Annotated in this window: 103 protein-coding genes, 3 tRNA genes and 3 pseudogenes (2 of these 109 only partly in view); 79 read left to right on the forward strand and 30 right to left on the reverse strand. The window is 71.7% G+C overall.

All coding sequences use genetic code 11. The features are described from left to right. Positions 1–1008, reverse strand: partial view of a hypothetical protein gene (locus tag JOD64_RS20645; RefSeq protein ID WP_372434170.1) — the 5' portion only. The gene continues 522 nt to the left of window position 1, outside the view; only the first 1008 of its 1530 coding nucleotides appear in the window; its start codon is at positions 1006–1008; its stop codon lies beyond the left edge, outside the window. 175 nt (positions 1009–1183) lie between these two features. Here JOD64_RS20645 and JOD64_RS20655 point away from each other — a divergent pair, with 175 nt between their 5' ends. From JOD64_RS20655 to JOD64_RS20670, 4 genes are all read left to right on the forward strand, one after another. Beyond that, the gene (locus JOD64_RS20655; RefSeq protein WP_204943723.1) at positions 1184–1987 is read left to right on the forward strand and encodes a fumarylacetoacetate hydrolase family protein; all 804 of its coding nucleotides are present in this window, start codon (positions 1184–1186) and stop codon (positions 1985–1987) included. A 108-nt stretch (positions 1988–2095) separates the two neighbouring features. Beyond that, a tRNA-Gln gene (locus JOD64_RS20660) sits at positions 2096–2167 on the forward strand. Positions 2168–2300: 133 nt separating this feature from the next. Further along, positions 2301–2373: transfer RNA gene (locus tag JOD64_RS20665), tRNA-Glu, on the forward strand. Positions 2374–2525: 152 nt separating this feature from the next. Beyond that, positions 2526–2598 (forward strand) — tRNA-Glu (locus JOD64_RS20670). A gap of 192 nt (positions 2599–2790) precedes the next feature. Here JOD64_RS20670 and JOD64_RS20675 read toward each other — a convergent pair. Continuing rightward, on the reverse strand, positions 2791–3477 hold the full coding sequence (locus tag JOD64_RS20675) for an IclR family transcriptional regulator (protein WP_110562481.1): 687 nt from the start codon (positions 3475–3477) through the stop codon (positions 2791–2793). Between the two features lie 49 nt (positions 3478–3526). On the opposite strand from JOD64_RS20675, the gene leuC reads away from it, so the two are divergent. The 4 genes from leuC to JOD64_RS20695 all read left to right on the forward strand — a co-directional run bounded on the left by leuC (position 3527) and on the right by JOD64_RS20695 (position 8595). Continuing rightward, positions 3527–4972 (forward strand): 3-isopropylmalate dehydratase large subunit, encoded by a 1446-nt coding sequence (gene leuC / locus JOD64_RS20680; protein WP_204943724.1) that lies wholly within the window; start codon positions 3527–3529, stop codon positions 4970–4972. Between the two features lie 12 nt (positions 4973–4984). Then, positions 4985–5572, forward strand: coding sequence for a 3-isopropylmalate dehydratase small subunit (gene leuD, locus JOD64_RS20685; RefSeq protein WP_204943725.1), 588 nt, complete (start codon positions 4985–4987; stop codon positions 5570–5572). A 172-nt stretch (positions 5573–5744) separates the two neighbouring features. Next, positions 5745–6437: an HU family DNA-binding protein gene (locus JOD64_RS20690; RefSeq protein ID WP_204943726.1), complete on the forward strand. Its 693-nt coding sequence runs from the start codon at positions 5745–5747 to the stop codon at positions 6435–6437. Positions 6438–6579: 142 nt separating this feature from the next. After that, positions 6580–8595, forward strand: coding sequence for an endonuclease/exonuclease/phosphatase family protein (locus tag JOD64_RS20695; protein WP_204943727.1), 2016 nt, complete (start codon positions 6580–6582; stop codon positions 8593–8595). Between the two features lie 18 nt (positions 8596–8613). Here the strand turns inward: JOD64_RS20695 and JOD64_RS20700 are convergent, their stop codons facing one another. From JOD64_RS20700 to cofC, 5 genes are read right to left on the reverse strand one after another with little or no spacing between them, the layout of a single operon-like run. Beyond that, positions 8614–9492 carry an NUDIX hydrolase gene (locus JOD64_RS20700; RefSeq protein ID WP_204943728.1) on the reverse strand — a complete coding sequence of 293 codons (879 nt, stop codon included), beginning with the start codon at positions 9490–9492 and terminating at the stop codon, positions 8614–8616. Further along, positions 9480–11000 carry a CYTH and CHAD domain-containing protein gene (locus tag JOD64_RS20705; RefSeq protein ID WP_204943729.1) on the reverse strand — a complete coding sequence of 507 codons (1521 nt, stop codon included), beginning with the start codon at positions 10998–11000 and terminating at the stop codon, positions 9480–9482. Before JOD64_RS20705 ends, JOD64_RS20700 begins: the two co-directional genes overlap by 13 nt. Before the next feature lie 24 nt (positions 11001–11024). Further along, on the reverse strand, positions 11025–13388 hold the full coding sequence (locus tag JOD64_RS20710) for an RNA degradosome polyphosphate kinase (protein WP_204943730.1): 2364 nt from the start codon (positions 13386–13388) through the stop codon (positions 11025–11027). Positions 13389–13442: 54 nt separating this feature from the next. Next, positions 13443–13640, reverse strand: coding sequence for a cold-shock protein (locus JOD64_RS20715; RefSeq protein WP_112733663.1), 198 nt, complete (start codon positions 13638–13640; stop codon positions 13443–13445). 49 nt (positions 13641–13689) lie between these two features. Further along, entirely contained in the window at positions 13690–14337 is a 648-nt protein-coding gene (gene cofC / locus JOD64_RS20720; RefSeq protein WP_204943731.1) for a 2-phospho-L-lactate guanylyltransferase, read from the reverse strand. Between the two features lie 128 nt (positions 14338–14465). On the opposite strand from cofC, the gene JOD64_RS20725 reads away from it, so the two are divergent. The 5 genes from JOD64_RS20725 to JOD64_RS20745 all read left to right on the forward strand — a co-directional run bounded on the left by JOD64_RS20725 (position 14466) and on the right by JOD64_RS20745 (position 19337). Next, positions 14466–15203, forward strand: a complete 738-nt coding sequence (locus JOD64_RS20725; RefSeq protein ID WP_204943732.1) for a lysophospholipid acyltransferase family protein — start codon at positions 14466–14468, stop codon at positions 15201–15203. Between the two features lie 76 nt (positions 15204–15279). Next, positions 15280–16287 (forward strand): NAD(P)H-dependent glycerol-3-phosphate dehydrogenase, encoded by a 1008-nt coding sequence (locus tag JOD64_RS20730; RefSeq protein ID WP_110562490.1) that lies wholly within the window; start codon positions 15280–15282, stop codon positions 16285–16287. 7 nt (positions 16288–16294) lie between these two features. Beyond that, positions 16295–17413, forward strand: coding sequence for a cystathionine gamma-lyase (locus tag JOD64_RS20735; protein ID WP_204943733.1), 1119 nt, complete (start codon positions 16295–16297; stop codon positions 17411–17413). Positions 17414–17436: 23 nt separating this feature from the next. Next, positions 17437–18186 (forward strand): putative protein N(5)-glutamine methyltransferase, encoded by a 750-nt coding sequence (locus JOD64_RS20740; RefSeq protein WP_372434173.1) that lies wholly within the window; start codon positions 17437–17439, stop codon positions 18184–18186. A gap of 101 nt (positions 18187–18287) precedes the next feature. Then, on the forward strand, positions 18288–19337 hold the full coding sequence (locus JOD64_RS20745) for an ROK family protein (RefSeq protein ID WP_204943734.1): 1050 nt from the start codon (positions 18288–18290) through the stop codon (positions 19335–19337). A gap of 105 nt (positions 19338–19442) precedes the next feature. On the opposite strand, the gene JOD64_RS20750 is transcribed toward JOD64_RS20745, so the two are convergent. Together JOD64_RS20750 and JOD64_RS20755 are read right to left on the reverse strand one after the other, a co-directional pair. Further along, on the reverse strand, positions 19443–19643 hold the full coding sequence (locus JOD64_RS20750) for a DUF397 domain-containing protein (RefSeq protein WP_204943735.1): 201 nt from the start codon (positions 19641–19643) through the stop codon (positions 19443–19445). A gap of 5 nt (positions 19644–19648) precedes the next feature. Next, entirely contained in the window at positions 19649–20494 is an 846-nt protein-coding gene (locus tag JOD64_RS20755) for a helix-turn-helix domain-containing protein (RefSeq protein ID WP_204943736.1), read from the reverse strand. Between the two features lie 279 nt (positions 20495–20773). Here JOD64_RS20755 and JOD64_RS20760 point away from each other — a divergent pair, with 279 nt between their 5' ends. Continuing rightward, the gene (locus JOD64_RS20760) at positions 20774–20992 is read left to right on the forward strand and encodes a hypothetical protein (protein WP_204943737.1); all 219 of its coding nucleotides are present in this window, start codon (positions 20774–20776) and stop codon (positions 20990–20992) included. 196 nt (positions 20993–21188) lie between these two features. Then, the gene (locus tag JOD64_RS20765; RefSeq protein WP_204946165.1) at positions 21189–22289 is read left to right on the forward strand and encodes a D-alanine--D-alanine ligase family protein; all 1101 of its coding nucleotides are present in this window, start codon (positions 21189–21191) and stop codon (positions 22287–22289) included. 33 nt (positions 22290–22322) lie between these two features. Here the strand turns inward: JOD64_RS20765 and JOD64_RS20770 are convergent, their stop codons facing one another. Together JOD64_RS20770 and JOD64_RS20775 are read right to left on the reverse strand one after the other, a co-directional pair. Further along, the gene (locus tag JOD64_RS20770) at positions 22323–22994 is read right to left on the reverse strand and encodes a DUF3515 family protein (RefSeq protein WP_307813526.1); all 672 of its coding nucleotides are present in this window, start codon (positions 22992–22994) and stop codon (positions 22323–22325) included. Further along, a complete protein-coding gene (locus JOD64_RS20775) occupies positions 22995–23228 on the reverse strand; it encodes an Lrp/AsnC ligand binding domain-containing protein (protein ID WP_110562464.1) in 234 nt (77 codons plus the stop codon). Between the two features lie 156 nt (positions 23229–23384). Here JOD64_RS20775 and JOD64_RS20780 point away from each other — a divergent pair, with 156 nt between their 5' ends. Both JOD64_RS20780 and JOD64_RS20785 read left to right on the forward strand, forming a co-directional pair. Further along, entirely contained in the window at positions 23385–24317 is a 933-nt protein-coding gene (locus JOD64_RS20780) for a thiamine-phosphate kinase (RefSeq protein ID WP_204946166.1), read from the forward strand. Between the two features lie 29 nt (positions 24318–24346). After that, positions 24347–24808: a GNAT family N-acetyltransferase gene (locus JOD64_RS20785; protein WP_204943739.1), complete on the forward strand. Its 462-nt coding sequence runs from the start codon at positions 24347–24349 to the stop codon at positions 24806–24808. 154 nt (positions 24809–24962) lie between these two features. Here JOD64_RS20785 and rpmB read toward each other — a convergent pair whose 3' ends face one another. Continuing rightward, positions 24963–25154 carry a 50S ribosomal protein L28 gene (gene rpmB / locus JOD64_RS20790; protein WP_091671657.1) on the reverse strand — a complete coding sequence of 64 codons (192 nt, stop codon included), beginning with the start codon at positions 25152–25154 and terminating at the stop codon, positions 24963–24965. Between the two features lie 303 nt (positions 25155–25457). Here rpmB and JOD64_RS20795 point away from each other — a divergent pair. Both JOD64_RS20795 and recG read left to right on the forward strand, forming a co-directional pair. After that, a pseudogene (locus tag JOD64_RS20795) lies at positions 25458–27069 on the forward strand (DAK2 domain-containing protein). Then, positions 27066–29264: an ATP-dependent DNA helicase RecG gene (recG, locus tag JOD64_RS20800; protein WP_204943740.1), complete on the forward strand. Its 2199-nt coding sequence runs from the start codon at positions 27066–27068 to the stop codon at positions 29262–29264. Before JOD64_RS20795 ends, recG begins: the two are co-directional and overlap by 4 nt. A gap of 104 nt (positions 29265–29368) precedes the next feature. Here recG and JOD64_RS20805 read toward each other — a convergent pair whose 3' ends face one another. Continuing rightward, complete coding sequence (locus tag JOD64_RS20805) at positions 29369–30574, reverse strand: cell wall anchor protein (RefSeq protein ID WP_204943741.1); 1206 nt, start codon at positions 30572–30574, stop codon at positions 29369–29371. A 540-nt stretch (positions 30575–31114) separates the two neighbouring features. Here JOD64_RS20805 and rsmD point away from each other — a divergent pair. The 9 genes and pseudogenes from rsmD to JOD64_RS20850 all read left to right on the forward strand — a co-directional run bounded on the left by rsmD (position 31115) and on the right by JOD64_RS20850 (position 39074). Further along, on the forward strand, positions 31115–31678 hold the full coding sequence (gene rsmD / locus JOD64_RS20810) for a 16S rRNA (guanine(966)-N(2))-methyltransferase RsmD (RefSeq protein ID WP_204943742.1): 564 nt from the start codon (positions 31115–31117) through the stop codon (positions 31676–31678). After that, the gene (gene coaD / locus JOD64_RS20815; protein WP_204943743.1) at positions 31675–32157 is read left to right on the forward strand and encodes a pantetheine-phosphate adenylyltransferase; all 483 of its coding nucleotides are present in this window, start codon (positions 31675–31677) and stop codon (positions 32155–32157) included. Before rsmD ends, coaD begins: the two co-directional genes overlap by 4 nt. Positions 32158–32384: 227 nt before the next feature. After that, a complete protein-coding gene (locus JOD64_RS20820) occupies positions 32385–32882 on the forward strand; it encodes an SPFH domain-containing protein (RefSeq protein ID WP_204943744.1) in 498 nt (165 codons plus the stop codon). Between the two features lie 110 nt (positions 32883–32992). Further along, complete coding sequence (locus JOD64_RS20825; protein WP_091393061.1) at positions 32993–33556, forward strand: YceD family protein; 564 nt, start codon at positions 32993–32995, stop codon at positions 33554–33556. 5 nt (positions 33557–33561) lie between these two features. Then, complete coding sequence (gene rpmF / locus JOD64_RS20830) at positions 33562–33735, forward strand: 50S ribosomal protein L32 (RefSeq protein WP_030335284.1); 174 nt, start codon at positions 33562–33564, stop codon at positions 33733–33735. Positions 33736–33849: 114 nt separating this feature from the next. Next, on the forward strand, positions 33850–34836 hold the full coding sequence (locus JOD64_RS20835) for a phosphate acyltransferase (protein WP_204943745.1): 987 nt from the start codon (positions 33850–33852) through the stop codon (positions 34834–34836). Continuing rightward, a pseudogene (gene rnc, locus JOD64_RS20840) lies at positions 34833–35549 on the forward strand (ribonuclease III); the annotation flags it as partial. The gene JOD64_RS20835 and the pseudogene rnc, both read left to right, overlap by 4 nt. Positions 35550–35775: 226 nt before the next feature. Then, positions 35776–36633 (forward strand): bifunctional DNA-formamidopyrimidine glycosylase/DNA-(apurinic or apyrimidinic site) lyase, encoded by an 858-nt coding sequence (gene mutM, locus JOD64_RS20845; protein WP_204943746.1) that lies wholly within the window; start codon positions 35776–35778, stop codon positions 36631–36633. A gap of 221 nt (positions 36634–36854) precedes the next feature. Next, positions 36855–39074, forward strand: coding sequence for an MMPL family transporter (locus JOD64_RS20850; protein WP_204943747.1), 2220 nt, complete (start codon positions 36855–36857; stop codon positions 39072–39074). A 44-nt stretch (positions 39075–39118) separates the two neighbouring features. On the opposite strand, the gene JOD64_RS20855 is transcribed toward JOD64_RS20850, so the two are convergent. Next, positions 39119–39961 carry an endo alpha-1,4 polygalactosaminidase gene (locus tag JOD64_RS20855; RefSeq protein ID WP_204943748.1) on the reverse strand — a complete coding sequence of 281 codons (843 nt, stop codon included), beginning with the start codon at positions 39959–39961 and terminating at the stop codon, positions 39119–39121. Positions 39962–40078: 117 nt separating this feature from the next. Further along, complete coding sequence (locus JOD64_RS20860; protein ID WP_204946167.1) at positions 40079–41164, reverse strand: CAP domain-containing protein; 1086 nt, start codon at positions 41162–41164, stop codon at positions 40079–40081. Between the two features lie 392 nt (positions 41165–41556). Between JOD64_RS20860 and JOD64_RS20865 the strand changes: the two genes are divergently transcribed. From JOD64_RS20865 to JOD64_RS20875, 3 genes are all read left to right on the forward strand, one after another. Continuing rightward, the gene (locus JOD64_RS20865) at positions 41557–41751 is read left to right on the forward strand and encodes a hypothetical protein (protein WP_007456482.1); all 195 of its coding nucleotides are present in this window, start codon (positions 41557–41559) and stop codon (positions 41749–41751) included. A 345-nt stretch (positions 41752–42096) separates the two neighbouring features. Next, positions 42097–45711 carry a chromosome segregation protein SMC gene (gene smc / locus JOD64_RS20870; protein ID WP_204943749.1) on the forward strand — a complete coding sequence of 1205 codons (3615 nt, stop codon included), beginning with the start codon at positions 42097–42099 and terminating at the stop codon, positions 45709–45711. After that, the gene (locus JOD64_RS20875) at positions 45711–46331 is read left to right on the forward strand and encodes an HAD family hydrolase (RefSeq protein WP_204943750.1); all 621 of its coding nucleotides are present in this window, start codon (positions 45711–45713) and stop codon (positions 46329–46331) included. The genes smc and JOD64_RS20875 overlap by 1 nt, the downstream gene beginning before the upstream one ends. A gap of 7 nt (positions 46332–46338) precedes the next feature. On the opposite strand, the gene JOD64_RS20880 is transcribed toward JOD64_RS20875, so the two are convergent. The 5 genes from JOD64_RS20880 to JOD64_RS20900 form a co-directional block, all read right to left on the reverse strand. After that, on the reverse strand, positions 46339–46860 hold the full coding sequence (locus JOD64_RS20880) for a DinB family protein (RefSeq protein ID WP_204943751.1): 522 nt from the start codon (positions 46858–46860) through the stop codon (positions 46339–46341). 44 nt (positions 46861–46904) lie between these two features. After that, a complete protein-coding gene (locus JOD64_RS20885; RefSeq protein WP_239559603.1) occupies positions 46905–47399 on the reverse strand; it encodes a universal stress protein in 495 nt (164 codons plus the stop codon). Between the two features lie 9 nt (positions 47400–47408). Next, positions 47409–49028 (reverse strand): MDR family MFS transporter, encoded by a 1620-nt coding sequence (locus JOD64_RS20890; protein ID WP_204943752.1) that lies wholly within the window; start codon positions 49026–49028, stop codon positions 47409–47411. Positions 49029–49199: 171 nt separating this feature from the next. Beyond that, the gene (locus tag JOD64_RS20895; RefSeq protein ID WP_307813528.1) at positions 49200–49640 is read right to left on the reverse strand and encodes a MarR family winged helix-turn-helix transcriptional regulator; all 441 of its coding nucleotides are present in this window, start codon (positions 49638–49640) and stop codon (positions 49200–49202) included. A gap of 10 nt (positions 49641–49650) precedes the next feature. Further along, positions 49651–51378, reverse strand: coding sequence for an alkaline phosphatase D family protein (locus tag JOD64_RS20900; RefSeq protein ID WP_204943753.1), 1728 nt, complete (start codon positions 51376–51378; stop codon positions 49651–49653). A 149-nt stretch (positions 51379–51527) separates the two neighbouring features. On the opposite strand from JOD64_RS20900, the gene ftsY reads away from it, so the two are divergent. The 27 genes from ftsY (at position 51528) to JOD64_RS21035 (ending at position 81067) form a co-directional block, all read left to right on the forward strand. Then, a complete protein-coding gene (gene ftsY / locus JOD64_RS20905) occupies positions 51528–52709 on the forward strand; it encodes a signal recognition particle-docking protein FtsY (RefSeq protein WP_204943754.1) in 1182 nt (393 codons plus the stop codon). 6 nt (positions 52710–52715) lie between these two features. After that, positions 52716–53579 (forward strand): aminoglycoside phosphotransferase family protein, encoded by an 864-nt coding sequence (locus JOD64_RS20910; protein ID WP_204943755.1) that lies wholly within the window; start codon positions 52716–52718, stop codon positions 53577–53579. Positions 53580–53855: 276 nt separating this feature from the next. Further along, a complete protein-coding gene (locus JOD64_RS20915) occupies positions 53856–55283 on the forward strand; it encodes an ammonium transporter (protein WP_204943756.1) in 1428 nt (475 codons plus the stop codon). Positions 55284–55308: 25 nt separating this feature from the next. Further along, on the forward strand, positions 55309–55647 hold the full coding sequence (locus JOD64_RS20920) for a P-II family nitrogen regulator (protein WP_172862163.1): 339 nt from the start codon (positions 55309–55311) through the stop codon (positions 55645–55647). Positions 55648–55664: 17 nt separating this feature from the next. Beyond that, entirely contained in the window at positions 55665–57995 is a 2331-nt protein-coding gene (locus JOD64_RS20925; RefSeq protein WP_204943757.1) for a [protein-PII] uridylyltransferase, read from the forward strand. Positions 57996–58429: 434 nt separating this feature from the next. Continuing rightward, a complete protein-coding gene (locus JOD64_RS20930) occupies positions 58430–59602 on the forward strand; it encodes a sensor histidine kinase (protein ID WP_239559604.1) in 1173 nt (390 codons plus the stop codon). Then, positions 59599–60255: a response regulator transcription factor gene (locus tag JOD64_RS20935; protein WP_110562440.1), complete on the forward strand. Its 657-nt coding sequence runs from the start codon at positions 59599–59601 to the stop codon at positions 60253–60255. The genes JOD64_RS20930 and JOD64_RS20935 overlap by 4 nt, the downstream gene beginning before the upstream one ends. Before the next feature lie 124 nt (positions 60256–60379). Then, positions 60380–61936: a signal recognition particle protein gene (ffh, locus tag JOD64_RS20940; RefSeq protein ID WP_204943759.1), complete on the forward strand. Its 1557-nt coding sequence runs from the start codon at positions 60380–60382 to the stop codon at positions 61934–61936. A gap of 65 nt (positions 61937–62001) precedes the next feature. Then, complete coding sequence (locus JOD64_RS20945; protein WP_204943760.1) at positions 62002–63081, forward strand: amidohydrolase family protein; 1080 nt, start codon at positions 62002–62004, stop codon at positions 63079–63081. Positions 63082–63286: 205 nt separating this feature from the next. Then, positions 63287–64693 carry a proline--tRNA ligase gene (gene proS, locus JOD64_RS20950; protein ID WP_204943761.1) on the forward strand — a complete coding sequence of 469 codons (1407 nt, stop codon included), beginning with the start codon at positions 63287–63289 and terminating at the stop codon, positions 64691–64693. A gap of 1 nt (position 64694) precedes the next feature. Next, the gene (locus tag JOD64_RS20955) at positions 64695–65351 is read left to right on the forward strand and encodes a ribonuclease FAU-1 family protein (RefSeq protein ID WP_307813529.1); all 657 of its coding nucleotides are present in this window, start codon (positions 64695–64697) and stop codon (positions 65349–65351) included. A gap of 103 nt (positions 65352–65454) precedes the next feature. Then, positions 65455–66027, forward strand: coding sequence for a hypothetical protein (locus tag JOD64_RS20960; RefSeq protein ID WP_204943762.1), 573 nt, complete (start codon positions 65455–65457; stop codon positions 66025–66027). A 112-nt stretch (positions 66028–66139) separates the two neighbouring features. Beyond that, positions 66140–69901: a PKD domain-containing protein gene (locus tag JOD64_RS20965; RefSeq protein ID WP_204943763.1), complete on the forward strand. Its 3762-nt coding sequence runs from the start codon at positions 66140–66142 to the stop codon at positions 69899–69901. Beyond that, complete coding sequence (locus tag JOD64_RS20970; RefSeq protein ID WP_307813531.1) at positions 69894–70130, forward strand: hypothetical protein; 237 nt, start codon at positions 69894–69896, stop codon at positions 70128–70130. Before JOD64_RS20965 ends, JOD64_RS20970 begins: the two co-directional genes overlap by 8 nt. A 33-nt stretch (positions 70131–70163) precedes the next feature. Next, positions 70164–71750 (forward strand): hypothetical protein, encoded by a 1587-nt coding sequence (locus JOD64_RS20975; protein ID WP_204943765.1) that lies wholly within the window; start codon positions 70164–70166, stop codon positions 71748–71750. Further along, positions 71747–72736, forward strand: a complete 990-nt coding sequence (locus JOD64_RS20980; protein ID WP_204943766.1) for a polyprenyl synthetase family protein — start codon at positions 71747–71749, stop codon at positions 72734–72736. The genes JOD64_RS20975 and JOD64_RS20980 overlap by 4 nt, the downstream gene beginning before the upstream one ends. A 1-nt stretch (position 72737) precedes the next feature. Continuing rightward, positions 72738–74831 (forward strand): geranylgeranyl reductase family protein, encoded by a 2094-nt coding sequence (locus tag JOD64_RS20985; RefSeq protein WP_204943767.1) that lies wholly within the window; start codon positions 72738–72740, stop codon positions 74829–74831. Positions 74832–75050: 219 nt separating this feature from the next. Next, a complete protein-coding gene (rpsP, locus tag JOD64_RS20990; protein ID WP_204943768.1) occupies positions 75051–75536 on the forward strand; it encodes a 30S ribosomal protein S16 in 486 nt (161 codons plus the stop codon). Next, positions 75511–75771 carry an RNA-binding protein gene (locus tag JOD64_RS20995; RefSeq protein ID WP_172862164.1) on the forward strand — a complete coding sequence of 87 codons (261 nt, stop codon included), beginning with the start codon at positions 75511–75513 and terminating at the stop codon, positions 75769–75771. The genes rpsP and JOD64_RS20995 overlap by 26 nt, the downstream gene beginning before the upstream one ends. Then, the gene (rimM, locus tag JOD64_RS21000; RefSeq protein WP_204943769.1) at positions 75771–76373 is read left to right on the forward strand and encodes a ribosome maturation factor RimM; all 603 of its coding nucleotides are present in this window, start codon (positions 75771–75773) and stop codon (positions 76371–76373) included. The genes JOD64_RS20995 and rimM overlap by 1 nt, the downstream gene beginning before the upstream one ends. Before the next feature lie 10 nt (positions 76374–76383). Then, complete coding sequence (trmD, locus tag JOD64_RS21005; RefSeq protein ID WP_204943770.1) at positions 76384–77157, forward strand: tRNA (guanosine(37)-N1)-methyltransferase TrmD; 774 nt, start codon at positions 76384–76386, stop codon at positions 77155–77157. Between the two features lie 143 nt (positions 77158–77300). Further along, positions 77301–77657, forward strand: a complete 357-nt coding sequence (gene rplS, locus JOD64_RS21010; RefSeq protein WP_184182400.1) for a 50S ribosomal protein L19 — start codon at positions 77301–77303, stop codon at positions 77655–77657. 183 nt (positions 77658–77840) lie between these two features. Next, positions 77841–78707, forward strand: coding sequence for a signal peptidase I (lepB, locus tag JOD64_RS21015; protein WP_204943771.1), 867 nt, complete (start codon positions 77841–77843; stop codon positions 78705–78707). Positions 78708–78717: 10 nt separating this feature from the next. Continuing rightward, positions 78718–79353: a signal peptidase I gene (lepB, locus tag JOD64_RS21020; RefSeq protein WP_204943772.1), complete on the forward strand. Its 636-nt coding sequence runs from the start codon at positions 78718–78720 to the stop codon at positions 79351–79353. A 54-nt stretch (positions 79354–79407) separates the two neighbouring features. Continuing rightward, positions 79408–79941, forward strand: coding sequence for an NUDIX hydrolase (locus JOD64_RS21025; protein WP_372434248.1), 534 nt, complete (start codon positions 79408–79410; stop codon positions 79939–79941). Further along, a complete protein-coding gene (locus JOD64_RS21030; RefSeq protein ID WP_204943774.1) occupies positions 79935–80747 on the forward strand; it encodes a ribonuclease HII in 813 nt (270 codons plus the stop codon). Before JOD64_RS21025 ends, JOD64_RS21030 begins: the two co-directional genes overlap by 7 nt. Then, positions 80744–81067, forward strand: a complete 324-nt coding sequence (locus JOD64_RS21035; RefSeq protein ID WP_007075222.1) for a DUF2469 domain-containing protein — start codon at positions 80744–80746, stop codon at positions 81065–81067. Before JOD64_RS21030 ends, JOD64_RS21035 begins: the two co-directional genes overlap by 4 nt. A 63-nt stretch (positions 81068–81130) precedes the next feature. Here the strand turns inward: JOD64_RS21035 and JOD64_RS21040 are convergent, their stop codons facing one another. Then, complete coding sequence (locus tag JOD64_RS21040) at positions 81131–82273, reverse strand: sulfite oxidase (protein ID WP_204943775.1); 1143 nt, start codon at positions 82271–82273, stop codon at positions 81131–81133. A gap of 210 nt (positions 82274–82483) precedes the next feature. Between JOD64_RS21040 and JOD64_RS21045 the strand changes: the two are divergent. Then, positions 82484–83089, forward strand: a pseudogene (locus JOD64_RS21045) (murein hydrolase activator EnvC family protein); the annotation flags it as partial. 31 nt (positions 83090–83120) lie between these two features. Here JOD64_RS21045 and JOD64_RS21050 read toward each other — a convergent pair. The 5 genes from JOD64_RS21050 to JOD64_RS21070 all read right to left on the reverse strand — a co-directional run bounded on the left by JOD64_RS21050 (position 83121) and on the right by JOD64_RS21070 (position 88955). Beyond that, complete coding sequence (locus JOD64_RS21050) at positions 83121–84302, reverse strand: aminotransferase class V-fold PLP-dependent enzyme (RefSeq protein WP_204943776.1); 1182 nt, start codon at positions 84300–84302, stop codon at positions 83121–83123. 92 nt (positions 84303–84394) lie between these two features. Then, a complete protein-coding gene (locus JOD64_RS21055; RefSeq protein WP_204943777.1) occupies positions 84395–85438 on the reverse strand; it encodes a tyrosine recombinase XerC in 1044 nt (347 codons plus the stop codon). Between the two features lie 385 nt (positions 85439–85823). Beyond that, positions 85824–87047 (reverse strand): DNA-processing protein DprA, encoded by a 1224-nt coding sequence (locus tag JOD64_RS21060; protein WP_204943778.1) that lies wholly within the window; start codon positions 87045–87047, stop codon positions 85824–85826. Next, positions 87044–88564, reverse strand: coding sequence for a YifB family Mg chelatase-like AAA ATPase (locus JOD64_RS21065; RefSeq protein WP_204943779.1), 1521 nt, complete (start codon positions 88562–88564; stop codon positions 87044–87046). The genes JOD64_RS21060 and JOD64_RS21065 overlap by 4 nt, the downstream gene beginning before the upstream one ends. A 31-nt stretch (positions 88565–88595) precedes the next feature. Further along, positions 88596–88955, reverse strand: a complete 360-nt coding sequence (locus tag JOD64_RS21070; RefSeq protein ID WP_204943780.1) for a YraN family protein — start codon at positions 88953–88955, stop codon at positions 88596–88598. Positions 88956–89153: 198 nt separating this feature from the next. Between JOD64_RS21070 and JOD64_RS21075 the strand changes: the two genes are divergently transcribed. The 8 genes from JOD64_RS21075 (at position 89154) to JOD64_RS21110 (ending at position 98377) form a co-directional block, all read left to right on the forward strand. Further along, on the forward strand, positions 89154–90227 hold the full coding sequence (locus JOD64_RS21075) for a hypothetical protein (RefSeq protein ID WP_307813534.1): 1074 nt from the start codon (positions 89154–89156) through the stop codon (positions 90225–90227). Between the two features lie 381 nt (positions 90228–90608). After that, a complete protein-coding gene (gene rpsB / locus JOD64_RS21080; protein ID WP_204943782.1) occupies positions 90609–91520 on the forward strand; it encodes a 30S ribosomal protein S2 in 912 nt (303 codons plus the stop codon). A 133-nt stretch (positions 91521–91653) separates the two neighbouring features. Continuing rightward, positions 91654–92481, forward strand: coding sequence for a translation elongation factor Ts (gene tsf, locus JOD64_RS21085; RefSeq protein WP_204943783.1), 828 nt, complete (start codon positions 91654–91656; stop codon positions 92479–92481). 160 nt (positions 92482–92641) lie between these two features. Continuing rightward, on the forward strand, positions 92642–93409 hold the full coding sequence (pyrH, locus tag JOD64_RS21090; protein WP_238433181.1) for a UMP kinase: 768 nt from the start codon (positions 92642–92644) through the stop codon (positions 93407–93409). Positions 93410–93491: 82 nt separating this feature from the next. After that, entirely contained in the window at positions 93492–94049 is a 558-nt protein-coding gene (frr, locus tag JOD64_RS21095; RefSeq protein ID WP_204943784.1) for a ribosome recycling factor, read from the forward strand. 404 nt (positions 94050–94453) lie between these two features. Then, on the forward strand, positions 94454–95881 hold the full coding sequence (locus tag JOD64_RS21100; protein WP_204943785.1) for a phosphatidate cytidylyltransferase: 1428 nt from the start codon (positions 94454–94456) through the stop codon (positions 95879–95881). 104 nt (positions 95882–95985) lie between these two features. Then, positions 95986–97143, forward strand: a complete 1158-nt coding sequence (rlmN, locus tag JOD64_RS21105) for a dual-specificity RNA methyltransferase RlmN (RefSeq protein ID WP_204943786.1) — start codon at positions 95986–95988, stop codon at positions 97141–97143. 31 nt (positions 97144–97174) lie between these two features. Then, the gene (locus JOD64_RS21110; RefSeq protein ID WP_204943787.1) at positions 97175–98377 is read left to right on the forward strand and encodes a DivIVA domain-containing protein; all 1203 of its coding nucleotides are present in this window, start codon (positions 97175–97177) and stop codon (positions 98375–98377) included. An 84-nt stretch (positions 98378–98461) separates the two neighbouring features. Here the strand turns inward: JOD64_RS21110 and JOD64_RS21115 are convergent, their stop codons facing one another. Continuing rightward, on the reverse strand, positions 98462–98683 hold the full coding sequence (locus JOD64_RS21115; RefSeq protein WP_110562385.1) for a DUF2631 domain-containing protein: 222 nt from the start codon (positions 98681–98683) through the stop codon (positions 98462–98464). A 197-nt stretch (positions 98684–98880) separates the two neighbouring features. Between JOD64_RS21115 and JOD64_RS21120 the strand changes: the two genes are divergently transcribed. Together JOD64_RS21120 and JOD64_RS21125 are read left to right on the forward strand one after the other, a co-directional pair. Continuing rightward, positions 98881–100461 (forward strand): Rieske 2Fe-2S domain-containing protein, encoded by a 1581-nt coding sequence (locus JOD64_RS21120; protein ID WP_204943788.1) that lies wholly within the window; start codon positions 98881–98883, stop codon positions 100459–100461. A gap of 19 nt (positions 100462–100480) precedes the next feature. Then, positions 100481–101173, forward strand: coding sequence for a TMEM175 family protein (locus JOD64_RS21125; protein ID WP_204943789.1), 693 nt, complete (start codon positions 100481–100483; stop codon positions 101171–101173). On the opposite strand, the gene JOD64_RS21130 is transcribed toward JOD64_RS21125, so the two are convergent. Further along, entirely contained in the window at positions 101162–102757 is a 1596-nt protein-coding gene (locus JOD64_RS21130) for a phytoene desaturase family protein (protein ID WP_204943790.1), read from the reverse strand. The genes JOD64_RS21125 and JOD64_RS21130 overlap by 12 nt on opposite strands. A gap of 33 nt (positions 102758–102790) precedes the next feature. Continuing rightward, on the reverse strand, positions 102791–103630 hold the full coding sequence (locus tag JOD64_RS21135) for a YhjD/YihY/BrkB family envelope integrity protein (RefSeq protein ID WP_204943791.1): 840 nt from the start codon (positions 103628–103630) through the stop codon (positions 102791–102793). Between the two features lie 51 nt (positions 103631–103681). On the opposite strand from JOD64_RS21135, the gene JOD64_RS21140 reads away from it, so the two are divergent. The 9 genes from JOD64_RS21140 to ispG all read left to right on the forward strand — a co-directional run bounded on the left by JOD64_RS21140 (position 103682) and on the right by ispG (position 114330). Further along, positions 103682–104233, forward strand: a complete 552-nt coding sequence (locus tag JOD64_RS21140) for a GNAT family N-acetyltransferase (RefSeq protein WP_204943792.1) — start codon at positions 103682–103684, stop codon at positions 104231–104233. Positions 104234–104602: 369 nt separating this feature from the next. Then, a complete protein-coding gene (locus JOD64_RS21145) occupies positions 104603–108265 on the forward strand; it encodes a CARDB domain-containing protein (RefSeq protein ID WP_307813536.1) in 3663 nt (1220 codons plus the stop codon). 477 nt (positions 108266–108742) lie between these two features. Further along, on the forward strand, positions 108743–109624 hold the full coding sequence (locus tag JOD64_RS21150; RefSeq protein WP_204943794.1) for a helix-turn-helix domain-containing protein: 882 nt from the start codon (positions 108743–108745) through the stop codon (positions 109622–109624). After that, positions 109614–109811 carry a DUF397 domain-containing protein gene (locus tag JOD64_RS21155; RefSeq protein ID WP_204943795.1) on the forward strand — a complete coding sequence of 66 codons (198 nt, stop codon included), beginning with the start codon at positions 109614–109616 and terminating at the stop codon, positions 109809–109811. The genes JOD64_RS21150 and JOD64_RS21155 overlap by 11 nt, the downstream gene beginning before the upstream one ends. A 179-nt stretch (positions 109812–109990) precedes the next feature. Then, positions 109991–110179, forward strand: a complete 189-nt coding sequence (locus JOD64_RS21160) for a hypothetical protein (protein WP_204943796.1) — start codon at positions 109991–109993, stop codon at positions 110177–110179. Between the two features lie 36 nt (positions 110180–110215). Beyond that, complete coding sequence (locus JOD64_RS21165; protein ID WP_204943797.1) at positions 110216–110644, forward strand: Uma2 family endonuclease; 429 nt, start codon at positions 110216–110218, stop codon at positions 110642–110644. Positions 110645–110687: 43 nt separating this feature from the next. Beyond that, positions 110688–111899 carry a 1-deoxy-D-xylulose-5-phosphate reductoisomerase gene (gene dxr / locus JOD64_RS21170; protein WP_204943798.1) on the forward strand — a complete coding sequence of 404 codons (1212 nt, stop codon included), beginning with the start codon at positions 110688–110690 and terminating at the stop codon, positions 111897–111899. Continuing rightward, positions 111899–113149 carry a M50 family metallopeptidase gene (locus JOD64_RS21175; RefSeq protein WP_204943799.1) on the forward strand — a complete coding sequence of 417 codons (1251 nt, stop codon included), beginning with the start codon at positions 111899–111901 and terminating at the stop codon, positions 113147–113149. Before dxr ends, JOD64_RS21175 begins: the two co-directional genes overlap by 1 nt. A gap of 8 nt (positions 113150–113157) precedes the next feature. Then, complete coding sequence (gene ispG, locus JOD64_RS21180) at positions 113158–114330, forward strand: flavodoxin-dependent (E)-4-hydroxy-3-methylbut-2-enyl-diphosphate synthase (RefSeq protein ID WP_110562372.1); 1173 nt, start codon at positions 113158–113160, stop codon at positions 114328–114330. A gap of 141 nt (positions 114331–114471) precedes the next feature. Here the strand turns inward: ispG and JOD64_RS21185 are convergent, their stop codons facing one another. Continuing rightward, a complete protein-coding gene (locus tag JOD64_RS21185) occupies positions 114472–115059 on the reverse strand; it encodes a PadR family transcriptional regulator (protein ID WP_204943800.1) in 588 nt (195 codons plus the stop codon). Between the two features lie 112 nt (positions 115060–115171). On the opposite strand from JOD64_RS21185, the gene JOD64_RS21190 reads away from it, so the two are divergent. After that, positions 115172–115343 carry the beginning of an MFS transporter gene (locus JOD64_RS21190; RefSeq protein ID WP_204943801.1) on the forward strand. 1052 nt of this gene lie beyond the right edge of the window, so 172 of the gene's 1224 nt are visible here — the first part of the coding sequence; its start codon is at positions 115172–115174; its stop codon lies off the right edge, out of view.

Consider the following 115343-nt stretch of genomic DNA (forward strand, 5'->3'; position numbering starts at 1 on the left):
GGCCGCACCCACCAGCAACCAGACCGGCGGGGTACGCCGACGCCTCGCCCGGCTCGGGGCTGCCGGGCGCGGATAGATCGTCCCGCGACCACCGTCGGGCCCACCGCTGGTGGCCAGTGCGGCGGCCGTCACCCGACGCCCACGCCGACGTCGCCACACCCACACCAGGGCGGCGCTGATCAGCAGCAGGACGGCCAGACCGGCGAGCAGCACCGGGTACCGGCGCCAGGTCGGCGCCTCGGTGACCTCGGCCGCCGGTGCTGCCACCGCCGCCTTCCAGGTGGCCGTGCCGCAGTCGTACGGTCGGGCTCCGTCACTGGTGAAGGCGCACGCCGGCGCGGTCAGCGGTTGGCCGGGTGCGGTCGCGGCGAGCGCGGTGCCCAGCGTGGCGGTGCTGTGCGCCGGCAACCTCAACCGCCAGGTCACCTCCGTGGTGGACCCGCCAGCCCGGGTGGATCGGCCGCCGGCGCTGATCGCGGTCGGCGACGAGCCGGGCGGCAACTCCTGGCGCACGGTGGTGTCCACCGGCGCGTTGCCCACGTTGCGCACCTGGATCCGGTACCTCGGCGCGGGGCTGCTCTCCGGGGCTACCGCCACCGTGACCTGTTGTGGGGGTGCCGACGCCGGTCCCCGGGAGGGCGGCGCCACCGCCGGTGGCGCCGAGGGCGGGGTGGGCTCGACGCTCACCCGCGCGGCCACCGCGACCGGTGGCTGCGTGGCCCATGCCGGCGCGGCCGTCGGCACCCCGGGCGTCGTGGCCCCCGGTCGTGACGTGGCCTCCGGTCGTGGCGTGGCTCCCGGTCGTGCTGTGCTGGCCGGTGCTGGTGCCGCTCCCGGTGCTGGCGTGACCGCCGGTGGTCTGGTGGCCGCCGGTGGTGCGGTGGCGGGTGGTCGTGGCGCGGCCGCCGCCTCCGGGGCCACCGCCGGCAGGGCCGGCACGGCGGCGAGGATGCCGAGGCAGTGCACGAACACTGCGAGGGCTCTGTGGTGTCGTGTCGATGCAGGCATACGAACGAACCTCCGGAGCCGACGCTAGGGGGGAGCTGCGTCCGTGCGGGTACGAAGTCGGGAAGCCCGCCCCGGTCACCTCCAGCTCCGGTAGGGTGCCCGCGCGGTGACGGGTTGCGCACACCCGACGGCCGGTCCTGGCCGGTGGAGGTGTCGGCGGCGCTAGATTGGCCGGGTGCGTATCGCTCGTTTCGCCCATGCCAAGGGAATGTCGTTCGGTGCCGTCGAAGGCGAAGCGGGGGCCGGGCCGCAGGGCCTGACCATCGCCGAGATCGAGGGCCACCCGTTCGGCAAACTCACCTTCAGCGGGGCCCGTTGGGCCCTCTCCGACGTTCGGCTGCTATCGCCGATCCTGCCCAGCAAGGTCGTCTGCGTCGGTCGCAACTACGCCGACCATGCCGCCGAACTCGGCAACGACGTGCCCAAGGAGCCGCTGCTCTTCCTCAAGCCCTCCACCTCGGTGATCGGCCCCCGAGATGCCATCCGACTGCCGATCTTCTCGAATCAGGTCGAGCACGAGGCCGAACTGGCGGTCGTGATCGGGGCGCCGGGTGCGCGCCGCGCCGACCGGGCCGCCGCCGAACGCGCCATCTTCGGCTACACCTGCGCCAACGACGTCACCGCTCGGGACCTCCAGCGTTCCGACGGGCAGTGGACCCGGGCGAAGGGCTTCGACTCGTTCTGCCCGATCGGCCCGTGGATCACCACCGGTCTGGACGTCTCCGACCTGGAGATCCGGTGTGAGGTCGGTCGCAATCCGGAGGAGATGGAGGTACGCCAGCTCGGCCGGACGAAGGACATGGTCTTCGACGTGGTGGGCCTCGTGTCGTACATCTCGCACGTGATGACCCTGCTGCCCGGCGACGTCGTTCTCACCGGCACTCCGGCAGGGGTTAGCCCGCTTGTCGAAGGGGATACCGTCACCGTGCGGATCGAGGGCATCGGCGAGCTCACCAACCCGGTGGTTCCCGTCGCCTGATCCGTCTGATGCCCCTGTTTCCGCAGCTCAGAGGCGGTTCGGGGGGATCGGATTTGGCCTGCCGGCGCCGGGAGGGTAAAGTTCACTCCCGGCGCCGCAAGGGGCCAATGGGGTATGGGGTAATTGGCAGCCCGACTGATTCTGGTTCAGTTAGTCTAGGTTCGAGTCCTGGTACCCCAGCGCTACCGAAATTCGCGAGAATTCCGGACGCTGGATTCTGACGGAGTTCGACTCCGCCCCTTCGGGGGCGGAGAGTGGTCCGGTAAGAGTGCAGCTCCTCCGCCCGCAGGGGTGGGGGAGCAGAAGTAGTTCTGGCCCCGTCGTCTAGTGGCCCAGGACGCCGCCCTCTCAAGGCGGTAGCGCCGGTTCGAATCCGGTCGGGGCTACATTGTGTACAGCCCGTCTCACCTGGTGAGGCGGGCTGTTTCGTTGTCTGCTCCGGGTGCCGCCGTGGGCTCGTACCCGGTGCTTGTGCCAATGGGCGGTGCCGCTAGACTACAACCGCACCGCCCGCGAGGGCGGTGAACACCAAAGTTCTGGCCCCGTCGTCTAGTGGCCCAGGACGCCGCCCTCTCAAGGCGGTAGCGCCGGTTCGAATCCGGTCGGGGCTACAACCGAAGGCTCGTCTCGCATCTGCGAGACGAGCCTTCTCCCTTTCCCTCCCCCCAGCTCCCACCCTCACCCCCACCCGCTCCTGTTGATCATGTAGTTATTGCCACGACACGCCGGGTGAGGTGGCAATAACTTCATGATCAACCGCAGGAGGGGGTGGGTCTGGGCGGGGGCAGGGGCAGAGGGCGGGGTTAGAGGCCGGATAGGCGTTGGCCGGCTCGTACTACTGCCATGGCGTGGCGTTCGCCGGGGCGGCGGCCCAGGCGCTCTATGGGGCCGGAGATGCTTACCGAGGCGATCACGCGGCCGGTGCGGTCGCGGATCGGGGCGGAGACGCTCGCCACGCCGGCCTCCCGCTCGGCGACGCTCTGCGCCCAGCCACGGCGGCGCACCTCGGCGAGGGTGCGGCCGGTGAACTTGCTGCGCGGCAGCAGCGGCATCACCGCCTCCGGCGGCTCCCAGGCGAGCAGGATCTGGGCTGCGGAGCCGGCGGTCATCGGCAGCACCGAGCCGACCGGCACGGTGTCCCGCAGGCCGCTGGCGCGCTCTGCCGCGGCCACGCAGATCCGTTCGTCGGCGCGGCGCAGGTAGAGCTGTGCGCTCTCACCGGTGGCGTCACGCAGCGCGGCCAGCAGCGGCTCGGCGGCGGTCAGCAGAACGTCCGGTGCGGCGTTGGCCAACTCGCCCAGACGGGGCCCGGGGCGCCACCTGCCCTGGGTGTCCCGCACCAGCATCCGGTGTATCTCCAGTGCCTGGGCCAGCCGATGTGCGGTGGCTCGGGGCAGCTTGGTGCGATCAACGAGTTCGGCCAGGCTGGCGCCGTCGACGCAGGCGGCCAGGATGACCACCGCCTTGTCGAGAACGCCGACACCGCTCATACTGTGTCCCACAAGCCGAAACTTACCTCCCAGAATTTAGGATGTCCAGATGGTGGGAGTCACTCCTGAGCCGAGGACCCTGGCCGAAAAGGTCTGGGACGCGCACGTCGTACGGTCCGCCGCTGGTGAGCCGGACCTGCTCTTCATCGACCTGCACCTGCTGCACGAGGTGACCAGCCCGCAGGCGTTCGACGGGCTACGGCTCGCCGGGCGCCGGGTGCGTCGTACCGACCTGACCCTCGCGACCGAGGACCACAACACCCCGACCGGGTACGCCGACCCGGCGTTCCGCCTCCGCCGTGGTGACCTGCTCACCATCGAGGACCCCACGTCGCGTACGCAGATCGAGACGTTGCGCCGTAACTGCGCCGAGTTCGGGGTGCGACTGCACCCGCTCGGTGACGACAACCAGGGCATCGTGCACGTGATCGGCCCGCAGCTCGGTGTCACCCAGCCGGGCATGACGATCGTCTGCGGCGACTCGCACACCGCCACCCACGGCGCGTTCGGCGCGCTCGCCTTCGGCATCGGCACCAGCGAGGTGGAGCACGTGCTGGCCACCCAGACGCTGCCGCAGAGCCGGCCGAAGACGATGGCCGTGAACGTCACCGGCCGCCTCGCGCCCGGCGTCACCGCCAAGGACCTGGTGCTCGCGCTGATCACCCAGGTCGGCACCGGCGGGGGTCGCGGGCACATCGTCGAGTACCGCGGCGAGGCGATCCAGGCCCTCTCGATGGAGGGGCGGATGACCATCGCCAACATGTCCATCGAGTGGGGTGCCAAGGCCGGCATGATCGCGCCGGACGAGACCACCTTCGCGTACCTCAAGGGTCGGCCGAACGCGCCGCAGGGCGCGGACTGGGACGCGGCGTTGGCGTGGTGGCGGACGCTGCCCACCGACGAGGGCGCGCGCTTCGACGCCGAGGTGACCCTGGACGCCAGCCGGATCACGCCGTTCGTCACCTGGGGCACCAACCCGGGGCAGGGTGCGCCGCTGAGTGCGCCGGTGCCGGACCCGGAGGAGTTCACCACCGACTCGGAGCGCGCCGCCGCGCGCCGCGCCCTGGAGTACATGGACCTGCGCCCGGGCACCCCACTGCGGGAGCTGCCCATCGACGTGGTCTTCGTGGGCTCCTGCACCAACGGTCGCCTGGAGGACCTGCGGGCCGCCGCCGACGTGCTGCGCGGCCACAAGGTCGCCGACGGGGTCCGGATGCTCGTGGTGCCCGGTTCCGCCGCCGTACGGGAGGCCGCCGAGGCCGAGGGGCTGGACAAGGTCTTCGCGGACGCCGGGGCCGAGTGGCGGTTCGCTGGCTGCTCCATGTGTCTGGGGATGAACCCCGACACGCTGAAGCCGGGCGAGCGCTCCGCCTCCACCTCGAACCGCAACTTCGAGGGCCGTCAGGGCCGGGGTGGGCGTACCCACCTGGTCTCCCCGCCGGTCGCCGCCGCCACCGCCGTGGTCGGCCGGCTGGCCGCCCCCGCCGACCTGTAGAAGGGACCGAGGATGGACAAGTTCACCACCCACACCGGCACCGCCGTGCCGCTGCGCCGGTCCAACGTGGACACCGATCAGATCATCCCGGCCGTGTACCTCAAGCGGGTGACCCGGACGGGCTTCGCCGACGGCTTGTTCAGCGCCTGGCGGGAAGATCGCGCATTCGTGCTCAACGATGAAAGCTATTCCGGGGCGTCTATCCTCGTCGCCGGCCCGGAGTTCGGCACCGGCTCCTCCCGGGAGCACGCCGTCTGGGCACTCCGGGACTGGGGTTTCCGCGCGGTGGTGGCGCCGCGCTTCGGCGACATCTTCCGCGGCAACGCCCTCAAGGAAGGCCTGTTGCCGGTCGAGTTGGAATTGAAGGCCGTCGAGGAGTTGTGGGATCTGATCGAGGCGGATCCGACCACTCCGGTGACTGTCGACCTGACCGCCCGCCAGCTCCGGGCCGGGGATGCCAGCTGGTCTTTCCCGCTGGACGACTTCAGCCGTTGGCGGCTGCTCGAGGGCTTGGACGACATTGGACTCACCCTCCGGCACGGCACCGAGATCGACGCCTACGAGGCCCGACGATTGCCGTTCCTGCCCTCCGTGGCATAGCCCAAGACCCGCCCGCACAGCAGAATCCGCCCCCACCGGCCTGGCCGGTGGGGGCGAATCCGTTACGACACAAGGGCTTTTTTCTGCCGAATGTTTGTGTAGCGGCAGCACAGGGCATACGGTGCGCGCAGAATGGCTCGCGACGAGTCAGTTGCACAATCGGGAGGAAGTCGTGAACAAGGCCGAGCTCATCGAGGCGCTCGCCGTTCGCCTGGGGGACCGGAAGACGGCGACGAACGCCCTCGAGGCGGTCCTCACCGAGGTCCAGGCGGCGGTCACCAAGGGCGAGAAGGTGGCGATCACCGGATTCGGAGCATTCGAAAAGCGTGTGCGTGGCGCGCGAACAGCGCGCAACCCTCGTACCGGCGAGGCGGTGAAGGTCAAGAAGACATCCGTGCCGACCTTCCGCCCCGGCGCCGGGTTCAAGGAAATGGTGGCCAGCGGCAAGGTGCCGAAGGCCACGGTGGCGACGAAGAAGACCGCTACCGCTACCGCCACCGCCACGGCCAAGACGGCCGGCACCAAGGCGGCGGGCACCAAGGCAACCGCGGCCAAGGCGGCCAGCAAGAAGACCGCCCCGGCCAAGGCGGCCAGTAAGAAGACCGCCCCGGCCAAGGCGAGCAAGAGCACCACGGCGACCAAGACGGCCGCCAGCAAGAAGACCGCCCCGGCCAAGGCGAGCAAGACCACCACGGCGACCAAGACGGCCGCCAGCAAGAAGACCACTACCGCGGCGAAGAAGACCACCGCGGCGACCAGGTCGACCGCGGCGAAGAAGACCACCGCGGCGGCGAGCAAGAGCACGGCGGCCAAGAAGGCGCCGGCGAAGAAGGCTCCGGCCAAGAAGGCGGCCAGCAAGCGCTGACCGACCTCTGCGAAAGGGCGTCCACCCGTGGGGTGGGCGCCCTTTCCGCGTACGCGGACCGTTGACCCCGCTCGGTTCGCTCGCGCAGAATCGCCGTGCCGGCCCCCCTCCGCCGGCCCGCCGACACCGAAATGGGGCGCCGGTGCGCTACCGCCAGCTCACCACCGGGACGCTCGCGCTGGGCGTCGTCCTCCTCATCGACGTGCTGCGGGTCTGGCTGCCCGGCATCATCACCATCTTCGGTCAGGCGGCGTCCACCCCGGCCGAGCTGATGGGCGCGTTCGCCCTCGGCTGGTTCGTGCTCGCGATGGGGGCACCCGCGGTGGTCCGCCGGGTCGGAGCCCGCCCGGTCACGGTCGTCGCCGCCGTTGTGCTCGCTGTCGCCCGGCTCGTGCTCACCGCCGCCCCCGGTGGGCGTACGCAGCTCTGGTTGGCCACCGCCGGGCTGCTCGCCGGGCTGGTCTGGCTGGTCGGCACAGCCGCCGACACCGACCGGCCGGTCCCCGGGCTGGCGTTGGGATTCGCGGTCAACGCGGCCCTGCACGCGGTGCTGGACACCTTCGACCTGGTCTGGCGCGGCGACTGGGTGGCCTGGCTGCTCAGCTCCGTTGCGGTGGCGCTGTTCCTGTTCGGCACGGCGCTGTTCCTGTTCGCGACGGCGCAGTCCGGCACCCGGGCCGGTGTGGCGCAGTCCGGCACCTGGGTCGGCACGGCGCAGCAGTCCGGCACCCGGGTTGGCGGCGGTGGCGGCCGGGCCTGGCTGCTGGCCGGGCCAGCGCTGCTGCTGACCGGGATGGTGGCGCTCTCCCCGGCGCTGGCCCGGACCGGAATGTCGTACCTGTTCGTCGGCGACAATGTGGCTCGTTCGCCGTTGTTCGGCATGGCGCCGGTGCCGGTGGCGGTCGCGGGGTTCCTGTTCACCGCGTTGACCCGGCCGCCGTCGCGCTGGGGCCGCGCGTACGGGCCGGTGGCGCTGCTGGCCGGCGCGGTGCTGTTCGCCCTCGATCGGGGTGACCTGCTCCTCCCGGCCATCCTGCTCGCCGCCGTCGGTCTCGGCGCCTGCCTCGCCCTCACTGACGACGCCAGCCACCCGGAGAACGGCACCGCTGACGCTGCCGGTACCGCTGACGCGACCGACGCCACGGGCGGGAAGGCGGGCGGTGGGCAGGTGGCGGTCCGTCGGGGGTACGCGGTCGCCGCCGGCATGCTCGTCTTCGCGCTGGGGGCGGTCGGGTACTACTCCGCCTATGACCTCGGCTACCCCAACGCGGCGGTGCCCGTGGTGGTGGCCGTGCTGGTCGCCGTCGTGGCGTTCACCGCCCGTCCCGTCGTCGATTTGCGCCCCGGGCCGTTTCCGCTGCTACGGGCGGCAGGCGCGGTCACCGTGCTGGCCCTGCTGGCACCGGTGCTCGCCGACGAGGTGCCGGTGGCCAGCAACCGGGACGGCCCGCCGCAGCGGTTGACCGTGGTGGCGTACAACATCCGGATGGGTTTCGGGCTGGACGGTCGGTTCGACCTGACCGGGCTCACCGAGGCTGTCCACCGGCAGCGGCCCGACGTGGTGTTGCTCAGCGAGGTGGACCGGGCCTGGTTGCTCAACGGTGGGCACGACACCCTCGACCTGCTGGCCGACCGGCTCGGCATGCCGTATGTCTTCGGGCCGGCCGCCGACCCGGTGTGGGGTGACGCGGTGCTCAGCCGTTGGCCGGTCACCGATCCGCGGACCCTCCCGCTGCCGGCCGTCGGCGCGCCCACCGGAGCGCAGGCACTCGCCGTCACGCTTGACCTCGGTGACGGCGTCCGTACCGCCGTGGTCAGCACCCACCTGCAACCTCCGCCGGGGCAGGGCCCGGTGGACCAGGCCCGCGCGGTCGCCGACTTCGCCATCGGGTACGCGGCCGGCCGGCCCCTGGTGGTGGCCGGCGACCTGAACACCGAGCCGGGCGACGAGGCGTTCGGACAGTTCACCAATGCTGGCCTGGCCGACGCGTTGGCGGCCGCCCGGCCACTGGCGACCAGCCCGGCGGACGACCCGCACGAGCAGATCGACCACATCTTCGTCTCGCCCGGCCTGACGCCCAGCGACCCGGTCGCGGTGCGCAGCACGGCCAGCGACCACCTGCCGGTCGCGGTGACCCTGACCCTTCCGCCCCGCTGACGCCCCGAGGGGCCGGCCCTACAGGCGGTCCGCCGCCAGCAGCCGGTCGGCGGTGAAGGCGAGTAACCAACCGCCGCCCTTGGGGGTGGTGAAGTCCTCGTCGGCGCGGCCGGTCAACCGTTCCAGGGCGCCCGGCAGCACCTTCCCCTGGGTGCACACCGCCAGCTGCCCACCGGCGCTGGCCAGCTCCAGCAACCTGGCGGCGGTCGCCAGGATCTGTTCGTCGCACTGCTGGCCGGGCTGTGGCTCGTCCAGGTCGCCGCAGATCTCGATCGGCAGGTCGAGCAGCGCGGCGGCCGGGTCCAGTGTCTGCACGCAGCGTCGCGGTGACGCCGACAGCAGCCGGGCCGGCCGGATCAGGGCGACCAGACCGGCCAGCGCGGTCGCCTGGGCCCACCCCTCGGCGTCCAGGGGACGGCCGACGTCCGGGCCGGACCAGGTGGCCCGCTTACCGGCGTGGGCGTGCCGGACCAGCACGACCGTCGCGGTCACCGACGGCAGCGCGGCGAACGCCGCCAACACCTCGGCGTCGTGGGGGTAGCTGACCAATCGGATCGCGTCGTCCACCGCGACCCAGCGCATGTCGTCCACCTCGGTGTCCGGTTGGAAACCGCCGCTGGCCGCCGCGAGCATCGACCAGTAGTCGACCAGCTTGTCCTGCCCCTCACTGCGGTAGCGCACCGACGGCAGCCGGACCTGCGGTACGCCGCGAACGTCGGCCTCCTCGGCGACTTCGCGGACCGCCGCCGCCAGCGCGTGCTCGCCCGGCTCCAGCTTGCCCTTCGGCAACGTCCAGTCGCCGTAACGGGGGCGGTGCACCACGCAGACGCGTACACCGTCGGAGGTTGGCCGCCAGGCCACCCCGCCCGCCGCCCGGATGCCGGTCACGGCAGCCAACTGGTCCGCCGCCGCCGGGTGGCCCGGTGCCAGGCAGTCGGGAAGAGGTCACGCATCCGACGGACCGACTGGCGTTCGCGCTCGGCCAGCCGCCCGGCGGTGACCGCCAACTCGTGGTCGTCCGGCCGCTCGGCGGCGATCTCCAGCCAGGTGTCCGCTGCCACGGCCGCATCCTGGTGCTCGCCGAGCACGTCCTGCACACCGGCGAGGGCGCGGGACAACCGGCGGGCACCCTTGCGGACGGCCGGTGCCACCGCGTTGACCGCGTACCGGGCCTGTTTGCCCTCCTTGCGCACGGCGTGCCAGCGGTCGTCCGGCGACTGCGCGTCGAGCCCGTCGACGCCTTCCGGGCCGGCCAGCCGCCTCCAGGGCCGGGCCACCAGCGCGGGCAGCGCCTCCGCCGCGGGGGCAGCCGACCGACGGGTGAGCCGGGGTGCGCGGGCGGCCAGCACCAGGGCGTCCACCAGGGCCAGGTAACGCGCGGAGCGCAGCGCCTCGTCGATGCCGGCGAGTGCCCGCCGTTGCCGTCCGGCGAGCACCTCGTCCAGCCGGTCCACCGCGTCCTGGTCGAGCGGGCTGAGCGGATCGGCGCTCGCGGTCTTGCGGAGCCGCTTGCGCAACACCTCGGCGTCACGGGCCGCGCCGAGAACACCGGCCAGCCAGCGCAGCTCGTCGCGCAGCGGACGCGCCCAGGTCTTGCGGATCAACGGTTTGAAGGTGCGCAGATCGCTGCGCAGGCGTCGACAGGCGACCCGCATCTGATGCACGGCGGTGTCGCCACCGGCCGCCGAGGCGCGCAGCCGGACCAGCGGGTCGTGGGCCAGCAGCCGGCGGATCTCCTTCCGGACCGCCTCGGTCACCACGTCGCCGGCACTCGGCTCGTCGCTCAGCCCTACCGGCGCGACCAGATCCGGATCAGCCTGCGCGCTCGCGCCCAGTGCCCGTACGTGTTTCGGGGTGAACGCGCCACCCTGGGCGCCAGCCTCGCGCAGCACCGCGCCGACCCGGTCGAGCAGCTTCCGGTCGCCCGCCTTGAGCTCCGCCTCCAACTCGCGGAACGTGCCGGTGGTGACGCCGGCGTCGTCGAGCACGGTCACCCGGTCGTCCACCACCTCGACGAGCACCGTGCCGGAGGCGTCACACACCTCGTACGCGTGCCGGACCGTGCGCACCACCGTCACCGGGGCCACCGGGGCCCCACGGTGCAGGACGGTGACCAACTCGACCAGGTCCGGCGGTGGTTGACCCGCCGGACCGGGTCGGGAGATCTCGTGCCGGACGCCGGGTGTCCCGGTCGGCAGCTTCACCGTCCAGGGCAGCTGGTCGCCCCGGCGGTGGCGCAGCGAGGCGCCGGCACGGGCCAGCCGCAGGTCGACCGTGTCGAGGTAACGGGCGACGAGCGTCACCGGAGGCAACGCCCGGACCCGACCTCCGGCCGGGGACGCGGCGGTCAGGTCCGGCAGCACGTAGGCGTCGTCCACCTCGTACTTCTGCTCCTCCTCGACCATCGGTTCAGCCTATGCGCTGATCGGTCAGCTGGCCGTGCCACCGACGCGGCGTAGCAGGAGTTCCTGCAGATGAGCGGAGGCCTTCTCGTCCGCACCGGTACGCCGGGTCCAGGTGCCGTCACCGGCCAGTTCGAAGGCGTCCACCTCGGGGCTCATCGCGGCGGTCAGCACCTGGTCCAGTTCGGCGCGGGCGATCGGGTCGCTCACCTGCACCAGCGCCTCCACCCGGCGGTCGAGGTTGCGGTGCATCAGGTCGGCCGAGCCCATCCAGAACTCGGCCTCGCCGTTGTTGCCGAACCGGAAGACCCGGGAGTGTTCCAGGAAACGACCGAGGATCGAGCGGACGCGGATGTTCTCCGACAACCCCGGCACCCCGGGGCGCAGCGTGCACATGCCCCGGATGAGCAGGTCGACGTGCACACCGGCCTGGGAGGCCCGATACAGCGCGTCGGTCACCCCCTCGTCGACCAGAGAGTTCACCTTGAACTGGACCAGGCCGGGCATGCCCAGCCGGACGTGGGAGATCTCCCGCTCGATCCGCTCGATGAGGCCGCTGCGGATGCCCTGCGGGGCGACCAGCAACCGCCGGTACGCGGTCTGTCGGCTGTACCCGGTGAGCACGTTGAACAGGTCGGTGAGGTCGGCGCCGATCTCCGGGTCGGCGGTGAGCATGCCGAAGTCCTCGTACAGCCGGGCGGTCTTCGGGTGGTAGTTCCCGGTGCCGATGTGGCAGTAGCGGCGGATCTGGTTGCCCTCCTGGCGGACCACCAGCGCGGTCTTGCAGTGCGTCTTCAGGCCGACCAGGCCGTACACCACGTGGCAGCCGGCGCGTTCCAGGGTGCGGGCCCAGCCGATGTTGGCGACCTCGTCGAAACGGGCCTTCACCTCCACCAGCACCACGACCTGCTTGCCGGCGGCGGCCGCGTCGACCAACGCGTCGACGATCGGGGAGTCGCCGCTGGTGCGGTAGAGGGTCTGCTTGATGGCCAGCACGTTCTCATCGGCGGCGGCCTGCTCGATGAAGCGCTGCACGCTCGTGGCGAACGAGTGGTACGGGTGGTGCACCAGGACGTCCCCGTCGCGCAGGGTCGAGAAGACGCTGCGCGGCACCTCGCCCTCGGCGAGTCGGGGGTGGGTGGCCGGCACGAACGGCGGGTCCTTGAGGTCCGGCCGGTCAGCCTCGCCGTAGACCTGCCACAACGCGGACAGGTCCAGCAGCCCGGGCACCCGCAGCACGTCCTGCTCGTTCATGTCCAGCTCGCGAACGAGCAACTCCAGCATGTGGTCGGAGATGGACGCGGCCGCCTCCAGGCGGACCGGTGGCCCGAACCGCCGCCGGGCCAGCTCCCGCTCCAGGGCCTGGAGCAGATCCTCGTCGCGGTCCTCGTCGACCTCCACCTCGGCGTTGCGGGTGACCCGGAACAGGTGGCACTCGACGACCTGCATGCCGCTGAACAGTTGGCCCAGGTGCACCGAGATCAGGTCCTCCACCGGCAGCATTCGTACGCCCGGCTGGTCCCGGTCCACGCGGACGAAGCGGGGAACGTTGTTGGGCACCTTCACCCGGGCGAACAGCTCGGAACCGCCATCGGGGTCGCGTACCGCCACCGCCAGGTTCAGCGACCGCCCCGAGATGTACGGGAACGGGTGCGCCGGGTCCACGGCGAGCGGGGTCAGCACCGGGAAGATGTGCGCGCGGAAGTAGGTGCGCAGCCGTTCCCGCTCGGGGTCGCCCAGCTCGGCCCAGCGCAGTATGCGGATGCCCTCGTCGGCCAGTTTGGGCAGCACGTCGTCGACGAAGCAGGCGGCGTGCCGGGCACCCAGCTCGGCGGTCCGCTCGGCGATCAGCTCCAACTGGGTGCGCAGGGGCAGCCGGTCTCCGCCGCGCACCGGCAGGCCGGCGGAGAGCCGCCGCTTCAGCCCGGCGATCCGCACCATGTAGAACTCGTCGAGGTTGCTGGCGAAGATCGCCAGGAACTTGGCCCGTTCCAGCAGCGGGGTGCGCGGGTCCTCGGCCAGGGTGAGCACCCGGGCGTTGAAGTCGAGCCAGGAGAGCTCCCGGTTGAGGAAACGGTCCTCCGGCAGCGGCGGGGCCGTCGGCGGTTCGTCGTCGTCCTCCTCGGCGACGCCGGTCGGCAGGTCGCTCGGCAGCACCGGGTGGACGTCGCCGGCGGCCGGGCCGTCCGTCTCGGTGGTCGGCCCGGGGTCGAGGACCTCGTCCAGCCCGGAGGAGGCGCCACCGGGGTCGTCGGCGAGGGTGTCGGCGCGGGCCGCACCGGCCCGCTCGGCACGGGACGGGCGGAAGCGGCCGTCGGTGCCGCGTACACGGGAGCCGTTGTGGGGGTCGGTGGCGGGCGGGCGGGTCGGATGCTCGCGAGGGGTGCTCACCCGCTCATAATCACCCGATTACGGTAAACGCAAAATGAACTTGGGCTCGCTGGCTCAGATCATCGTCGGCAATGTCACCCGGACGACCTCGCCGTCGGAATCGGTGTCGATGCGAACCCGCTGGCCGAGCCGGAGCAGTCGCAGCCCGGAGGCGTCGAAGGCCCGGGCGGGAAAGCGCATCTCGGTGCCGTCGTCGAGCAGCAGGACTCCGCTGCGCGTCGCCGCGTCGTAGCTGGCCACCGTGCCCTGCATGCAGGCACCGTACACCCGGGGGCTCAGCCCGCGGAGTGGGCCGGCCGGCTCAGCCCGCGGAGTGGGCCGGGCGGGCGGCGACGACGAGTGCGGCGGTGCGGGGCCCAAGCCCGAGCCGGGCGGCGGCGGTCAGGTCGGCGGCGGTGTCCACGTCCCGGCGCAGGCTGGGCCAGTCGCCGCTCAGCGGCAGTGCCCCACTGGCCGCGTGCGCGACCGCCGAGCCCACCCCGAAGCGGGGGTCCAGCGGGACGCCCGGCGGGCTGCTGAGCAGCGTCGTGCCGCTGCCGGGTGCGTCCGGCACGAAGCGGCGTACCGCGGGTCGGCCGTTCTGCGCCGCGAGCAGTGCGCCGGCCAGCTCGGCCGGGCGCAGCGCTGGCAGATCCGCGGTGAGCCCGGCCACCCACCCGGCGGTGGTCCCGGCCGCGCCGTGTCGGAACGCGGCGTTCAGGCCGGCGTCCGGCCGGTCGGGCAGCACCCGCGCGCCGGCGGCCCGCGCCGCCGCCGCCACCCGGGCGTCGTCGGTCACCACCAGGGCCTCGGCGACCGCCGGGCAGGCCAGCACCGCGCGCAGCGTGTCGGCCACCAGAGCCAGCGCCAGCTCCTCGTGCGGTACGCCGGGCAGCGCACCCCGCAGACGGCTCTTGGCCGCCGCCAGACGCTTCACCGGCACCACCACGGCCCACCTCGGCTGACTCACGCCCGCAATCCTGCCAGCCGGACGACGGGACCCTCGCTGGCCGTACCGGGGGCGAGCAGGCATGATTTCCGCTGCGGGTGTCGCGGGCGGGGTTTCGCGGCGGGGTTGGGGCGCGACGAGGAGGCACAGTGGCACGGCGGAGGCTGGGGTTCTGGCAACGGTTCGCCGTGGGGCTGGTGAAGTCGGTGATGACCGTGTGGACCCGGCGCACCTGGCGTGGTCAGGAGCATCTCCGCCGCGACGGCGGCGTGATCATCGTGGCGAACCACATCTCGCACGCCGACCCGCTGGTCTCCGCGCACTTCATCTTCGACTCCGGCCTGTGGCCGCAGTACCTGGGCAAGGCCAGCGTGTTCCGGGTGCCGGTGGTTGGCTGGATCCTGCACCGGTGCCGGCAGATCCCGGTCGAGCGGGGCACCGTCGACGCGGTCCGCTCACTGGATTCGCTGGTCGCCGCGCTCAACCAGGGTGGCGCGGTGGTGATCTACCCGGAGGGCACCACCACCCGACAGCCGGATTTGTGGCCGATGAAGGCCAAGACCGGTGCCGCCCGGCTGGCCCTGGCCACCGGCGCCCCCGTCGTACCGGTGGTGATGTGGGGGCCGGAGCGGCTCTTCGACCCGCGGACCAGCCGCGTCAACCCCCGCCCCCGGATCCCGGTGACCGTTGTCGCCGGCGAACCGATCGACCTGAGCCGGTGGGCGGACGCCCAACCGACCCGGGTCACCCTCGAGGAGATGACGGACACCATCATGTTGCGCCTGCGGGACATGCTCGCCGAGATCCGTGGCGGCACCCCGCCGCCGCTGTGGCAGCGAACGAACCGGTCCTCCGCCGGACGCGAGCAGCAGGGCGACGAGGCATGAGCGAGCGAAGCGAGCGAATCATCAGGCTCAGCACCGGCGCCGGTCAGGCCCCCGCGCAGCGAAGCGGAGCGGTGGCATGACCGGCCACGTCGCGGTGCTCGGTGCCGGGTCCTGGGGCACCGCGTTCGCCAAGATCCTCGCGGATGCGGGGCGGGACGTGACGGTGTGGGCCCGTCGTGCGCCGGTCGCCGAGAGCATCCGGGTCGAGCGCCGCAACCCGGAGTACCTGCCCGGCGTGCTGTTGCCGGCCGGTGTCACCGCCACCGCCGACGCGGCCGAGGCGATCACCGGCGCCGAGGTGGTGGTGCTGGCCGTGCCGTCGCAGACCCTGCGCGGCAACCTCGCCGAGTGGGCCGGGCACCTGCACCCGGACTCGACCCTGGTGTCGCTGATGAAGGGCATCGAACTCGGCACCACCAAACGGATGAGCGAGGTCATCGTGGAGACCGCCGGGGTCGCCGCGGACCGGGTGGTCGTCGTCTCCGGTCCGAACCTGGCCCCGGAGATCGCCGCCGAGCAGCCCGCCGCGACCGTGGTCGCCGGGACGAACAGCCACCGCACCGTGCTCGTGCAGTCGTCGATCCGGACGCCCTACCTGCGCCCGTACACCAATGACGACGTGATCGGCTGTGAGCTGGGCGGGGCGGTCAAGAACGTGATCGCCCTGTCGTACGGCATCGCCACCGCGATGGGTTTCGGCGACAACACCCGGGCCATGCTGATGACCCGGGGGCTGGCCGAGACGGCCCGGCTGGGCGTGGCGCTCGGCGCGGACCCGATCACGTTCGCCGGCCTCGCGGGCATGGGCGACCTGGTCGCCTCCTGCTCGTCCCCGCTGGCCCGCAACCGCACCTTCGGCGAGCACCTGGGCCGGGGTGAGACGCTGGAGCAGGCCCAGGCGGCCACCCGACAGACCGCCGAGGGTGTGAAGAGTTGCCTGGCGATCCGCGACCTGGCCCGGGCACACGGTGTGGAGATGCCGATCACCGAGCACGTCGAGCGGATCTGCCACGAGGGGATGGACCCGCGTCTCGCCGTGGAGAACCTGATGAGCCGAACCGCCAAACCCGAGTCGTACGAGTGAGGATCCGATGAGCGAACTGGGAGACGGGACCCGCTGCGTACGCGCCGGCCTGCCCGAGCCGGCACCGGGGGACCCGTTCCTGCCCGGGCCGGTCTTCGCCGCGCCGTACCACCTCGACCCGTGGCAGGGCCAGGGCACGTCGCCGAACGGCTACGGCCGCCCCGACAACCCGACCCGGCGGCTGCTGGAGGCGGCCGTGGGCGAGTTGGAGGGCGGTGACTGCCGAGTCTTCTCCACCGGGCAGGCGGCCATCACCGGGCTGCTGCTCACGCTGCTGCGCCCGGGAGACACCGTGGTGCTGCCCAGCGACGGATACTTCCCGGTCCGGGCGTTCGCCACCGACGTGTTGGAGGCGATCGGCGTCCGGGTGCTCTTCGTGCCGACCGTCGGGCCGTACCCGTCATTCGAGGGTGTCCGGCTGGTGCTGGTGGAGACGCCGGCGAACCCGGGCCTGGACGTGGTCGACGTGGCGGCTCTGGCCGCCCAGGCGCACGCCGCCGGCGCGCTACTCGCGGTCGACAACACCACCGCCACCCCGCTCGGTCAGCGCCCGCTGGACCTCGGTGCCGACCTGGTGGTCGCCTCCGGCACCAAGGCGCTCACCGGCCACTCCGACCTGCTGCTGGGCTACCTGGTCAGCCGGTCCAGCGAGCTGATGAAGGCGGTGACGACGTGGCGTACCACCACCGGGGCGGTCCCGGGCGCGTTCGACGCCTGGCTGGCACACCGGTCGCTGGCCACTCTCGACCTGCGTCTGGCCCGGCAGAGCGCGAACGCCGCCGCCGTCGCCGAACTGCTCGCCGGCCGGCCGGACGTGACCGGCGTGCGCTGGCCCGGGCGGCCCGAGGATCCCGCCTATCCGGTGGCGTCGGCGCAGATGCGCCGGATGCCCGGGGTGCTGTCGTTCGACCTGGGTGACGCCGACCGGGTGGGCCGATTCATCGATGCCGCCCGGCTGGTGGCGGCGGCGACCTCCTTCGGTGGCCTGCACACCACGGCGGACCGGCGGGCGCAGTGGGGCGACGACACCGCCCCCGGTTTCGTCCGGCTGTCCTGCGGTGTGGAGGACACTCCCGACCTGGTGGCCGACATCGCTGCCGCGCTCGACGCCGCCGGAGGGGTCTGATTTCCACCGACCGGTCCGCACTCGTGGGTCGACTGCGCGCCGCCGGCTGCGTCTACGCCGAGGACGAGGCGGACCTGCTGCTGGCCGCCGCCGACGATCCGGCGACGTTGGCCGACCTGACCGAGCGTCGGGTCGCCGGCGAGCCGTTGGAGTATCTGCTCGGCTGGGCGGAGTTCTGCGGTCTGCGGATCGCCGTCGACGCGGGCGTCTTCGTGCCGCGCGGTCGGACGGCCCTGCTGGTCGAGGCGGCGGCCGCGTTGACCGGCCCGGCCCCGGCCGTGGTCGACCTCTGCTGCGGGTCCGGAGCCACCACGGTCGCGCTGGCGCACCGCCTCACGCCGCGCTGGCTGGCCGCCGCCGACATCGACCCTGCAGCCGTGGCGTGCGCCCGCCGCAACCTTGCCGGACTGGTCGCCGAGGTGTTCGAGGGTGACCTGTTCGCGCCGCTGCCCGGGCAGTGGCGGGGTCGGCTGGACCTGGTGGTCGCCAACGCCCCGTACGTGCCGACCGACGCGGTGGCGCTGATGCCGCCGGAGGCGCGGCTGCACGAGGCCCCGGTGGCGCTCGACGGCGGACCGGACGGGCTCTCCGTGCTGCGCCGGGTGGGTGCCGACGCCGTCCGTTGGCTGGCCCCCGGTGGACACCTGGTGGTCGAGGCCGGGACCACGCAGGTGGAGGCGCTCTGCGCCGCGTTCGACGCGGCCGGTCTGGTGCCGAGCGTGCGGCACGACGAGGACCTGGACGCCACTGCAGTGACCGCCCGACGCCCCTGAACCCGTCCGTCCCCAGGATCCGGATGGGTGGGCGGGCATGGCGGGGGAGAGGGGTTGGCACTAGCCTCGGCTCACACTCACGACGGCGGGAGGCGATTTCGGTGGGCAGCGCAGGGGTGCCGGTGGTCGTCGGGTTGGACAACGGCGGCACCAGCAACAACGCCACCGTGCTGACGGTGGACGGCCGCTTCCTGGTGGACGGGCTGTTGGAGATCCCCAGCGAGGTGCGGTCCGGGCCGGAAGCGGCGATCGAGGCGCTGGCCCGCGCGCTGGACGGTGCCCTGGCACGGACCGGCGTGCCGCGCGAGTTGGTCCAGGCGGTGGGGCTGGACACTCCCGGTCCGGCCAGTGCCGACGGTGTCATCTCGTCGCGGGGCTCGACCAACTTCTCCCAACCGGCCTGGCGCGGCTTCGACGTGCGGGGCGCGCTGGAGCGACGGCTCGGCCTGCCGGTGATCTACCACAACGACGGCAACGCGGCCGCGCTGTACGCCCACCATGTGCACTTCGGCGCCAACGCCATGAGCCGCTCGTCGGTCTCCGCGATCGTCGGCACCGGCCTCGGTGGCGGTGTGGTCGAGAGCGGCCGGGTGATCGCCGGTGCGGCCGGGATGGCCGGAGAGCTTGGTCACGTGCACATCCCGCTGTCCGGGCTGCTCGGCCCTGGGCAGGCCGAACCCACCTGCGCCTGCGGCTTCACCGGAGACGTCGAGAGCGTCGCCTCGTTGACCGGGATCGAGCGCAATCTGCTGCCGTACTGGCTGACCCGGTACCTCGACCACCCGCTGGCCGCCGAGCCATTGGCCCGGGCGGCCAAGTTGGTCCGGGGGTACGGCGAGCGGGGGGACGGCCTCGCGCGGGACCTCTTCACCCAGCAGGCGATGGCGTTGGGCCGGCTGTTCACCGTGGCGGCGAACTTCACCGACCCGCACGCGTACTTCGTCGGCGGTGGCGTGGTGGAGGCGGTGCCGGAGTTCCGCGACTGGTTCCTGGCGACGGTCCGCGAGCACACCGTGCTTCGCGAGGAGCAGGCGGCGGTGGCCACCTTCGCGCTGGTGCCGGATCGGGACATGGCCGGTGCTCGGGGGGTGGCGATCGCCGCGCTGGAGGCGCTGCGCACCGTCGCGGAGCCCTCGCCGCTGGTTGCCTGAGCTGTGGTCCGCCCGCCTCGGCCGCCGCGTGGCGTGGTCAGCGACGCGGCGGCCGGTTCAGCGGCGGGGTGGTGTCCGGTCGGGTGAGCGATGTGGCCGCCCTGGTCAGCGGCTGGGTGGTGCCTGGGCGAAGGTGGCCCAGGCGGCCGGCGGGAACAGCAGGGCCGGGCCGTCCGGGTCCTTGGAGTCGCGGACGGCCACCAGCCGCGGGATCGCGGCCACCTCCACGCAGGCGCCCTCGTCGCCGCTGCGGCTGCTCTTGCGCCACGCCGCCGCGGCCAAGGCCGCTGTGATCGTCGGTGTCATCGGTCCTACCGTCCCTTCAGGACTGTCAGGAGCCTTGCGCGGCTGTCGGCCGGGCTGAGGGCCACGCTGCGGAGATGCTCCATGATTTTGGTGCAGGTACGCGTCTCGCCGGCCCGGTCGAGGATCATCTGACCGGCGACGGTCTCCACCGAGGCGATGATCGGGTCCTCCGGATCGGCGAACTCGAGGATGTGCAGTGAGCCTCGCGTGCCCCGGTGGTAACCGGCGGAGAGCGGGATCACCTGAACGGTGATGTTCGGCAACTCGGCCATCTTGACCAGGTGCCGCAGTTGCCCGTCCATCACCGACTTGTCGCCGACCGGGCGCAGCAGCGCGCCCTCGTCGATGATCGCGTCGAGGATGGGCGGGTCGTCGCCGGTGAGCCGCTGTTGCCGGTCGAGCCGGACCTTGACCCGCTGCTCCACCAGGTCGTCGCCGAGGGTGTGCGGGCCTCCGCGCATGACGCCACGGATGTAGTCGGCGGTCTGCAGCAGGCCGGGCACCACCGACGGCTCGAAGTTGGCGATGGCGGTCGCCTCGGCCTCCAGTGCGATGAAGTCGATGGTGCGCGGATCCAGCAGGTAGGAGTACGACACCCACCAGCCCGGCTTGCGGGCGTCCTTGGCGAGCTGCACCGCTGCGGCCACCTCCTCGGCACCGACCCCGTACGACGTGAGCAGGGCGCGCACGGTGGCCGGAGTGATCAGCGTCTGGGCGTTCTCGTATCGGGAGAGGGTGCTGCGGGTGCTGTTGATCTCGTCCGCCGCGGTCTCCAGCGTCAGTCCTGCGGCTTCCCGGTGGTGGCGCAGGGCGATACCGAGCCGGCGGGCACGGGCTGTCTTCGGGGCCATACATCGATGGTCGCACACATCCGTGGGAACGTCTGCATGAGAGAACGTCGATGGGAGTTGCATTCACGCCTGTACACGTGTCAATCTGTTACCGCGTCCTCACCGCCGGTTGTCGTGGCGACGGTGGTGGTGAGCGACCGGAGGGGATGGGGCGCGCGGCGATCGGGTTTCTCCCCCGTACCCGATCGTCGCGTGCCGCCGCCATCCCGGCCCGCCGGAAGGAGACGACGACGTGCGTAACGGTTCGGAGCCCTCCGCCGCGCATTCGGCCGGCCCTCGATGACCCGCTTCCTGGTGGTGCTCACCGACGTCCGTGCCGTCGAGGGCGTCGACCGCGACGAGCGGACCGTGCCGGAGCGGCGACGGCAGGTGGTCGGCGCCAGCAGTCGGGAGGCCGCCGACCGGATCGCCGGAGCGTTCATGGCGCTGGGCATGGTCCGAGCCGGTCGGCAGCGGGTGAAGGTGATCGCCGTCGGTCGCCGGCACGCCCACGACTGAGCAGGCCCAGGCCGCTGACCTGCGGCAATACAACAGCCCCGTCACGCACCGTATATCCTCTGATGACCGATTGCCGTGTCCTGCCGTGGCTCGCCGGGTATCGCCTCGTCCTACCGCCACGCACAGTAAGGTCAACCGGGTGAGCGCCACCGGCGAGCACGACCAGCCGCAGTCGCGTAACGAAGAGGTGACCGGAGTGACCACCCCAGGCAAAACCCGCGTGGCGATCGTCTTCGGCGGCCGCAGCCCGGAGCACGGCATCTCCTGCGTCAGCGCCGGCAGTGTGTTCGGCGCGCTCGACCCGGACGAGTTCGAGGTGGTGCCCGTCGGCATCACCCGGGCCGGCCAGTGGGTGCTGACCAGCGGAGATCCCGCCCAACTGGCGATCAACGCCCGCCAGCTCCCAGAGATCACCGCCGACTCCGGCGACGACATCGTGCTGCGTGCCGACCCCACCGGCAGTGGGCTGATGGTGCTCGACCCGACCGAGGGCCCGCGGGTCCTGGCCGACGTGGACGTGGTCTTCCCGGTGCTGCACGGCACCTACGGCGAGGACGGCACCATCCAGGGAATGCTGGAGATGGCCGGCATCCCCTACGTCGGGGCGAACGTCTTCGCCTCCGCGGCCGCCATGGACAAGGAGTTCACCAAGAAGCTCTGCGCCGTCGAGGGCATCCCGGTCGGCTCGTACGCCGTGCTGCGCAACGGGATGACCCTCAGCGAGCAGGACAAGGAGCGGCTTGGCCTGCCGGTCTTCGTCAAGCCGTCCCGGGCCGGGTCGTCGTTCGGCGTCAGCAAGGTCACCGACTGGGCGCAGTTGGACACCGCGGTCGCCGCCGCCCGGCAGTTCGACCCGAAGGTCATCATCGAGGCCGGGATCGTCGGCCGCGAGGTGGAGTGCGGCGTGTTGGAGGGCGAGGCCGGTGGCGCGCCCGAGGCGTCCGTCCTGGCCGAGGTGCGGGTCGTCGCCGACCACGACTTCTACGACTTCGAGGCGAAGTACCTCGACGACTCCTGCGAGTACGACATTCCGGCCAACCTGCCGGAGCGGGTGACCCGCCAGGTGCAGGAGTACGCGGTCCGCGCGTTCACCGCGCTGGACTGCGCCGGCCTGGCCCGGGCCGACTTCTTCGTCACCCCCGAGCTGGACGTCTACCTCAACGAGATCAACACGATGCCCGGGTTCACCCCGACGTCGATGTTCCCGCGAATGTGGGCGGCCGCCGGCCTGGAGTATCCGAAGCTGGTCAACCGGCTGATCCGCACCGCCCAGCGGCGCGGCGTCGGCCTGCACTGAGCCACCCGGCCCCGCCCGCCGACGCCAGTTGAGTCAGCGCTGGCAGCCGGACGGGATGGCGCCGCCGGAGGGCACGGACGCCACGATCGTGCTGGAGATCGGCGACACCCACTGCAGCGGCTGCTCGTACGAGCGCGGGACGCGCACCGTGATCGGCGTTTCCCGGTCGACCGTGGTGAGCACGGCCGCCTCGGCCTCCTCGGCCAGGTGCCAGCAGACCCGGTTGACCGTCCAGACCTCGTCGGTGCTGGGGAAGGTCGGCTCGGTGCCGCCACAGGCCACGGTGAGCGCAAGGTCGCCGTACGCGGCGTTCTGCTCCGGGCCGGCCGTGACCGGCCGCTGGGCCAGATCGCGGATGCTCGTCGGCAACTGGGAGAGCAGGGCCCGGCAGACCGTGGCCGGGCGGGCGGCCAGGGCCGGGGCGGCCATCTGCACCGGGTCGGTGGACTGCACCCGGGCGGTGGTCGCGGAGGGTGTCGGCGCGGCGCCCGGCGTGTCCGGCGTGAGCTTGGTGAACGCGAGCAGCGCCACCAGCAGCGTGATCGGCAGCGCGATCAGCGTGGCCAGCAGAGCGGCGCCGCGAATTGTCCGGTCCCGACCGACCGGCGCGGCGGCGGCTGGATCGGCCGGCTCGCCGGTACCGTCAGCCGGCTCGCGCGTGCCGTCGTCGTCCAGAGCTGCGGAGGAGGTCGTCATCTCGTCCACTTACAGCCGCACCACCGAACACGTGAGGGTACGAGTGATGCCGGGCACCATCTGCACCTTGCTGACGATGAGCTTGCCGAGTTCGTCGACGGTGTTCGCCTCGGTGAGGACGACCACGTCGTACGGCCCGGTGACGGCGTCGACGCGTACCACGCCGGTGATGTCCGCGATGAGACCCGCCACGTCACGTGCGCGGCCGACCTCGGTCTGGATGAGGATGTACGCCTGTACCACGACTCGACCTCCGTCCGTCGCCGCTCGGGAGCGGCCCGAAGGGTGAAAGTACCTTACGGACCAGGTCTGATCCCTATCGGTGGTCAAGGAGCAGCGGTGAGCGAGCACGGCGGAGCCGGGCAGCAGCACGGGCGGAACGCCGGCGGCAGCGCCAGCGTGTCGGGAATCGGGGAGTTCGGGCTGATCGGGAAGATCACCGCCCGGCTGTCGTACGGACCGTCGACCCTGCTCGGCCCGGGCGACGACGCGGCGGTGGTGGCCGCGCCGGACGGCCGGGTGGCGGCCTCCACCGATGTGCTGGTCGACGGGCGGCACTTCCGGCGGGACTGGTCCTCCGCCCGCGACGTCGGGCACCGGGCGGCGGCGGCCAATCTGGCCGACATCGCGGCGATGGGCGCCACGCCGACCGCGTTGCTGGTCGCGCTCTGCATGCCGGCGGACCTGGACACCGCCTGGGCGGAGGGGCTGGCCGACGGCCTGGCCGCCGAGGCGGCGACGGTCGGCGCGAGCGTCGTCGGCGGGGACATGTCGGCGAGCCCCACCCTGACCGTCGCGGTCACCGCCCTGGGTGACCTGGAGGGCCGCCCGCCGGTGCTGCGCTCGGGTGCCCGTCCGGGGGACGTGCTCGCCCTGGCCGGGCGCACCGGGTACGCGGCAGCGGGGCTGACCGTGCTCACCAGGGGCTTCCGCACCCCGCGTCTGCTGGTCGAGGCGTACCGGCGGCCGCAGGTGCCCTACCAGGCCGGCCCGCAGGCCGCCCGGCTCGGCGCCACCTCGATGATCGACGTGTCGGACGGGCTGCTCGCCGACCTCGGGCACGTGTCGGCGGCCAGCGGGGTCGCGATCGACGTGCGCCGGAACGCGTTCGAGGTGCCCCGGCAGATGGCCGACGCGGCGCAGGCCCTCGGCGTCGACCCGTACACCTGGATCCTCGCCGGTGGCGACGACCACGCGCTGGCCGCGACCTTCCCCCCGGCGGTGGCGTTGCCGCCGGACTGGCGGCCGATCGGCGTGGTGACGGACGGTGTCGGGGTGACGGTCGACGGCGCACCCCACGAGGGCCCGGCCGGCTGGGACCACTTCGGGTGAGGCCCGACGTCCGTCGTACCCTGGATACCGTGAGTGAGATCGAGATCCGGGTGGTGCGGTTCGACGCACCGGTGGCGCAGCAGTTGATCAGTGCCGCACTGGCTGACCTGGCTGCCCGCTACGGGGGCTCCGGCGACGACACCCCGGTGGACGCCACCGAGTTCGAGCCGCCCGACGGGGCGTTCCTCGTCGCCTATCTGGCTGGCGAGCCGGTCGGCTGCGGTGGCTGGCGCAGCCACGGTGCGGACACCGCGGAGCTGAAGCGGATGTACACCGCCCCGGCGGCGCGTGGGCGAGGCGTGGCTCGCACGGTGCTGGCCGCCGTTGAGCGCTCGGCTCGCGAGCAGGGCCGCAAGCGGGTGGTCCTGGAGTGCGGCGACAAGCAGCCCGAGGCGATCGCCATGTACCGCTCCGCCGGCTACGAGCGGATCCCGAACTTCGGCTTCTACAAGGACGCGGAGGGCTGCGTCTCCTTCGGCCGTACCCTCTGACCTGCGGTCACCGCCGGCTCCGGGCGGGGCGGGCGGTCTTCGGGCGCGACCTGCGGCTGCGGGCCGGCGGTGCGCCGTTCGACAGGGACACGACAGAGCCGACGGACCTCAGGGTCCGCCGGCTGAGCCGAACGAGAAGTTTGGTGTTGCCGCGTCAGGCGCGGGTGACCTTGCCGGCCTTGATGCACGAGGTGCAGACCTGCAGCTTCTTGGTGTTGCCGCCACCGGCCGGGGTGCGCACCGACTGGATGTTCGGGTTCCAGCGGCGGTTGGTCTTCTTCTTGGACCAGGGCACGTTGTGGCCGAAGCCCGGCCCCTTGCCACAGACGTCGCACACGCTAGCCACGGGATACTCCTGGGATTGAAACGTTCATGAGGTCGCCGGCAGAGGTGCTGCACGGGCAACCTGGTCAGCCTACCCGATGCCCCGCCGGCGGGACCAACCGCCCTGACCCGGTGGCCAGCCGCGCCCCCGCCAGCGGATGGTGGGTCGGCCCGCCGGAGAAATGGGGGTGGTTCCGGCGGCCACTGTACCCGCAGGGCAGGCCGGGGCTGATCGACCCGGGAAGGAGTGCCGTCCGGTGCAGGGGCAACCGGACACGCCGGACGAGTCCGACGCGTGTCGGTGCGCGCCAGTAGGCTTCTGGCCGTGCTGGACACCCTCGACGCCGCCGCGGTCCGCCGCTGGTGCGCGGGTGGGCTGGCCGCGCTGAAGCGCCACCAGGGCGAGATCGACCAGCTCAACGTCTATCCAGTGCCCGACGGCGACACCGGCACCAACCTGGTGCTCACCCTCACCTCGGCCCAGCAGGCCCTCGCGATGGATCTGGACACTCTCCCCGACAGCGGGCCGACCGCGCACGGGCACGCGTTGCGGCTGATGGCCCAGGGCGCGCTGCTCGGCGCGCGCGGCAACTCCGGGGTGATCCTCTCGCAGATCCTGCGTGGTTTCGCCGACGAGGTCGCCGTGGTGCCGGCGGTGCGTGGCCGGGAGTTGGCCGCCGCGTTGCGGTCCGGCGCCACCGCCGCGTACACCGCGGTTGCCCGGCCGGTCGAGGGCACCCTGCTCACCGTGGTCGCGGCGGCCGCCGCCGCGGCCGAACGCGCGGACAGCGGCGACCTGCCGGCGGTGGCCCGCGTCGCCGCCCGGGCGGCGGCCGAGGCGCTCGCCCGGACCCCGGAGCAGCTGCCGGCACTGGCCCGCGCGGGCGTGGTCGACGCGGGCGGCCGGGGGCTCTGCGTGCTGCTCGACGCCCTGGTCGAGGTGCTCACCGGCGAGAGCGCCGCCCGGCCCGCACCGACGCCGCGTTCCGCCCGCCCGGCGGCCAGCGTCGCCCGGGAGGCCGGTTCGGACGAGTACGCGTACGAGGTGCAGTTCCTGCTCGACGCCCGGGCCGAGGCGGTGGCCGGGATGCGGCGGGCGCTGGACGCACTGGGGGATTCGCTGGTCGTCGTCGGCGACGGGCGTGAGCCGGAGAGCACCTGGAACGTGCACGTGCACGTCAACGACGTGGGCGCGGCGGTCGAGGCGGGCATCGTCGCCGGCCGCCCGTACCGGATCTCGGTGACCCGCTTCGCCGACCAACCGGAGCCGCCCAGCGGCCCGGTCGCGGACGGCCGGGCCGCGGTGGTGGTGGCCACCGGTGGCGGCATCGCCGAGCTGTTCGCCGCGGAGGGGGCCACCGTGGTGCCGGGCAACCCGTCCACGGGTGAGCTGCTGGACGCGGTCCGCGGCACGGGCGCGGCCCGGGTGGTGGTGCTGCCCAACGACCCCAACACGGAGGCGGTGGCGAGCGCGGCGGCCCGCGAGGCCCATCGGTACGGCATCAAGGTGAGCGTGGTGCCGACCCGCTCGCCCGTGCAGGCGCTCGCCGCCCTCGCGGTCCGCGACGGCGACCGGCGCTTCGAGGACGACGTCATCGCGATGGCGGAAGCCGCCGGGGCCTGCCGTTACGCCGAGGTCTGCCATGCGAGCCGGGAGGCGCTGACGGTCGCCGGCCCGTGCCGTCCGGGCGACGTGCTGGCGCTGGTGGAGGGGGAGGTGCACCTGATCGGCACCGACCTCACCGACACCTGCGCGGCCGTGGTCGACCGGATGCTCGGCGGCGGTGGCGAGATGGTCACCCTGCTGGCCGGTGCGGACGCCCCGGCCGGGCTCACCGATGCCGTCCGCGCGCACGTCGCGCGGCGCTGGCCGTTCGTCGAGGTGCACACGTACGGGCGGCCAACCGTTTTATCCGCTCCTGGTAGGGATCGAATGAGCGAACCAGCCACCGTGGACACTCCGCTGAAGAAGCTGGTCGGGGACAAGACAGCCAAGGCGCTGGCCGCACACCTCGACCTGCACACCGCGGGTGACCTGGTCTACCACTTCCCGCGACGCTACGACGAGCGCGGCGAGCACACCGACATCCGCTCGTTGGACGTCGGCGAGCAGGTCACCGTGCTGGCCCAGGTGCAGCGCACCGCCGTGCGCCCGATGCGCCAACGGCGCGGCAACCTGCTGGAGGTGACCGTCGGCGACGGCTCCGGCGGGCAGCTGACGTTGACGTTCTTCGGCAACCAGGCATGGCGCGAGCGGGAGCTGCGCCCCGGCCGGTGGGGGCTGTTCGCCGGCAAGGTCACCGAGTTCCGGGGCAAACGGCAGCTCAACGGCCCGGAGTACGTCCTGCTCGGCGAGGGTGGTGACGGCGAGGCGGCGGTCAACGACGAGATCGAGGAGTTCGCCGGTGCCCTGATCCCCGTCTACCCGGCCGCCGCGGCCGTGCCGACCTGGGTGATCGCCCGCTGTGTCCGGGTCGTACTGGACACGTTCACCCCGCCGGACGATCCGCTGCCGGGCACCGTGCGGGCCAGCCGCAAGCTGGTCGGGCTCGGCACCGCCCTCCAGGAGATCCACCGGCCCACCAGCAAGGAGGAGCTGCACCGGGCACGGCGGCGGCTCAAGTGGGATGAGGCGTTCGCCGTCCAGTTGACCCTGGTGCAGCGCAAGCACCGGGCTGCTGACTGGCCGGCCCGGCCGCGCCCGGCACGCCCCGGCGGGTTGCTGGACGCCTTCGACGCCCGACTTCCGTACGAGCTGACGGCCGGTCAGCGCGACGTCGGCGTGGAGATCGCCGAGGATCTGGCCGCCCCGCACCCGATGCACCGGTTGTTGCAGGGTGAGGTGGGGTCGGGCAAGACGGTGGTGGCGTTGCGGGCGATGCTCCAGGTGGTCGACGCGGGAGGGCAGGCCGCGCTGCTGGCACCGACCGAGGTGCTGGCCGCCCAGCACCACCGCGGCATGCTCGACCTGCTCGGGCCGCTCGGGCAGGCCGGCGAGCTGGGTTCCGCCGAGCACGCCACCCGGGTCGAGTTGGTCACCGGTTCGCTGGGCGCGGCAGCTCGCCGACGGGCGCTCGGCGAGGTGGCCAGTGGCGCCGCCGGCATCGTGCTCGGCACCCACGCCCTGCTCTACGAGGGCGTCGACTTCGCTGATCTGGGCCTGGTGGTCGTCGACGAGCAGCACCGCTTCGGCGTCGAGCAGCGCGATGCTCTGCGGGCCAAGGCCGACCAGCCGCCGCACGTGCTGGTGATGACGGCCACCCCGATCCCGCGCACGGTGGCGATGACCGTCTACGGCGACCTGGAGGTCTCCACCCTCTCCCAGTTGCCCCGGGGCCGATCGCCGATCGCCTCGCACGTGGTGCCGGCCGCCGAGAAGCCGGCCTACCTGGACCGGGCCTGGCGTCGGGTGCGCGAGGAGGTGGCCGCCGGCCATCAGGCGTACGTGGTGTGCCCGCGCATCGGAGAGGGGCCGGCTTCCGACGAGGAGCCGCCCCCGGTGGACGACAACGGCCGTCGGCCGCCGCTGGCGGTGACCGAGGTGGCTCCGCTGCTGGCCGAGGGGCCGCTGCACGGCCTGCGGATCGGGGTGCTGCACGGTCGCCTACCGGCCGACGAGAAGGACGCGGTGATGCGGTCCTTCGCCGCCGGTGAGCTGGACGTGCTGGTGGCGACCACCGTGATCGAGGTCGGCGTGGACGTACCGAACGCGACCGTCATGATCGTGCTGGACGCCGACCGGTTCGGTGTCTCCCAACTGCACCAGCTCCGTGGCCGGGTCGGCCGGGGCGCGGCCGCAGGGCTCTGCCTGCTGGTCAGCGAAGCGGCCGAGGGCTCGTCGGCACGGGAACGCCTGGACGCGGTGGCGTCCACCAGCGACGGCTTCAAGCTCGCCGAGCTGGATCTGGAGCAGCGCCGCGAGGGTGACGTGCTGGGTGCCACCCAGTCCGGGCACCGTTCGCACCTGCGGCTGCTGTCGCTGCGCCGTGATGCCGACCTGATCCGCGACGCCCGCGCCGAGGCGATCACCCTAGTCGAGGAGGACCCGGAGCTGACCCGCAACCCGGCGCTGGCCGCCTCGGTCGCGGCACTGGTCGACGAGGACCGCGCGGAGTACCTGGAAAAGGGCTGACGCGTCCGCCTGGCCTGCTTCTCATCAACTGATCAGCGGAATACACCGAGGGCGCGTCGACCGGATGGTCGACGCGCCCTCAGTTTTTGTCAGAGCGGGTTATCTCAGGCGGTGAAGCGCACCCGACGACGACGCGCCATCACGAACAGGCCAGCACCAGCGGCGAGCAGCACCACGGCGCCAGCGATGATCCCGCCGGTCGCGGCACCGGTCAGCGGCAGCGCCGGCTCGTCCTTGTCGCCGCCACCCTGACCCGCGTTGCAGTCGGCCGGCTTCTCCCAGGCGATCGGGCTGGTGTCGTCGAGGCCCTCGGCCGCCGGCGTCACGGTCAGACCCTCGGACGCCGCGAACTCGACGACCACGGTCTTGCCGGGCTCGACGGTCCGCTTCTGCACCTCGCCCTTGTTCGGGGTCAGGGTCACCTCGAAGGCCTTGCCGTTCTCCGGGTTGGCGAAGCCGAAGACGAGCTTGTCGCAGGTGGACTCGAATCCAGCCTGGGGCTCACCCGGCTTGACGCAGTCCTCCGGGGTCGCCCAGGTGTAGGGCGTGCCGACCGTCTTGTCGCCCTCGCTGACGGTGATCGCGCCGGCCTTGGCCGGAACGACGATGTCACTCTTGCTGGCACCCGGCGCGACGGTGTAGGTCTGCGAGAAGCCGGTCGCCTTGACGGTGAGCTTGGCGTCGGCCGTGGCGTCGGCACCGTTGGCCAGCGTCACCGTGACGGCGCCCTCGCAGTCCGAGGCGAAGCTGGCGGTGGGGACGGTGACCGCCGACGGCGGGGTGGTCACGCTCGGGCTCGGGGTCGGGCTGACCGGCGGCGTCGTCGGGGTGGTCGGCGGCGGCGTCGTCGGCGGGGTGGTGGTCGGCGGCGTGTCCTTCTCGCACTTGCCGCCGAACGTCACCATGCCCTTGGTGGCGTTGTCCTCGGGGTAACCGTCGTCCCACTTGGCCTTCACCGCGAGGGTGGCCTTGGTGGCCGAGCCGGGGACCCGCTGCTCGCCCGTGATCGGGGTGTTGACGTCGTACGGGTACTTCCCAGGTTCCGACACCTTGATGTTGGTCACCGTGGTGTCGGCGGGGGTGAGATTGACAGTACGCAGCCGGAAGAACTTGGACGAGTAGTGGGCCTTGCTCTCCACGGTCCAGGTCACCACCCACTCGCCGGTGGTGGTGTCGCAGACCGCTTGGCCGCTGACCGCGGAGTAGTGGGCGCTGGCGGGGGACGCCACGACGCCGACACCGGTGAGGCCGATCAGCGCGCCCGCGGCGATGGCCGCGACGCGCCGCAACGGAGACTTGGGGAGGTTCAACGCCTGCTCCTGGTGAGGGGGTACGGATTGCGTGCGGGAGGCCGGGAGGCCGGGCGACCGGACGGATCGTCTGCTCACCGGGACGTCGCGCAACGCGGGAGTGTTCCCGCGCGAAGCGGGGACAGGGGGTGACTGTACTGGCGGGTCATGAATGAGGGGAGCTCAGATCATTGCCATTAGGCAATGTAATCGATTCGTGATCTTTGATGAACGGCAGGTGCTCGTCCGCTCACTGAGGAACGGCGGCGGCGGTCGACTGGGGCTCCGCAATGGACCCGGATCGTCCTCAAGTGCCGGTGCGAAGTGCGGACGTCTGTCGTCCGACCCGCAGGGCGGACATCCCGACAAGCGTTATGACTCAGGGGCATATTTATACCTATGAGTCATAACGCTTGTCGGTGCATCCGTCGCCCGGTGCCGTTCGGTGTCGACGGCGTGGCCGAGCGGCTCGGCTCGGGCCTGGTGGCTGGTGATACGGGCGGTGTCGGTCGCGGCCCGCGCCGGCTCGCGTAGCGTCGCGGGCATGAGCAGGAGGAAACGGTGACCCGGATCGTGGCCGGGACGCTCGGCGGGCGGCGAATCGCCGCGCCTCCCGGCGCCGGCACCCGACCCACGTCCGACCGGGTGCGGGAGGCGCTGTTCAGTGCCGTCCAGGCCGAGGTCGACCTCGACGGCGCCTGCTTCGCCGACCTGTACGCCGGTTCCGGCGCGGTCGGGCTGGAGGCGCTCTCCCGGGGGGCCCGGCACGTGCTGCTGGTCGAGTCCGACCCGCGGGCGGCCCGGGTGATCCGGGAGAACGTGGCGACCCTGCGGGCCGGCACGGCTGCTCGCCTGGTCACCGGCAAGGTGGCGACGGTGCTGGCCGCTGGTCCCGGCGGCGAGACCTATGACGTGGTCTTCGCCGACCCGCCGTACGCGGTGCCGGCCGAGGAGATCACCGCCGTGCTGACCGCGTTGGTCGACGGCGGCTGGCTGGCGCCCGACGCGCTGGTGGTGGTGGAGCGGTCCAGTCGCACCAGGCAGTTCGACTGGGTGGACGGGATCACCGCCGAGCGCAGTCGCCGGTACGGCGAGACCACCCTTTGGTACGGTCGCCGATCATGAGACGTGCGGTGTGCCCCGGTTCGTTCGACCCGGTCACCAACGGACACCTCGACATCATCGGGCGAGCCAGCCGGCTCTTCGATGAGGTGATCGTCGGTGTGTTGGTGAACCAGTCGAAGAGTGGCCTGTTCACCGTCGAGGAGCGGATCGACATGCTCCGCGAGGTGACCTCCTCGTACGGGAACGTGCGGGTCGAGTCGTTCCGAGGGCTGCTGGTGGACTTCTGCCGGGCCCAGCAGGCGAGTGTGCTGATCAAGGGACTGCGGGCGGTCAGCGACTTCGACTACGAGCTGCAGATGGCCCAGATGAACATTGGGCTGGCCGGCGTCGAGACGCTCTTCATGCCGACCAACCCGCTCTACTCGTTCCTCTCGTCGAGTCTGGTCAAGGACGTGGCCAAGTGGGGTGGCGACATCTCCGCCCACGTGCCCGACCCGGTCCGCGAGGCCCTGCAAACCCGCCTGGGTCCCCGCCCCTGACCCACCCGCTCCCCGCGATCTTGCACCTTCGGTCGCGCTGTTGCCCCTTTTGTGCCGGATTGCCGTAACAGTTGGTGCAACATCGGCGCGGGGTGACCATGTCGCGACGCGCCGGGTTGGGGCGGATGGGGCTTGTGTGGGGCTCGCACGACATGATTGGTGGCGCGGGGAACGGCCGTAGCCCGCATCATGGAGGTCGGCCGACGAACGACAGGAGTGAGGTACCGGTGGACCCGCTCGATCGCATCGACGAACTGATTGCCATGGTGGAGCAGGCCCGCTCCGTCCCGATGTCGCGCAACAACTGCATGGTCGACCGGGGCGAGATGATCGCTGTGCTCGACGAGATGCGCGCCGACCTCCCCGCCGACCTGCGTCGCGCCGCCGCGCTCCTCGAGGAGCGCGACAAGATCATGGACGCCGGCAAGCGTGAGGCGGACCGGATCATCAGCGAGGGTGAGGCAGAACACGCCCGCCTGGTCTCGGTGAACGAGATCACCGTATCGGCCGAGCACGAGGGCGCCCGGATCATCGCCGAGGCTCGGGCCGAGGCGCAGCGCCTGCGTGAGGAGGTCGACGACTACGTCGACACCGCGCTGGCCAACTTCGAGCAGTTCCTCACCAGGGCGCTGGCCTCGATAGAGCGTGGCCGAGACAAGATGCACGCCCTACGCGAAATCGGCACCTTCGGTGGGGATGAGGCGGATCGCCCGCTACCCTTCTGAGCGGCACCTCACCAGCCGACATTCTCAGGCGGGCGTCGCCCCCGGTTCGACGGTCCGGCGGTCGCCCAGGTAACCTTTTTTGTCGGCCTCTCACCGGCCGGAGTCTGACTATGCCCAAGCACTCGCCATCGACACTCAACCCCAGGTCGCCGCTGGTCCTCGACACGAGGGACCTCCCGCGCCGCCCTGGCGCGTTGCGTGAGGTCCGGCGGGTCGTGCCGGCACCGGCGGACCTCGGTGTGGAGTTGATCGGCGTGCCGGAGGGCGCGGACCTCGACCTCGATCTGAGGTTGCAGTCGGTGTCTGAGGGCGTGCTCGTCTCCGGGACCATCACCGGTCCCGTCCGGGGCGAGTGCGGCCGTTGCCTGCGCGAGATCAACGACTCGATGGGCGTGACGATCCAGGAGCTGTACGCGTATGAGGACAGCACCACGGACGCCACGACCGACGAGGACGAGGTGGGCCGGATGCAGGGCGATCTGATCGACCTGGAGCCGGCGCTGCGGGACGCGTTGGTGCTTACGCTGCCGACCAACCCGCTCTGCCGGGAGGACTGCCCAGGGTTGTGTCCCGAATGCGGGGCGCACTGGGATGATCTGCCGGCCGACCACAGTCACCAGCAGATCGACCCGCGTTGGGCGGGCCTGTCGCAACTGACCGTTACAGAGGAGTAAGAACCGTGGCCGTCCCGAAGCGCAAGATGTCGCGCAGCAACACCCGGTCCCGCCGGGCGAACTGGAAGGCGACCGTGGTCGCGACCGTCGCGTGCCCGCAGTGCAAGTCCCCGAAGCTGCCGCACGCTGCCTGCTCCGTCTGCGGCACCTACAACGGCCGCCAGGTTCTCGAGGTCTGACCTGGACGCCGAGTGACGCCCCCGACCTCAGGTCGGGCGGCGCGCGCATCCTGGCATTCGCCCGGTGCCCCGGCTCCCTCCGACGCTGGCCGGCCCACTCCGGTCGGCGTTCCGGTGGAGCCGGGCACCGCGCGGATCGCCGTTGACCTCCTCGGCGGGGACGACGCTCCCGCCGTCGTGGTTGACGGCGCTCTGCGGGCCATGCGCGCCGACCCTGACCTGCACCTGCTGCTCGTCGGCCCGGCCGAGGTCGCCGACGAGTTGATCGCTGCCCTCGATCCGGCGCAACGCGCCCGGATCACGGTGCGGCCCGTTCGCGTTGTCGTCGGCATGGCCGACCATCCCATGGCCGCCCGCGCCCAGAGCACGGTCCGGGCCGCGGTCACCGCCGTCCGTGACGGGACCGCCGACGCCCTGGTCTCCGCTGGCGCCACCGGTGCGACCGTCACCGCCGCAGTGCTCGGCCTCGGCCGCTGGCCGGAGATCCGCCAACCTGCGCTTGTCGCCACCCTGCCTGCCGTGGCCGGGCCGGTAGTGCTCCTCGACGTCGGCGGCTCTCTGGAACCCCGCCCGGCCACCCTCGCGCGCCACGCCGTGCTCGGCGCCGCCTACGCCGCCGTGGCGCACTCGATCGCCGCGCCGCGCGTCGGGCTGCTCTCGGTCGGCACCGAGGCCGGCAAGGGCGACCGGGTCCGCCGGGCCACCGACCCGTTGCTCGCCGTCGAGCCGCTGCCCGGTGGGGCGCGCTACGTCGGGCTGGTCGAGGGGTACGACGTGACCCTCGGCGCGCGCGTCGATGTGGTCGTCACCGACGGCTTCACCGGTAACGTGCTGCTCAAGGCCATCGAGGGCGCGTACGCGATGGCCGGCGGCCCACCTGCCGAGGGCGGCGCGCCCCGAGCGGCCGCCCTGCTGGGCGTCGCGGGGACGGTGGTCGTCTGCCATGGTTCCGCTCGTGCCGACGACGTCGCCTCCGGCATAGCCCTCGCCGCCCACCTGTGGCGGCGGCGCGCCACCGATCTGGTTTCGGCGTTGCTCGACGGCGACGCCACGACGAACCGCACCGACCGCTCCACCGACACCGAGGTACGCACATCATGAGCAACGACAAGCGGCGGCGGGCGTCCGTCGGTCACCTGGAAGCCGCGTTCGGCGTGAGCCTGGAACCCGAGCTGCTGCAGCGCGCGCTGACCCACCGCTCGTACGCGTACGAGAACGGCGGGCTGCCGACCAACGAGCGGCTGGAGTTCCTCGGCGACTCGGTGCTCGGCGTGGTGATCACCACCGCGCTCTTCCACAACCACCCGGACCTGCCCGAGGGGCAGTTGGCGAAGCTGCGCGCCAGCGTGGTCAACATGCGGGCGCTCGCCGACGTGGCCCGTGGCCTGGGCCCGGACGGCCTCGGCGCGTACCTGTTGCTCGGCAAGGGCGAGGAGACCACCGGTGGCCGGGACAAGGCGAGCATCCTCGCCGACACGCTCGAGGCGCTGCTCGGCGCGATCTACCTGCAGTACGGGTTGGACACCACGGGGATCGTCATCCACCGGCTCTTCGACCCGCTGATGGCCGAGTCGGCTGGGCGGGGCGCCGCACTGGACTGGAAGACCAGCCTGCAGGAGCTGACGGCGGCGCTCGGGCTCGGGGTCCCGGAGTACCGGATCGAGGGCACCGGCCCGGATCATCTCAAGACGTTCACCGCCTGGGTGGTGGTGGCCGGCAACCGGTACGGCGGCGCCGAGGGACGCAGCAAGAAGGAGGCCGAGCAGCGGGCCGCCGAGGCCGCCTGGCGCACGCTCGCCGAGCAGAACGGCCAAGCCGGCGACGATGGCAAGGACAGCCAAGCCAGCATCGACGGCAAGGACGGGCGGGCCGGCGACGACCGCACGGACCAGCCGGTCGACCCGGACGACGCGGCCGACCGGGGCGAGCCGTTCGGGCCGTTGGAGCGCGCCGAGCGCGCGGCCCAGGCCGAGCAGGCCGACCACCTGGCGCAGGCCCTGCCGGCCGGGGGTGCCGACGGCCACGAGACGGGGTTGCGGCGTGCCTGAGCTGCCCGAGGTGGAGACCGTCCGGCAGGGGCTGGCTCGATGGGTCATCGGCCGCCGGATCGCCTCGGTTGAGGTCCGTCACCCGCGTGCCGTTCGCCGGCACGTCCTGGGCGGCGTGCACTTCGCGGACGTGCTCGCTGGCCGGACCGTGCTGGATGCCCGCCGTCGCGGCAAGTACCTCTGGCTGCCGCTGGACAGCGGCGACGCGATCATCGGGCACCTCGGTATGTCCGGTCAGCTGCTGCTCCAACCACCGGGCACCGCGGACGAGACGCACCTGCGGGTCCGGTTCCGGTTCGCCGACGACGGGCCGGAGCTGCGCTTCGTCGACCAGCGCACGTTCGGTGGGCTCTCGGTGAGCGAGGGCGGCGCCGAGCTGCCCGACGAGATCGCACACATCGCCCGCGACCCGATGGACCCGGAGTTCTCCGACGCGGCGTTCGTCGCCGCGTTGCGTGGCCGGCACACCGAGGTGAAGCGGGCACTGCTCGACCAGACCCTGATCTCCGGGGTGGGCAACATCTACGCCGACGAGGCGCTCTGGCGCGCCGGGTTGCACGGGGGTCGACCCACCGACGCGCTGACCGGCCCGGCCGCGCAGCGCCTGCTCGGCCACGTCCGCGACGTGCTCGCCGAGGCGATCAAGGTGGGTGGGACCAGCTTCGACGCCCTCTATGTCAACGTCAACGGGGAGAGCGGCTACTTCGACCGGGAGCTGAACGCCTACGGTCGCGAGGGTGAGCCGTGCCGTCGGTGCGGGGCGCCGATCCGCCGTGAGGCATTCATGAACCGGTCCTCGTACAGCTGCCCGCGCTGTCAGCCACGGCCCCGGGGCTCCCTTCGGGGATGACCCGGAGCCGGCTCCGGGTCGGTCCCGGCGGGTCGCGTCCGGACGCTCCGGGCTGGCCCCCGGGAACTGTCCGGATCGCGGGTCGATGCCCGGCGGGTCGGCCCGCCGCCATGGTGTACGGGTTCCGGGGCGGGCCAGGGCCGTTCCCCGATGTGACCGCCTCGTCACGCACCTAACGTCAGCACCGTTGACAGGGGGTTGACGTGACAGGGGGACCCGAGATGGGCAGCAGACCGGTGACGGTGCGGTTGGCGCGGTGGAGCGCCGAACACCCGTGGCGGGCGATCGCACTGTGGGCCGTGTTCGTGGCGGTGTGTTTCGTCGGCGGCAGCGCCGCCGGCCTCAACGAGGCCACCAGCGCCGACCAGGCGATCGGCGAGGCGGGGCGCGCCAGCCTGATCGTGGACGCCGCCGACTTCGACGACCCGGCCGTGGACAACGTCCTCATCACGTCGCGGGGCGGTGCGCTGGACCAGACGGCGGCGAAGGCGGCGGCGGACGACGCGGCAGCCCGGTTGCGTACGGTCACCGGCGTCACCGAGGTGGGTCAGCCGATCACCGCCCGGGACGGCTCGGCGCTGCTGCTGCCGATCACCATGTCCGGTGACCCGGAGACCGCCTCGGACCGGGTGCAGCCTCTGCGCGACGCCACCGCCGATGTGCAGGCGGCGCACCCGCTGCTGCGCGTCGAGCAGGTCGGCGGGCCGTCGATCGGCCAGGCCCTCGACGACACCCTGGGCAAGGACTTCAAGCGCGCCGAGTTGCTCAGCCTGCCGGTCACCCTGGCGATCCTGATCATCGCGTTCGGCGCACTGGTCGCGGCCAGCGTGCCGGTGCTGCTGGCGCTCTCGTCGGTCGCCGCCGCGATGGGCCTGTCCACGCTCGCCTCGCACCTCGTGCCGGCCACCGACACGACGGCACCCGTGATCCTGCTGATCGGTATGGCGGTCGGGGTCGACTACTCGCTGTTCTACATCCGTCGGGAGCGGGAGGAACGGGCCAAGGGCCGCTCCGGCCTGGCCGCGGTCGAGATCGCCGCCGAAACCTCCGGGCACGCCGTGGTGGTCTCCGGGTTCGCGGTGATCATCGCGATGGCCGGGCTGCTGCTCGCCGGCGACGTGGTCTTCTCGTCCCTGGCCATCGGTTCGATCCTGGTGGTCGCCGTCGCGGTGACCGGCTCACTGACCGTGCTGCCCGCCCTGCTGGCCAGGCTCGGCCGCTGGGTCGACCGTCCCCGGGTGCCGCTGCTCTGGCGGCTGACCGCTCCGCGTACGTCCCGGCACGGTGAGCCACGCGCACCCCGGCTCTGGCCGGCGGTGCTCCGGCCGGCGCTGCGCGCGCCGGTGGTGACGCTGGTCATCTCGGTGGGCCTGCTGCTCGCGCTGGCCGCGCCGGCGCTCGGCATGAAGCTGAAGTTCCCCGGCATGGAGGACCTGCCGCGCACCACGCCGGCCATGCAGGCGTACGACCGGCTCACCGCGGCCTTCCCGAGCACCGGCACCAACCACGTGGTGGCCGTCCGGGCACCGGCCGAGCAGGCCGACCGGGTTCGCGCCGCCCTCACCGACCTCTCCACCCGGGCCACCGGGGATCCGCTGTTCGCCCCGGCGGAGGCGGACGGCCCGAAGATCGAGGTGTCGGCCGACCGGCGGGTGTCGGTGTTGGACGTCGCCACCCCGTACTCCAGTCGGGACGACAGGTCGGTGCGGTCGCTGGAGAAGCTGCGCGCGGACCTGGTCCCGGCCGAGCTGCGGGGCATCCCCGGCATCGAGTACGCGGTCGGCGGCAGCGTGGCCGACAGTACGGACTACGCGAAGCACGTCCGGAACAAGTTGCCTCTGGTGATGGGCTTCGTGCTGGTGCTGACCTTCCTGGTCATGGTGCTCACCTTCCGGTCAGTCGTGGTTGCGGCAAGCTCGATCGCGTTGAACCTGCTCTCCGCCGGTGCCGCGTACGGGCTGCTGGTGCTGGTCTTCCAGGGCGAGTGGGCCGAAGGGCTGCTCGGCTTCACGTCGATGGGCGCGATCGTGTCCTGGCTGCCGTTGTTCCTCTTCGTGGTGCTCTTCGGCCTCTCGATGGACTACCACGTGTTCGTGGTCAGTCGGATCCGCGAGGGGATCCGGGCCGGCATGCCCAACCGCGACGCCGTGTCGTACGGGATCACCTCCTCCGCCGGGGTGGTGACCAGCGCGGCGGTCGTGATGGTCGGCGTCTTCTCGATCTTCGCCACGTTGAGCACGATCGACATGAAGCAGCTCGGCATCGGCCTGGCGGCGGCGATCCTGCTGGACGCCACGGTCATCCGGGGAGTGGTGCTGCCGGCGTTGATGACCTTGCTCGGCGACGCCAACTGGTGGGCTCCGCGTTTCCTGCGCCAGCGTCCGGCACCCGCCCCCGTCGATCCGCCGGCCCCCGCCCCGGAGCTGGTGCCGGTCCCCTGACCATGCGCTCTGGCCGGGCCGCGACCGCGGTCCGGCCAGCGGCATCAGGGCAGCGGGCAGGCTGCCCGCCACGCGTCCAGGTCGCGGTCCTTTCGGATCGAGGCGAACCCGTAGCCGACGGTGGTGACGCAGAAGTCGTCGGTCGAGCCGACGTACTCGACGTGGAAGACCGGCTTGCCCGCGTCGGCGAACGGCAGCAGTTTGGCGCACTGGCGCAGCCGGACACACTCCTCGTTGACCACGAAGTCGAAATCCGGGGCCAGCGCCGCGAGCTGCGGCACGTCGTTGACCAGCCCGGGGGAGAGGCTGAGTGAGCGGGCCAACTGGGCGAGCCGGCGGTTGAACAGCAGTTGGTCGTCGAAGTCGAGCGGGAAGCCCGTGCGGGACGCGTACCCGTCGGCGTCGGCGAGCGCCACCGCACCGAAGCCCTTGCCCCGGCACAACCGGAACCGGTCGGCCAGCACCGGCTCCAGCGCGTCCCACCCCCGGACGTCCAGCCACCGGCTGTTGGGTCGGCGGGCGGCCGTGCCCTGCACCACGTCCGGGAAGCGGCTGGCATCCGGGTCGGCGGAGCGAACCGAGCCGACGTGCACGTGACAGATCAACCGGCGGTCCCGGGAACGCAGCTCGGCGGTCTGCGCGGCGGTGGTGTCCACCGGGTCGAGCAGGAAGACGTCGGCGTCCACCGCCGGGTCGAGCGGGCCACTGAGCTGCCACTGCCACTGCCAGTGGCGGGCCTGCGCGACCGGCCACGGGGTGGGCGCGCCGGGTGGGGTCAGTTCGGGTCGGCACCCGTACGCCGGCACCACCAGGACGAGCACGACACCGGCCGAGAGGACGCGGCGCAGTGGGTGTACGGCGGCGCGTCGCCGCGGCCGGATCCGCATCGGCAGCTCCCGGGTCCCGGGCGGCCCGTCGCCGCCCTCACCGGTACGCCGCCCCCACGCTCCGGCCCGGCGTACCTCACCGGGTCAAACGAGCGCGGGGGCGCGAACGACGCGCGGTCAGCGCGGTGCCGCGAAGACCTGCGTCCAGTACGGCCCGTTGCTGCTGGCGATGCCGACGCCGATCTCGGTGAAGGCGCAGTTCAGGATGTTGGCCCGGTGGCCGGAGCTGTTCATCCAGGCGTCCATCACCGCGGCCGGGGTCTTCTGGTTCCAGGCCACGTTCTCGCCGTACGTGCGCCAGGCGTAACCGACCCGGTCCAGCCGGACGCCGGAGTTGCTGCCGTCGCTGCCGGTGTGGGACATGTTCTGGTGGTCGGCCTGATCCTGGCTGTGCCGCTGGGCGGCGGTCATCAGCTTGTCGTCGATGCTCAGCGCGTTGCAGCCGGCCTTGGCCCGTTCGGCGTTGACCAGATCCACGACCTCGCGGGCCTGGGCGCTGACGGTGCCGCTGGAGCCGCCGGAGCCGTTGCTGGTACTCGGCGCGCTGGTGCGCGGAGCGCTGCGGCGCGACGCGGCGGTGGTACGCGACGACTCCGGGGTGGGCTTGACGGTCCTGCTCGGTGTCGGGCTCGGCTGGGTCGGGCTGGGCGTGCTCGTCGGGGAGGGCGCGGCGAGGGTGTCGAGGACCGGCTCTTCGGTCGGCGCCGCCGACGCGGCGAAGGTGTCGTCGACCGCGGTCGGCTGACCGGCCCCGTCGTCACCGCCGGGCATCGCGAGCGCGCCGACGCCGAAACTCACCACGAGGGTGGCCGCCGCGGCGGCGCCACCGATCATCAGCGGCCGTCGCCAACGGCGGGGGGAGCGGTGCCGCCCCTCGCCGGGCCGGCCGGCACCGGAGCGCCAGCCGTCGGTCGTCTCCGCGTCGGCGTCGGCCTGCCAGTCACCGTTCGGGTCCGCGTCGGTCTGCCAGCCACCGGTCGGCTCATGATCCGGCCGGTGTGCCGGCCAGGCAGCGGTGTGGGCGTCGGGCGACCCCGCGCGGGTCGCCGGGCCCGACGGGGGCTGCTCTCGGTGCCACTCTTCGTCGGGCTGATCGGGGCCGTCGCCGAACAGGTAGGCCGAGCGGGGCTCTGGGCGATCATGCAGCCAGGCCGGCTCGTCGGTCGGCCGCTCGGCGCGCCGGGGGGCGCCGTTCGGGTCCATCGGGTCGGTCCAGCCGTACACGCCTATGCCTCCATGGGTCGGTTGCGGGCCGGGGTGACGCTACGGCGCGCCCGCGACCTGCGGCAACGTGGCTAAGGAAGAGTTAAGGGGAAGTCGGACGCCAGGGTGCGGACTTCCGCGGATCCGGGCGTACAGTAAAGGTGTCCGGACAGAGCGTGTCCGTGCCTTTGAGGCAGCCCCCCGACAAGTGGACAGGTCGACGTAGAGATGATCTACGGCCTGCGAGAACTTGACGAAGGAGGGGTTTGCGGCTCAATATATAGGTGTCGCCAGTCGCGCCCGGTCATGCCCAGATACAGCTGGAATGACAGCCGCGTACAAATGGGCGCGCGTTGGCCGGCCTTTCCGGCAGCGCATATCAAGGAGTCAGCATGGCGAAGGCCCTCTACGGCCACGTAGGTGCAGCGCCCGATCGGCGTCTGCTCGACGAGGTCACCCGACTGCGTGCCAGGGTTCAGGCACTGGAGTTCGAGATCACGCGTCTGCGTGCCGACAATGATCGGCTCGCGGCGGCTGCGGCGGAGGCGGACGATCTGCTCCGGCTGGCCGAGCCGGCGCTGACCTGATCTCCGCGTCGAAAAACTGAATCGCACCATCGCAAAAATGCGCGCCGACACGTCTGTGCCGGCGCGCAACACTGTCCGGCCCCTTTCGGCGCCGACGATTTATGATCTTGTCGTCGGTCGCGCCGGAACCGCGCCGACGAGATCCGAATAGTGTGCCGACGGATAAGCCGATCATGAACGGCCCTTGTCTTTCTCGCGGCCGACGGAACAACAGCGCGCCCTCGACCGACGCGACCCGGGGCGGGTCGCGTGCCGGCCCGCTTCCACCTCCGGGTTAGTCTGCGAGTTCACCCAGGTCCCCGCAGCCGGCGACGGTACGGCGGCCACCGGACGAGGATCGAGAAGGTGTATCTCAAGAGCCTGACGGTGAAGGGGTTCAAATCCTTCGCCTCCGCCACGACGTTGAAGCTGGAGCCCGGGATCACCTGCGTGGTGGGCCCGAACGGCTCGGGCAAGTCCAACGTCGTCGACGCCATCGCCTGGGTCCTCGGCGAGCAGGGTGCCAAGGCCCTTCGTGGCGGCAAGATGGAGGACGTCATCTTCGCCGGCACCGCCGGCCGGGCGCCGCTGGGCCGTGCCGAGGTCACCCTCACCATCGACAACACCGACGGCGCGCTGCCGATCGAGTACACCGAGGTCTCCATCACCCGCCGGATGTTCCGCTCCGGCGAGAGCGAGTACGAGATCAACGGCAACACGTGCCGGTTGCTCGACATCCAGGAGCTGCTCTCCGACTCCGGCATCGGCCGGGAGATGCACATCATCGTCGGGCAGGGCCGGCTCGACGGCATGCTGCACGCCAAGCCGGAGGACCGCCGCGCCTTCATCGAGGAGGCGGCCGGCGTCCTCAAGCACCGCAAGCGCAAGGAAAAGGCCCTGCGCAAGCTCGACGCGATGCAGACCAACCTCAACCGCCTCACCGACCTCACCGCCGAGCTGCGCCGTCAGCTCAAGCCGCTGGGCCGGCAGGCGGAGGTGGCCCGGCGCGCCGCCGCCATCCAGGCCAACCTGCGCGACGCCCGGCTGCGCCTGCTCGCCGACGACCTGGCCACCCTGCGCACCACCCTCGACCGGGAGATCGCCGACGAGACGGCGCTGCGGGAGCGGCGCGAGCAGATCGAGGGTGAGCACGCCGAGGTGCAGGGCCGACTCGGCGAGTTGGAGGCCGCGCTGGCCGAGGACGCTCCGCTGCTCGCCGCCGCCCAGGACACCTGGTACAAGCTGTCTGCCCTGCAGGAACGCTTCCGCTCGATCGAGCAGTTGGCCCGGGAGCGGCTGCGACACCTCAGCGCCAGCGGTGACGACGAGCGGCCCGGCCGCGACCCGGACCAGTTGGAGGCCGAGGCGGAACGCGTCCGCGAGCAGGAGGAGGAGCTGCGCGCGGCGCTCACCGACGACCAGATCCGGCTGGCCGAGGCGGTCGAGCACCGTCAGGAGCTGGAGCGGCAGCTTGCGGCCGCCGAGCGGGAGCTGGTCGCGGCAGCCAAGGCCATCGCCGACCGGCGGGAGGGGATGGCCCGGCTCACCGGCCAGGTCAACTCGGCCCGAGCCCGAACCACCAGCGCCGGTGAGGAGATCGAACGGCTCGCCGTCGCGCACGCCGACGCGTTGGGCCGCGCCGAGCAGGCGCAGGCCGACCTGGACGCGGTGGCCGCCCAGTCCACCGAGGCCGACCGGGACAACGCGGACCTGGACGCCCGGCACGCCGAGGCGGTCGCCGTGCAGGAGCGGGCGCAGGCCACCGTGCGATCGCTGGCCGACGCCGAGCGGACGGCGGAAAAGGACGCCGCCACCTGGAAGGCCCGGGAGGAGGCGCTCGCACTGGGTCTGCGGCGCAAGGATGGCGCCGGTGCGCTGCTCTCCCGCGCCGGTGACGTGCCTGGCCTGCTCGGCAGTCTCGCCGGGCTGCTCACCGTCGCGCCGGGCCACGAGGCCGCGCTGGCCGCCGCGCTCGGCGGCCTCGCCGACGCGGTGGCCGTCAGCGGGGTGGACGAGGCCGTCGAGGCGATGCGGCTGCTGAAGATCTCCGACGCCGGCCGGGCCGGCCTGCTCGTCGGCAGCCCTGCCGGGCCCGGCATGACCGGCTCCGCGGACGCGCTGCGCCCGAAGCTGCCTGACGAGGCCCGGTGGGCACCCGACCTGGTGGAGTGCAGCGCCGAGCTGCGTCCGGCGGTGCACCGGGCACTACGGGACGTGGCCCTCGTCGAGGATCTCGCCGCCGCGGCCGAGCTGGTCGCGAGCAATCCCGAGTTGCGGGCGGTCACCCCGGACGGTGACGTGGTCGGGGCGTACGCGGCGGCTGGCGGGTCGGCCAAGGCCCCCAGTTACATCGAGGTGCAGGCGGCCGTCGAGGAGGCCCGCACCAACCGGCTCACCGCCGAGCGCGGTGGCGCGGAGCTGCGTGACCAGCTCGTCGAGGCGCGCGCCGAGGTGGCTGCCGCCAAGGAGGCCGTGCAGCACGCCGCCGCCGAGAAGCGCGAGGCGGAGAGTCACCGCAACGCCGCCGCCCGCCGGCTGGCCGAGCTGGGCGCAGCCGCACGTTCCGCGAAGGCGGAGACCGACCGCCTCGGCGAATCCCGGGCCCGCGCAGAGGCGGCCCGGCAGCGGGACCTCACCACGCTCGACGAGTTGGAGGAGCGGCTGCGGCTGGCCGAGGAGACCCCGGTCGACGCCGAGCCCTCCACCGAGGAGCGGGACCAGCTCGCCGCCATGGTGCCGCAGGCGCGGCAGAACGAGATGGAGGTCCGGCTCGCGGTGCGTACCGCCGAGGAGCGTGTCTCCTCGATCGCCGGGCGGGCCGACTCGCTGTCCCGGCAGGCCACCGCGGAGCGGGCCGCCCGGGAACGCGCCGCGGCCCGGCGGGCCGCGCGCACCCGGGGCGCGGGCATCGCCCGGGCCGTCGCCGGCGGCGCCCGGGAGGCGCTCACCCGGCTCACCACCTCGATCGCGACGGCCGAGGAGCACCGCGACGCCGTCGCTCTGGAACGCGCCGCACGTGAGGCGGAGCTGCAGGAGGTACGCGGGGCGGCCAAGCGCCTCGGCGCGGAGTTGGAGCGGCTGACCAGCCAGGTGCACCGCGACGAGGTCGCCCGCGCCGAGCAACGGCTGCGCATCGAGCAGTTGGAGGCGAAGGCCGCCGAGGACTTCGGGCTGGACGTGGAGACGTTGGTCGCCGAGTACGGCCCCGCGCAGCCCGTCCCGCCGACCCAGGTCGATGTCGCGACGGCCGAACGTGACGGCCTGCCGGTGCCGGAGCCGGTGCGCTACGAGCGGCCGGTGCAGGAGAAGCGGGCCGCCAAGGCGGAACGCGAGTTGGCCCTGCTCGGCAAGGTCAACCCGCTCGCGCTGGAGGAGTTCGCCGCGCTGGAGGAGCGCTACAAGTTCCTCTCCGAGCAGCTGGAGGACCTCAAGGCGACCCGGCGGGACCTGCTCACCGTGGTCAAGGACGTGGACGAGCGGATCCTGGAGGTCTTCGCCAACGCGTTCGAGGACACCGCGCGGGAGTTCGAGCAGGTGTTCACCGTGCTCTTCCCCGGTGGCGAGGGCCGGCTGATCCTCACCGACCCCGAAGACCTGCTCACCACCGGTGTCGAGGTGGAGGCCCGCCCGCCGGGCAAGAAGATCAAGCGACTGTCGCTGCTCTCCGGTGGCGAACGGTCGCTGACCGCGGTGGCCATGCTGGTGGCGATCTTCCGCGCCCGGCCCAGCCCGTTCTACATCATGGACGAGGTGGAGGCGGCCCTGGACGACGTGAACCTGGGCCGGTTGATCACGTTGCTGGCACAGTTGCGGGAGAAGAGTCAGCTGATCGTCATCACGCACCAGAAGCGGACGATGGAGATCGCCGACGCGCTCTACGGCGTGACCATGCGCAGCGGGGTCACCCAGGTGATCAGCCAACGGCTCAACCGGGCCGACGAGGACGACCAGCGGCACGGCCGCGGCGAGGAGAACGGGTAGTGGCTCGGGAACGCGCGACGGCGCTCCTGCTGGACTTCGACGGCGTACTGCGCCGGTGGGACCCGGCGGTGGCCGCCGTTGTCGAGCGGGAGTACGACCTCTCCGAGGGGGTGCTCGGCGAGATCGCCATGCAGTGGGGGCGGCTCCAGCCGGTGCTCACCGGCCAGGTCAGCCACGCCGAGTGGATGAGCAGCGTGGCGGACGCCCTGACCGAATCGGTGGGCAGCCCGGAACGGGCCCGGGCCGCCGTCGAGCAGTGGCAGAGCTACCGGGGAGAGGTCGACCAGGAGGTGCTGGCGTTCGTCCGGGAGGTCCGTGCGGCGGGCGTCCGGGTCGGGCTGGCCACCAATGCCACCGACCTGCTCGACGCCGACCTTGCCGCGCTGGGCCTGGTCGGCGAGCTGGACGTGGTGGTCAACTCCTCGGTGATCGGCGTGCACAAGCCCGCCCCGGAGTACTTCCAGGCCGCCTGCGAGGCCCTGGCCACCCCGCCGGCCCGGGTCCTCTTCGTCGACGACGAGGACTGGGCCGTGCGGGGTGCCCGGTCCGCAGGGCTGTCGGCGCACCGCTGGGGCGGCCACGCCGACCTGCGTTACCTGCGGGCGGCGCTCGACTACTGAGCGCCGGTCACTCGCCGGTGACGCCGTCGATGCGTTCCCGGATCAGGTCGGCGTGGCCGTTGTGCCGGGCGTACTCCTCGATCATGTGCACGTAGACCCAGCGCAGGTTGAAGGTGCGCTTCTTGGCGCTGACCTCGGTGAACGTCTCGTCGAGCGAGTGGCCCGCGGCGGCCTCGCGGGCCAGCGCCACCTCGCGGTGGAAGATGGCGAAGTCGGCCTCGGCGTCGGCGTCGCTGACGTCGTGGTCGGCGTCCGGTGTCTCCGGGGTGAAGTACGGGTAGTCGACCGGCTCGCCGGCGAAGTTCTCCCGGAACCACCAGGCCTCGACCTCGGCCAGGTGCCGGACCAGACCGAGCAGCGTCAGCCCGGATGGCTCCACGCTCGGCGTGCGCAGCTGCTTTTCGGTCAAACCGGCGCACTTGAGCAGGAGTGTCTGACGGTGGTAGTCGAGCCAGCCGTCGAGCATGGTGCGTTCGTCGCCGACGTACGGTTCGGGGGTCCGGGTGATCTCCGGTGCGATCCAGGTCATGCCGCGCATCCTGCCCGGCAACCCCGACATGTCGCGACGGGTTATCAGGGCACCACGACGACGGGCCAGTGGCCGGTGCGGACCAGGCGGGTGGCGACCGAGCCGACCAGTCGGTGGCCGGCCTGCTCGGACGTGCCCACCACCACCATGTCGGCCTGGACTTCGTCGGCCGCCGCGCACAGCTCGCCGTACGCGTCGCCGCGGCGGAACAGGAAGGTCACCGGGATGCCCCACTGCTCGGCCCCGCGCCGGCACTCCCGGCGCAGCTCGTTGGCCACCTCGTCGTGGGTCCGCTGGACCGCCCCGGCGTCCATTCCCGGCAGCATTGCGGTCAGTCCGCTCGCCGAGCTGACGAAGACCACCACCAGGGCGGCACCCTGCCGGCGGGCCAGACCGGCGGCGTAGGAGCCGGCCCGCTCGGAGGTGCGGGTGCCGTCGACACCCACCATGATCACCCGAGGACCGTCCGTGCCCCGTTCGAAGGGCAGCGGGCGGGTCCGGGGGCCGTACTCCTCGCGGTCCGGTGCTCCCACGCTCATGCTTCTACCTCACCTCTGCTCGCCGGTGCGAACCACTGCGGCGCCAGCGCCGGCGGCGAGGGTCGATTCCCGCTCGACCTCGTCGGAAACCGGATCGCCGTTGTGCTGCCGCAGCGGGACCTCCTTGATGAAGATCACCGCGATCAGCGCGATCAGCGCGAACGGTGCGGCGGCCAGGAAGATGTCACCGGCACCGTGGCCGTACGCGCTCTCCACCACCGCCCGCAGCGGGCCGGGCAGGGTGTGCACGTCCGGCAGGGTGCCACCGCTGCCCGAGCTGGACGCGGGGATGCCGAGCTGGGCCAGGCCGTCGGCGGTGTAGTCCTTGACCTTGTGGGCGAGTACCGCTCCGAGCGCGGAGACGCCGATCGCGCCGCCCAGGCTGCGGAAGAAGGCCACCACCGAACTGGCCGCGCCGAGCTCGTGCGGGCCGACGGTGTTCTGCACGGCGAGGACCAGGTTCTGCATGGTCAGACCCAGGCCGACGCCGATCAGCAGCATGTAGACGCTGAGCACGGTGAAGCTGGTGTCCGCGCGCAGTGTGCCCATCAGCGCGAAGCCGATGGTGAGCAGCGCCGAGCCGACCACCAGGAACCGCTTCCACCGGCCGGTCTTGGTGATGATCCGCCCGCCCACCGTGGAGGCGACCAGCAGGCCGAGGATCATCGGCAGGGTCATCAGGCCGGACATCGTCGGAGACTCGCCACGGCTGATCTGGAAGTACTGGCCGAGGAAGATCGACGCGCCGAACATGCCCACACCGACCGCGATGCTCGCGACAACGGCGAGGGTGATGGTGCGGTTGCGGAACAGCCGCGGCGGGATCATCGGCTCGGCCGCCCGGGTCTCGACCCGGATCGCCAGCGCGCCGAGGAGCAGGGCACCGACCACCATGACGGCGGTCTGCCAGGAGGCCCAGGCGAACTGGTCGCCGGCGAGCGAGACCCAGATCAGCAGCACCGAGACGGCTGCGGTGATCAGGGTGGCACCCCACCAGTCGATCTGCGCCTTCCGCTTGACCACCGGCAGGTGCAGGGTCTTCTGCAGCACGATCAGCGCGACGATGGCGAACGGCACGCCGACGTAGAAGCACCAGCGCCAGCCGAGCCAGGAGGTGTCGACGATCACGCCGCCGATCAGCGGGCCGCCGATGGTGCCGACGGCCATCACGGCGCCGAGGTAGCCGCTGTAGCGACCCCGCTCGCGCGGCGTGATCATCGTCGCCATGATCACCTGGGCGAGCGCGGTGAGGCCACCGGCGCCGACGCCCTGCAGCACGCGGCAGGCGATCAGCTCACCGGTGCCCTGCGCGAGACCGGCCAGCACCGAGCCCAGCACGTAGATCCCCAGGGCGAGCTGAACCAGCGTCTTCTTACTGGTCAGGTCGGCCATCTTGCCCCAGATGGGGGTGGTCGCGGTGGTCGCGAGCAGGGCCGAGGTCACCACCCAGGTGTACGCGGACTGCCCGCCGTGCAGCTCGGTGATGATCCGCGGCAGCGCGTTCGAGATGACCGTGGAGGAGAGGATCGCGACGAACAGGCCCAGCAGCAGGCCGGAGAGCGCCTCCAGGATCTGCCGGTGGGTCATGTTGACAGCTGTCGCCCGGGCGGGCGCTGTCGCCTGGCTCATCGTTTGTTGCCTCCGAGCGGAGTAGAGGTGGAGCGGCGGCGGGCTTCTACGCGGGTCGCCTGAGAGTTGCCTGAAGCAACCTATGCCTTGGTTGCCTAGAGCAACAACTTGTGTGGGCAGCGCCCTATTCCCCGTCGTCGGGGCGTTACTGACAGGAATCCCGTTGGGGCGTTACTTCCAGGAATCGTTGAAGCGGCCGAGCAGCCGGGCGAACTCCTCCACGTCCCGATCCGGCCAGCCGTCCAGTGCACGTAGGAATTCGCCCAACCGGGCGTACCTCGCCACGTCGAACCGGCGCTGCCCCTCCTCGGTCATGCTGATCTGCGCGGCCCGCCGATCGCTCGGATCGGGGTCGCGGTGGACCAGGCCGAGGACCTCCAACGCGTTGATCTGCCGGCTCAGCGTCCCCTTGCCCACCCCCAGCCGCGCCGCCAACTCGGTCAACCGGATCGACCCACTGCGGCGCAACCAGAGCAGCAACCCGTAGGTGTTCGGCTCCAGGTTCGGGTGCACCTCGCGGGCGATTTCCCACGAAACCGCCCGCCCACGACGCAGCAGAGCGGTCAACTCGTGCTCGACCGCCCGGATCGGTTCCGGCAGGTGCTCATCCACGGCGTAGAGACTACGGCGACGTCGGTCGATCGGCACCGGAGAGTCGGCGGTGCATCACCTGGCGTAGGTGACCGTCACTCGTCGTGCCCTCGATGGTCACCTCGGCCGCCCGACCCCGATGGGTCAGCGTGGCGACGGCGTTGCCGAAGTAGGGGCCGGCCAGCTTGTGCCAGCGCACCTTGGGGCGGCGGACACCCGCCGAGCGGGCCAGCGCCCGGGTGGCCCCCGCCGGGCCGGACGACCAGCCCAACCGCATCAGCGGACGGATGCCGGCCGGCACCTGGTTGTGGATCGGCGAGCAGGTGAGCTGATGCACCGGAGTGACCACCGCCGGGTCGAGGAACCGGGCCCGAGCCACGTACGAGTGGTGCACATCTCCGGAGAGCACACTGATCGACGCCGGCGGGGCGTACGCCGGACCGGCGCCGACCCGCGCACCGGACTGCTTCGGGGTGCCGGTGCCGATGCGGGCGAAAGTCTCCGCGAGCGCATCGAAGGAACGCCGGAACGCGGCCCAGTGCTCCAGGTCCAGTGCGCGGCGCAGCTTCTCCGCCCCCTGCGCCACCCAGGGGCGACGCGAATCGGCCAGCTTCTCGTTCCACGCCTCGATGTGATGGATGCCCTGCGGGAGCAGCCAGGGCAGCGAAGCGCCGACCACCAGGTGGTCGTAGACGCCGTGCGCCTGGTCGAGGAACCAGGACCACTCGCCGGGCGGCAGCATGGCCCGACTGCCCGCATCGAGCACCCGGCTGCACCGGTTGTCCAGCATGACCAACCGGGTCCGGCCCAGGTCCAGGGCGTAGCTCCACTGGTACTGCACCGCGCGCCAGCGTTCGGTGTCGTGCGCCAGGTCGGACTCCTGGTCGACCCGGTGCCCGAACTCACGCAGCACGCCGGTGGCGTCCTCGGCGGCGGCGACCTTGGCGAAGACCGGATCGGCGGCGATCTCGTCGGGGGCGAGATTGCCCAGGTGCTGGTAGACCCAGTACGACGCGAGCCCACTGCCGATCCGCTCCGGCCACCACGGCTGTTCGCGCACCTCCGCGCGCCACGCCGCCGAGGTGTTCCAGTCGTCGATGATCTCGTGGTCGTCGAAGATCATCACGCTCGGCACGGTGGAGAGCAGCCAGCGGATCTCCGGATCACGCCAGGACTCCAGGTAGAGCTTGGTGTACTCGTCGAAGCTCACCACCTGGTCGGCCGGGGCGCCCTTTGGACGCCGGCGACGCCGACGCAGCAACCGGCGCACCGTCGGCGAGGTGACATCGGCGTAGACCTGGTCACCGAGCAGCACCAGCAGGTCAGGAAGCGGGTTCGATTCCGGGTCGGCCATCAACCGCCGGGCGTACGCGTCCAGGGCGTCCGGCGGCAGCTTGCGGGTGGTGGCGTGCTGGGTGGTCTCCCGACACGAGCCGAAGATCAGGCTGACCGGCTGGTCCCGATCGTCGGCGGCCCGGGTGCGGATCACGCTCGGCGGGAAACCGCTGCTCGGTACCGGCCAGACCAGCTCGTCGTCGACCAGGACCTCGTAGGTGGTCTCGCTGTCCGGGGTGAGCCCCTCCACCACCACAAGGGCGTAGTGGTGGTCGTACGCCGAGAAGGTGGGCGCGGTGCCGGTGGCGCCGCCTGCGGTGCGGACGGTGACCACGGCGGGCGCCGCCGTCTCCACCCAGACGGTGGCCCGGGTGTCCACCACTCGCCGCAGGAGTGGGCCGATGAGGAGGTGAGCGGCGGGCATGCGGCCGAGCCTACCGCCGGTTCCGGTGCCGCCCGGGGTGCGGTGGCTGAAGCTCCGGGCACGGCTCGGGGTGCGGTGGCTGGGACTCCGGGCACGGCTCGGGGTGCGGTGGCTGGGACGCCGCCGCCGGCATCTGACAGGATTCCGGCATGGCCGAATATCTCGTCCTCGTTCTGGTCCTGCTCGGTGTGCTGATCGCCGGCACAGTCGGGCTGGTCGTGCCGCGTCTGCGGCGGCGGCCTGAGCCCCCGCTGCCGCGCACCGAGGTCGACACCAGAGCCGAGGAAGATCTCGCCGGCCCGCCGGTCGAGGCACCGGAGTCCGATCTGTCCACCGGTGTCCTGGTCGAGCCGCCACCGGTGATCGAGGTACCCGTTGAGGTGCCCGAGCCGACCGCCGGGCGGCTGGTCCGGCTCCGCTCACGACTGTCCCGCTCGCAGAACGTCTTCGGCAAGGGCCTGCTCGGCCTGCTCGCCCGCGACCACCTCGACGAGGACGTCTGGGAGGAGATCGAGGACAGTCTGATCACCGCCGACGTCGGCGTCGACTCCACCCGCGACATCGTCGACCGGCTCCGCGAGCGCACCAAGGTGCTCGGCACCCGCTCGGCCTCCGAACTGCGGGCACTGCTCGCCGCCGAACTGGTCAACGCGCTCGACCCGAGCCTGGACCGGTCGTTGCGGACCGCCCCGAAGGACGGCGTGCCGGCCGTGGTCCTGGTCGTCGGCGTCAACGGCGCCGGCAAGACCACCACCTGCGGCAAGATCGCCCGGGTGCTGGTGGCCGACGGCCGCAGCGTGCTGCTCGGCGCCGCGGACACCTTCCGGGCCGCCGCCGCCGACCAGCTGGAGACCTGGGGCTCGCGCGTCGGCGCGGAGACCGTCCGTGGCCCCGAGGCTGCCGACCCCGCCAGCGTCGCCTTCGACGCCGTCAAGCGCGGCATCGACACCGGCGTGGACACCGTGCTCATCGACACCGCCGGCCGCCTGCAGAACAAGGTCGGCCTGATGGACGAGCTGGGCAAGGTCAAGCGTGTGGTGGAGAAGCAGGGCCCGATCGACGAGACACTGCTCATCCTGGACGCCACCACCGGGCAGAACGGCCTGGAACAGGCCAGGGTCTTCACCGACGTGGTCAACGTGACAGGCGTGGTGCTGACCAAGCTCGACGGCACCGCCAAGGGCGGCATCGTGATCGCCGTCCAGCGCAAGCTCGGCATCCCCGTGAAGCTGGTCGGCCTCGGCGAAGGCAAGGACGACCTGGCCCCGTTCGACCCGGCGCAGTTCGTCGACGCGTTACTGGGGACCGAGGCCACCGGACGGGACGCGTAGTCTCGGGTGACCAGTGACAACCGCGCCTACGCGGGCTGGCGCGAGCCCGGCCACCCCTCGCAGCGCCTCGGGAGACCGTACGTGACTTCGCAGGAGATCCCGCTGCACGGCGGTAACGTGAGCACCGTCGTCCGCGTCGGCGACACGGTCCGCCGCAACGCCGGACCGTGGACACCCTCCGTGCACGCCCTGCTGCGGCACCTGGAGTACGTCGGCTTCACCGGCGCCCCACGAGCGCTCGGCATGGACGAACGCAACCGTGAGGTCCTGTCGTACCTGGAGGGGGAGTGCGGAGAATATCCGCTCGCCCCGCACTGGGTGACCGACGAGGCGTTGGTCACCGTCGCCACCATGCTGCGGATGTTCCACGACGCGCAGTACGGCTTCGCCCCGCAGCCGGGGGCGGTCTGGCGCTCCTTCGGGCCCCCACCACCGGACACCGAGGTGATCTGCCACCACGACGCCGCGCCGCACAACGTGATCTGGCGACCGGACGGCACCCTCGGGCTGATCGACTTCGACCTCGCCTCACCCGGAGCACGGATCTACGACGTGGCGTACGCGGCCTGGACCTGGGTGCCGATCTTCGCGGACCGGGACTCGATCACGCTGGGCTGGAAGCACCCGGACCGGCCGCGCCGGCTACGGCTCTTCGCCGACGCGTACGGGCTGATCCCTCGGGACCGGCACCGGCTGATCCGGACCATCCGCAAGAGGATCGTGGACCACGTCGAGGGGATCCGCCGAATGGCCGCCGCCGGAGAGCCGGCGTTCGTCCGGATCGTGCACAAGGGCCACCTGCGCCGGCCCATGCGCGATCTGCGGCTGCTCGACTACGAGCGGCACGCCCTGGAGAACGCCCTCCGCTGAGCGCCGACCGGTCGATGCTCGGCCCGTCCCGTCAAGCGGACCGGTCAATGGGTGCGGCCGGTCAGCCATCGACGTCCGCCGTCCGGGCGATCCACCACCGTCCATGCCGCTGAGTGTGCGAAGTTCGTGACACGTACGAAACAACCTGTCACGAGACGGAAACCCGCACGGGACCTCGGGTGAAACAGCCGGCCGCGAAGCTTCCGCCCAACCGGCCTACGGGCGACGCTGCCCCGGAAAGCCGCGAAGGAGGACTTCACCCTTTAGGAGGCCAGCGTGCCTGAAGCACCGACGATCGACGGCGCCAATACCACGTGGCTGCTGGTTTCGACCGCGCTCGTGCTGCTCATGACCCCCGGATTGGCGCTGTTCTACGGCGGCCTCAACCGGGCCAAGGGCGTACTCAACATGATGATGATGAGCTTCTCCGCCATCGGGCTCATCTCCATTCTGTGGTGGTTCTACGGATTCAGCGTCGCCTTCGGGACCGACGTGAACGGCTTCTTCGGCAACCCGGGCACGTACCTCGGCACCAAGACCTTCCTCGCCGAGACCGACCTGTGGGGTGCCACGGCGGAGAACCCCAGCGGCATCGGGATTCCGCTCTACGTGTTCATGGCCTTCCAGATGGTCTTCGCGGTCATCACCGTCGCGCTGATCAGTGGTGCCATCGCCGACCGGGCCAAGTTCGCCGGCTGGCTGCTGTTCGCGTTCGGCTGGGCCACCCTGGTCTACTTCCCGGTCGCGCACTGGGTGTGGGGCGGCGGCTTCATCGGCGGCGGTGCCGAAGGGCTGCACATCCACGCACTGGACTTCGCCGGCGGCACCGCGGTGCACATCAACGCCGGTGCGGCGGCCCTGGCAGTGGCCCTGGTGCTCGGCAAGCGGCTCGGTTGGCCGCGCGAGGGCATGAAGCCGCACAACATCCCGTTGGTCGCTCTCGGTGCGGGTTTGCTGTGGTTCGGCTGGTTCGGGTTCAACGCCGGCTCGGAGTTGACCGTCGACTCGGTTGCCGGCCTCGCCTTCATCAACACCCAGCTCGCCACGGCGGCGGCGGTGCTCGGCTGGATCGCGGTCGAGTGGGTCAAGACCCGTAAGCCGACCATGGTCGGTGCCTCGTCCGGCGCTGTCGCCGGCCTGGTCGCCATCACCCCGGCCTGTGGCTTCATCGCACCGTGGGCATCCGTCCTGCTCGGTATCGTCGCCGGTGCCGTCTGCGCGCTCGCCGTCAGCCTCAAGTACAAGCTCGGCTACGACGACTCGCTCGACGTGGTCGGCGTGCACTTCGTCGGCGGCTGGATCGGCTCGCTCTGGCTCGGTCTCTTCGCCACCAACTCGGTCAACGCCGCGATCACCGACGTGGTGGGTGGCTCCGACGGTCTCTTCTACGGAGGCGGCGTCACCCAGCTCGGGCGACAGGCCCTCGCCGGTCTGATCGTCACCGTCTGGTCGTTCGGCATCGCCTGGGTGCTCGCCTTCGTCATCGAGAAGACGATCGGCTTCCGGGTGGAGGCCGAGGCCGAGGTCGAGGGCATCGACATCGGCGAGCACGCCGAGAGCAGCTACGACCTGTCCCCGGCTGGCGGTGGCACGGGCAGCGCGTTCGCGATGGCTGGCATCGGCACCCCCGGTGGCGGCACGACGAGCGCTGCCAAGCCGGAGGCGGACGTCGCCGAACCGGTCAGCGAAAAGGTCGCCGGTTAACGTTCCTGGGATGGAGGGGTTGGACATGAAGCTGGTGACCGCGGTCATCAAGCCGTACCAGCTGGACGCGGTGAAGGAGGCCCTGCACGCCCTCGGGGTGGCCGGGTTGACCGTCAGCGAGGTTCAGGGGTACGGGCGGCAGAAGGGGCACACCGAGGTCTACCGGGGTGCCGAGTACACGGTCGAGTTCCTGCCCAAGATCCGGGTCGAGGTGCTCACCGACGAAATCGACGTCGACAAGGTGGTGGACGCCATCGTCGGGGCAGCCCGGACGGGCAAGATCGGCGACGGCAAGGTCTGGGTCACCGGTGTCGAAGAGGTCGTCCGGGTTCGTACCGGCGAACGCGGCCTCGACGCACTCTGACCAGGACCACGACTGACATGACCTCGTTGATCAAGAAGAACGCGTCAGAAAACGCCGACGACGGTGACGCGAACCTCTTGATCAACGAGGTCGTCGGCGTTCCCGGGGGGATCGGCGAGGCGGCTCGGCTGGCACGATCGGCGGCCTACGACTCCTTCCTGCGCGGGTTGCTGGCTGGGCGGGACGGCGTGGCACTGCTCGCCGTCGGGGGGTTGGGCCGGCGGCAGTGTGCTCCGTACAGCGATCTCGACCTGGTTCTGCTGCACGCGGGCGTGCCGGGCACGGACGAGCTGGCCGCCTCGATCTGGTATCCGATCTGGGACGCGGGCCTGCGACTCGACCATTCGGTACGTACCGTCGCCGAGGCTCTCTCGGTCGCCCAGGACGACGTCAAGGTCGCCCTCGGGCTGCTCGACGCCCGGCTGATCGTGGGCGACCAGGCGCTGGCCGACGCGTTGATCCGCACCGCCGCCGATCATTGGCGGCGCACCGCCGTACGTCACCTGCCCGGCCTGCGGGAGGTCACCGCCGCCCGCTGGCAGGCCCACGGTGAGCTGGCGTTCCTGCTGGAGGGCGACCTCAAGGAGGCCGCCGGTGGCCTGCGCGACGTGGGTCTGCTGCGGGCGGTCTCCGCCGCCGGCATCACTGACGCGCTGCGCCCGGCCGTGCGCGCCGCCCACCTGCGCCTGCTGGACACCCGCGACGCCCTGCACCAGCAGGTCGGCCGACGGGTCGACCGGTTGGTCGCCCAGGAACGCGACGGAGTGGCCGCCCTGCTCGGGCTACGACAACTCCAGCCCGGCACATCCGACGCCGCGCGGCACCCCGGAGCCGTCGTCGAGGACGGCGACGCCCTCCTGCGGCGGGTCGCCGGTGACGCCCGCACGGTCAGCCACGCTCTGGATGATGCGTTCCGTGCCGCCGAGCGGCTGCGCTCCGGCCGGTCCCGAGGCGGCAACGGTCGCCCCGTGCGCCGCCCGGTGGCCCGCGACGTGGTCGAGCACGACGGCGAGCTGGTGCTGGCCCGGACGGCGATCGGGGCACGCCCCGACCCGAGCCTCTCGCTGCGGGTGGCCGCCGCCGCGGCCACGACCCGCCTCCCGATCGCCCGGGCCACCTGCGAGTGGCTGGCGGCCTACTGCCCGCCCCTGCCCGCGCCCTGGCCGGCTGAGGCCCGGGCCGCGCTGACCACCCTGCTCGGCGCCGGTCCCGGCCTGGTGCCCGCCTGGGAGACCTGCGACCGGTACGGGCTGGTCGACGGCTGGCTGCCCGAGTGGACCCGGCTGCGCAGCCTGCCCCAGCACAACCCGGTGCACCGCTACACCCTCGATCGGCACCTGGTGCAGGCCGCTCACGAGGCTAGCCGGCACGCCCGCGAGGTGGAACGCCCCGACCTGCTGCTCCTCGGTGCCCTCCTGCACGACATCGGCAAGGGCCTCACGGGCGATCACAGCACCGTCGGTGTGCCACTGGCCCAGGCGGTGGCGACCCGGATCGGTCTGCCACCCGGCGAAGTCGCGCTGATCGGCACGCTGGTCCGGTTGCACCTGCTGCTGCCCGACGTGGCCACCCGCCGGGACCTGGCCGACCCGGTCACCATCGCCTCGGTGGCCGAGGCGGTCGGGGACACCGGCACCCTCGACCTGCTGCACGCGCTGGTCCGTGCCGACGCGGCGGCGACCGGACCGGCGGCCTGGTCGGACTGGAAGGGTCGGCTCGTCGCCGAGCTGGTCGCCCGGGTCCGCACCGCGCTGGACACCGGCATGCTGCCCGAGCCTCCGGCTCCGGATCCGGCGCTGCTGGCCGGGCCACTGCCAGTCGTCCACCTGACCGGGGACCGGGTGTCGGTCGCCGCGGCCGACCGCCGAGGCCTGCTCGCCACGGTTGCCGGCTGCCTGGCCCTGCACCGGCTGGAAGTGATCTCCGCGGATGCGTCCGTGGTCGACGGCCGCGCCCTGGTCGAGTGCCGGGTGCAACCCCGCTACGGCCTGCCGCCGGATCCGGTGTCGCTCCGTGCCGATCTGCGCCGGGCGGTCGGCGGTGACGTGTCGGTCACCCAGCGCCTGCGCGGCCGTGCGCTCGCCGCCCGCGGCGGCGGAGCTGCTCCCCGGGTCGTTTGGCACCGCGAGGCGGCCACCGACGCGGTGCTGCTGGAGTTGCGCGCGGCCGACGCCGCCGGATTGCTCTACCGGGTCACCTGCGCGCTCGACGACGCGGGCGCCCTGGTCCGGGCGGCCCGCATCTCCACTCTCGGCGCGGACGTGGTGGACGCCTTTTACCTGGTCGGCGGCTGGCCGGACGACGACGTCCGAGCACGCCTGGAGGCCGCGGTCCTCGCCGCCGTCTGACCCACGGCCGCTGTTGGACGGCCTTGTGCGGTCTGCGGTGGCTGGGCCTGAGTCTCCGGAACGCGCCCGGCGCGAGCCAGCTATCCGCTGTGAGCGGTATGACTCTGAGGCATATTTATACCTGTGTGTCATACCGCTCACGGGGGTGTCCGCCACCGACCGCCCCACTCCGGAGCCCGCTGACCCGCCTCCCTGGCGGGGTGACCGCCGACCCGCCCGAAAGTGGAGGCCAGGCCACGAGCAGGAGAGGCGTGGAGGGAAGGGCCGCGACCGGGAGCATGGCCCGGATGCGCGGCCGGGGATGCGCGGCCGGGGCGTGACCGGGAGCATGGCCGGAGCGTGTGGCTGGGGGCAGCGGGTACGTCCGGGAGCGTAGGTGCGATCCCGCTCGTGGACGCACGACGAGGCCGGTCTGCGCGGGCAGAATGACGGCCATGTGGAGCGGGGGCCAGCGGGGATGGCGGTGGGCAGCGGCGGACGCCGCGTTTGCCCTGGCGCTGCTCGTGATCGGGCTACTCGGCACCGACCTGGCCGGCGACGACCAACCGGGATCGAGGCCGGTGGACGCCACCTGTCGGGTGCTGATCGTGGTCGCCGCGCTGGCCCTGATGGCGCGGCACCGGGCGCCGGCGGCCGTCCTCGTCGTGGTCAGCGTGGCCACCACGATCTACCTGGTGATCGGCTACCCGTACGGGCCGATACTGCTGACGCTCCTGGTGGCGGTGTACACCGTCGCGACACGATTGCCGGTGCGCCCGGCGGCACTCGCCACCGGTGGCGCATTTGTTCTGCTCCTCACGCACGTCTTCGTCTCCCTCGGCCCAGTCTCCGGTTGGACGGCGGTGCTGCCCACGTCGGCCTGGGTGGTCGTACCGTTCGCGGTGGGGGTGGTGGTGCGGGTCAACCGCGAGACGGCCGCGCGCAGCCGGGCCGAGGAAGCCCGTAGCCGCGCCGAGCAGGCTCGGCGGCAGACCGACGAGGAACGGTTGCGTATCGCGCAGGAGGTGCACGACGTGGTGGGGCACGGGCTCGCCGCGATCAGCATGCAGGCGGAGATCGCCCTGCATCTGTTGCCGAAACGACCCGAGCAGGCGGAAACCGCACTCACCGCGATCAGCCGGACCAGTCGGGAGGCGTTGGACGAACTCCGAGTCACCTTGGGCGCGGTACGGCAGGGCGCCGAGCGTGGTCCAGTGCCCGGCCTGGCCCGGCTCGCGGCGTTGCGCGACCGGCTCGCCGGGGCCGGTCTCGCCGTCGAGCTGAGTGTGGTCGGCGACCCTCGCGAGTTGCCGGCCGCGGTAGACCTGGCCGCGTACCGGGTGGTGCAGGAGGCGTTGACGAACGTGCTGCGTCACGCTGGGGTTTCCGACGCGGAGGTGACCGTCGACTACCGGGCCGACGAGCTGACCGTGGAGGTCACGGACCGGGGCACCGGCGCAGCCGGCGATGGGACCGGTCCGGCCGCCGACGGTGACGGTGTCGGCGGGCACGGTCTGGCGGGGATGCGGGAGCGGGTTGCGGCGCTGGGCGGGCGGTTGACCGCCGGGCCGCGTACCGGAGGTGGGTTCCGGGTCCACGCCCGGCTGCCGCTGGAGTCGACCCCGTGATCCGGGTGCTCATCGCCGACGACCAGGACCTGGTCCGGCTCGGTCTGCGCGCGCTGGTCGAGAGCGAGGACGACCTGGCGCTGGCCGGCGAGGCGGCCGACGGGCTGCGGGCGGTCGAGCTGGCGCGTCGGGAACGGCCGGACGTGGTGCTGATGGACATCCGAATGCCCGGCATCGACGGCATCGAGGCGACCCGGCGGATCGTCGCCGACCCCGACCTGACCGGTACGCGGGTGGTGGTGCTGACCACCTTCGAGCTGGACGAGTACGTCTTCGACGCGCTGCGGCACGGTGCGAGCGGGTTCCTCACCAAGGACACCCGACCGGCTGAGCTGCTACGCGCGATCCGGTTGGTCGCCGAGGGGGAGGCGCTGCTGTCACCGTCGGTGACCCGACGGGTGGTGCGCGAGTTCGCCACCCGGCCGTCCCGGGTGCTTCGTCCGCACCCCCGGTTGGACGCGCTCACCGACCGGGAGCGCCAGGTCGTCGGCCTGGTCGGTGAGGGCCTGAACAACGAGGAGATCGCCGTACGGCTGGTGGTCAGCCCGGCGACCGCGCGGACCCACGTCAGCCGGGCGATGGGCAAGCTGGGAGCCCGGGACCGGGCCCAGCTCGTCGTCTTCGCGTACCAGTCGGGGTTGGTGTCGGAGTGACGGCCCCGGCGGGCCGGGCCGGGCGACAGCGGCCCCGCGGCGGGGCGGCTACCCTAGCGGTGGTCGGACTCCGCAGTGCCGGCCGCGTTGTGCCCGCCGGAACACTGACAAACGGGATGTTCGCGTGTTTGACACCTTGAGTGACCGCCTGTCCGGGATCTTCACCAAGCTCCGCGGCAAGGGGCGGCTCACCGACGCCGACATCGACGCCACCGCGCGCGAGATCCGCCTCGCGCTGCTGGAGGCGGACGTCGCGCTGCCGGTCGTCAAGGGCTTCATCGCGGCCGTCAAGGAGCGGGCCCGCAGCTCCGAGGTCTCCCAGGCGCTGAACCCGGCCCAGCAGATCATCAAGATCGTCAACGAAGAGCTGATCACCGTGCTCGGTGGCGAGGGCCGGCGGCTCCAGTTCGCCAAGCAGCCGCCGACCGTGATCATGCTGGCCGGTCTCCAGGGTTCCGGTAAGACGACCCTGGCCGGCAAGCTGGCCCGCTGGCTCAAGGCGCAGGGACACCAGCCGCTGCTCGTCGCCGCGGACCTCCAGCGCCCCAACGCCGTCGGGCAGCTCCAGGTGCTCGGTGGCCGGGCTGGCGTCGAGGTGTACGCCCCGGAGCCCGGCAACGGCACCGGTGACCCGGTGCAGGTGGCCCGCGCGTCGATCGAGCACGCGAAGCGGGCAGCCCGCGACATCGTCATCGTCGACACCGCCGGCCGGCTCGGCATCGACGCCGAGATGATGCAGCAGGCCGCCGACATTCGCGACGCCGTCTCGCCGGACGAGGTCATCTTCGTCATCGACGCCATGGTCGGCCAGGATGCCGTGCGCACCGCCGAGGCGTTCCGCGACGGCGTCGGCATCACCGGCGTGGTGCTCTCCAAGCTCGACGGCGACGCCCGTGGTGGTGCCGCGCTGTCGGTCCGCGAGGTGACCGGGCAGCCGATCCTGTTCGCCTCCACCGGCGAAAAGTTGGAAGACTTCGACGTCTTCCACCCCGACCGGATGGCCAGCCGGATCCTCGGCATGGGCGATGTCCTCACTCTGATCGAGCAGGCCGAGCAGGCCTTCGACTCCGATCAGAAGGAGAAGATGACCGCCAAGCTGATGGGCGGTGAGCAGTTCACCCTGGACGACTTCCTCGACCAGCTCATCGCGGTGCGGCGGATGGGCCCGATCGCCAACGTGCTGGCCATGATGCCCGGCATGGGGCAGATGAAGGACCAGCTCGCCGACCTGGACGACAGCCACTTCGACCGGGTCACCGCGATCATCCGGTCGATGACCCCGGGCGAGCGGACCAACCCGAAGATCATCAACGGGTCCCGCCGGGCGCGCATCGCCAACGGTTCCGGGGTCACCGTGATGGACGTCAACCAGCTGCTCAACCGCTTCGCCGACGCGCAGAAGATGATGAAGCAGATGGGCGGCATGATGGGCCTGCCCGGAGGTGGCCGGCGCAAGGCGACCAAGTCGCCGAAGAACAAGCGCAAGGGCACCAAGGGCGGCGGTCGTCCGCGTACCGGGGCGGGCGCCGGGATGCCGGGCGGCTTCCCGGGTGGCATGCCGCAGCTCCCGCCGGGCATGGACCCGAACGACCTCGCCGGCGGCCAGGGCCTGCCGCCCGGCTTCAAGCTCCCGAAGATCGACTTCAACAAGCTCGGCAAGGGCGACAACCGCCCCCGCTGACCTCCGTGCCGGTCGAGGGCGACCTGCTCGCCCCCGACCGGGCGTGATCGGGTAGGACTGTGCTCATGGCTCTTCATGTGCGCGGTGTGCTGCTCCCCGACGACGAGGTCCGGGATCTCTGGCTGGTCGGGGACCGGGTGACCTTCACCCCGGTGCCCGGTGCGGAGACGGTCGTCGACGGCGGCTTCGTCCTGCCGGGGTTGGTCGACGCGCACTGCCACATCGGCATCGCCCGAGGCGGCGCTCCGATCACCTCCCTCGACCAGGCCCGCGAGTTGGCCCACATCGACCGGGACGCCGGAGTGCTGGCGATCCGCGACGCCGGCTCGCCGTACCCGTACCCCGAACTCGACGACGAGTCGGGCCTGCCGCGACTGGCCCGCGCCGGCCGGCACGTCGCGCCGCCGAAGCGCTACCTGCGCGACATCGGCGTGGAGGTCGATGCCACCGACGTGGCCGCGACGGTGGCCGCCCAGGCGCGGGCCGGCAACGGCTGGGTCAAGCTGGTCGGCGACTGGATCGACCGGGGCGTGGGCGACCTGGCGCCGGCCTGGGACGCGGACACCCTCACCGCGGCCGTGCGGGCCGCGCACGACGCCGGGGTACGCGCCGCCGTGCACACCTTCTCCGAGTCGGCTGTCGAGATCATGGTGCGGGCCGGGGTGGACTCGGTGGAGCACGGCACCGGGCTGAGCCTCGACCTGATCGACGAGATGGCCCGCCAGGGCACCGCGCTGATCCCCACGATGATCAATATCGCGACCTTCGGGGGCATCGCCGAGCAGGCGCGGGTCAAGTTCCCCGGGTACGCCGAGCACATGCTCGCGCTGCGCGACGGTTTCCCCGACGTGGTGCGTGCCGCCCACGAGGCGGGTGTGCCGATCTACGTGGGCACCGACGCCGGTGGTGGCATCGACCACGGCCTCGCCGCAGAAGAGATGCTGCTGCTCCACGAGCAGGCCGGCATGGCACCGACCGACGTGCTCGCCGCCGCGTCCTGGGGCGCCCGGGAGTGGCTCGGCTTCCCCGGCCTGGTCGAGGGCGGCCTCGCCGATCTGACCGTCTACCCCGAAGACCCTCGCCGTGACCTGCGCGTCGTCCGCGCCCCCTCCCGCACGATCCTGCGCGGCCAAGTAATCCGCTGACCCGCGCCGTGCGCCGGGCCCGGCAGGGGAGGAAGATCGGCGCAAAATCGGGGATGTTGCTGCCTCCCGCGCGCCGGAGGCAGCTGTCCAGCGCCGTCTTTACCGAGCCCCCGAGCGTGCACAACCGCGACCAGATGGGGCTGCGACACGGCGCGGCGGCTCCCGGGCGCGGTGTCGCCCCGCCTGACGCATAGGATGTGCGGTCATGGCACGCGTGCTCACTCCCCGTGCGGAGGATTTCCCCCGCTGGTACCAAGACCTGATCGCCAAGGCAAAGCTGGCCGACAACGGCCCGGTTCGCGGCACCATGGTCATCCGACCGGCCGGCTACGCCATCTGGGAGCGTATGCAGGCCGAGATGGACGCTCGGATCAAGGCGGCGGGTGCGGAGAACGCGTACTTCCCGCTGTTCATCCCCGAGAGTTACCTCAAGCGCGAGGCGCAGCACGTCGAGGGCTTCTCGCCGGAGTTGGCGGTCGTCACCCACGGTGGTGGCAAGCCCCTGGCCGAGCCGATCGTGGTGCGTCCGACCAGCGAGACGGTCATCGGCGAGTTCATGGCCAAGTGGATCGACTCGTACCGGGATCTGCCGCTGCTGCTCAACCAGTGGGCCAACGTGGTCCGGTGGGAGCTGCGCCCGCGGATCTTCCTGCGTACCAGCGAGTTCCTCTGGCAGGAGGGGCACACCGCGCATGCCACCCGCGAGGACGCCCGGGCGTACGCGCGGCGGATCCTGCACGAGGCGTACGAGGACCTGATGGTCAACGTGATCGGCATTCCGGTCGTGGTGGGCCTGAAGACGGCGCGCGAGCGGTTTGCCGGCGCGACCGCCACGTACACCTGCGAAGGCATGATGGGCGACGGCAAGGCGTTGCAGCTGGGCACCAGCCACGAGCTGGGCCAGAACTTCGCCAAGGCGTTCGACATCAGCTACTCCTCCAAGGAGGGCGGCCGGGAGCACGCCTGGACCACCTCCTGGGGCACGTCGACCCGGATGCTCGGTGGCCTGATCATGGCCCATGGCGACGACAACGGTCTGCGCGTGCCGCCGAGGCTGGCGCCGATCCAGGCGTACGTCATGGTGGTCAAGGACGGCGACGGCGTGGGCGAGGCGGCGGCCAAGCTGCGCGACGGCCTGCGCGACGCCGGTGTCCGGGTCGCGCTCGACGACCGGACCGACACCCCGTTCGGCCGCCGGGCCGTCGACGCCGAGCTGCGTGGCTATCCGGTACGCGTCGAGGTGGGCCCCCGTGATCTGGCCGCCGGCAACGCGGTGGTGGTGCGGCGGACGGACGGCTCGAAGTCCCCGACGCCGGTGGCTGACGTGGTCGGTGCGGTGCTCGCCGCCCTGGAAACGGACCAGCAGGTGCTGCACGACCAGGCGTTGGCCAACCGCGAGTCGCGCACGGTGGAGGTCGCCACCCTGGCCGAGGCGATCGAGGCCGCCGCGAACGGCTGGGCCCGGGTGCCGTGGTCGGCGGTCGGCGTGTCCGGCGAGGCCGAGGCGAACGGTCAGGGCGTCACGGTGCGCTGCCTGCTGCGCGCCGACGGCTCGGTACCGGACTCCGAGGACGAGCCCGACCTGGTCGCCATCCTCGCCCGCGCCTACTGAGGTGACCGTCGACCGCTTCGAGCCAGGTCGGCTGATCCTGCACCGGAACGTGCGACGGGGGCGGATCGGGTGGGTCCGGCCGGCGCGGGTCGTCCTCGACGACGAGCGAGGGCTGCTGCTCTGGATCGCGGAGGGCTCGCCGGTGGCGCACGAGGTCAACGGGGTCGGCCTGACCATGCGAGGGCTGCCGTTCGCCGACTGGATCACGCCGACGTACCAGCTCGCAGAGGGGCGTTGGAACGGGCCGCCGCTGTTGAAGTTTCTGCCCACCGGGGCGGCGCACTCCGTCTGGTGGTTCCGCGACGCGGCGGGCCGGTTCAGCCACTGGTACGTCAATCTGGAGGAGCCCGGCGTCCGCTGGGACGACGGTCCGACGGCTGGCGTCGACGTGATCGACCAGGACCTGGACGTGCTCGTCGCCTCGGATCGCACCTGGCAGTGGAAGGACGAGGACGAGTTCGTCGAGCGGCTCGCCTTTCCGGAGGACTACTGGGTGACCGACGAGAAGGCGGTCCGCGCCGAGGGGGAACGGGTGATCGGCCTCGCCGAGGCGGGTGTGTTCCCGTTCGACGGCACCTGGTGTGACTACGCCCCGCCGCCGAACTGGGGCGTACCGGATGGGCTCCCCGCCGGTTGGGATCGTCCACCCGTCCGCTGACCTGTGTTGATTACCCTGTGTCATCCTGCGGACATAGAGGATGGTGTGAGCGGTGTGACGGCCTAGGGTTCAGGCATCGACACCACCAGTGGTGGGAGGCCCGATGGCCGACCAGATCAACACCTTCTCCGACCTGCAGGCCCGCGCCGGCGTGATCCTCGGCCGGCTGAACGCCGCTCCCGCCGTCGCGATCGCGGCAGCCACGAATCCGCTGCTGGCCGTCGAGCACCTCGGCTACCAGTTCAACCCCGACACCCGTACCGGCATCGGTGACCGCATCCGGCTCGGACCGACCGCCGCCGAGAAGCTCGCCGACCTGCGTACGACGATCGCCCGGCTGGTCGATCGCCAGGTCGACCCCGACGACGGCCCGGCCGTCCGCCGGCTCCTGACCGACCTGGGTGTGCTTCCGTGCTCCGACGGCGATGAACCGGACACCGACCCGCCGCGCTGGCAGCCCGGCGGCGCCGGCCCCGACCCGTTGGAACCGCTCCGGGACCGGCACCCGGTGCTGGATCCGCTGCTGGAGTACCGACGGATTTCCGCCCGCCGGCCGAGGTTCGCACCCCCGCGGGCCTTCGCCGCGATCCTCAGCGGCGCGGTGACCACACCGTTGACGGCGGTGAGTGGCCGGCTGCAGTCGCCGGACCCGGAACCCGACAGCCACCCTCGCTGACCAACGGGCGGCCCGTCGCGCGGCGACGGCCCCGAGCATCTCCTGACGTCCGGTCCGGCATCCGGCGTCCGCACCCTCCGGCCTCCACCACACCGGCCCCGAAGGGGGACCAATGGCCGACACCCATGGCTTCGAGGTCGTCGTCGAGGCGACTCCACCCGTTCTCCGCAAGGCCCTGCAGGGTGCCTGGAAGTCCGCCGAGTGCGGCGACACCAGCACCGACGAGGGACGCATCCCGCAATTCCTGCCGGTCCCGGCCGGCCTCGCGATCGGCGGGTTCACCACGGCCGGCGGCCAGGTGGAGATCCCCCGCGACCAGCTCGACGCCACCCCACGACCCGACATCGACGGCTGCGAACTCACCTTCGGCCTGGTCATCCAGGTGACCGTCGCCGACCCGCCGGTGCCCTCCGCGCAACTGCTGGATCTCACCGCCACCGCGCACGCCGCCGTGCCGATCGGGGTGCTGCCCGACTCGAAGAACGTGGGGCTGCGCTTCGACGGCCTGCCCCGCAGCGCGGTCACCGCGACCCTGACCAGCGGTGATCCTCTCGCCCCGAAGCTTGTCGGAATTCTCGGGGAGTACATCCACTTCGCGTACGAGAACGGCGGCCCCGGGGGTGTGCTGCATCCGGGGATCCCGACGATCCCGCACGAGCAGGACGACACCGGGCTGGTGCTGGGCCTCGGCGTCGGCAGTTACACCCTCGACACCCATCTGGAGATCTACGACGACCAGGCCGACCCGGCCCACCGGATCGACGTCAGCCAGCCGGATCCGGGGAACGTCCTCATCAGCATGCCGATCTACCTGCGGATGTTCCACATCGTCGGCAGTGGCGCGGCGCCCGCGCTGACCGACCCGATGGCGGTGGAAACCCGGCTCGCCATCACGGTGCCGCTGGAGACCCCACCGGGGGCGTACACGTTGCGCTTCGACACCGCGACAGTGGTGGCGGGGCCGATCAACCCGGCGCCCGGCATCGAGGGCGCCCACTTCACCACCAACAACGCCACCCTCTTCGGGTTCCTCGACAACGCGCTGCAGGCCCAGCTCAACCAGCAGGGGGCGGCGCTGGTGCACGGCTTCGGGTCGCAGAGCGTCGTGGTGCCCACCGTGGCGCAGATCGAGACGGCCATCGGCGACCTGCTCTTCGACGACCTGAGCGCGCGGGGCTTCCTGGCCCTGTGGACGCCGGAGGTCGGTGGCGAGGTGTTCGAGGCCGACAACGTCGCCACCCGGGTCTTCGCCGACCTCCTGGTGATCGCGATCAACGCCGGCGACGGCGCCGACATCGGGGCGATGACCAGCGTCGTACCGGCCGGGCGGGACTTCGCCATCCTGCTCGACGGGACGATCGTGCAGCAGAACATCGACTCCGCCCGGGTCACCAACGGTTGGGCGGACAGCGACCTGCCACGCCGGGTCGACCAGGGCGACGACAAGGCGGACGTCCGGGAGTTGGACGTCGTACTGCGGGACGGGTCGATCCGGATGACCGGAGAGTTGACGGTCATCGACGCGATCCTCGGCAGCATCGACGTCGACGCCAGCTTCCGGGCCGATGTGGGACTGCACTGGACCCCGAACGGCGATCTCAACCCCGACGGCGTCCAGCGGATGGACAACCACCTGATCGGCGAACCGGACGTCGACCCCGAGGAGTCGGTCCTGTTCTGGGTCATCGCCATCATCCTGGCGATCATCAGCTTCGGCGCCGGGAGCATCCTGATCGCGATCATCATCATCGTGGTCGCCGCGGTGATCACGGCCGTGGTCAACAACATCGGCGGGTCGCGCCTTGTCGACCCGATCACCGGAGCGGTCAGCGGCATCACCGGCTGGCCGCCCGAGCTGGCCCGGATCGGGCGGGTCCGGGCCGTCTTCTTCGACCCGATCGTGATCAACGCCGACGGGCTCGTCCTCGCCGGTGACCTGGAGGTGCTCAGCTCCTGTGAGAGCACCGAGGTGCTCGCCGCCCGCAGCAGCGGACCGTACACCGGGACGGCCCAGTCGGCCCTGCTGTTGGCCGCCGGGCACACCAGCGCCGCGGCCGGCTACACCTGGCTGACCGGTGACGGCGCGGCACCGGCCGCCACCGCGGACGTCAACCACGTCTACGCCGCCAGCGGCACCTACCTGGCGGCGCACTCGTTGACGATCAACCAGCCCGGCGGCGCCACCAGCCGCCACTTCGCGCTGGTGTACGTCGCCAACGTGCCGCCCACGGTCGACGCCGGCCCGGACCTCACCGTCGACGAGGGTGAGGTGGTCACCCTCGTCGGCCGGTTCAGCGACGTCGAGTACGTCGACACCCACGAGACCACCTGGAACTTCGGCGACGCCCAACCCACCGAGCCGGGCACGGTCGTGGAGACCAACACCCCGCCGCGGGCCGAGGGCACCAGCACCGTCCAGCACGCCTGGTGCGACAACGGTGTGTACGAGGTGACCCTGCGGGTCCGGGACCAGAACGGTGGGATGGCGACCGACACCCGGACCGTGACGGTGCGCAACGTCCCGCCGGTGGTCGATGCCGGTCCCGATCTGTTCACCTACCCGTGCACGGTCCTCACCCTCACCGCCCGCTTCACCGATCCCGGTTGGTGCGACACGCACACCGCCGTCTGGGATTTCGGCGACTGCACCCCGCCGCTGCCGGCGGTGGTCACCGAGACGCACGAGCCGCCGGCCGGTCGGGGAACCGCGGTGCTGTCCCACCGCTACCCGGACTGCGGCACGTTCCTGACCCGGTGCACGGTGATCGACGACGACGGTGGGACCGGGGTCGACGAGGTGGTGGTCCGGGCCATCGACGTGGTCAACCGGCACTTCGAGGACGGGTTCGCCCAGCGCACCACCGGACAGGTCGCCAACGGCTGGGAGCCGTACGTGCTGGCCGGCTCGGCGGCCGGCGGCACCGGCCAGCACACCGCGAGCAACTTCGTGGTGCACGGTGGCCGCCGTTCCCAGGGGCTCGTGCCCGGTCCGCGGCAGCGGGTCGGCGTCCGGCAGCAGATCGGGGCCAACCCGGGCTGGGCCTACCAGCTCACCGCCTGGTACGACCTCGACCAGGCCGAACCCGCGACCGCGCGGCTCGGCGTCGACCCCACCGGCGGCACCGACCCGACCTCCGCCGCCGTCGTCTGGAGCGACGGCACGAGCGCCCAGCGGTGGAGCCCGCTGACGGTACGCGTCGCCGCCCAATCCGCCGCGGTGACCGTCTTCCTGGAGGCCGCGGCCGACGGGGGTGAACCCCGAAGGGGTGGCGGACGGGTGTGGTTCGACGACGTGGACCTGCTGGCCGCGCAGCCGTACTGCCCGACGGAGCCGCCGCCGCCAAGGCCGCGCGACTGCCTCGACTTCGCCGGCCGTCAGCCCGGCACGCAGTACCCGGCGGAGTGGACGGAGGCCGAGTTCCTCATCCGATCCCTGGACGGCGCCGGCCGGGTGGTCGTCGCGGTCGGGCCGCCCACCGGCGGCGCGGCCCTCCAACTCGGTGCCGGCGTCCACGTCGCACTGCCCCAGCCGGCGGACCGGGTCGTTGTCACCCTGGCCAACCAGGGCGGCAAACCGGTCGAGTTGACCGCGTTCGACGACGACGGTACGCAGCTCGATCGCGTCGAGGTGCCGGCGAACTCGCCACCGGGCCCGGCGACGGTGACGCTCGCCGGTCCCGGCATCGTCGCCGTCCGGATCGTCGGCCGATCGGCGGAGGGGCTGCTGATCCGGCTCTGCGCCGAGTACGCCGACGACACCGGGCCCGACGACGAGCACGGCGACCCCACGTCGCACCCGGTTCCGATTGACCCCGGTGTCAGCGGCCCGACGCCCCGGTCCGACCCGCCGATTCGTGGTGGCTGCTGTGGCTGAACCCGACTCGCTCGACGCCGTCCGTGCCGTGCTGGCCGCGCACCGGGCTGACCTCACCCGGCGGTTCGCCGCCGTCGGCACCGGCATCGGCCGGCCCGACCCGTCCGGCCCGTACGTCATCACCGTCTACGTCACCGACCCCGTGTTGGTGGCCCGCACCAGCGAGCGCGTCGACGGTGTCGCGCTGCGCTTCGTGCTCACCGGGCCGTTCGAGGCCCGCCGAACCTGATCCATCACCCCGTTGCACCGGCAGGAGACGGCCATGTCCAATCCGAACGACGACAGCTACGTCAAGGCCCGGGCGTTGGCTCGGGCGGCCCGTCAGGGACCACTGGCCGGGTTGCTCGGCGACCCGAACGTCAGCGGGCTCGCCTACGGGCGACGGGAGGTCAGCGGCCGCCGCACGGACGAGCCGGCCCTGGTCGTGTACGTGGTGCGCAAGGTGCCGAGGCAGTTCCTACCCACCACCCGGCTGCTGCCGCGGCGGGTCTACTTCGGGTCCGACTTCGTCGAGGTCGACGTGGTGGAGACCGGCCCGTTCTTCGCCCAGGAGTTCACCGCCCGGGAACGCCCGGCGCCCAACGGGGTGAGCGTCGCGCACATCGACGTCACGGCCGGCACGCTCGGCGCGCTGGTCACCGACAACACCGACGGTTCGCTCTGCATCCTGAGCAACAACCACGTGCTGGCGAATGCCAACGCCGGGGCGATCGGCGACGCGATCGTGCAGCCCGGCTCGTACGACGGTGGCACCGCACCGGCCGACACCATCGCCACACTCAAGCGATTCGTGATGATCAACCCGGCCGGCAACCGGGTGGACTGCGCGATCGGCCAGGTCTCCCAGCCCAACGACGTGATCGACCAGGTCAAGAACGACATCTTCCCGGTGGCCAACAGCGACCATCCGGCGATCGGTCTGCTCTTCGCCGGCTCGTGCAACCGGACCCTGATCAACCCCATCGACGAGGTGCTGCGTCAACTCGACGTGACCTTCCTGGGCGGGGCTGGTGCCATCGCCGGCGTCGACATCGGCAGCAACGTGGAGAAGGTCGGCCGGACCACGGAGTACACCACCTCCACGGTGACCGAGCTGGATGTCAGCGCGAGCATCGACTACGGCCCCGGCGTCGGCGTGGCCACCTTCGAGGGCCAGATCGCCACGGCCCACCTGTCCGAGGGCGGCGACTCCGGGTCGGTGGTCTACCTGGGCGGCGAGGGCGGCAACGAGAGTGCCTGCGGCTGCGCCTCCAGCAGCACCGCCCGCCGGGTCCTGGACCGGGACGTCGACCTCGACGTGGCGGTTGAGAAGGAGTTCCGGCAGCGCTACCTGCAGCAGACCAGGGTCGGCCGGTTCGCTGTCGACACCTACTTCGCCAACGAGGACCGGTTGGTGGCCCGAGCCCGGGCGACGAAGCTCTCCGACGCCGACCGGCGGCACCTGCAGAAGCTCTACGACACCTACGCCGAGACGGCCCGTGCGGCACTGCTCCAGCCGCAGCGCTCCGAGGCGACGCTCACCACCGAGCACCTCGACGAGGCCCGCAGGACGCTGCGCCGCTTCGCGGACCGGTTGACCGCCGAGGAACTCTCCGCCGCCGAGGAGGTGCTGGCGCTGGCGAACGACGCTGTCGGTCGTACTCCGGTGGAGATCCTGCGGATGCTCGACGACGAGCAACTGCTGCACAAGGCGCAGGAGTTGGTCGAGAGGGTGCCCACTCTGTGCGCTCCGGGCAGTGGGCGGCGCGGCGACGGTGGCTGTGGCTGCGGTGGCGGTGGGAGCGGCGGAGACGCCGGCCAGCCAGCGGCCGAGAAGCCCACCAAGCCGAAGCCGAAGCGGAAGCGGTGACGGTGGGCAACGTCACCGACCCGGACTGGCTGGCCAGCGCCCGTACCCGGGAGGCGCTGGCCGGCCTGGACCGGCGGATGCGGGAGGCCGTCGCCGCGTCGGACCCGGCGCTGTGGGCGATGGCGACGGCCCTGCAACGCCGGGGCGGCAAGCGGATCCGTCCCGCGCTGCTGCTGGTCGCGGCCGAATTCGGCACCGTCCGTCCAGCACACCTGCTCGACGCCGCCGCGGCGTTGGAGTTGCTGCACCTCGCCTCGCTCTACCACGACGACGTGATGGACCGGGCCGTCACCCGGCGGCACGGGCCCAGCGTCAACGCCGAATGGGGCGAGCCGGCGGCCGTGGTCGCCGGGACCTTCCTGGTCGCCCGGGCGATCGCCCTGCTCGCCGCCTTCGACGACCGGTACGGCCGGGAGGCGGCCGCCGCGCTTGTCACGCTCTGCACGGGCCAGCTCCGCGAGACGGAGAACGCGTTCCACACCGGCCTGACCGAGGCCGAGCACCTGGAGATCATCGCTGGCAAGACGGCGACCCTGTTCGAGTTGCCCTGCCGGTTGGGCGCGCTGCTCGCCGGTGCGCCGCCGGAGACCGTCGAGGCGCTGGCCGGGTACGGCCACGACCTCGGGGTCGCCTTCCAGCTCACCGACGACGCGCTCGACGTGCGCGGCAGCTACGCGGCTCTCGGCAAGCGGCCGCTGACGGACGTCCGGGAAGGGGTCTACACCATGTCGGTACTGCGGTTGCTGGCCCGCGACACACCGGGGGCCGGGCGGGTGCGCGACCTGCTGGAGGTACGCGAGCCCACCCCGGCGGAGCTGGCCGAGGTGGCTGAGCTGGTGGTCGCCTCGGGTGCGGTGGACGAGGTCCTCGCCGAGGCCCGGCGCAGGGCCGCACAGGCCGCCCGGCGGCTGGACCCGCTGCCGCCCGGCCCGGCCCGGGACTCGCTGGTCCAGCTCGCCGACTACGCCGTCACCCGGGCGGGTTGAGGTGGTCACGCCGGACGCGCCGACCCCGACGATGGTTCCGGACCGGCTCGACGGCTTCGACGCGGTGGTGGTGGGCGCCGGCCCGGGCGGCGCGGCCGCGGCGTACCGGCTGGCGGTGCTGGGCCGCCGGGTTCTGCTGATCGACCGGCGCGAGTTTCCCCGCGACAAGTGCTGCGGCGACGGCCTGACCCGCAGCGCCGTGCGGCTGCTTGCCGAGATGGGAGTGCTCGACGAGCTGACGGGTGCCCAGCGGGTCGGCGGGGTGCGGATCCGGATGCGCGGGCGGGGCGGTCGCGACTTCCACTACGAGGACCCCGACGGCACCGGGTACGGCATGGTGGTGCCCCGGCTGGAGCTGGACGCGGTGCTGTGCCGGCGGGCGGTGCGTGCCGGCGCGGTGCTCTGGACCGGGGCACGCGCCACCCGACTGCTGGGCGGCGCCGCCGGGGTCCACGGCGTGCAGGTCGAGTACGAGGGCCGCCGGTTCGCGCTGCGTACCCCCGCTGTGGTCGCCGCCGACGGGGCCTCCTCACGGCTGGCTCACCAGGCCGGGTTACGTAGTCCGGACCGGGAGTGGACCGGGTTCGCCGCCCGGGGCTACTTCACCCAGGTGGCGGACCTCGACGAGCTGCTGGAGATCCACCTCCCGCTGGCGGACGTCACGGACCGGCGGGTGCTGCCCTCCTACGGCTGGGTGTTCCCGATCGGCGACGGGACGGCCAACGTCGGCGTGGGCCTCTTCGACCCGACCCACCGGGAGAACGTGCGGTTGCTGTACGAGCGTTTCGTCGCCGAGCTGGCAACGACCGACCACCGATTCCGGGCGGCCCGTCCATCCGGACCGATGACCGGTGCGCCGCTGCGGCTGGACTTCGACCCGTCCCGGTGCGGTGTGCCGGGGCTGCTCCTGGTCGGCGACGCGGCGGGGCTGGTCAGCCCGTTCACCGGCGAGGGCATCAGCTTCGCCCTGGAGTCGGGCCTGCTCGCTGCGGACCGGATCGACACGGCGCTTCGTCGCGCCGGGGCAGGACCGGTGGATCCCGCTCCGTACGCCCGGCAGTTGGCCGCCCGGCAGTCCGGCTATTTCGAGACCGGCCGGTACTCGGTGCGCCGGTACATGCTCGCCTGGCGGGTGCTCGACGCCACCTTCGACGACGACCGCCCACTCTTCGCCCTCTGCCGCCGGCTGGCGCTCTTCCCGGACGGGGCGCGGGCCGGTGTCCTGCTGGACCCGCTGCCCCAGCCGGCTCCGGAACTCGCCCGCGACCTGCGGCGCGATCTCCTGGCGGTGGGCGAACTGCTGGCCGGCTGTGTCCGGGAGGACTGGCCGATGTTCGTCCGGCTCGCCGGAGTGGACGAGGACCTGTCGACCCTCTCGCTGCGCCCGGCGGTGCTGCTGTTGGTCGCCGCGGCGGTCGGGGGCCGGGAACACCCGCTGCGGCACGCCCTCGCCGCAGCGGTGGACCTGGGTCTGCTCGCCGGCCTGGCGGTGGACAGCGCCCGGGAGGAGGAGAGGTCGACCGGCCCCCGACCGACGCCGTGGGGCAACCGGTTCGCGGTGCTGGTCGCGGACTTCCTGTTGGCCCGCGCGTACGAGTTCGCCGCGCAGGGTGGTGGCCCGGTCGTCGCCGAGTTCGCCGAGGCGCTGACGGTGGCCTGTGAGGGCCGGGCTCTGGAATTGCGTGACGACCCGTCGTCCGGCGGTGCCGGTGGTGCCGTCCTGGCCGGGCGGGCCGCCATCGCGTTCGAGCTGCCGTGTCGGCTCGGCGGCCGGCTCGGCGGCGCCCGGGTGCCGGTGGTGAACGCGTTGGCCGCGTACGGTCGCGAGGTTGGCGCTGCCTACGCCCTCGGCGAGCAGCTTCGGGAGCTGGCCGGGGCGTCCCGGTGGGGTGGGTCGGCACAGCCGGGTGTGGTCGCGCGGGATGACCCTCGGGTGGCGGGGCTGCTCGGCCTGGTCGCCGAGCACGCCCAACGGGCGCGGGAGGCGCTGCTGGTGGTGCCCGCCGGCCCGGCCCGTGAGCTGCTGGCTCGGCTCGCCACCCCCGGGCTGCCGGGTCCCGTGGACCCCGACAGCAGGGTGATGTCGGTCACGTAGCGGCGTTCGGCGGGCATGCCTGGGGCTCCGGTGCGAGTGATCGGCGCTCCATCTGGCAGAATGGGTCGCTGGTATCCGGCGCGCGTCCGGCGCCCTCTAACCCGGGCACGTCGCTAGTCCACCGAGTAGTCTCCGGCCCAACCCCACGGGTCCGGTCGGCGCTCACCCATGCACACCGCCCGCACGGGCCGGTGAGATCGCAACAGGAGCGAAACAACTGTGGCCGTAAAGATCCGGCTCCTGCGGATGGGCAAGATCCGCAACCCGCAGTACCGCATCGTCATCGCCGACTCGCGCACCAAGCGTGACGGTCGGGCGATCGAGTTCGTCGGGGTTTACCAGCCGAAGGAAGACCCTTCGATCATCGAGGTCAAGTCGGAGCGGGTCCAGTACTGGCTGTCCGTCGGCGCTCAGCCGAGCGAGGCGGTTCAGCGGCTGCTGGAGCTGACCGGTGACTGGCAGAAGTACAAGGGCCTGCCGGCCCCGCCGCCGCTGCTGGTCGCCCCCGAGCGGGCCGACCGCAAGGCTGCGTACGAGGCTGAGGCGAAGGCCGCCGCCGGGCTTGCCCCGGAGACCCCGGCCAAGCCGGCCAAGAAGGCCGCCAAGGCTGCCGAGGCTCCGAAGACCGAGGCTCCGGCTGAGGCGCCGAAGACCGAGGCTCCGGCCGAGGCTCCCGCCGCTGCCGACGCCGGTGAGCAGGCCTGACATGCCTCTGCGTCCGGCGTTGGAGCACCTGGTCAAGGGCATCGTCGACCACCCGGACGACGTCCGGGTGCGGATGGTCGATTCCCGTCGGGGCAAGCGGCTCGAAGTCCGCGTGCACCCCGAGGACCTCGGCACGGTGATCGGGCGGTCCGGCCGGACCGCCAAGGCGCTGCGCCAGGTGATCGGCTCCATCGGCGGGCGCGGAGTACGCGTCGACATCGTCGACTCGTACTGATGCAGCTCGTCGTCGGCAGGATCGGCAAGCCACACGGTGTCCGCGGTGAGGTCACCGTGGAAGTGCGGACCGACGAGCCCGAAGCACGGTTCGCCCCCGGCACAGTGCTGCGCACTGAGCCGGGGGCGACACCCCCGCCTGCATCCCCGCGCAGCACTGAGCCGGGGGCGACGCCCCCGACCACAGCCTCGGAAGACGAGCCCGGGGTTCCGTTCCGGGTTCCGGCGGAGCTGACCATCGAGGAATCCCGCTTCCACCAGGGCCGGGTGCTGATCGCGTTCGCTGGAATCCTGGACCGCAACACCGCCGAGGCGCTGCGCGGCACCCTGCTCGTAGTGGACAGCGCCGATGTGACCCCGCCGGACGACCCGGAGGAGTTCCACGACCACCAGCTCGTCGGGCTGACCGTGGTGACGCCGGACGGCGAACGGCTGGGCGAGGTGGCCCGGATCGACCACGCGCCGTCCTCAGACCTGCTGGTGCTACGGCGCCCCGAGGGGCGTACCGCGTTGATCCCGTTCGTCCGGGCGATCGTTCCGGAGGTCGACCTCGCCGGTGGACGGGTGATCGTCGACCCGCCGGCCGGACTGCTCGATCTTTAGGACCACCCCCATGCGCGTCGACGTCGTGTCGATCTTTCCGGAGTACTTCGCCCCGCTGGACCTGTCGTTGATCGGGCGGGCGCGGGCCAACGGCGTACTCCAACTTGCCGTGCACGACCTGCGGACCTGGACCCACGACGTGCACCGCACGGTCGACGACACCCCCTACGGCGGTGGGCCGGGGATGGTGATGCGTCCGGAGCCGTGGGGCGAGGCGCTGGATGCCCTCGCGCCGGCTGAGGCCCCGCCGCCCCGGCTGCTGGTGCCGTCGCCGGCGGGTGCGCCGTTCACGCAGGCCATGGCGTACGAGTTGGCCGCCGAGTCGCATCTGCTCTTCGCCTGCGGCCGTTACGAGGGAATCGACCAACGCGTGCTGGCGCACGCCGCCACCCGGATGCCGGTAACCGAGGTGTCGCTCGGTGACTACGTGCTCTTCGGCGGCGAGGTCGCGGTCCTGGTGATGCTGGAGGCGGTCACCCGGCTGCTGCCGGGGGTGCTGGGCAACGCGGGCTCGTTGGACGAGGAGTCGCACGCCCACGGGCTGCTGGAGGCTCCGATCTACACCAAGCCGCCGAGCTGGCGTGGGCACGACGTGCCGGACGTGCTCCGCTCCGGGGACCACGGCAAGATCGCCCGCTGGCGGCGCGAGGAGGGTCTGCTGCGGACCGCCGCCCGGCGCCCGGACCTGCTCGCCGCGCTGCCCGCCGATCGGCTCGACAAACGGGACATCGCGGCTCTGGACCGGGCCGGATTTCAGTCACCACCGGGGGATGTGGCAAAGTAGAGGGGTTGCCGCATCCGTCCGCGCCCGTGGGCGGCTGCGAGGATCCCCGACCGGGGTCGGCCTGCCGACCACCACCCGGGGATCAGAATCACCCACCCGCGCACCGAGTGACGGTGCGCCGTGAGCCTTACGAGGACGCAGCGATGAACATCCTGGACGCCCTTGACGCCCAGTCGAAGCGGACCGACCTTCCCGACTTCCGGGCCGGTGACACCGTCAAGGTGCACGCCCGCGTCGTCGAGGGCAACCGGTCCCGTGTCCAGATCTTCCAGGGCGTCGTGATCCGCCGCCAGGGTGACGGTCTGCGCGAGACCTTCTCGGTCCGCAAGGTCAGCTTCGGTGTCGGCGTCGAGCGGACCTACCCGCTCAACGGCCCGGGCATCGACCGGATCGAGATCGTGACCCGCGGTGACGTGCGTCGCGCCAAGCTCTACTACCTGCGCGAGCTGCGCGGCAAGAAGGCCAAGATCAAGGAGAAGCGGGAGAAGCTGCCCAGCTGACCTCCGCTCGCCACGCCGCCTGAGCTGCGCGTATGCCGTAACGACCAGACCGCACTACCCTGGTCGTCACGGGCGCAGCGAGGCGGCGGGCCCGCCTACGTGGCGGGCAGCCGTCCACTACCGCCCGTGGAGCCTCGACGAGGCTCCCGGGCGGTGGTGTTTCTGTGGACCGGGGAGTGGCGTGTGCAGACGCTTGACGAGGACGGCACCGTAGATCCGTGGCGTCGGCGGGCCCGCCGCACCCGGCGGCAGATGCCCCTCTGGCAGGAGCTTCCGCTGCTGCTGGTCGTCGCGTTCTGCCTCGCGGTGCTGATCCGCACCTTCCTGCTGCAGGCGTTCTTCATCCCGTCCGGCTCGATGGAGGACACGCTCCTCATCGGGGACCGGGTGCTGGTCAACAAGGTCGTCTACGACGTCCGTGACCCGGTACGCGGCGAGGTGGTGGTCTTCCGGGGCACCGACCGCTGGGCGCCGCAGGTCGACGAGCAGCCCGAGCCGGGCTTCGCCGGCAAGCTGACCCGGACCGTCGGTGACCTGGTCGGGGTGAGCCGCCCCGGTGAGAAGGACTTCATCAAGCGGGTGATCGGCCTACCCGGCGACCGGGTCAAGTGCTGCGACAGTCAGGGTCGGGTGACCGTCAACGGCACGCCGCTCAACGAGCCGTACGTTCTGCGGGACTCTCCACTGGATCTGCCGCCCAACCCGTCGGAGTGCCGCTCCCGGCGCTTCGACGAGGTTGTCGTACCGCCCGGTCAGATCTTCGTGATGGGCGACCACCGCGAGGTCTCCCAGGACGCGCGCTGCCAGGGCCCGGTGCCGATCGACAACGTGGTCGGCCGCGCCTTCATGGTGGTCTGGCCCTCGTCGCGGTGGAGTTCGCTGTCGGTGCCGTCGACGTTCGACGACGTGTCCGGGCCGGGCGCGGCATCCTCGGGCGCGCCCCCGGTGCGACCGAGCCCACAGGGTGGTGTGCTGCTGATTCTCCCGCTGGCGGCCGCCCTGCGTGGTTCCCGCGCGTTCCGGATGATGACGTCCAGTTCGGCAACGTAGGCTCCTTGGCGTGATTGACGAGCAGACCGACAAGCCGCGCAGCTCCTTCTGGAAGGAGCTGCCGATCCTGCTGGGTGTGGCGATCCTGGTCGCGGTGCTGGTCCGCGCCTTCGTGCTGCAGACCTTCTTCATCCCCTCCCCGTCCATGGAGAACACTCTCAAGATCGATGACCGGGTGCTGGTCAACAAGCTGGTCTACGACTTCCGGTCGCCGCACCGCGGCGAGGTGATCGTCTTCAAGGCGCCGATCGAGTGGAGCGGCAACCCCGAGGGTGAGGACTTCATCAAGCGGGTGATCGGCATCCCCGGTGACCACGTGGTCTGCTGTGACCCGGAGGAACGGCTGATGATCAACGGCAAGTCGCTGGACGAGCCGTACATCTTCTCGATGGACGGGATCCGCGACAAGCCGGCCGACCAGGAGTTCGACATCACCGTGCCGAAGGGTCGGCTGTGGGTGATGGGCGACCACCGCTCCGCCTCCGGTGACTCGCTGGAGCACTGGCAGCAGTCCGGGCAGAACATCACCGAGGCCACCATCCCCGAGGACGAGGTGGTCGGGCGGGCGTTCACCGTCTTCTGGCCGGTCAGTCGGGCGACGTGGCTGACGGTGCCCGATCAGTTCGACGGGATTCCCAAGCCGTAGACCCGACGGGGCGTGGGCGATCCGCCGTCGGTCTGGCAGGCTGGGGCGGTGACCGTGAGCGCGAGGAGTGAGCCTGCGAGCCCCGCAGCCGCGAGCAGTGGCGACCGTGTCTACACCCCTCGACGCGGCGCCCGCGTGCTGCTCGTCGACGCGGCCAGCCAGGTTCTGCTGTTCGAGGGCTTCGACCCGGCCCGGCCAGGGCACCGCTACTGGTTCACCCCGGGCGGCGGGCTCGACCCGGGGGAGTCTCCGGCGGTGGGCGCGGCCCGAGAGTTGGCCGAGGAGACCGGGCTGCGGCTCGACCCGGCCGAGCTGGGCGAGCCGGTCTGGTCCGACACGACCGAGTTCTCGTTCGACGGCACGTGGTACCGCCAGGAGCAGGATTTCTTCCTCCTCCGCGTGCAGTCCTGGCAGGTGGACACGGCAGGTTTCGACGACATCGAGCAGCGCAGCATCGCCGGACACCGCTGGTGGCTCCCCGACGAGCTGGCAGCCAGCGGTGAGAGGTTCTACCCCCCCGAGCTGCCCGCCCTGCTGAACCGGCTGGGGCAGTCGACCGCCGTCGACCTGGACGAGTCGTCGTGCTGACCCCGCCGCGTACCGTCGTGCGCCGTGAGGCCGGGCTGTACGCCCTGGAACGGGCGCTGCAGCGGCGCGGCTTCCGGCACGTCGCCGGCGCCGACGAGGCGGGCCGGGGGGCCTGCGCGGGCCCCCTGGTCGCCGCCGCCGCGGTGCTGCCCGAAGGTCGGCGCGGTGAGATCGAAGGGCTGGCCGACTCGAAGTTGCTCACCCCTGCCAGCCGGGAACGGGTGTACGCGGAGGTCGTGGACCGAGCCCTCGCGTACGCCGTGGTGGTCATCCCCGCCGAGGAGGTCGACGCCCGCGGGCTGCACGTGTGCAACCTGGCCGCGATGCGCCGGGCGCTCGCCCTGCTCACCACGCGACCGGAGTACGTGCTGACCGACGGCTTCGGCGTCGACGGACTGGGGGTGCCGGGGCTGGCGGTGTGGAAGGGCGATCGGGTGGCCGCGTGCGTGGCGGCAGCCAGCGTGCTCGCCAAGGTCACCCGAGACCGGATGATGGTGGAGATGGACGGGGTGTTCCCGGCGTACGGCTTCGCCGAGCACAAGGGCTACATCACCCCGGAGCACTCGGCGGCGCTGCGCGAGCACGGGCCGTGCCGGGAGCACCGGTTCTCGTACGTCAATGTCGCCGCGGTCTCCGGCCGCGACGGCCGGCCTCCGCGCGCCCGACGGCCCGGCGGCCACAGCCGGGAAGAGCCGATGGAGCGCTCCGAGGCGTCAGGGGGTACCGTCGGCGTGGCGTTGGGCGAGCAGCCTCGGCCCCAGACGCCGGTGGGGGAAGATGTGGCCATGGAAGGCGGAGTGCGATGAGCGCGGAAGATCTCGAGAAGTACGAGACCGAGATGGAGCTGCAGCTCTACCGGGAGTACCGCGACATTGTCCGCCAATTCTCGTATGTGGTGGAGACGGAGCGTCGGTTCTACCTGGCCAACCAGGTCGACCTGCACGTGCGCAACTCCGACGGCGAGGTCTACTTCGAGGTCGAGATGCACGACGCCTGGGTGTGGGACATGTACCGTCCGGCCCGCTTCGTGAAGAACGTCCGGGTGATGACCTTCAAGGACGTCAACGTCGAGGAGCTTGAGAAGCCCGACATCTCGCTGCCCGCCGACTCCGGCTTCGGCGGCTGACCGCACCCGTGTCGCCCGGCCGCGCCACGGGCCCCCCACCCGTGGCGTAGCACCTGCCGCCGGTCACTCGGCCGGCACCACGACCTCGACCCGCTGCACCAGGTTGTTGGCGAAGCCGCCACGGTTCCAGGGTTGCTCGACCGGCTGGGTCCGCCCGGACGCGTCGGTCGCCCGCGCGCCGAGCACGTACCGGCCGGGCGTCGCGACCCACTCGTGTCGCCAGCGCCGCCAGGCGAAATCTCCGCCGTCCGCCTGGTCCAGCTCGGCCGGGGTCCAGCTCTCCCCGCCGTCGGTGGTCACCTCCACGGCGACCACCGGCGCGTGCCCCGACCAGGCCCGACCATCCAGGGTGCACGGCCCGGGCCGCACCACCCGGCGACGGGACATGAAGTCCGGAAAGCCCGGCGGGCGGACCAGCGCCCGCGGCTCGATCCGGGTGACCGGCACGCCCGGGTCGTCGGCGTCACGGCGCACCCGGTAGGCCACCGCGTTCTGGTAGCCCTCGAAGGGCTCGGTCCGGACCTCGATGGAGTGGACCCACTTCACGTGCGCCATGCCGTACCAGCCGGGCACGATCAGCCGCAGTGGCGCACCGTGCTGCGGCAGCAGGGGAGCACCGTTCATCTCGTACGCCAGCAGCACCTCCTCGCGCAGCGCGTCGGCGACCGGCAGCGCCCGCTGGTAGTCCTGCTCGACGCCCCGCTCGACTCCGTGATCGGCGCCGGTGAAGACCACGTCCACCGCGTCCGGCCCGAGGCCCGCCTCCCGCAGCAACGGTGCGAGGGGAGTGCCGGTCCACTCGGCGTTACCGACGGCCTCGACCAGCCAGGGCTGGCTCACCGGCCGGGGGTGCAGCAGGGCCCGACCGTTGCCCGCGCACTCCAGGGTCACCTGGTGGGTGACCCGCGGCCGCTCGCGCAGCTCGGCGAGAGTGACCGTCAGCGGCCGGTCCACCGCGCCGCCGATGGTGAGCGTGTGCGTCGCCGCGTCGAGCTCCGGGATGTCGTAGTGGATCAGCAGGTAGTGCAGCCCGGCGGGGGTGACGTCGTAGCGCAGCGCCTCCAACGGGATGCCGTGGTTGCGGGCGGCGAGCTGCAACTCGTCGGCGCTGATCGCCTCGCCCGGCTCCGCGAGCCGGGACGGCTCGCTCACGTCGGCCACCGTCGGCCCGTTGGGGGGCGACGTCCGGTCGTCGAGAGTGGTCATGCGGGCCTCCCCGGTCCAAACGGCGGCACCCGCCGTACGCGGCCCAGCCTAGGCCCTCGGCATCGGCCCGAACACGGCCCGGGCAGCGTCCCCGGCCCCGGGCATAGCAGATCATCGACGCTTTTGGTGGTCGTCCACAGCACCCCCGGTTGTCCACAGCTGGGTCGGCCGCGCTCGCGGACGACCCGGCCTCGGCACGAGGCTGCCGTCATGAGACCGCCATCCGTCCCGCCTACCGGCCCCATCAGCCACACCGTGCTGCTCTGCGCCGCGTTCCCCCTCGCGCTCACCGTTCTGCTCTGCGGGCTGGCCGTCCTGGTCGCGGCGGTGCCCGGCCGCCCACCGTCGAGGGCCGTGCCAGTGGCGGTCTCGGTGCCGGTGCCGGCCTCGGCGGGCGTCGGGTCGGGGCGGTTCCGCTGGCCGGTCGACGGGCCACCTCGTCCGGTGCGCCGGTTCGACCCGCCGCCCCGGCCGTGGCTGGCTGGGCACCGGGGCGTCGACCTGGCCGCACCGGCCGGAGCGGTGATCCGCAGCGCCGGGTCCGGCACCGTGCTCTTCGCCGGCGTGGTGGCCGGCCGACCCGTGATCACCGTGGGGCACGCAGACGGGCTGCGGACCACCCACGAGCCGGTCCGACCAGCCGTACACGCCGGCCAGCCGGTCACCGCCGGTGCGCCGCTGGGCGAGCTGCTGCCCGGGCATCCGGGCTGCCCGACCGAAGCGTGCCTGCACTGGGGCCTGCGCCGGGGCACGGAATATCTGGACCCCCTGGCCCTGCTCGGCCTCGGCGCCGTGCGACTGCTCCCGGTCGCCGGGGTCAGCGCCAATGGTGTCAGCGTCAGCGGTGTCAGCGTTGAGCGAGCAGCGCCGGCAGCCGCACGGCCAGCCGTTCGTACTCGTCGGCGGTGTTGTAGACCTGACCGGCGAGCCGCAGCCACCCCCGGCCGTTCCAGCTCATCACCGCGACCTCGGCGGCGAGCCGCTCGCCGATTCGCGCCTGCAACGCCCGCGCCGCGTCGATGGTGGCGGCCGTCCCCGCCGGCAGCGGGATGAGGCGCAGCGACACCCCCGGCCCGCCGGGGTCGGGCAGTTGGGCGGGGGGCACCCCCAGAGCGTCCCCCACCACCCGCTGGCCGTACGCGGCGAGCGCGGCGTTGTGCGCCCGCACCCGGTCGACGCCGAGACTGCGCAACGTGAACAGCCCGGCCGGGGCGGCCAGCCAGGACGTGTAGTCGAGAGTCGCCTGCCACTCGATCCGGGCCGGGAAACCCGAATCCTGCTCCCAGGAGACCACCAGCGGCTCGATCCGGTCCCGCCACTGCGGCGCCACCGACAGCAGGGCCGTCCCGCGCGGCGCGTACGCCCACTTGTGCAGATTGCCAGCCCAGAAGTCGGCGCCGATGCTGCTCACCGTGGTGCCCAGCATCCCCGGGGCGTGCGCGGCGTCCACCAGTACCGGCACGCCGTGTTCGCGGGCCACCCCGACGATCGCGGCGGTCGGGAAGAGCTTCGCGGTGGCCGAGGTGAGCTGGTCGACGACGAGCAGCCGGGTCCGTCCGGGGCGCAGGCCGGCGCGAACGGCCTGCACGATCTCCTCGTCGCTGGCGGCCAGTGGAATCGGCAGGACGCGGCTGACCGCTCCCGTGCGACGGCACTCGCGCTGGATGGCCAGGCTCACCGCCCCGTACCCGTGGTCGGTGCTGAGCACCTCGTCACCGGCTTGCAGGCCCAGCGACTGAAGCACCACGGCGACGCCGGTGGTGGTGTTGCCCACCAGGGCACTGCCGTCGGGGTCGGCGCCCAGGAACCCGGCGAGGTGCCGGCGGGTGTGCGCGATCCGGTCGACCAGCCCCTGGGTGAAGAAGCGCAGGGGATTGGCCTCCATCTCGTCGCGCAGCCGCTGCTGGGCCCGCTGCACGCTGATCGGGACCGCGCCGAACGAGCCGTGGTTGAGGTGGCTGACCGCCGGATCGAGGGAGAACAGCAGGCGCGCGCCCGCGATCGGCTCGGGAGGCTGCGGGACGCTCACCTGATGATCGTAACCGCCGGGCGTGCTCGGCCCCGGTGCTTGATCGAGTGAGCGGGTGGGCCCGCCGGTGCCCAGCGCGTTGCCGCCCTCGATCAGGCGCGTGGGTGCGCCTGCCGGTACGCGGCACGCAGCCGCTCGACCGAGACGTGGGTGTAGATCTGCGTACTCGCCAGGGACGAGTGGCCGAGCAGTTCCTGCACGGCGCGCAGGTCGGCGCCACCCTCCAGGAGGTGGGTGGCGGCGGAGTGGCGTAGATCGTGCGGGCTGGTCCGGGGCAGGCCGGCGGTCTCGGCGTACGCACCGACGATCTGACGCGCGGTCGTCGGGTTGAGCCGACCACCCCGGGCACCCAGAAGAAGCGCGTCACCGGAGCGGGCGACCACCATCGCCGGGCGGCCCCGGCGCAGCCAGTCATCCAACGCCCGCTGGGCCGGCACTCCGTACGGCACCGAGCGCTCCCGCCCGCCCTTGCCGAACACCCGGATCACCCGCCGGCCGTGGTCGACATCCCCGACGTCCAACCCACACGCCTCGCTCACCCGTACGCCGGTGGCATAGAGCAGCTCCAGCAGCACCCGGTCCCGCAGCGGCACCGCCTCCACGGTCGCCGTCGGCGCCGCGCCCGGCGTCGGCGCAGCCAGCGAGTCGTTGAGCGCTGAGCCGGTGGGTGGCGAGTCTGCGATTGCTGGGCCCGCGGTTGATGCCCCTCGGCCCGGTGCCTCGACCAGAGCGGCAGCCTGGTCGGCGCGCAGCACGTTGGGCAGCTCCCGGTGCGCGCGAGGGCTGGCCAGGGCGGCGCCCACGTCGGCGGGGACCAACCCGGCCCGGTGCGCCCAGGAGCTGAACGCCCGCGCCGACGCGGCCCGCCGGGCCAACGACGTGCGGGCCGCACCGGTGGTGCGCTGCCGCGCCAGCCAGCTGCGCAGCACCGACAGGTCCACCTCCGCCAGGTCGACGCAGCCCATCCGTACGGCGTGGTCGAGCAGCGAGACGAGATCCGTGACGTACGCGCGGACGGTGTGCGCCGAGCGGTTACGAACCCGGGACAGGTGCTCGGCGAAATCGTCGACCGCGTCGCGCAACGCTGGCGGCAGTGCCTGGTGCATGGCCCGGGTGCCCCGCTCCGGCCGGCTCATCGAGGCCGCACTGGTGGCGTCGGCGCGCTGGCCCGTCGATCGGCCCAGGCACCCCCAATGACAGTTGGCACGGGACCAGCCTACGGCCGATCGTCGTCCGTCACCGGCCACGATGATGCCGGTGTTCGTCGACCCTCGACTAGCGGCGGTTGGCCCTCTTGACCAGGAGCGCGACCAGACCGCCAACGAGTGCGACGGACGCGACGAGACAGAACAGGACGGTGATGTGCCACGGCTTGATAGCAATCATGACCGCGTACGGTACCGGCAGTATCGATGGCGGCGATCCCGACAGTATCGCTGGCTGGGATCCCAAGCAGCTTCCGCAGGTGATCGCGTCCGGACGACCACCCAACGGCCTTCCGCGACGCATCCGCCTGTGGCCCTATGCCGACGAGGGCGTTTCCGTCGCCGCTGTAGCCCGCTTCTCGCGCTTTGGTTTCGCGGGTGGGGGGAGGGCGTAGCCGTCGTCGCGACGGACGACCATGGACAGCTCCTCCAGCAGGGACAGCTTTCGCAACGCCGTCCGCACGTCGACACCGGCGCGGGCGGCGAGCCGGTCCACGCCCATCGCGCCCCGGCGGGGCAGCGCCTCCAGCAGCGACCGCGCGTCGTCGTCGAGCGTGTCGGCGGGCCGCTGCGGACCACGCGCCAGCGGCGCCAGGTCCGTGCCGATCCGGCCCACCTCCTCAAGCACGTGCGCCACCCCGGTGACCAGCCGGGCCTTCGGGAACTCGCGGAGAAACTCGTGCGTGCCGACGGACATCGCCGAGGTCACCGGCCCGGGCACCACCATGGCCACCCGGTTGGCGTAGATGGCCCGCCGAGCGGTCTGCGTCGCACCACTGCGCGCCGACGCCTCCACCACGACGGTGCCCAGGGTGCCTCCGGCGATCACCCGGTTGCGGATCAGGAACCGGGGCCGCAACGGTTCGGCGCCGGGCGGCCACTCGCTGACCAGCAGCCCGGTGTCGGCGATCCGGTCGAAGAGCCCGGCGTTGCCCATCGGGTACGGCCTGTCCAGCCCACAGGCGAGCACCGCGACGGTCAGGCCGCCCGCGTTGAGGGCACCCCGGTGGGCGGCAGCGTCGATGCCGAACGCGCCACCGGACACGACCGTCCAGTCCCGTTCGGCCAGCCCATATCCCAGCTCGGTCGCGACGTGCTGGCCGTAACCGGTGGCCGCCCGCGCTCCGACCACGGCCACCGAGCGCTCCAGGGCCTCGCCCAGCGGCCAGCTCCCGCGTACCCAGAAGCAGAGCGGCGGGGCGGTCTCACCGTCCACCCGACGGCTGACGTCCGGCAGATGCAGCGCGGACAGGCCGGCCACCCGCGCCGGCCACTCCTCGTCGTCCGGTGTGACCAGCCGGGCGCCGAGCCGGTCCGCCCGCTCCAGTGCCTCGGCCGCCACCGCCCGGGCGTCGCCGGCCGCCGACCGGGCGGCCACCGTGGTGTGCAGCCAGCCGTCCGAACTGCCGCCGTCGAGCAGCAGGTCCAGGGTCGCCACCGGGCCGAGCCGTTCGACCAGTCGATGCACCGCGCGGGTGCCCGGCTCGGCCAGCCAGGTCAGTGCGACCCGGGCCAGTCTTTGCTCCTCGTCGGCGCTCACGTCGCCTCCCCCGTCCGTAGTTGAAGCGCTTCCCGGACGTCGTCCAGGTCTGGCCGGTCCCGGCCGTCCAGATCGGCGATGGTCCACGCCATCCGGATCACCCGGTCGAAGCCACGTGCCGACAGCGAGCCGGAGTCGAGCCGGCCACGTAGCTCGGTGGTGACCCGGGCCGGCAGCCGCCACGGCGGTCGGCGCAGGTGTGGGCCTTCCACCTCGGCGTTGAGCCGCCGGCCGAGTCCGGCCCAGCGGCTGGCTGCCGCCTGCCGGGCCGCCGCCACCCGGGCGGCGACGGTCGCCGAGGGCTCGGCTTCGCCGTCGGGTGCCATCAGTTCCGCCGCCCGCACCGGCATCAACCGCACCTGTACGTCGATCCGGTCGAGCAGCGGCCCAGAGAGCCGGCCCAGGTAGCGACGGCGGGCCAGCGGGGTGCACTCGCAGTGCGCGTCCCCGGCCGGCTTCGCGCACGGGCACGGGTTGGCGGCCAGCACCAACTGGGTCCGGGCCGGGTACACGGTGCCCCCGCCGCTGCGACTCAGCTGGATGTGGCCGTGCTCCAGCGGCTGGCGCAGCGCCTCCAACGCGCCCTTGCTGAACTCGGGGGCCTCGTCCAGGAAGAGCACGCCGCGGTGCGCCAACGACACCGCGCCGGGTCGGGCCAGCCCCGAGCCGCCCCCGACCAACGACGGCACGGTCGCGGTGTGGTGCGGTGCCTGGAACGGTGGGCGACGCAGCAACCGGCCGCCCGGCGGCAGCAGCCCGGCGACCGAGTGCAGCGCGGTGACCTCCAGTGCCGAGTCGTCATCCAGCTCGGGCAGGATCGACGGCAGTCGTTCGGCGAGCATCGTCTTGCCGGCCCCCGGCGGACCGAGGAGCGCCACGTGGTGCCCGCCGGCGGCGGCCACCTCCAAGGCGCGCCGGCCCATCTGCTGCCCGGCGACCTCGGCGAGATCCGGCCCGTCCACGGCCGGTGCCGGGGTGGCCGTCGGCGGCTCGATCAGCGGGGTGCCGTCGCGGACGAAGGCGACCAGCCGGTGCAGGGTGTCCACCGCTCGCACCCGTACTCCGGGGATGACCGCGGCCTCGGCGGCGTTGCCCACCGGGACGATCACCTGGTCGACGCCGGCCTGGGCGGCCGCGGCGACCATCGGGAGCACCCCGCGCACCGGCCGGACCGTTCCGTCGAGCCCCAACTCGCCGAGGACCACCACCCCCTCCAGTGGGAGCAGCGGCAGCTCACCCGAGCCGCCCAGCAGAGCTGCGGCGATGGCCAGGTCGAAGGCCGAGCCGAACTTCGGCAGAGTGGCGGGCAGCAGGTTGAGAGTGATTCGCCGGTTGGGCCAGCGCTGACCTGAGTTGACCACCGCCGCCCGGACGCGGTCGCGGGCCTCGTGCAGGGCGGTGTCCGGCAGACCGGAGATCACCACCGCCGGTAGGCCGGCGGCCAGGTCGGCCTCCACCTCGACCAGATGGCCGGTGACCCCGACCAGCCCGACGCAGAGCACCTTCGCGTAGCTCATGGCGCGTCACCGATCCTTCGGGGTGCGCATCTCAGAACGCGCCCTTGAGGTGGTCGACCTGGGCCGGGCCGGCGTCGGGCAACCGCACCGACAACACGTCGAAACGCACCTCGTCAGCGGTCGTGCCGGTCTCGCTCAGCCAACGCGCGGCGAGCCCTCGCAGTCGGCGGGCCTTGGACGGCACGACTGCCTCGGCCGGGGTGCCGAAGTCGTCGCCCCGGCGGGTCTTCACCTCGCAGAAGGCGAGCACGGGCCCGTCCCACGCGATGATGTCGATCTCCCCGGCCGAGCAGCGCCAGTTTCGGGCGATCGGGCGCAGCCCTGCCTCGGTCAGGTGCCGGGCGGCGCACCGCTCGCCGTACGCGCCGACCGCCTGGTTCCGGTTCGTCATGGCCGGCACGGTGCCGGAGCAGGCGGGCGCGCCGCGACCCCGACGGCGGCTGCCTGTGGACAACGGGTGCCTTGTGGACAACCGCACGATCAAGCCCAGCTGTGCTACGGCACCCACGATCACGGTAGATGCGCCGGTTCAGCCCCCGGGCCGGGGTTGAAATGGCGCGGGCGCAGCCGGTCGCATACGGTGCCGGACGTGGACGGACGACGGAGCTTTCCCGAAGAGCAGGAGCCGCGCTGGTATCCCGAGGAGCGGGGCCCCGGCCACGGCGAGTCGGAGTGGCGTGGCGTGGGTGAACAGCGGTACCGGGACACCGAGGTTCCCGAGCAGCGCGGTGCCGAGGACAGTCGCTACGGCGAGGACACCACCGCGGGTCGGCGCCGCGAGCCGGACTCCGGCCGCTCCGTCGCGGTGGACCCGGGTCGTCTTGGCGTGGCGGAGTCGGATTCGGGCCGCTTCGGCGCGGTGACCGCAGATCGTTTCGGAATGGCGGAGCCGGACTCCGCTCGCTTTGGGGCCGTCGACGCCCAATCTGCCCGCTTCGGTGTGCCCGAGGCCGACTCGGGGCGGTTCGGGACGGTCGACCCGTTGGCGGACGCGCGGCCGGAGACCGACGGTTACCGGGCTGCCCGCTCACGGCGGACGGACCGGGACCCCTCGGAGATCTCCGGTGAGCTGCCCGGTCGCAGGGCAGCCCGGGAGTCGGGCGCAGCGGTTTCTCCGCTGACGGTCGGCAGCCGCGAGGCGGCCACCGGTACGGGGACGCCGCCCAGCGACACGTCGACCGGGGTGCTCGCCGATCAGGCTCGTCCCGCCCCGCTCGGCGGGTACCCGATCGTCGAGCCGACCCGGGCTGGCGGCGAGACGCCGCACCCGCTGGAGATGCCGACCGGCCCGATGCCGGGGATCGGCCCCCGCACGGAACTGCCCGCGACGGAGCCGACGGTGTACCCGCCGACGGCCGACGGCGTCTACCGGACCCGGCGGCCCGTGCTGGCCGTACTCTTCGCCCTGCTGGTGTTGATCTTCGAGATTCCCGCGTTGCGCGTGTTGCTGGCCGGGACGACCGGCGATCCGTTGGACGCCGGGAACGTGGTGGTGGGCATCGCCCTGGTCGCCGGGCTGCCGATCTTCGCAACCGGGCTGTACGGGCTACGAACCGGAGGTTTGGCGCTCGCCGACGGTGGCCGGGGCTGGCTGCGCCCACCGACGGCCTACCTGACCGTCGGCCTGGTGCTCTTCGTGGCCGCCGCACTCGCCGCCGGCTGACACCGACCCCCGCGCCCGCCGCGGCGCGGCGCGGCTGATGATTCACGCAACAACCAGGAAATAGTGGCCTCCGGCGACGCGGAGGCCACTATTTCCATGAAGTAGCGCGATCTCCCAATAACCGGCGTGATTGCGCGGGGAGCGGTAGAGCGGCAGCTCGCGCGTACCCCGGGGCGGCGGAACGGGTGAGGGGCGTACACTGGCCAACTGGCGACCGCCTCGTGCGGTCGACCTCGCGCGCCCTCTTCACGAATCGTCGTGGAGCGACGGCCTCCCTGGTCCCGATCTTGATCGGGTCCACCATGGGTCGGCGATCAGGCGCCAGGACGCCCGGCCACCGGCCGGGCGTGACAACCAGGGATCTTGAGGAGTACCCCAACCATGGCCGTCGTGACCATGCGCCAGCTGCTGGAGAGCGGTGTCCACTTCGGGCACCAGACCCGACGCTGGAACCCGAAGATGAAGCGCTTCATCATGACCGAGCGCAACGGCATCTACATCATCGACCTGCGCCAGACCCTCGAGTACATCGAGAAGGCGTACGAGTTCGTGCGTGGGACCGTCGCCGAGGGTGGCAGCATCCTGTTCGTCGGCACCAAGAAGCAGGCCCAGGAAGCGATCGCCGAGCAGGCGACCCGGGTCGGCCAGCCGTACGTCAACCACCGCTGGCTCGGTGGCATGCTGACCAACTTCCAGACGGTGTACAAGCGGCTCCAGCGGATGAAGGAGCTGGAGGGCCTGGGTGACCTCAGCGGCACCGCCGCCGGTTACACCAAGAAGGAGACCCTGCAGCTCTCCCGCGAGAAGATCAAGCTGACCCGCACCCTCGGTGGCCTGCGGGACATGCAGAAGCTTCCCGCCGCGGTCTGGATCGTCGACACCAAGAAGGAGCACATCGCCGTCGACGAGGCCCGCAAGCTGGGCATCCCGGTGATCGCGGTCCTGGACACCAACTGTGACCCGGACGAGGTCGACTTCCCGATCCCGGGCAACGACGACGCGATCCGTTCGGCCGAGCTGCTGACCAAGGTCGTCGCCGCCGCCGTGGCGGATGGTCTGATCGCGCGTTCCGGCCGTCGCCGGGGCAACGACGAGAAGCCCGAGGGTGTCGCGAGCGACGAGCCGCTGACCGAGTGGGAGCGCGAGCTGCTCGAGCCGAAGAAGGCCGACGAGTCGGCCGCCCCGGCCGCCCCGGCCGAGCAGCCCGCCGCTGCCGCCGCCGAGCAGCCCGCCACCCCGGAGCAGCCGGCGCAGGCCGCCACCGAGCAGCCGGCGACCGCCACCGCGGAGTGATCGCACCGTCGCTGCCCGCCGTCCGTTTTCGCGAACGGCGGGCAGCGGCGGTACGCCGGGCACGATCCGCCCGGATCCGGGTAACCGGCACCTCTGACCATCCACACGCCGTCTCAACACCGAAGAGAGAGCCATGTCCCAAATCACCGCCGCGGACGTCAAGAAGCTCCGCGACCTCACCGGCGCCGGCATGATGGACAGCAAGAAGGCGCTGACCGAGGCCGAGGGCGACTTCGACAAGGCCATCGAGATCCTGCGCGTCAAGGGCGCCAAGGACGTCGGCAAGCGGGCCGGCCGTACGGCCGCCAACGGCCTGGTCGCTCACTCCGGCAAGGCGCTGCTCGAGCTCAACTGCGAGACCGACTTCGTCGCGAAGACCGAGTCGTTCATCGCGCTGGGCCAGCAGCTGGTCGAGCACGGCGAGCGCGCCGGCGTGAACACCGCCGAGGAGCTGCTCGCCAGCGAGCTCGACGGCAAGGTCGTCGCGGACCTGATCCAGGAGCAGTCCGCCAAGATCGGCGAGAAGCTGGTCCTCAACCGGTTCGCCCGGGTGGAGGGCACCACCGCCGTCTACCTGCACCGCAAGGCCCAGGACCTGCCCCCGGCCGTTGGTGTGCTGGTGTCGTACACCGGCAAGACCGACGAGGCGGGCGACGCCGACGCCCGTGGTGTGGCCATGCAGATCGCCGCGATGCGGCCGAAGTACCTCACCCGGGACGAGGTTCCGGCTGAGGTCGTCGAGTCCGAGCGGCGCATCGCCGAGCAGACCGCCCGCGAGGAGAACAAGCCCGAGGCTGCCCTGCCGAAGATCATCGAGGGTCGGGTGAACTCCTTCTTCAAGGACTACGTCCTGATCGAGCAGGCGTCCGTGGCCGACAACAAGAAGTCCGTGAAGCAGGCGCTGGCCGAGGCTGGCATCGAGGTCACCGGCTTCGTGCGGTTCGAGGTCGGCCAGGCCTGAGCCGCCACCGGGCGCCGCGAGCGCCCGTGGGCAGAGACGTCAACGAGGAGGCCGCCGGTGTACGTGACAGGCACCGCGGCCTCCTCGTCACATAGGGTCGGCAGCGGCAGGTTCGCGGTACGCGCCGCACGGGGCGTGCGCGTGGGGAAGGGCGGGGCGGATGACGCAGGTTGTGAGTGACCGAACGCTGGCGATGGACGATCCGACGGCACCGCCGCCGGGGCGTGCCCGCCGGGTGGTGCTGAAGCTCTCCGGTGAGGTGTTCGGCGGCGGCGCGATCGGCGTCGACCCGGACGTCGTCCAGGCGATCGCCCGGCAGATCGCCACCGTGGTCCGCCGCGGAGTGCAGGTCTCCGTGGTGGTCGGGGGCGGCAACTTCTTCCGTGGCGCGGAGCTGCAGAAGCGCGGGATGGACCGGGCGCGCGCCGACTACATGGGCATGCTCGGCACCGTGATGAACTGCCTCGCGCTGCAGGACTTCCTGGAGAAGGAAGGCATCGAGACGCGGGTGCAGAGCGCCATCACGATGGCCCAGGTCGCCGAGCCGTACATTCCGCTGCGGGCGATCCGGCACCTGGAGAAGGGCCGTGTGGTCATCTTCGGAGCGGGCGCGGGGATGCCGTACTTCTCCACCGACACGGTGGCCGCCCAACGGGCTCTGGAGATCCGGGCCGACGTGGTGCTGATGAGCAAGAACGGCGTGGACGGCGTCTACACCGCCGACCCCCGGATCGACCCCACTGCCAGCAAGCTCGACTCGATCACCTTCTCCGAGGCGCTGCGCCGCAACCTGCGGGTGGCGGACGCCGCGGCGTTCAGCCTCTGCATGGAGAACGGCCTGCCGATGCTGGTCTTTGGTGCGCAGGGTGACGACACCATCATCCGCGCGGTGGGTGGCGACAAGATCGGCACCCTGATCACCGCCTGAGTCTCGCCAATGGCGACGGCAACGGTGGTCTGACGACTTTCAGCAGGGCCCACGACGAGCACAGAAGGAGGCGAGGAGACCGGTGATCGACGACACCCTCCTCGAGGCCGAGGAAAAGATGGAGCGTGCGGTTGAGCACGCCAAGGAGGAGTTCGGCGCCATCCGCACCGGTCGCGCCAACGCCGCCATGTTCTCCAAGGTCATCATCGACTACTACGGCACGCCCACGCCGCTGACCCAGATGGCGTCCATCGCGGTTCCCGAGCCGCGGATGGCCATCATCAAGCCGTACGACAACTCGCAGATCAATGCGATGGAGAAGGCGATTCGCGACTCGGACCTCGGGGTGAACCCGAACAACGAGGGCAACCAGCTGCGCATCCTGCTCCCGCAGATGACCGAGGAGCGCCGCCGCGACATGATCAAGGTGGCCCGGCACAAGGGTGAGGAAGCCAAGGTGGCGATCCGCAACGTCCGCCGCCGTGGCAAGGAAGAGCTGGACCGGATCGTCAAGGACGGCGAGGCTGGCGAGGACGACGGTCGCCGCGCCGAGAAGGAACTCGACGACCTGACCCAGCGGTACGTGGCCAACATCGACGACCTGGTCAAGCACAAGGAAACCGAGTTGCTCGAGGTGTGATCGCCGCCCGCCGCGCGGGTGAGTGCTCCGAGGCCCGTCCCTCAGCTGGGGGTCGGGCCTCGTGCCGTACCTGAGCAGGGAGAACGGCTCACGGGGGTAGGCAGGCCGTCCTGTGTCGGGGACGCTGAACCGAGGTGTCGTAACCGGATGGTCCGCATTGCGGCCGACGGGTTGGCCACCGAGGCGACGTCCCTCGTCATGGTCGGGCTACGGCCGTCGCCGTGCCTCGTCCGCCATGCCGGTGCGGCGGGTGCAGTAGGCTCTGCAGGATTCCCGGCCACCGGGCGGTGAACACCGGGAATCGACCGACCGTCGGGGCGGTCAATCGGAGGAACATCGCGCGTGTAGGGGATGCTTGTGGTCTTGCGTCATGTGGTGGTTCTCGTGCCGCGTCGCGGTGCGTGATGTCCCACCCCGACCCCTACGACACCGAGCCCCGAGGCTGGGACCGCCCGGAGCACCCAGTGGCGCTGCCCTGGCCCGACCGGGACCTGGACGCCGGCCAGTGGAACGGCCGTCCAGCCGCCGGCCCTGAGTTGTACGCCGACCCGCACACCCGGCCGCATGCCGACCCGCACCCGACGGACCCGTACGACGAGCGTGGCCGGGCTGTCCGTCCGGACGACCGGGACCGCTTCGACGACCGCGACCGGCACGATCATTTCGGCGACCGGTACGAGGACGACCGGAACCAGCCCGACCGGTACGACGATCGGGGTCGCGCAGGCCGCTACCTCGACCGTTCGCCCGCTGCCGCCGACGGGCCGACCCGTTTCGACGGCCCGGACCGGGGGCGCTTCGACGAGCCGACCCGGTTCGACGGCCAGGAGCAGCCCGAGCAGGGCTTTCCGGCCCGTCTCGACGACCCGGGGTATCCGACCGAGCAGCTCGCGCCCGTCCGGGCCGACATAGCGCCGGACGTGGCGTCGGACGAGACCCCCGCGCCGACCGGTCGACGGCCGAAGGGCCGACGCCGGGCCAGCGCCGACCGGCCCGCTACCCAGCAGTTGGGCAACGGACGGGCCGGCCGCAATCTCCCGGCGGCGATCGGCGTGGGGCTCGGCCTCGGCGCGCTGATCGTGGTGCCGCTGGTGTTCTTCCCGTTGGCGTTCCTGCCGGTGATCGCCGCCGCCATCGCCATCGGCATCTGGGAGATGGCCCGGGCGGTCCGGCGCAGTGGCGCCCACCCGCCCCTCGTACCGCTGCTCGCCGGTGGCGTGCTGACCGTGGGTCTGGCCTGGTTCGCCGGCCCGGACGCGCTCAGCCTGGGGCTGCTGGTCACCGTGCTGGGCACCATGATCTGGAGGCTGGGCGACGGTCCGGCCGGTTTCCAGCGGGACATCACCGCCGCCACCCTGATCACCGTCTACGTGCCGTTCCTCGGCGGCTTCGCCGCGCTGCTGGCGGCGGCCCCCGACGACGGCCCGCGGCGCATCCTGGCCACGCTGATCGCGGTGGTCCTCTCCGACACCGGCGGGTACGCGGCCGGTATCTCCTTCGGTCGACACCCGATGGCGCCGTCGATCAGCCCGAAGAAGTCCTGGGAGGGTTTCGCCGGTTCGGTGACCGCCGCGGCCCTGGGCAGCGCGCTGCTGCTGTGGTTGATGTTCGAGGTGGCCCCCTGGTGGGGTGCGGTGTTCGGGGTGGCTGTCTCCTGCGCGGCGGTCCTCGGCGACCTGGCCGAGTCGATGATCAAACGGGATCTCGGTATCAAGGACATGAGCAACCTGCTGCCCGGCCACGGCGGTCTGATGGACCGACTGGACTCGATCCTGTTCGCGGTGCCGACCGCCTACCTGCTGCTGGCGATCTTCGTGCCGATGGTGAGCTGAGGCATGAATCACGGCGTCCCGGTCATCCGGCTCCAACGGTCAGGGCCCGTTCGACACCTCCGGATCGGCAGTTGCCGCCGGGGGCGTGACACACTGGACCAGCCATGACAAGCCTGCCGTTGATCCCCGCCCTGTCGGACGCCCCCGCCGCGCGCCGGGCCTCCATGCCGCCGAAGCACCTCGCCGACCTGGACCTGGCCGGCCGCCAAGCGCTGGTCACCGAGTTGGGTGAGCCCGCCTTCCGCGCCAAGCAGGTCTCGAACCACTATTTCGGGCGGCTGGTCCGCGACCCGCAGGCCATGACCGACCTGCCCGCCGCGACCCGGGAGCGGCTGTCCGAGCAGCTGCTGCCCCGACTGCTCACCCCGGTGCGCGAGCTGGCGTGTGACGACGGCGCGACCCGCAAGGCACTGTGGCGGCTGCACGACGGTGCGCTGGTGGAGAGCGTGCTGATGGGCTACCCGGACCGGGTGACCGTCTGCATCTCCAGCCAGGCGGGCTGCGGCATGGCCTGCCCGTTCTGCGCGACCGGCCAGGCCGGGCTGACCCGCAACCTGTCCACCGCCGAGATCGTCGACCAGGCGGTCTATCTGGCCGGCGTGGCGGCCTCCGGCGCCGTCGCCGGCTCTCCGCCGCGGCTGTCACACGTCGTGTTCATGGGCATGGGCGAGCCACTGGCCAACTACTCCCGGGTCATCGCGGCCATCCGCCGCCTGGTCAGCCCCGCTCCGGAAGGGCTCGGCCTGTCCCAGCGCCACATCACCGTTTCCACGGTCGGCCTGGTTCCGGCCATCCGCCGACTGGCCAGCGAAGACCTCTCAGTGACCCTTGCGCTGTCGTTGCACGCCCCCGATGATGATCTGCGCGACGAACTCGTGCCGGTAAACCAGCGCTGGAAGGTTGCTGAGGTGCTGGACGCAGCGTGGGACTACGCCGCCCGGACGGGCCGTCGCGTGTCGATCGAGTACGCGATGATCAAGGACGTGAACGACCAGCCGTGGCGAGCCGACCTGCTCGGCCGGCTGCTGGCCGGCAAATTGGCCCACGTGAACCTCATTCCGCTCAATCCGACGCCGGGCAGCCGCTGGGACGCGAGCCCGAAGCCGGTCGAGCGGGAGTTCGTCCGGCGGTTGCGCGACGCCGGGGTGTCCACCACCGTACGGGACACCCGAGGTCGCGAGATCGACGGCGCGTGTGGTCAGCTCGCCGCCGCCGAGGACACCGACACCAACACCGACCGCGCCGGAGAGGCACCGGCGTGACCGGGCGTGGCGAACGAGACCAGGAGACATAGTGGCGAGTCAGGGTCAGCGTTTCCGGCGCAAGGCGCTCCGCCGGGGATACAAGGTCGACGAGGTGGATGCCTTCCTCGACCGGGTCGAGGCGACGCTCGACGGCCGACAGGTCGGCGCTCCGGTGGCCTCGCAGGAGGTCCACGACGTCGTCTTCCGGGTCCGCTTCAACGGCTACGACGAGTGGCAGGTCGACCTTCACCTGGACCGGGTCGAGCGGCAGTTGGCCGAGCTTGAGGAGCGCACCAGCGCCGGGCGCGGTGGCGACCCCCGGATGGGTGACCGGATGAGCCCACCGGACCGCATGGGGCCGCCGATGCGCGATGACCGGGGCATGATGCCGCAGCCGATGCCGCCCCGGCCGATGCCCGCGCAGGCCGGTCCGCCCGCCGACCGCTACGGCCGCTACGACGAGCCGACCGGTGCCTTCGCCGGCGGGTACGACGCCCCCCGCGGCGGTTACGACGCGCCGCGAGGCCCGGCCGGCCCCGGCCCGATGGGCCCCGGCGGTCCGATGGGCCCGGGCCCGATGGGTGGCCACGGCGCTCCGCCGCGCGGCCTGCCCGCCGGTCCCACCGGTTACGGCCCGGACGACCAGCGTGCTCCCGGTGGGTATGGCCCGGACGACCACCGCGCTCCCGGTGGGTACGGCCCGGACGACCAGCGTGCTCCCGGTGGGTACGGCCCGGACGACCAGCGTGCTCCCGGCGGCTACCCGCCGGAGGAGCCGCGCTTCGACGGCTTCGAGGCCGGGCGGCACGGTCGCACCGACATGACCGCCGAGATCCGGATGCCGGAGCGCGACCTACGTGACATGCGCCGGGGCCCCGCCGGTCCGCCTCCGATGCCGCAGCAGGGCATCGGTGGCCCGCCGATGGCCGGTCCGCCCGCCGTTGCCGGCCCGCCCATGGGTGGCCCGCCGATGGGTGGCCCCCCGATGGCTGGTCCGCCCGGCAGCGACCTCTACCGGGTCGACCAGATCCGCCGCAGCTTCCAGGTCCGCCGGTTCGGCAGCGGGTACGACCCCGACCAGGTGGACCGGTTCTTCGACACCCTGCTCGGTGGCATGCAGCGCCGCAACCCGATGCCGGTCGACCCGAAGGACCTGGACACGCTCCGGTTCGGCCTGGTGCCCGGTGGTTACTTCGAGGCCGAGGTCGACGCCGCGCTCAAGGACGTGCAGGACATCCTCTTCGGGCGCTGACCCCGACGCGTACGGACGAGGGCCCGTCCCCGGGTGGGGCGGGCCCTCGGCGTACGGTGGCCGGTCGTCCGGCGGCCGGCTGGGTCAGGAGCGCAGACCGTTGCGCCGCAGCACGGCGTCGCCGATCACGATGATCAGCAGCAGCGCGGCCAGGCCGATCAGCCAGATGTCCTCGACCTTGCCCTCGTGGTTGCCGCAGATCATCGCCAGCAGCGCCAGCGCGGACAGCACCGCGCCGATTCGCCCGAGCTTCCGTTGCCCGGGCTTGTGCTGGTCTGGCGACGTTACCGGCTCGCTTCCTGCCACTGTCGGTCCTTCCCTCGCGATCGGATCTTTGGTTAGTCTGGCACGCCTCGTACGCGGTGCGGTGCGGTGGGGGTTTCCCGGCCGTCGGCCGTGCCGACCTGGGCCGAACGACACTACCGGCGTCGCAGGGCGGCAGTCAGACTCACTCCGGTAGCGTTTGGCGTACACCTGATTGTCTGTTTGAGGGGGACTGTGCGGTGCGAGTGACCGGAACCGGGCACGCCAGCATGCGGATCGACACGGCCGCGGGCAGCATCCTGTGCGACCCGTGGGTCAATCCGGCCTACTTCGCTTCATGGTTTCCGTTCCCGGACAATTCCCTGCTCGACTGGGAGAGCCTGGGCCAGGTCGACTACCTGTACGTCTCCCACCTGCACCGGGACCACTTCGACGCGAAGCACCTGCGGGACTTCGTCTCCAAGGACGCCACGGTCCTGCTCCCCGAGTTCCCCACCTCGGAGATGGAGGACGAGTTTCGGGCGCTGGGTTTCACCAAGTTCCTGAAGGCCCCCAACGAGCAGGTGGTGGAGCTGCCGGGCGGCCTGAAGATCATGATTCAGGCGCTGACCAGCCCGACCGACGGGCCGATCGGTGACTCCTCGCTCTGGGTCGAGTACGACGGGGTGCGGTTGCTCAACCAGAACGACGCCCGCCCGACCGACCTGGGTGTCTTCGCCGAGCTGGGGCACGTGCACGCGCACCTGCTCCAGTTCTCCGGCGCGATTTGGTACCCGATGGTCTACGAGCTGCCGCAGGCGGCGAAGACGGCGTTCGGCAAGCAGAAGCGCGACCGGCAGTTCGACCGGACGTGGCGCTACATCGACGACCTGAAGGCCGACCACGTCTTCCCGATCGCCGGCCCGCCGTGCTTCCTCGACGACGCGCTGTGGCAGTTCAACGACATCCACGGCGACGAGGGCAACATCTTCCCCGACCAGTCCGTCTTCCTGTCGGAGTACGCCAAGGTCGGCGGCACCAACGGCATCGTGCTGCTGCCGGGCAGCGTCACCGAGGTCACCACCGAGGGCGCGACCACCACCCACCCGGTACCGGTCGACGAGTTCTTCGCGAACAAGGTCGCTCACCTGGAGGAGATGCGGGAGCGCAAGCGCCCCGTCATCGAGGCGGAGAAGGCGTCCTGGCGGCACCCCGAGGTGGACGTGCTCGCCCGGATGAAGCACCGGATCGAGCCGCTGCTCGAAGAGTCGATCTACCTCGCCAAGGGTGTGGGCGGCCCGGTCCGCTTCGACCTGGTGGGCTACGACGGCGAGAGCGTCGAGTCGATCGTGGTGGACTTCCCCGGCAAGGAGGTTCGGCCGTACGCCGACGAGAAGGTGCGCTACCGGTTCCGGACGGAGCGGGCGCTGATCGAGCACCTGCTCTTCATCGACGAGGTGGACTGGGTCAACTCGCTCTTCCTGTCCTGCCGGTTCTCGGCGGCCCGGATCGGCCAGTACAACGAGTTCGTCTACGCGTTCTTCAAGTGCCTCTCGGAGGAGCGCCTCCAGTACGCCGAGGGCTGGTACGACGAGCACGAGCGCAGCACCGACGCCGAGGACATCACCCTGGGCGACTGGGTGGTGCAGCGGCGCTGCCCGCACCTGAAGGCGGACCTGACCCGGTTCGGCATCGTCGAGGGTGACCAGCTCACCTGCCAGTTGCACGGTTGGCGCTTCGACCTGCCCAGCGGCCGTTGCCTGACCAGCGTCGGCCACAAGGTCCGCGCCCACCGGGTGGACGCGGAGGCTCCCGCCCCCGCCGGCGAAGCCGTGATCTGACGAGTCGGCCGGCGCGGGCGTGGCGGGGGCGGGGGACAACCGGTACCGATACGGACGCGGCCGGGAGAAGGCGCGGGACGCCGCCCGGGTGGAGACGTTCAGCGACGGGGTCTTCGGCGTCGTGTTGACGGTGATGGCCGTCGAGCTGTTGCAGAGCGGCCCGGCGCGGGAGAGCGGGCGGGAGCTTCCGGACGCCCTGGCCCATGCCTGGCCGTCCTACCTGGCGTTCATCATCACCTTCGCGATCGCCGGGCAGGTCTGGCTCGCCCATCACAACCTGTGGCGGTACGTGGTCCGGGTCGACCAGATGCTGCTGGTCTTCAACCTGTTCGTGTTGCTCTTCATCGCCACGATCCCGTTCACCGCCGACCTGCTGTCGGACAACCTGCGCGGTAGTCCGACCGAGCAGCGGCTGACGGCCGCCCTCTACGTCGGCACGGTGCTCGGTGAGGCGGTCTTCGTCAATCTGACCTGGTGGTGGGCGCGCCGGCGGGGACTGCTCCACCCCGGCCTGGATCCTCGGCTGGTCCGGGCGATCGCACGACGGATACTGCTCAAGCCGCTGTTCTACCTGGTCGCCTTCGCCGTGGTCTTCGTCGACCCCATCCTCAGTCTGTGCGCGTACCTCCTGCTGGTCGGCTTCTACCTGATCGGGGGCCCGGGCGACCTCAGACCGTCCGCGAGCGCGACCGAGGACGGGTCAGCGGCCTAGTTCGGTGAGGATCCGGCGGGCGGCGTTGTGGCCCGCCGCGCCGATCACGCTGCCGGCCGGGTGGCAGCCGGCGCTGCCGGCGTACACGCCGTCGATTCCGGTGGAGTAGGGCATCCGATCGGTGAACGAGACCGTGTTGTCGACGTGGTGGATGTGCCCACCGGTGATGCCGAAGTGCTCCTCGATGCCGGGCGGGGGCAGCGGCACCGCATCGGCGATGAGGTCGCCGGTGCCGGGGGCGTACCGCTCGACGATCTCGATGAGCCGAGCGACGTAGCCGGGCAGCGCCGCGTCCCAGGTGGTGCCCGCCAGTTCGTAGGGGACCGACTGGACGAACAGCGCGGACGAGTGGTGCCCGGCCACGTCGGAGAGCGACGGGTCGACGGTGGTGTGCAGGTACCACTCGATGGTCGGCTCCGCCGGCAGCCGCCCGGCCTGCACGTCCGCCCACATGGCGCGCAGCGCGGTCATCGGCGAGGTGGCGTCCCCACCGACGAGCGACGCGGAGCCGGGCAGCAGGTGGATGGTCGAGCCGAACGGGCTCGGCGTACCGGACGGCAGGCAGGCGAACTGTGGCAGCCCGGTGAGCGCCAGGTTGAGTTTGAGGGTGGTGCCGGGGCGGCGGACCGCGGCCATCCGTTCGCCGAGCGGCGCCGGGAGCGCGCCGTCGGGCAACAGGTCGATCAGCCGGTACGGGTCGCAGGCGCCGAGCACCACCCGGGCGGCGACCTGTCGGCCGTCGGCCAGCACCACGCCGCTGGCCGCGCCGCCGTCCAGGGTCACCGCACTCACCGGCGTACCGGTGCGGATGGTCGCCCCGGCGGCACGGGCGGCCTCGGCGAACGTCCGCGAGACCGTGCCCATCCCACCCTTGGCGATCATCCAGGTGCCGCCGGAGCCGGGCAGTCTGGCCATGTTGTGAACCAGGAAGTTGTGGCCGGTGCCGGGGTCGTCCGGGCCGGCGTTGAGCCCGGACAGGCCGTCGGTGACCGCGTACATGCTGACCAGCAGTTCGGAGCGGAACTCGAACCGGGCCAGGTAGTCGGCGACCGAGCCCTGGACGAGGTCGACGAAGACCTGCCGTAGCGCCGGGCGGATGTGCCGCTCGGCGGTCTCCTGGACACTCAGCGGCTCCGCCAACCAAGCTGGGGCGAGGTCTTCCCGCAGCGCGGCCAGTTCGGCCTGCATGGCGTCGTCGGCGGCCACGTCGGCGGGGGAGAAGAAATCGGTGAGCTGCGCCCGGGTGGCGGCGGTGTCACTGCCGAAGAGCAGGTACGGCGAGCCGAGGCCGCCCGGGGTGGGGAGGAAGTAGTGCGGGTCGCGGCGTAGCACCGGGATCCGTACGTCGAGGGTGGCGAGCAGCTCCGGCGGCATCAGCCCGAGCAGGTACGAGCCGGTGGAGTGACGCAGGCCCGGCACTTTAGGGAACGGGTTCTCGGTGCGGGTGGCGCCGCCGATCACGTCGGCGGCCTCCAACACGAGGACGTCCAGACCGGCGCGGGCCAGCAGGACGGCGGAGACCAGACCGTTGTGCCCGGCCCCGATGATCACGACGTCGGCGCGGGCCGGAATCTCACTGCTCATGCCGCGGCAGCCTAGTCCGCCCCACCGGCCCGGTCAGCCCTTCCGCGGTCCGTGGTGTGCTCGCCAGCGGGAGAGGGCCAGCGTGGCGGAGTAGCCGGCCAGGACGATCACGTGGAACAGGTAGAGCCAGAGGAGCACGGCCACGCCCGCGCCGATCTCGTCGAAGCCACCGAACGGCACGCCCAGGTCCAGGGGGAGTGCGGCGAAGAGCACGAAGCCGTGCATGAAGCCGGACAGGTTCGCCGCGGTGAACGACCCCAGCGCGAGCGTGGAGAGCCAGTCCGGCGAGGCTGGCCCGACCACCCGGAACACCCAGACCAGCACCGGCGTGAGCACCAGCCAGACCGCCAGGAACGACAGCACCACGCCCAGCATGCCGAGCCAGCCGCCCTGGCGTACGAGACGGGTGGTGAGCGGCAGCGCCAGCAGGATCGACAGCAACAGCGCGGGGGCCGGGGCGAGCAGCGGCAGCAGCAGCAACCGGCCCCGCCAGCCGACCAGGTTCTCGTCGGAGCGGGGCGCGGCAACCGAGACGAATGCCCGGCGCAACCCTTCGCCGTAGAGCGACGCGGGCAGCAGGGAGGCCAGCGCCAGCACCGGGGTCAACTCCACCCCGGCGTTGACCAGCGCATCCACCGCCCGGGGTGCGCCGATCGCGGTGGGCAGGGCTTCCACCGCGTACGAGGTGAGCCGGCGGACCCGGTCTGCTCCGGCCACCACCGAGGTGAGCCAGATCGCCAGCAGCGCGACCGGTACGACAGCGATCGCGCCATAGAAGGTGATCGCGGCGGCGTGCAGTGACAGGTCGCGTCCGCGCACGGGACGGAACGCGGCACTGGTGATCCGCTTCGCCCGCTGCCAACCGCCGCCCACCGTGATCTCTTTCCCTGTCGCCGGGGTCGTCACTCCTTAAGATCGCCTGTCATGACTGTTCTCACCACCGAACGTCTGATCCTGCGCGATTGGACCGACGACCCGGCCGACCTGGCCCGGATCTACGACATCTACTCCCGCCCCGACATCACCCGCTGGCTGGCCGTGTCGCCGGGCCTGCCGATGACCGACCCGGTCCAGGCCGTCGAGCGGTTGCAGTTCTGGCGAGACCGGCACGCCGCCGACGGCGGCCGGTACGGCACCTGGGCGATCGAGGTACGCGAGACCAGCGTGGTGGCGGGCACGGCGTTGCTCAAGCCGCTGCCCGGAACGCCGGAGACGCAGCTCACCGAAAACATTGAGACGGGCTGGCACCTGCACCCGGATTCGTGGGGTCACGGTTACGCCACCGAGGCGGCCCGTGCGCTCGTCGCGCGGGAGTTCACCGCCGGCACCCCGGAGATCTACGCGCTCGTGTCGCCGGGCAACGAGCCGTCGATGGCGGTCTGCCGACGACTCGGCATGGCCCACGTGGGCCGGCGTACCGACTGGTACGGCGGCGAGGAGTTGGAGACCTTCGTCCTGGCGGCGCCGACCAACTGACCCGTTCGGCGGCTCCGTGTGAGCCGCCCTGCGCCCCGATGAGCCGTATACCTCAGGGTCAATAAATATGACTCTGAGGTATACGGCTCAGAGCAGCGGCTGGCTCTCGCCGCGAGCACATGACGACGGGCCCCTGCCGGACATCCCCGACGCAGGCATGGCCATCAATAGTTAAGTCGGTCGAAGTGTTGACGCTCCCGTAGCACGTCAGTAACCTTTGGTCAAAGTCACGCAAGATTTCGACAAAGACGTGCAGGTTTCGTGCACGTGTTCGGAAGATTCAGCGGGCTCCCTCCTGGTCCAGCCGCCTGCGGCAGCCGTCCCCCCAACGACAGGACTGTGATGAGACGAAGGAATCTGTTCAGGACGGTGGCAGCGACAGTCGCGGCCACGCTGATCGCCAGCGCAGGGCTCACCGCCCTCACCAACCCGGCCAGCGCCGCCCGCCCCGCCGACGCGGCAGCCGCGCCGAGCAGCGGCTTCGCCCCGGCGGCCACGAACCTCGCCCTGGGTCGTCCCACCCAGGAGAGCGGCCACGCCGACGTCTACGACTCGTCGAAGGTTGTCGACGGTAACGCGGGCAGCTACTGGGAGAGCGTCAACAATTCGTTCCCCGAGTGGGTGCAGGTCGATCTTGGCTCATCGCAGAACGTCAACCAGGTTGTGCTGAAGCTGCCGACCTCGGGTTGGGGGACCCGTACGCAGACGTTGAGCGTGCAGGGCAGCGCCAGCGGTTCGTCGTTCACCGACCTCGTCGGTTCGCAGACCTACACCTTCAACCCGGCGAGCGGCAGCACCGTCACGATCAACTTCAGTCAGACCGCAACCCGCTACGTGCGGATCAACGTCACCGCCAACAGCGGCTGGCCAGCTGGCCAGTTCTCCGAGTTGGAGGTGTACGGCAGCGGCGGCGCCACCCCCGACACCACCGCGCCGAGCGTGCCGGGGACGCTGTCGCAGAGCACGTCGGGCAGCACGATCACGCTCACCTGGGGTGCCTCCACCGACTCCGGCGGCAGCGGTCTCGCCGGCTACAACGTCTACCGTGGCGGCAACCTGATCGCGACGTTGGGCACCACCCTCACGTACCAGGACACCCAGCCGGCGACGGCCACCGTGTCGTACTACGTCCGCGCCCGCGACGGTGCCGGCAACCTGTCCGGCAACAGCAACACCGTCACCCGGACCGGCGGCAATCCGCCCGCCTGCACCAACGTGGCACAGGGCAAGAGCATGACGGCGAGCGGCTCCACCTTCACCTTCACCCCGGACAAGGCGAACGACGGGCAGCTCGGCACGTACTGGGAAGGTGCGGCGAGCTACCCGCAGAACCTGACCGTGGCGCTCGGCGCCAACCACTCCATCTCCGGCGTGACCGTCAAACTCAACCCGGACCCGGCTTGGGGCACCCGCACCCAGACCATCCAGGTTCTCGGCCGTGACCAGGCCTCAGCCACGTACACCAACCTGGTGTCGGCGGCGAGTTACCAGTTCGTCCAGGGCGCCAACGTGGTGGGCATCCCGGTCAGCGCGACCACGGCGGACGTGCAACTGCGGTTCACCGGCAACACCGGTGCCCCGTCCGGCCAGGTGGCCGAGCTTGAGGTGTGTGGCACGCCGGCACCCAACCCGGACCTGGTCGTCAGCTCGGTGACCTGCTCGCCCACGTCGCCCAGCGAGGTCTCCCCGGTCACCCTCTCGGCCGTGGTGCAGAACATCGGTTCGGCGTCCGCCGGTGCGACCACGGTCAACTTCAGCCTGGCCGGCGCGGTCGTCGGCAGCGCCACGGTGGGCGCGCTCAGCGCGGGCGCCTCCACCACCGTGTCGTTCAACGCCGGTACGCGACCGATGGGCAGCTACGCCGTCTCGGCGGTGGTCGACCCGACGAACACGATCGTCGAGCAGAACAACGGCAACAACAGCTTCACGGCAGCGTCGCCGCTGGTGGTGGCGCAGGCGCCGGGCCCGGACCTGCAGGTGCTCAGCATCGCCTCCAACCCGCCGAACCCGGCCGTCGGGGCGTCCGTCACGTTCACCGTGGCGGTCCGCAACCGGGGCACCACCGCGACCGGTGCGACCACGGTCACCCGGTTGGTGGTGGGCGGCACCACGCTCAACACCAACACCGCCTCGGTCGCGGCCGGCGCGACGGTCACCGTGGCCGTCACCGGCAGCTGGACCGCCACCAGCGGCGGCGCCACCATCACCGCCACCGCCGACGCCACCAACGCGGTCACCGAGACCAACGAGACCAACAACGCGTTCAGCCAGTCGATCGTGGTCGGGCGCGGGGCCGCGGTCCCGTACGTCTCCTACGAGGCCGAGGCCGGCCGTTACCAGGGCACGCTGCTGGAGACCGACCCGCTGCGCACCTTTGGCCACATCAACTTCGCCAGCGAGTCCTCGGGCCGCAAGTCGGTACGGCTCAACAGCACCGGCCAGTTCGTCGAGTTCACCTCGGCCAACCAGGCCAACTCCATCGTGGTGCGCAACTCCATCCCGGACGCGCCGGGTGGCGGCGGCATCGAGGCGACCATCAGCCTCTACGTCAACGACGTCTTCTCCCGGAAGCTGACCCTGTCGTCGCGGCACAGCTGGCTCTACGGCAACACCGACGGGCCGGAGGCGTTGACCAACACCCCGCAGGCCGACGCTCGACGACTGTTCGACGAGTCGAACGCGCTGCTGGCGCAGTCGTACCCGGCGGGCACCCGGTTCAAGTTGCAGCGCGACACCGGCGACTCGGCCTCGTTCTACGTCATCGACATGATCGACCTGGAGCAGGTGGCACCGGCGGCGAGCCAGCCGGCCGGCTGCACCTCGATCACCTCGTACGGTGCGGTCCCGAATGACGGCCTCGACGACACCGCAGCCATCCAGCGGGCGGTGACCGACGACCAGAACGGCGTCATCGGCTGCGTCTGGATCCCCGCCGGGCAGTGGCGGCAGGAGCAGAAGATCCTGACCGACGACCCGCTGAACCGGGGTACGCACAACCAGGTCGGCATCAGCAACGTCACCATCCGGGGCGCCGGCATGTGGCACTCGCAGCTCTACACGCTGACCGAGCCGCAGAACGTGGTGGGCGGCATCAACCACCCGCACGAGGGCAACTTCGGCTTCGACATCGACAAGAACACCCAGATCTCCGACATCGCCATCTTCGGCTCCGGCCGGATCCGGGGCGGGGACGGCAACGGCGAGGGCGGCGTCGGTCTGAACGGTCGCTTCGGCACCGGCACGAAGATCAGCAATGTCTGGATCGAGCACGCCAACGTGGGCGTCTGGGTGGGTCGCGACTACGACAACATCCCCGACCTGTGGGGGCCGGCCGACGGGCTGGAGTTCACCGGCATGCGGATCCGCGACACGTACGCCGACGGCATCAACTTCAGCAACGGCACGCGCAACTCGCGGGTGTTCAACTCGTCCTTCCGCACCACCGGTGACGACGCGCTCGCCGTCTGGGCCAACCCGTACGTGAAGGACCGCAACGTCGACATCGCCCACGACAACCACTTCGTCAACAACACCATCCAGCTGCCCTGGCGGGCGAACGGCATCGCCATCTACGGCGGCTACGACAACTCGATCGAGAACAACCTGATCTACGACACCGCGAACTACCCCGGCATCATGCTGGCGACCGACCACGACCCGCTGCCCTTCTCCGGCACGACCCTGATCGCCAACAACGGGCTCTACCGCACCGGCGGCGCGTTCTGGAACGAGGACCAGGAATTCGGTGCCATCACCCTCTTCCCCGCCACCAGGGACATCGTCGGGGTCACCATCCGGGACACCGACATCATCGACTCGACCTACGACGGCATCCAGTTCAAGAACGGCGGCGGCAACATGCCGAACGTCGCGATCACCAACGTGCGGATCGACAAGTCCAACAACGGTGCCGGCATCCTCGCGATGAGCGGCGCGCGCGGCAACGCCAACCTCACCAACGTGACCATCACCAACTCGGCCGACGGCAACATCGTCATCCAGCCGGGCTCGCAGTTCGTCATCACTCCCTGATCAACACGGTTTGAGCGAAATCGGGGTGTCCGGATGCTGCGGACACCCCGACTTCCGTGCTGCGCACTGCGGCGCAGGGTCCGTCGTGGGCGTCGGGCCGCGACGCCCCAGCGGTGCAGCCGGCACGGGTGTGCTGCCTCGTCCTTGCGACAACGCTCACCGTCGGGCTGCTCGGGGACGTGCACGGTGACCGCCCTCAGCGCGAACACGACGTCCTCCGTGGTCACGTAGGGCGGCAGCGGTAGATCATCGACAGGGCCCATGGTCCTCCCGTCCGGGCGGCGACCTCTCGATGAGCGGCATACCTCATAGGTATAAATATGACTCTGAGGTATATCGCTTACGACAGTGTCCGCCCACGAGTTGTTTTCCGGATGTGCTCGATGGTCGTTTCACTGCTGGCCCAACGCAATCTTTCGCGGCAGAATGCGGACCAAGGGACGAGGGCCCTTACGCAGCGGCAGCCAGGGAGATGGCGTGGACGACTCCGGCAGCACAGTTCCACGGAGGCAGCTCGGCAGATATCTGAGAGAGCTTCGTGAAAATGCCTACGTGACGGTTACCGCGGCGGCCAAGGAATTGGAATGGTCGGCACCCCGAATCTGGCGGTACGAGACCGGCCAGGTCCCCATGCACCCGAACGACGTGGAGGCCATGTGCCGGGTCTACGGCGCGTCCCCGGAGACGATCGAGACGATGCGGGCGTTGGCCCGGGAAACCAAGGCGCACGGCTGGTGGCACAGCTACGGCGAAGCGATCAAGGACTGGTTCAAGCTGTACGTCGGCCTGGAGGCCGCCGCCACCAGGATCCGCCACTACGAAGCGAACCTTGTCCCCGGGCTGTTGCAGACGGTCGAGTACATGGCCGAGGTGATCGCCACCGACCACCCGCAGATGGGTGAGCAGCAGCGTCAGGCGAAGGTCGACGTGCGGCTGCGCCGCCAACGCCTCTTGGCGAGGGCGGTGCCCCGCGCTCCGCGCCTCGACGTCATCCTGAGCGAGGCGGTGGTGCGCCGCCCACTGCGCGATCGTGCGGCGATGACCCGGCAACTGGAGTCGCTGGTGGTGTCGTCCCGGCAGCACAACGTCAGCATCCGGGTGTTGCCGCTCGATGCGGGGCTGGTGCGCTGGGCCCAGGCCGGCACCTTCACCATGCTCGACTTCCCGTCCGAGGTGCGCGAGCCGGAGCCGACGACGATCTACATGGACGGTCCGTGCGGCGCGGTCTACCTTGACAAGACCCACGAGATCGCGATCTTCGAAGACGCGTGGCGCTCCCTCGGCGATCGCGCGCTGAGCTTCGACGAGTCCTGTGAGCTGATCGAGGCGATAGCGAAGGAGATGACCGATGGTGCGTGACGGAGTCTGGCGCAAGTCGACGCGGTCCGGCGGCGAGGGTAACTGCGTCGAGGTGGCGGGGTTCGCCGACGCGATCGGGGTGCGCGACAGCAAGGACCGGCACGGGCCAACGCTGACCTTCACCCCCTCGGCCTGGGATGGCTTCGTCGCAGCGACTCGGTCGGGGCGTTTGGGCCGCCGGCCCTGAGGCCGGTGGAGACGGGCTCCGGTGCTGCACTTCTTGCCTTGCCGGAGCCCATCCCAGGGCATGGCATCAGGCCATCGGTGGGCCGAGTTGCTGGGCGACTACCTGCCGTCCCGCTCGGCGAACGGATCGCCGCACTTCTGGTGCGTCGGTCCAGGGACGGGCCCAGGCAGTGTCACGACGTGCCACCGAAGTCGTTCGACGTGTTGAGCCACCGCAGCGAGGCGTGGACGGCGAGCGCCGCGCTTGACCTTCTGCCCGAGAACAGCGGTCCACGGGTGGAGGTGCTGCGCGGGTGCGTCGTCGTTACGCCGGTTTCCAGCCTTGACCGCCGGACGGCTCAGAGGGAACTCCGCTACCTGCTGAAGTAGGCGGCGCGCAAGGCGAGGCTGTGGCTCTATCACGAGGTGAACGTGGTATCGGCCGACGACCTGTTCATTCCGGACATCGCCGTGCTGCGCGTTCCCGGTGGTGGGCGGACGGCGATGGACATCGGCCACGCGGTGCTGCTAGGGGAGATCGTCTCGTCGGGTAACCGGCGCAAGGGCGTGATCGACCGGCCCCGCGAGTATGCAGCCGTCGGGGTGCCGTTCTTCCTGCGTGTGGACCTGCGCAACCGGGCGCCGACCATTGCCCTGTTCGAGTTGGTCAGTGGGGAGTATCGGCTGCTGGCCGCGGCAGCGGCCGGAAGCGACTTCGCCATGCGGGAGCCCTTCGAGTTCGCCATCGACCCGGCCGAACTGCTCGACGAGGAGGGGCCGCCGGACATGACCAGCGCCAGTTCGGCCGCCGTCTCGGCGGCGGCGGAAGAGCCCCAGGTTGGTGAGGAGGGCTGAGGCTCCCAGCGGGCGTACAGCGGGGGTGGGGAAGAATGGGCTGGTGACTTCCCCCCGCGACCTCGTCCTGCTCGGGTCCACCGGTTCGATCGGCACGCAGGCCATCGACATCGTCCGGCGCAATCCGGACCGGTTTCGGGTGGTCGCGGTGGGTGCGGGCGGCGGCAACGTCGAGCTGCTCGCCGCGCAGGCCCTCGAACTGGGCGTCGAGGCGGTCGGGGTGGCCAAGGCGTCCGCCGCACAGGACCTGCAACTTGCGTTCTACGCCGAGGCGAGCCGGCGCGGCTGGGCCACCGGCGACTTCAAGCTTCCGAAGATCGTGGCCGGGCCGGACGCGATGACCGAGCTGGCCCAGTGGCCGTGCGACATCGTGCTCAACGGGGTGGTCGGCTCGCTGGGCCTCGCTCCTACGCTGGCCGCGCTGCGCAGTGGTCGTACTCTCGCCCTGGCCAACAAGGAGTCGCTCGTGGCCGGCGGCCCGCTGGTCAAGGCCGCGGTGACGCGGCCGGGGCAGATCGTCCCGGTCGACTCGGAGCACACCGCGTTGGCGCAGTGCCTGCGCTCCGGCTCGCGCCCCGAGGTGCGTCGGTTGATCGTCACCGCCAGCGGCGGCCCGTTCCGGGGCCGGACCCGTGACGAGTTGACGCAGGTCACGCCCGAGCAGGCCCTCGCCCACCCGACCTGGAACATGGGGAAGGTCATCACGATCAACTCGGCCACCATGGTCAACAAGGCGCTTGAGGTGATCGAGGCGCACGAGTTGTTCGACGTGCCCTACGCCGACATCACCGTGATGGTGCACCCGACCTCGGTGATCCACTCCATGGTCGAGTTCGTCGACGGGTCGACGATCGCCCAGGCCAGCCCGCCGGACATGCGGCTGCCCATCGCGGTCGCGCTGGGCTGGCCGGACCGGGTGCCGCAAGCCGCCGCCGGGGTCGACTGGACGGCCACGCACACCTGGGAGTTCGCACCGCTCGACGACGAGGCGTTCCCGGCGGTCGCGCTGGCCAAGGCCGCCGGGGAGGCCGGACGCTGCCGCCCGGCGATCTACAACGCGGCGAACGAGGAGTGCGTGGAGGCGTTCGTGGCGGGCCGACTGCCGTTCCTCGGCATCGTCGACACCCTCGAACGCGTGTTGGAGGAGGCTCCGGACTTCGACGAACCAGGTACCGTCGAGGACGTCCTCACGGCCGAGTCGTGGGCACGCGCGCACGCCCAGGAGATCATCGCGAGTCCGGTGGAAGGAAATTGATGGCAAACCTGCTCGGGGTGGCGATCTTCGCCCTGGCCATCCTCATCTCGGTGAGCCTGCACGAGGCGGGGCACATGGTCACCGCCAAGGCGTTCGGGATGAAGGTCACAAAATTCTTCGTCGGCTTCGGCCCCACCGTCTGGTCCTTCAAGCGGGGCGAGACGGAGTACGGCGTCAAGGGGATCCCGCTCGGCGGCTTCTGCAAGATCGTCGGGATGACCGCGCAGGACGACGACGTCGACCCGGCCGACGAGCCGCGGGCGATGTGGCGCTTCCCGGTGTGGAAGCGCACGATCGTCATGTCCGCGGGCTCGATCACCCACTTCGCGTTGGCACTGGTCGCCATCTGGCTGGCGGCCGTCTCCCTCGGCCTGCCCAACCCCAAGTTCCCCACCAACGACGCGGAGGTCCGGCAGGAGCCGGCGGTCATCTCGATCTCCGACTGTGTCGTGCCGGACAGCACGCCCCGCGACTGCGCGCCGGGTGACGCGGCAAGTCCTGCGGCCCAGGCCCAGTTGCGAGACGGCGACCGGATCACCTCGATCAACGGCAAGCCGATCAACAACTACGGTGAGATGCTCACCAGCCTGCGGGCCCTGAAGCCGGGCGACACCGCGCAGGTCGGGTACGTCCGCGACGGCCAGCCCGGCCAGACCAGCACGGTGCTGGCGCAGACCCAGCGCCCCCCGATCGACAACCCGAAGGGCGCCGTCGGCCCGGTCGCCGCGCTCGGCGTCGCGCTCACCATCACCACCCCGACCCGCGTGACGTACGGACCGGTCGCCGCTTTCGGCGCCACCGGCGACTTCACCCGCGAGCTGGCCGTCGGCACCGTCCAGGCGTTGCAGCGACTGCCGCAGAAGGTCCCCGCCCTGTGGACCGCCATCACCGGCGGCGAGCGTGACGTGGATACCCCGATCAGCGTCGTCGGCGCCAGCCGCCTCGGCGGCGAGGCGTTCGCCAACAAGGCGTGGCTGCTGTTCGTGACGCTGTTCATCTCGCTGAACTTCTTCATCGGCGTGTTCAACCTGCTGCCGCTGCTCCCACTGGACGGCGGCCACATCGCCATCGCCTGGTTCGAACGGGCACGCTCCTGGCTGTACGCACGGATCGGCCGCGCCGACCCCGGCCGGGTCGACTACCTCAAACTGATGCCCTTCACGTACGTGGTGATCCTGATCGGTGGCGTGTTCACGCTGCTGACCATCACCGCGGACGTCGTCAACCCGATCACGCTCTTCCCAAGGTGAGTGCTGAAGTGACCGCTGTCCGTCTCGGTATCCCCGCCATGCCGCCCCCGCCGCTCGCTCCCCGCCGGGCCAGCCGCCAGATCATGGTCGGTTCGGTGCCGGTGGGTGGTGGTGCGCCGGTGTCCGTGCAGTCGATGACCACGACCCTCACCTCCGACATCAACGCCACGCTCCAGCAGATCGCCGAGCTGACCGCGTCCGGCTGCCAGATCGTCCGGGTTGCCGTGCCGTCGCAGGACGACGTCGAGGCGCTGCCCGCGATCGCCAAGAAGTCGCAGATCCCGGTGATCGCCGACATCCACTTCCAGCCCAAGTACGTCTTCGCCGCCATCGACGCCGGCTGCGCGGCCGTCCGGGTCAACCCGGGCAACATCCGTCAGTTCGACGACAAGGTCAAGGAGATCGCGGCAGCGGCCTCCGCCGCCGGTACGCCGATCCGGATCGGCGTCAACGCCGGCTCCCTGGACAAGCGGCTGCTGGCCAAGTACGGCAAGGCCACCGCCGAGGCCCTCGTCGAGTCGGCGCTGTGGGAGTGCTCGCTGTTCGAGGAGCACGGCTTCCGCGACATCAAGATCTCGGTCAAGCACAACGACCCGGTCGTGATGATCCGGGCGTACCGGCAGCTCGCCGAGCAGTGCGACTACCCGCTGCACCTGGGCGTCACCGAGGCCGGCCCGGCCTTCCAGGGCACCATCAAGTCGGCGGTCGCCTTCGGTGCGCTGCTGGCCGAGGGGATCGGCGACACGATCCGGGTGTCGCTGTCCGCCCCGCCGGTCGAGGAGATCAAGGTCGGCAACCAGATCCTGGAGTCCCTCGGTCTGCGCGAGCGCGGTCTGGAGATCGTCTCGTGCCCGTCCTGCGGGCGGGCCCAGGTGGACGTCTACAAGCTCGCCGAAGAGGTCACCGCCGGTCTCGAAGGGCTGCCGGTGCCGCTGCGGGTCGCCGTCATGGGCTGCGTGGTAAACGGTCCGGGTGAGGCCCGCGAAGCCGACCTCGGTGTCGCCTCCGGCAACGGCAAGGGTCAGATCTTCGTCAAGGGGCAGGTCGTCAAGACGGTGCCCGAGGCGCAGATCGTGGAGACGCTGATCGAGGAGGCGCTGCGGATCGCCGACGAGATGGGCGCCGAGCTCCCCGAGGAACTGCGCGGGCTGGTCACCGGCCCGACCGTCACCGTGCACTGATTTCATCCGTCTACCGAAAGCGGCCGTTCCCCGGTAGGGAACGGCCGCTTTCGTTGTGTCCCCGGCCCGCCGGTACACGGCGGTCTGGTGCTGGTGCTGGTGCTGGTGCCGCGGGCTGCGGTGCTGTGGCGCGGCTTCGCATCACTCGGATTCGGCGAGGATCGCGTACAGCTTGCGGCGGGTCTCGTCGAGCACCTGGGCGGCCCGCTCACGCTGGTCGTCGGTGCCGTTCATCATCACCTGGCGCAGGGCGTTCATCGCCTGCGCGCCGGAGTCGCGGATGTCGTGCCAGCTGCTCACCGTGCCCTGGGCGACGTCCGCCCACGGCGGGGTCTGCGCGGCCTCGGTGGCCTCCGCCTGACCGGCCTCGGTGACCGTGAACCGCTTGCGCCCGCCGCCGGACTCCTCCGTGCTGGCGACGATCACGCCCTCGTCCTCCAGTAGCTGGAGGGTGGGGTAGATCGAGCCCGGGCTCGGCCGCCACGCACCGCCGGTGCGGGAGTCGATCTCCTGGATCATCTCGTAGCCGTGCATCGGCCGCTCGGTGAGCAGGGCCAGCACGGCGCCTCGGACGTTGGGGCGTCGACCTCGGCCCCGTCCACGCCCCCGGCCGCCCCAGGGGCCGCCGTGTCCGTGCTCGTGGCCGTGCGGGCCGGGCGGGATGGGCGGGAAGCCGAATCCACGCATCCGGGCCTCGTGCATCGGGTGGCGCTCTCGGTGGAACCTCATCGGGTTCTTCCTTTCTCCGTACTGTCGCTGATGCATCAACGATATATCGGCAATGCATCGCCGACAACCCTGACCTTCCAAACCGTACGTACGTCTTGCTAGGGTGTCGATCATGCGCCTGCTTCCCCCGCCGGGTCCGGCCCGGGTCCTCACCCTCGGCACCCTGGTCAAGACCGTCGGCCGGGGCCTCTGGCTCGTCGCGAGCGCCCTCTTCCTCACCCGATCGGTCGGCCTGTCGGCGACCCAGGTGGGCATCGGGCTGACCATCTCGGCGCTGGTCGGTG

The sequence above is a fragment of the Micromonospora luteifusca genome (assembly GCF_016907275.1).
Lineage (GTDB): Bacteria > Actinomycetota > Actinomycetes > Mycobacteriales > Micromonosporaceae > Micromonospora > Micromonospora luteifusca.

Coding starts and splice junctions, on each gene's coding strand:
- JOD64_RS20925 (WP_204943757.1), top strand. CDS start 55,665: ATGACCTCGTTGATCAAGAAGAACGCGTCAGAAAACGCCGACGACGGT.
- recG (WP_204943740.1), top strand. CDS start 27,066: ATGAGCGAACCAGCCACCGTGGACACTCCGCTGAAGAAGCTGGTCGGG.
- JOD64_RS20945 (WP_204943760.1), top strand. CDS start 62,002: ATGGCTCTTCATGTGCGCGGTGTGCTGCTCCCCGACGACGAGGTCCGG.
- JOD64_RS20920 (WP_172862163.1), top strand. CDS start 55,309: ATGAAGCTGGTGACCGCGGTCATCAAGCCGTACCAGCTGGACGCGGTG.
- pyrH (WP_238433181.1), top strand. CDS start 92,642: ATGACGCAGGTTGTGAGTGACCGAACGCTGGCGATGGACGATCCGACG.
- JOD64_RS21185 (WP_204943800.1), bottom strand. CDS start 115,059: ATGAGGTTCCACCGAGAGCGCCACCCGATGCACGAGGCCCGGATGCGT.
- JOD64_RS20675 (WP_110562481.1), bottom strand. CDS start 3,477: ATGAGCGGTGTCGGCGTTCTCGACAAGGCGGTGGTCATCCTGGCCGCC.
- rimM (WP_204943769.1), top strand. CDS start 75,771: ATGCAGCTCGTCGTCGGCAGGATCGGCAAGCCACACGGTGTCCGCGGT.
- leuC (WP_204943724.1), top strand. CDS start 3,527: ATGGTGGGAGTCACTCCTGAGCCGAGGACCCTGGCCGAAAAGGTCTGG.
- rlmN (WP_204943786.1), top strand. CDS start 95,986: ATGACAAGCCTGCCGTTGATCCCCGCCCTGTCGGACGCCCCCGCCGCG.
- tsf (WP_204943783.1), top strand. CDS start 91,654: ATGTCCCAAATCACCGCCGCGGACGTCAAGAAGCTCCGCGACCTCACC.
- JOD64_RS21140 (WP_204943792.1), top strand. CDS start 103,682: ATGACTGTTCTCACCACCGAACGTCTGATCCTGCGCGATTGGACCGAC.
- rpsB (WP_204943782.1), top strand. CDS start 90,609: ATGGCCGTCGTGACCATGCGCCAGCTGCTGGAGAGCGGTGTCCACTTC.
- JOD64_RS21055 (WP_204943777.1), bottom strand. CDS start 85,438: ATGAGCCGGCCGGAGCGGGGCACCCGGGCCATGCACCAGGCACTGCCG.
- JOD64_RS20705 (WP_204943729.1), bottom strand. CDS start 11,000: ATGGTCGAGGAGGAGCAGAAGTACGAGGTGGACGACGCCTACGTGCTG.
- JOD64_RS20750 (WP_204943735.1), bottom strand. CDS start 19,643: ATGACACCGACGATCACAGCGGCCTTGGCCGCGGCGGCGTGGCGCAAG.
- JOD64_RS20880 (WP_204943751.1), bottom strand. CDS start 46,860: ATGACCTGGATCGCACCGGAGATCACCCGGACCCCCGAACCGTACGTC.
- JOD64_RS20885 (WP_239559603.1), bottom strand. CDS start 47,399: ATGAGCGTGGGAGCACCGGACCGCGAGGAGTACGGCCCCCGGACCCGC.
- JOD64_RS20855 (WP_204943748.1), bottom strand. CDS start 39,961: ATGCGGATCCGGCCGCGGCGACGCGCCGCCGTACACCCACTGCGCCGC.
- JOD64_RS20825 (WP_091393061.1), top strand. CDS start 32,993: ATGCCCAAGCACTCGCCATCGACACTCAACCCCAGGTCGCCGCTGGTC.
- trmD (WP_204943770.1), top strand. CDS start 76,384: ATGCGCGTCGACGTCGTGTCGATCTTTCCGGAGTACTTCGCCCCGCTG.
- JOD64_RS21065 (WP_204943779.1), bottom strand. CDS start 88,564: ATGAGCTACGCGAAGGTGCTCTGCGTCGGGCTGGTCGGGGTCACCGGC.
- JOD64_RS20930 (WP_239559604.1), top strand. CDS start 58,430: ATGTGGAGCGGGGGCCAGCGGGGATGGCGGTGGGCAGCGGCGGACGCC.
- JOD64_RS20865 (WP_007456482.1), top strand. CDS start 41,557: ATGGCGAAGGCCCTCTACGGCCACGTAGGTGCAGCGCCCGATCGGCGT.
- JOD64_RS21175 (WP_204943799.1), top strand. CDS start 111,899: ATGGCAAACCTGCTCGGGGTGGCGATCTTCGCCCTGGCCATCCTCATC.
- JOD64_RS20760 (WP_204943737.1), top strand. CDS start 20,774: ATGACCCGCTTCCTGGTGGTGCTCACCGACGTCCGTGCCGTCGAGGGC.
- JOD64_RS21070 (WP_204943780.1), bottom strand. CDS start 88,955: ATGACGAACCGGAACCAGGCGGTCGGCGCGTACGGCGAGCGGTGCGCC.
- JOD64_RS20715 (WP_112733663.1), bottom strand. CDS start 13,640: ATGCAGGGCACGGTGGCCAGCTACGACGCGGCGACGCGCAGCGGAGTC.
- ftsY (WP_204943754.1), top strand. CDS start 51,528: ATGGCCGAATATCTCGTCCTCGTTCTGGTCCTGCTCGGTGTGCTGATC.
- JOD64_RS20900 (WP_204943753.1), bottom strand. CDS start 51,378: ATGCCCGCCGCTCACCTCCTCATCGGCCCACTCCTGCGGCGAGTGGTG.
- JOD64_RS20890 (WP_204943752.1), bottom strand. CDS start 49,028: ATGAGCCAGGCGACAGCGCCCGCCCGGGCGACAGCTGTCAACATGACC.
- JOD64_RS21040 (WP_204943775.1), bottom strand. CDS start 82,273: ATGACCACTCTCGACGACCGGACGTCGCCCCCCAACGGGCCGACGGTG.
- JOD64_RS20975 (WP_204943765.1), top strand. CDS start 70,164: ATGTCCAATCCGAACGACGACAGCTACGTCAAGGCCCGGGCGTTGGCT.
- leuD (WP_204943725.1), top strand. CDS start 4,985: ATGGACAAGTTCACCACCCACACCGGCACCGCCGTGCCGCTGCGCCGG.
- rplS (WP_184182400.1), top strand. CDS start 77,301: ATGAACATCCTGGACGCCCTTGACGCCCAGTCGAAGCGGACCGACCTT.
- JOD64_RS20860 (WP_204946167.1), bottom strand. CDS start 41,164: ATGGACCCGAACGGCGCCCCCCGGCGCGCCGAGCGGCCGACCGACGAG.
- coaD (WP_204943743.1), top strand. CDS start 31,675: ATGAGACGTGCGGTGTGCCCCGGTTCGTTCGACCCGGTCACCAACGGA.
- JOD64_RS21035 (WP_007075222.1), top strand. CDS start 80,744: ATGAGCGCGGAAGATCTCGAGAAGTACGAGACCGAGATGGAGCTGCAG.
- JOD64_RS20965 (WP_204943763.1), top strand. CDS start 66,140: ATGGCCGACACCCATGGCTTCGAGGTCGTCGTCGAGGCGACTCCACCC.
- JOD64_RS21155 (WP_204943795.1), top strand. CDS start 109,614: ATGGTGCGTGACGGAGTCTGGCGCAAGTCGACGCGGTCCGGCGGCGAG.
- JOD64_RS20735 (WP_204943733.1), top strand. CDS start 16,295: ATGAGCGAACTGGGAGACGGGACCCGCTGCGTACGCGCCGGCCTGCCC.
- JOD64_RS21130 (WP_204943790.1), bottom strand. CDS start 102,757: ATGAGCAGTGAGATTCCGGCCCGCGCCGACGTCGTGATCATCGGGGCC.
- JOD64_RS20755 (WP_204943736.1), bottom strand. CDS start 20,494: ATGGCCCCGAAGACAGCCCGTGCCCGCCGGCTCGGTATCGCCCTGCGC.
- JOD64_RS20730 (WP_110562490.1), top strand. CDS start 15,280: ATGACCGGCCACGTCGCGGTGCTCGGTGCCGGGTCCTGGGGCACCGCG.
- JOD64_RS21100 (WP_204943785.1), top strand. CDS start 94,454: ATGTCCCACCCCGACCCCTACGACACCGAGCCCCGAGGCTGGGACCGC.
- JOD64_RS20960 (WP_204943762.1), top strand. CDS start 65,455: ATGGCCGACCAGATCAACACCTTCTCCGACCTGCAGGCCCGCGCCGGC.
- proS (WP_204943761.1), top strand. CDS start 63,287: ATGGCACGCGTGCTCACTCCCCGTGCGGAGGATTTCCCCCGCTGGTAC.
- JOD64_RS20850 (WP_204943747.1), top strand. CDS start 36,855: ATGGGCAGCAGACCGGTGACGGTGCGGTTGGCGCGGTGGAGCGCCGAA.